At 59.8% G+C, this 115,343-nt stretch carries 88 protein-coding genes, 1 tRNA gene, 1 other RNA gene, 7 pseudogenes and 1 CRISPR repeat array (2 of these 98 running past the window's edge); of the genes and pseudogenes, 51 read left to right on the forward strand and 46 right to left on the reverse strand.

All coding sequences use genetic code 11. The features are described 5' to 3' along the window. The 4 genes from CAY53_RS07295 to CAY53_RS07310 all read right to left on the reverse strand — a co-directional run. Nucleotides 1-872, reverse strand: the 5' portion of a protein-coding gene (locus tag CAY53_RS07295) for a TIGR01777 family oxidoreductase (protein WP_245874763.1). Its footprint begins 22 nt before the window's first position; only the first 872 of its 894 coding nucleotides appear in the window; its start codon is at nt 870-872; the stop codon falls past the left edge of the window. Nucleotides 873-1,392: 520 nt separating this feature from the next. Then, the gene (locus tag CAY53_RS07300) at nt 1,393-1,686 is read right to left on the reverse strand and encodes an integration host factor subunit alpha (RefSeq protein WP_017865401.1); all 294 of its coding nucleotides are present in this window, start codon (nt 1,684-1,686) and stop codon (nt 1,393-1,395) included. 27 nt (nt 1,687-1,713) lie between these two features. After that, the gene (gene eno, locus CAY53_RS07305; RefSeq protein WP_104936560.1) at nt 1,714-3,012 is read right to left on the reverse strand and encodes a phosphopyruvate hydratase; all 1,299 of its coding nucleotides are present in this window, start codon (nt 3,010-3,012) and stop codon (nt 1,714-1,716) included. Between the two features lie 43 nt (nt 3,013-3,055). Continuing rightward, nucleotides 3,056-4,264, reverse strand: a complete 1,209-nt coding sequence (locus CAY53_RS07310; protein ID WP_104936561.1) for a type II secretion system F family protein — start codon at nt 4,262-4,264, stop codon at nt 3,056-3,058. A gap of 128 nt (nt 4,265-4,392) precedes the next feature. Here CAY53_RS07310 and CAY53_RS07315 point away from each other — a divergent pair, with 128 nt between their 5' ends. Further along, nucleotides 4,393-4,689 (forward strand): PxxKW family cysteine-rich protein, encoded by a 297-nt coding sequence (locus CAY53_RS07315; protein ID WP_245874764.1) that lies wholly within the window; start codon nt 4,393-4,395, stop codon nt 4,687-4,689. A 71-nt stretch (nt 4,690-4,760) separates the two neighbouring features. On the opposite strand, the gene CAY53_RS07320 is transcribed toward CAY53_RS07315, so the two are convergent. From CAY53_RS07320 to CAY53_RS07330, 3 genes are read right to left on the reverse strand one after another with little or no spacing between them, the layout of a single operon-like run. Next, the gene (locus tag CAY53_RS07320) at nt 4,761-6,071 is read right to left on the reverse strand and encodes a UDP-glucose dehydrogenase family protein (RefSeq protein ID WP_104936562.1); all 1,311 of its coding nucleotides are present in this window, start codon (nt 6,069-6,071) and stop codon (nt 4,761-4,763) included. After that, the gene (locus CAY53_RS07325; protein ID WP_104936563.1) at nt 6,068-6,781 is read right to left on the reverse strand and encodes a YggS family pyridoxal phosphate-dependent enzyme; all 714 of its coding nucleotides are present in this window, start codon (nt 6,779-6,781) and stop codon (nt 6,068-6,070) included. Before CAY53_RS07325 ends, CAY53_RS07320 begins: the two co-directional genes overlap by 4 nt. Beyond that, on the reverse strand, nt 6,778-7,605 hold the full coding sequence (locus CAY53_RS07330; RefSeq protein WP_245874765.1) for a TatD family hydrolase: 828 nt from the start codon (nt 7,603-7,605) through the stop codon (nt 6,778-6,780). The genes CAY53_RS07325 and CAY53_RS07330 overlap by 4 nt, the downstream gene beginning before the upstream one ends. Before the next feature lie 248 nt (nt 7,606-7,853). Here CAY53_RS07330 and CAY53_RS07335 point away from each other — a divergent pair, with 248 nt between their 5' ends. Genes CAY53_RS07335 through CAY53_RS07345 form a run of 3 tightly spaced genes read left to right on the forward strand, consistent with a single transcriptional unit; the run spans nt 7,854 to nt 10,151 of the window. Further along, nucleotides 7,854-8,369 (forward strand): hypothetical protein, encoded by a 516-nt coding sequence (locus CAY53_RS07335; protein ID WP_017865408.1) that lies wholly within the window; start codon nt 7,854-7,856, stop codon nt 8,367-8,369. Nucleotides 8,370-8,379: 10 nt separating this feature from the next. Further along, a complete protein-coding gene (coaBC, locus tag CAY53_RS07340; RefSeq protein WP_104936565.1) occupies nt 8,380-9,597 on the forward strand; it encodes a bifunctional phosphopantothenoylcysteine decarboxylase/phosphopantothenate--cysteine ligase CoaBC in 1,218 nt (405 codons plus the stop codon). A gap of 5 nt (nt 9,598-9,602) precedes the next feature. Next, complete coding sequence (locus CAY53_RS07345; RefSeq protein ID WP_104936566.1) at nt 9,603-10,151, forward strand: dual-action ribosomal maturation protein DarP; 549 nt, start codon at nt 9,603-9,605, stop codon at nt 10,149-10,151. Between the two features lie 2 nt (nt 10,152-10,153). Here the strand turns inward: CAY53_RS07345 and CAY53_RS07350 are convergent, their stop codons facing one another. Continuing rightward, nucleotides 10,154-11,089, reverse strand: coding sequence for an NAD(P)/FAD-dependent oxidoreductase (locus CAY53_RS07350; RefSeq protein WP_104936567.1), 936 nt, complete (start codon nt 11,087-11,089; stop codon nt 10,154-10,156). Between the two features lie 200 nt (nt 11,090-11,289). On the opposite strand from CAY53_RS07350, the gene tolQ reads away from it, so the two are divergent. The 26 genes and pseudogenes from tolQ to CAY53_RS14115 form a co-directional block, all read left to right on the forward strand. After that, complete coding sequence (tolQ, locus tag CAY53_RS07355) at nt 11,290-11,991, forward strand: protein TolQ (RefSeq protein ID WP_245874766.1); 702 nt, start codon at nt 11,290-11,292, stop codon at nt 11,989-11,991. A gap of 3 nt (nt 11,992-11,994) precedes the next feature. Continuing rightward, a complete protein-coding gene (locus CAY53_RS07360) occupies nt 11,995-12,417 on the forward strand; it encodes an ExbD/TolR family protein (protein WP_104936569.1) in 423 nt (140 codons plus the stop codon). A gap of 11 nt (nt 12,418-12,428) precedes the next feature. Beyond that, complete coding sequence (tolA, locus tag CAY53_RS07365; protein ID WP_181040216.1) at nt 12,429-13,619, forward strand: cell envelope integrity protein TolA; 1,191 nt, start codon at nt 12,429-12,431, stop codon at nt 13,617-13,619. A gap of 68 nt (nt 13,620-13,687) precedes the next feature. Then, nucleotides 13,688-14,977, forward strand: coding sequence for a beta-propeller domain-containing protein (locus tag CAY53_RS07370; RefSeq protein ID WP_104936571.1), 1,290 nt, complete (start codon nt 13,688-13,690; stop codon nt 14,975-14,977). Nucleotides 14,978-15,033: 56 nt separating this feature from the next. Further along, nucleotides 15,034-16,212 (forward strand): tetratricopeptide repeat protein, encoded by a 1,179-nt coding sequence (locus CAY53_RS07375; protein ID WP_181040217.1) that lies wholly within the window; start codon nt 15,034-15,036, stop codon nt 16,210-16,212. Between the two features lie 523 nt (nt 16,213-16,735). After that, nucleotides 16,736-18,418, forward strand: a complete 1,683-nt coding sequence (locus CAY53_RS07385; protein WP_104936574.1) for a prephenate dehydratase domain-containing protein — start codon at nt 16,736-16,738, stop codon at nt 18,416-18,418. 81 nt (nt 18,419-18,499) lie between these two features. Further along, a pseudogene (gene tnpA, locus CAY53_RS07390) lies at nt 18,500-18,757 on the forward strand (IS200/IS605 family transposase); the annotation flags it as partial. Between the two features lie 78 nt (nt 18,758-18,835). Next, the gene (locus CAY53_RS07395; protein ID WP_245874767.1) at nt 18,836-19,495 is read left to right on the forward strand and encodes a zinc ribbon domain-containing protein; all 660 of its coding nucleotides are present in this window, start codon (nt 18,836-18,838) and stop codon (nt 19,493-19,495) included. Nucleotides 19,496-19,544: 49 nt separating this feature from the next. Next, nucleotides 19,545-19,621, forward strand: a tRNA-His gene (locus tag CAY53_RS07400). Nucleotides 19,622-19,785: 164 nt separating this feature from the next. After that, nucleotides 19,786-20,073, forward strand: a complete 288-nt coding sequence (locus CAY53_RS07405) for an OadG family protein (RefSeq protein WP_181040218.1) — start codon at nt 19,786-19,788, stop codon at nt 20,071-20,073. A 94-nt stretch (nt 20,074-20,167) separates the two neighbouring features. Then, nucleotides 20,168-20,548 (forward strand): biotin/lipoyl-containing protein, encoded by a 381-nt coding sequence (locus CAY53_RS13495; RefSeq protein ID WP_104936576.1) that lies wholly within the window; start codon nt 20,168-20,170, stop codon nt 20,546-20,548. Between the two features lie 113 nt (nt 20,549-20,661). Continuing rightward, entirely contained in the window at nt 20,662-21,912 is a 1,251-nt protein-coding gene (locus CAY53_RS07415; protein ID WP_219842758.1) for a sodium ion-translocating decarboxylase subunit beta, read from the forward strand. A 103-nt stretch (nt 21,913-22,015) separates the two neighbouring features. Beyond that, nucleotides 22,016-23,335 (forward strand): histidinol dehydrogenase, encoded by a 1,320-nt coding sequence (gene hisD / locus CAY53_RS07420; RefSeq protein ID WP_245874768.1) that lies wholly within the window; start codon nt 22,016-22,018, stop codon nt 23,333-23,335. Between the two features lie 96 nt (nt 23,336-23,431). After that, nucleotides 23,432-24,511, forward strand: a complete 1,080-nt coding sequence (gene leuB, locus CAY53_RS07425) for a 3-isopropylmalate dehydrogenase (RefSeq protein WP_104936578.1) — start codon at nt 23,432-23,434, stop codon at nt 24,509-24,511. A gap of 1 nt (nt 24,512) precedes the next feature. Continuing rightward, nucleotides 24,513-25,433 carry a ribose-phosphate diphosphokinase gene (locus CAY53_RS07430; protein ID WP_104936579.1) on the forward strand — a complete coding sequence of 307 codons (921 nt, stop codon included), beginning with the start codon at nt 24,513-24,515 and terminating at the stop codon, nt 25,431-25,433. A gap of 31 nt (nt 25,434-25,464) precedes the next feature. After that, nucleotides 25,465-26,591 (forward strand): annotated as a pseudogene (asd, locus tag CAY53_RS07435) (aspartate-semialdehyde dehydrogenase). 239 nt (nt 26,592-26,830) lie between these two features. Further along, nucleotides 26,831-28,777 (forward strand): selenocysteine-specific translation elongation factor, encoded by a 1,947-nt coding sequence (selB, locus tag CAY53_RS07440; RefSeq protein ID WP_104936580.1) that lies wholly within the window; start codon nt 26,831-26,833, stop codon nt 28,775-28,777. A gap of 379 nt (nt 28,778-29,156) precedes the next feature. Next, nucleotides 29,157-31,382 (forward strand): CRISPR-associated endonuclease Cas3'', encoded by a 2,226-nt coding sequence (locus CAY53_RS07445; protein ID WP_104936581.1) that lies wholly within the window; start codon nt 29,157-29,159, stop codon nt 31,380-31,382. 18 nt (nt 31,383-31,400) lie between these two features. Then, nucleotides 31,401-32,117 carry a type I-C CRISPR-associated protein Cas5c gene (gene cas5c, locus CAY53_RS07450; protein WP_104936582.1) on the forward strand — a complete coding sequence of 239 codons (717 nt, stop codon included), beginning with the start codon at nt 31,401-31,403 and terminating at the stop codon, nt 32,115-32,117. After that, nucleotides 32,114-33,826 (forward strand): type I-C CRISPR-associated protein Cas8c/Csd1, encoded by a 1,713-nt coding sequence (gene cas8c / locus CAY53_RS07455; protein WP_104936583.1) that lies wholly within the window; start codon nt 32,114-32,116, stop codon nt 33,824-33,826. The genes cas5c and cas8c overlap by 4 nt, the downstream gene beginning before the upstream one ends. Before the next feature lie 18 nt (nt 33,827-33,844). Then, entirely contained in the window at nt 33,845-34,756 is a 912-nt protein-coding gene (gene cas7c, locus CAY53_RS07460; protein WP_104936584.1) for a type I-C CRISPR-associated protein Cas7/Csd2, read from the forward strand. Nucleotides 34,757-34,836: 80 nt separating this feature from the next. Next, nucleotides 34,837-35,466: a CRISPR-associated protein Cas4 gene (gene cas4, locus CAY53_RS07465; protein WP_104936585.1), complete on the forward strand. Its 630-nt coding sequence runs from the start codon at nt 34,837-34,839 to the stop codon at nt 35,464-35,466. Continuing rightward, the gene (gene cas1c / locus CAY53_RS07470) at nt 35,463-36,494 is read left to right on the forward strand and encodes a type I-C CRISPR-associated endonuclease Cas1c (RefSeq protein WP_104936586.1); all 1,032 of its coding nucleotides are present in this window, start codon (nt 35,463-35,465) and stop codon (nt 36,492-36,494) included. Before cas4 ends, cas1c begins: the two co-directional genes overlap by 4 nt. Nucleotides 36,495-36,497: 3 nt before the next feature. Then, a complete protein-coding gene (cas2, locus tag CAY53_RS07475) occupies nt 36,498-36,788 on the forward strand; it encodes a CRISPR-associated endonuclease Cas2 (protein ID WP_104937486.1) in 291 nt (96 codons plus the stop codon). A 266-nt stretch (nt 36,789-37,054) separates the two neighbouring features. Next, nucleotides 37,055-42,780: direct repeats of the CRISPR family, unit length 31 nt; unit sequence GTCGCCCCTTCACAGGGGCGTGAATTGAAAC. Between the two features lie 76 nt (nt 42,781-42,856). Beyond that, a protein-coding gene (locus tag CAY53_RS07485) for an IS5 family transposase (protein ID WP_245874769.1) occupies nt 42,857-43,623 on the forward strand; the annotation gives its coding sequence in 2 pieces (ribosomal slippage) (nt 42,857-43,190 and nt 43,190-43,623; 768 coding nt in all). A gap of 15 nt (nt 43,624-43,638) precedes the next feature. After that, nucleotides 43,639-43,782, forward strand: a pseudogene (locus CAY53_RS14115) (IS30 family transposase); the annotation flags it as partial. Nucleotides 43,783-44,360: 578 nt separating this feature from the next. On the opposite strand, the gene CAY53_RS07495 reads toward CAY53_RS14115, so the two are convergent. From CAY53_RS07495 to CAY53_RS07515, 5 genes are all read right to left on the reverse strand, one after another. After that, nucleotides 44,361-44,543, reverse strand: a complete 183-nt coding sequence (locus CAY53_RS07495) for a hypothetical protein (protein WP_104936589.1) — start codon at nt 44,541-44,543, stop codon at nt 44,361-44,363. A 122-nt stretch (nt 44,544-44,665) separates the two neighbouring features. Further along, on the reverse strand, nt 44,666-45,883 hold the full coding sequence (gene tyrS, locus CAY53_RS07500; RefSeq protein ID WP_104936590.1) for a tyrosine--tRNA ligase: 1,218 nt from the start codon (nt 45,881-45,883) through the stop codon (nt 44,666-44,668). A gap of 19 nt (nt 45,884-45,902) precedes the next feature. Then, nucleotides 45,903-47,468 (reverse strand): ribonuclease Y, encoded by a 1,566-nt coding sequence (gene rny, locus CAY53_RS07505; protein ID WP_104936591.1) that lies wholly within the window; start codon nt 47,466-47,468, stop codon nt 45,903-45,905. Nucleotides 47,469-47,799: 331 nt separating this feature from the next. Then, a non-coding RNA gene (ssrS, locus tag CAY53_RS07510) (6S RNA) lies at nt 47,800-47,972 on the reverse strand. Nucleotides 47,973-48,061: 89 nt separating this feature from the next. Beyond that, nucleotides 48,062-48,544, reverse strand: coding sequence for an NUDIX hydrolase (locus CAY53_RS07515; protein ID WP_104936592.1), 483 nt, complete (start codon nt 48,542-48,544; stop codon nt 48,062-48,064). Between the two features lie 21 nt (nt 48,545-48,565). On the opposite strand from CAY53_RS07515, the gene CAY53_RS07520 reads away from it, so the two are divergent. The 3 genes from CAY53_RS07520 to CAY53_RS07530 are packed head-to-tail and all read left to right on the forward strand — an operon-like array spanning nt 48,566 to nt 54,024. Next, a complete protein-coding gene (locus CAY53_RS07520; protein ID WP_104936593.1) occupies nt 48,566-49,945 on the forward strand; it encodes a lytic transglycosylase domain-containing protein in 1,380 nt (459 codons plus the stop codon). 44 nt (nt 49,946-49,989) lie between these two features. Continuing rightward, nucleotides 49,990-52,155 (forward strand): tetratricopeptide repeat protein, encoded by a 2,166-nt coding sequence (locus tag CAY53_RS07525; protein WP_181040219.1) that lies wholly within the window; start codon nt 49,990-49,992, stop codon nt 52,153-52,155. Between the two features lie 24 nt (nt 52,156-52,179). Then, complete coding sequence (locus CAY53_RS07530; RefSeq protein WP_104936595.1) at nt 52,180-54,024, forward strand: SEL1-like repeat protein; 1,845 nt, start codon at nt 52,180-52,182, stop codon at nt 54,022-54,024. Nucleotides 54,025-54,157: 133 nt separating this feature from the next. Here CAY53_RS07530 and CAY53_RS07535 read toward each other — a convergent pair whose 3' ends face one another. The 8 genes and pseudogenes from CAY53_RS07535 to guaB all read right to left on the reverse strand — a co-directional run bounded on the left by CAY53_RS07535 (nt 54,158) and on the right by guaB (nt 61,878). After that, nucleotides 54,158-55,237 carry a glucokinase gene (locus tag CAY53_RS07535; RefSeq protein WP_104936596.1) on the reverse strand — a complete coding sequence of 360 codons (1,080 nt, stop codon included), beginning with the start codon at nt 55,235-55,237 and terminating at the stop codon, nt 54,158-54,160. A 23-nt stretch (nt 55,238-55,260) separates the two neighbouring features. After that, nucleotides 55,261-56,034, reverse strand: a complete 774-nt coding sequence (locus CAY53_RS07540; protein WP_104936597.1) for a LabA-like NYN domain-containing protein — start codon at nt 56,032-56,034, stop codon at nt 55,261-55,263. A gap of 306 nt (nt 56,035-56,340) precedes the next feature. Then, a complete protein-coding gene (locus CAY53_RS13925) occupies nt 56,341-56,649 on the reverse strand; it encodes an MGMT family protein (RefSeq protein WP_104936598.1) in 309 nt (102 codons plus the stop codon). A 15-nt stretch (nt 56,650-56,664) separates the two neighbouring features. Next, nucleotides 56,665-57,323, reverse strand: a pseudogene (locus CAY53_RS13930) (DNA alkylation repair protein). A 173-nt stretch (nt 57,324-57,496) separates the two neighbouring features. Further along, nucleotides 57,497-57,961 carry a hypothetical protein gene (locus tag CAY53_RS13935; RefSeq protein WP_104937487.1) on the reverse strand — a complete coding sequence of 155 codons (465 nt, stop codon included), beginning with the start codon at nt 57,959-57,961 and terminating at the stop codon, nt 57,497-57,499. Nucleotides 57,962-58,021: 60 nt separating this feature from the next. Then, nucleotides 58,022-58,624, reverse strand: a pseudogene (locus CAY53_RS13940) (SAP domain-containing protein); the annotation flags it as partial. A gap of 230 nt (nt 58,625-58,854) precedes the next feature. Then, nucleotides 58,855-60,405: a glutamine-hydrolyzing GMP synthase gene (guaA, locus tag CAY53_RS07565; protein WP_104936599.1), complete on the reverse strand. Its 1,551-nt coding sequence runs from the start codon at nt 60,403-60,405 to the stop codon at nt 58,855-58,857. 12 nt (nt 60,406-60,417) lie between these two features. Next, nucleotides 60,418-61,878 carry an IMP dehydrogenase gene (gene guaB, locus CAY53_RS07570; RefSeq protein WP_104936600.1) on the reverse strand — a complete coding sequence of 487 codons (1,461 nt, stop codon included), beginning with the start codon at nt 61,876-61,878 and terminating at the stop codon, nt 60,418-60,420. 209 nt (nt 61,879-62,087) lie between these two features. Between guaB and CAY53_RS07575 the strand changes: the two genes are divergently transcribed. Next, the gene (locus tag CAY53_RS07575; protein ID WP_104936601.1) at nt 62,088-62,702 is read left to right on the forward strand and encodes an L-threonylcarbamoyladenylate synthase; all 615 of its coding nucleotides are present in this window, start codon (nt 62,088-62,090) and stop codon (nt 62,700-62,702) included. A 76-nt stretch (nt 62,703-62,778) separates the two neighbouring features. Here the strand turns inward: CAY53_RS07575 and CAY53_RS07580 are convergent, their stop codons facing one another. From CAY53_RS07580 to CAY53_RS07595, 4 genes are all read right to left on the reverse strand, one after another. Then, nucleotides 62,779-63,141 (reverse strand): HU family DNA-binding protein, encoded by a 363-nt coding sequence (locus CAY53_RS07580; RefSeq protein WP_281261017.1) that lies wholly within the window; start codon nt 63,139-63,141, stop codon nt 62,779-62,781. A gap of 33 nt (nt 63,142-63,174) precedes the next feature. Further along, the gene (locus CAY53_RS07585; protein ID WP_104936603.1) at nt 63,175-64,902 is read right to left on the reverse strand and encodes a 30S ribosomal protein S1; all 1,728 of its coding nucleotides are present in this window, start codon (nt 64,900-64,902) and stop codon (nt 63,175-63,177) included. A gap of 193 nt (nt 64,903-65,095) precedes the next feature. Further along, nucleotides 65,096-65,950 (reverse strand): hypothetical protein, encoded by an 855-nt coding sequence (locus CAY53_RS07590; RefSeq protein ID WP_104936604.1) that lies wholly within the window; start codon nt 65,948-65,950, stop codon nt 65,096-65,098. A gap of 52 nt (nt 65,951-66,002) precedes the next feature. Further along, nucleotides 66,003-67,172, reverse strand: a complete 1,170-nt coding sequence (locus tag CAY53_RS07595) for a type IV pilus twitching motility protein PilT (protein ID WP_104936605.1) — start codon at nt 67,170-67,172, stop codon at nt 66,003-66,005. Between the two features lie 110 nt (nt 67,173-67,282). Between CAY53_RS07595 and ilvD the strand changes: the two genes are divergently transcribed. The 3 genes from ilvD to CAY53_RS07610 all read left to right on the forward strand — a co-directional run bounded on the left by ilvD (nt 67,283) and on the right by CAY53_RS07610 (nt 71,050). Next, nucleotides 67,283-69,112 (forward strand): dihydroxy-acid dehydratase, encoded by a 1,830-nt coding sequence (gene ilvD / locus CAY53_RS07600; RefSeq protein ID WP_104937488.1) that lies wholly within the window; start codon nt 67,283-67,285, stop codon nt 69,110-69,112. Between the two features lie 206 nt (nt 69,113-69,318). Then, a complete protein-coding gene (locus CAY53_RS07605; RefSeq protein ID WP_104937489.1) occupies nt 69,319-69,870 on the forward strand; it encodes a hypothetical protein in 552 nt (183 codons plus the stop codon). Nucleotides 69,871-70,015: 145 nt separating this feature from the next. Next, entirely contained in the window at nt 70,016-71,050 is a 1,035-nt protein-coding gene (locus CAY53_RS07610; RefSeq protein ID WP_181040220.1) for a M23 family metallopeptidase, read from the forward strand. 92 nt (nt 71,051-71,142) lie between these two features. On the opposite strand, the gene mnmE is transcribed toward CAY53_RS07610, so the two are convergent. From mnmE to rpmH, 6 genes are all read right to left on the reverse strand, one after another. Next, entirely contained in the window at nt 71,143-72,558 is a 1,416-nt protein-coding gene (gene mnmE, locus CAY53_RS07615) for a tRNA uridine-5-carboxymethylaminomethyl(34) synthesis GTPase MnmE (RefSeq protein ID WP_104936607.1), read from the reverse strand. Further along, nucleotides 72,555-73,466 (reverse strand): Jag N-terminal domain-containing protein, encoded by a 912-nt coding sequence (locus tag CAY53_RS07620; protein WP_104936608.1) that lies wholly within the window; start codon nt 73,464-73,466, stop codon nt 72,555-72,557. Before CAY53_RS07620 ends, mnmE begins: the two co-directional genes overlap by 4 nt. 22 nt (nt 73,467-73,488) lie before the next feature. Next, nucleotides 73,489-75,147, reverse strand: coding sequence for a membrane protein insertase YidC (gene yidC, locus CAY53_RS07625; protein WP_104936609.1), 1,659 nt, complete (start codon nt 75,145-75,147; stop codon nt 73,489-73,491). 64 nt (nt 75,148-75,211) lie between these two features. Continuing rightward, complete coding sequence (yidD, locus tag CAY53_RS07630; protein WP_104936610.1) at nt 75,212-75,454, reverse strand: membrane protein insertion efficiency factor YidD; 243 nt, start codon at nt 75,452-75,454, stop codon at nt 75,212-75,214. Then, the gene (gene rnpA / locus CAY53_RS07635) at nt 75,451-75,780 is read right to left on the reverse strand and encodes a ribonuclease P protein component (RefSeq protein ID WP_104937490.1); all 330 of its coding nucleotides are present in this window, start codon (nt 75,778-75,780) and stop codon (nt 75,451-75,453) included. The genes yidD and rnpA overlap by 4 nt, the downstream gene beginning before the upstream one ends. A gap of 34 nt (nt 75,781-75,814) precedes the next feature. Continuing rightward, on the reverse strand, nt 75,815-75,958 hold the full coding sequence (gene rpmH, locus CAY53_RS07640) for a 50S ribosomal protein L34 (RefSeq protein WP_104937491.1): 144 nt from the start codon (nt 75,956-75,958) through the stop codon (nt 75,815-75,817). A gap of 264 nt (nt 75,959-76,222) precedes the next feature. On the opposite strand from rpmH, the gene mnmG reads away from it, so the two are divergent. Continuing rightward, complete coding sequence (gene mnmG, locus CAY53_RS07645) at nt 76,223-78,109, forward strand: tRNA uridine-5-carboxymethylaminomethyl(34) synthesis enzyme MnmG (RefSeq protein ID WP_104936611.1); 1,887 nt, start codon at nt 76,223-76,225, stop codon at nt 78,107-78,109. Nucleotides 78,110-78,415: 306 nt separating this feature from the next. Beyond that, complete coding sequence (gene lgt / locus CAY53_RS07650) at nt 78,416-79,216, forward strand: prolipoprotein diacylglyceryl transferase (protein WP_245874773.1); 801 nt, start codon at nt 78,416-78,418, stop codon at nt 79,214-79,216. 4 nt (nt 79,217-79,220) lie between these two features. Here lgt and CAY53_RS07655 read toward each other — a convergent pair whose 3' ends face one another. The 3 genes from CAY53_RS07655 to efp are packed head-to-tail and all read right to left on the reverse strand — an operon-like array spanning nt 79,221 to nt 82,180. After that, on the reverse strand, nt 79,221-80,684 hold the full coding sequence (locus CAY53_RS07655) for an exodeoxyribonuclease III (protein ID WP_104936612.1): 1,464 nt from the start codon (nt 80,682-80,684) through the stop codon (nt 79,221-79,223). Nucleotides 80,685-80,694: 10 nt separating this feature from the next. Further along, nucleotides 80,695-81,594, reverse strand: coding sequence for an EF-P lysine aminoacylase EpmA (gene epmA, locus CAY53_RS07660; RefSeq protein WP_104936613.1), 900 nt, complete (start codon nt 81,592-81,594; stop codon nt 80,695-80,697). Nucleotides 81,595-81,616: 22 nt separating this feature from the next. Further along, complete coding sequence (efp, locus tag CAY53_RS07665) at nt 81,617-82,180, reverse strand: elongation factor P (protein ID WP_104936614.1); 564 nt, start codon at nt 82,178-82,180, stop codon at nt 81,617-81,619. A 208-nt stretch (nt 82,181-82,388) separates the two neighbouring features. On the opposite strand from efp, the gene CAY53_RS07670 reads away from it, so the two are divergent. From CAY53_RS07670 to CAY53_RS07690, 5 genes are all read left to right on the forward strand, one after another. Further along, nucleotides 82,389-82,694, forward strand: a complete 306-nt coding sequence (locus CAY53_RS07670; RefSeq protein WP_104936615.1) for a FeoA family protein — start codon at nt 82,389-82,391, stop codon at nt 82,692-82,694. 1 nt (nt 82,695) lies between these two features. Further along, nucleotides 82,696-82,938, forward strand: a complete 243-nt coding sequence (locus CAY53_RS07675) for a FeoA family protein (RefSeq protein ID WP_104936616.1) — start codon at nt 82,696-82,698, stop codon at nt 82,936-82,938. Continuing rightward, the gene (gene feoB, locus CAY53_RS07680) at nt 82,935-85,280 is read left to right on the forward strand and encodes a Fe(2+) transporter permease subunit FeoB (RefSeq protein WP_104936617.1); all 2,346 of its coding nucleotides are present in this window, start codon (nt 82,935-82,937) and stop codon (nt 85,278-85,280) included. Before CAY53_RS07675 ends, feoB begins: the two co-directional genes overlap by 4 nt. A gap of 8 nt (nt 85,281-85,288) precedes the next feature. Then, the gene (locus CAY53_RS07685; protein WP_146106447.1) at nt 85,289-85,537 is read left to right on the forward strand and encodes a FeoC-like transcriptional regulator; all 249 of its coding nucleotides are present in this window, start codon (nt 85,289-85,291) and stop codon (nt 85,535-85,537) included. A gap of 272 nt (nt 85,538-85,809) precedes the next feature. Continuing rightward, the gene (locus tag CAY53_RS07690; protein WP_104936619.1) at nt 85,810-87,060 is read left to right on the forward strand and encodes an LbtU family siderophore porin; all 1,251 of its coding nucleotides are present in this window, start codon (nt 85,810-85,812) and stop codon (nt 87,058-87,060) included. A 370-nt stretch (nt 87,061-87,430) separates the two neighbouring features. Here CAY53_RS07690 and CAY53_RS07695 read toward each other — a convergent pair whose 3' ends face one another. After that, complete coding sequence (locus CAY53_RS07695) at nt 87,431-88,615, reverse strand: 6-phosphofructokinase (RefSeq protein ID WP_104936620.1); 1,185 nt, start codon at nt 88,613-88,615, stop codon at nt 87,431-87,433. Between the two features lie 413 nt (nt 88,616-89,028). Between CAY53_RS07695 and CAY53_RS07705 the strand changes: the two genes are divergently transcribed. From CAY53_RS07705 to CAY53_RS07730, 6 genes and pseudogenes are all read left to right on the forward strand, one after another. Then, a complete protein-coding gene (locus CAY53_RS07705; protein ID WP_245874774.1) occupies nt 89,029-89,931 on the forward strand; it encodes a substrate-binding periplasmic protein in 903 nt (300 codons plus the stop codon). 238 nt (nt 89,932-90,169) lie between these two features. Then, a pseudogene (gene tnpA / locus CAY53_RS07710) lies at nt 90,170-90,427 on the forward strand (IS200/IS605 family transposase); the annotation flags it as partial. Between the two features lie 489 nt (nt 90,428-90,916). Continuing rightward, entirely contained in the window at nt 90,917-91,927 is a 1,011-nt protein-coding gene (locus CAY53_RS07715; RefSeq protein ID WP_245874775.1) for an iron ABC transporter substrate-binding protein, read from the forward strand. After that, nucleotides 91,927-92,991 carry a FecCD family ABC transporter permease gene (locus CAY53_RS07720; protein ID WP_104936623.1) on the forward strand — a complete coding sequence of 355 codons (1,065 nt, stop codon included), beginning with the start codon at nt 91,927-91,929 and terminating at the stop codon, nt 92,989-92,991. The genes CAY53_RS07715 and CAY53_RS07720 overlap by 1 nt, the downstream gene beginning before the upstream one ends. Next, the gene (locus CAY53_RS07725; RefSeq protein ID WP_104936624.1) at nt 92,988-93,743 is read left to right on the forward strand and encodes an ABC transporter ATP-binding protein; all 756 of its coding nucleotides are present in this window, start codon (nt 92,988-92,990) and stop codon (nt 93,741-93,743) included. Before CAY53_RS07720 ends, CAY53_RS07725 begins: the two co-directional genes overlap by 4 nt. A gap of 14 nt (nt 93,744-93,757) precedes the next feature. Then, on the forward strand, nt 93,758-94,366 hold the full coding sequence (locus tag CAY53_RS07730; protein WP_104936625.1) for an FmdE family protein: 609 nt from the start codon (nt 93,758-93,760) through the stop codon (nt 94,364-94,366). Between the two features lie 108 nt (nt 94,367-94,474). Here the strand turns inward: CAY53_RS07730 and CAY53_RS13215 are convergent, their stop codons facing one another. The 8 genes and pseudogenes from CAY53_RS13215 to CAY53_RS07760 form a co-directional block, all read right to left on the reverse strand. Next, on the reverse strand, nt 94,475-95,215 hold the full coding sequence (locus tag CAY53_RS13215; RefSeq protein WP_219842639.1) for a transposase: 741 nt from the start codon (nt 95,213-95,215) through the stop codon (nt 94,475-94,477). Further along, a complete protein-coding gene (locus tag CAY53_RS13220; protein WP_219842640.1) occupies nt 95,212-95,790 on the reverse strand; it encodes a transposase in 579 nt (192 codons plus the stop codon). Before CAY53_RS13220 ends, CAY53_RS13215 begins: the two co-directional genes overlap by 4 nt. Nucleotides 95,791-95,876: 86 nt before the next feature. After that, nucleotides 95,877-103,943, reverse strand: a complete 8,067-nt coding sequence (locus CAY53_RS07740; protein WP_245874776.1) for a cadherin-like domain-containing protein — start codon at nt 103,941-103,943, stop codon at nt 95,877-95,879. 240 nt (nt 103,944-104,183) lie between these two features. Next, nucleotides 104,184-104,786, reverse strand: a pseudogene (locus CAY53_RS14120) (polymorphic toxin type 44 domain-containing protein); the annotation flags it as partial. A 914-nt stretch (nt 104,787-105,700) separates the two neighbouring features. Next, entirely contained in the window at nt 105,701-108,862 is a 3,162-nt protein-coding gene (locus tag CAY53_RS07745) for a hypothetical protein (protein WP_146106448.1), read from the reverse strand. A 912-nt stretch (nt 108,863-109,774) separates the two neighbouring features. Then, nucleotides 109,775-111,055, reverse strand: coding sequence for an SEL1-like repeat protein (locus tag CAY53_RS07750; protein WP_181040222.1), 1,281 nt, complete (start codon nt 111,053-111,055; stop codon nt 109,775-109,777). Between the two features lie 325 nt (nt 111,056-111,380). Next, the gene (locus CAY53_RS07755; protein WP_104936629.1) at nt 111,381-111,872 is read right to left on the reverse strand and encodes an Ig-like domain-containing protein; all 492 of its coding nucleotides are present in this window, start codon (nt 111,870-111,872) and stop codon (nt 111,381-111,383) included. Between the two features lie 4 nt (nt 111,873-111,876). Beyond that, the gene (locus CAY53_RS07760; RefSeq protein ID WP_104936630.1) at nt 111,877-112,155 is read right to left on the reverse strand and encodes a hypothetical protein; all 279 of its coding nucleotides are present in this window, start codon (nt 112,153-112,155) and stop codon (nt 111,877-111,879) included. Between the two features lie 134 nt (nt 112,156-112,289). Here CAY53_RS07760 and CAY53_RS13225 point away from each other — a divergent pair, with 134 nt between their 5' ends. Beyond that, nucleotides 112,290-112,874, forward strand: a complete 585-nt coding sequence (locus CAY53_RS13225; protein ID WP_219842641.1) for an IS630 family transposase — start codon at nt 112,290-112,292, stop codon at nt 112,872-112,874. A 173-nt stretch (nt 112,875-113,047) separates the two neighbouring features. On the opposite strand, the gene CAY53_RS07770 is transcribed toward CAY53_RS13225, so the two are convergent. The 3 genes from CAY53_RS07770 to CAY53_RS07780 form a co-directional block, all read right to left on the reverse strand. Next, nucleotides 113,048-114,094 carry a KamA family radical SAM protein gene (locus tag CAY53_RS07770; protein WP_104936631.1) on the reverse strand — a complete coding sequence of 349 codons (1,047 nt, stop codon included), beginning with the start codon at nt 114,092-114,094 and terminating at the stop codon, nt 113,048-113,050. 111 nt (nt 114,095-114,205) lie between these two features. After that, entirely contained in the window at nt 114,206-114,970 is a 765-nt protein-coding gene (locus CAY53_RS07775; protein WP_104936632.1) for a succinate dehydrogenase/fumarate reductase iron-sulfur subunit, read from the reverse strand. Nucleotides 114,971-115,027: 57 nt separating this feature from the next. Then, nucleotides 115,028-115,343, reverse strand: the 3' portion of a protein-coding gene (locus CAY53_RS07780) for a fumarate reductase/succinate dehydrogenase flavoprotein subunit (RefSeq protein WP_104936633.1). The gene runs 1,610 nt beyond the window's last position; 316 of the gene's 1,926 nt are visible here — the last part of the coding sequence; the start codon falls outside the window, past its right edge; it ends in the stop codon at nt 115,028-115,030.

The raw sequence follows: 115,343 nt of genomic DNA on the forward strand, positions 1-115,343 counted from the left end.
AGGGCCTGTTCCAGCTTGGGGTAGGAGAAGACGAAACCCTTTTCTTCAAGGGCCCGCGGCAAGACCTTTTGCCCCTGCAGGAGCGACTGGCCGAATTCACCCAGGGCAAGTCGCATCAGCGGCGCGGGCGCGGGAAAAAAGGCGGGGCGGCCGAGTTGGGCCGCAAGCGTTCTGGCAAACTCGATTTGCCTGACCGCTTCAGGAGCTGAGCAGTTGAAAGGACCATGACACGATTCGCAGTCGAGAAGGAACTGGGCCGCTGCCACCAGATCCGCCAGATGAATCCAGGGGAACCACTGTCTGCCCTTGCCGATAGGGCCGCCCAGGCCCAGTTGAAAGGGCAGCCTCATGCTTTGCAGCGCTCCACCCGCCTTGCCCAGAACCACGGCAAGGCGCATGATGACCACTCTGGCCCCCTTGTCCTCGGCCCCCTGGGCCAGAGCCTCCCATTCGCGGCATACCCGGGCGAGAAAATCGCTGCCGCCGGGATGCGCTTCGCTGTGCTCTTCTTCACCGCCATTGCCGTAGTAGCCGGCGGCCGAGGCGCTGAGCAGCACCATGCCGTTTCCTTTGGGGATCGCGGCCACCAGATTCCTGGTGGTCTCGATGCGGCTGTCGAGAATTGCCGCTTTGGCGGCCTTGGTCCACAGGGTGAAGACCGATTTTCCAGCCAGATTGATCAGTGCGTCCTGGCTGGCAACCGCATCCTGCCAGGGCCCGGGCCTGGTGGTGTCGGCCGTGATGCAGCTCAGGTCTGCCAGTGCCTGATGGCGGCGGCAACTTTTCCCGCTGCTGCCGATGACAGTGACAACATGGCCCTGGGCCATGGCACTGCCGACAAAACCGGTGCCTCCGGTGATGAGTATCTTCATGGTTCCTCCTGGCCTGTGGTCGGTGCGCTGCATGTCGTTTGCATACCCTAATGAGGATGTGCCATGCAATAAAGACGCTGGCGCATGCCAAAATCTCATGATGAACACCCGCCTATCAGCAGGATGAGGGCCAGGGGGCAACGGATTGGAAGGCAAATCTGATCTGCAGCTCCAGGGCAGGGTGGCACTGGTCCGCCTTTGCGTGGGATGCCTACGCATTTTTACAGGCTGCATGCGCCCGGCAGCGCGGCACGGACGGGAACAGTCAGGGCTTTTGCGGTATATTTTCCCAGAGGCAGGAGTTTGCAGAAGATCACGGAGGTGCTGCTTGCCAACGCAGCGGCCCGGTTGAATAATTGAGCGCGCAACTGTTTAAAAGGCCAGGGGCCCGCTGCAGTGTGTAACCGGATCCCCCGGTGCTGCAAGCAAAGATCCCTGAAGAAAAAGGGTACCAATCCATTGGTACCCTTTGACAAGACAAAATGCACCGCAAGCTAGGTGTGGTGCCGCCCCCCGTGCTTCAGCTTTTTTTATTGACCCGCTCCCGTAAAAGGCCGGAGGGTTTGAAGGTAACGACCCTCCTGGCCTCCAGGGTCAGGGACTTGCCGGTTTGGGGGTTGCGGCCGCGGCGCTCACTTTTGTCCCGTACCGTGAACTTGCCAAAGCTGCTTAAAAGCAAATCTTCGCCACGCACAAGCGATGCCTTGGCCAGGGCAAGGAACAGTTCGACCGCCTCCACGGCCTGGGATTTGGTCAGGGTGGAGTGGCTTGTATAAATTTTTTCCACTAGATCGGTTTTCGTCAGGGTACCCATGCGGATTTCTGTGTATGGCCTGAAAACTTAGGCTTTGGACAGGCAATGAAATGCTTCTTTGCCGGCAAAGCGGGCCGCACGCCCCAGTTCATCCTCAATACGCAGCAGTTGATTGTACTTGGCAACCCGATCACTTCGTGAAGGCGCTCCGGTTTTGATCTGTCCGCTGTTCAGGGCCACGGCCAGATCGGCGATGGTGCTGTCTTCGGTTTCTCCTGAACGGTGCGAAATCACAGCCGTATAACGGGCCCGGTGCGCCATCTCGACCGCATCGATGGTTTCGGTCAGAGAGCCAATCTGGTTCAGTTTGACGAGGATGGAGTTGCCAATGCCCTGGGCAATGCCCTCCTTGAGAATGCTGGTGTTGGTGACAAAAATATCATCACCCACCAGTTGCATGCGATCACCCAATGCCTGGGTCAGTTTTTTCCAGCCATCCCAGTCATTTTCTGCCAGACCGTCTTCAATGCTGATCAGCGGATACTTTTTGGCCCAGTCGGCATACATGGCAATCAGTTCGTCTGCCGTCTTTTCGGGTTTTGCCTCGGCCGTAAGCGTATAGAGCTTCTTTTCAGTGGAGTAAAATTCGCTGGAGGCAACATCCATACCCACGTAGATGTCTTTGCCGGGTGTATACCCGGCCTTTTCAATGCCTTCCAGCAGGGCTTCCATGGCCTCCTCGTTGGAACGCAGATTGGGGGCAAATCCGCCCTCGTCGCCGCCGGCAGTGGCCAGTCCCTTCTTCTTCAGCACATTTTTCAGGGCATGAAAGGTTTCGGCACCCATGCGCAGGGCTTCGGCAAAAGAGGAAGCGCCGGCGGGCAGAATCATGAATTCCTGGATATCCACATTGTTGTCGGCATGGGCGCCGCCATTCAGGATATTCATCATGGGAACCGGCAAGACTTTGGCGTTAACGCCGCCCAGGTAATGATACAGGGGCATTTCCAGCTCCAGTGCCGCTGCCCTGGCAACAGCCAGCGAAACGCTCAGAATGGCGTTGGCTCCCAGCTTCTCCTTGTTGGCTGTGCCGTCCAGTTCCAGCATGATCCGGTCAATCAGCACCTGTTCGGTGGCCTCAATGCCCAGTAATTTTGGAGCAATGGCCTCATTGACATTTTGTACCGCCTTCATGACCCCCTTGCCACCATAGCGGCCCGCATCCTTATCACGCAGTTCCAAGGCTTCCCGGGTGCCGGTGGATGCTCCGGACGGCACTGCCGCCCGCCCGCGCACGCCGCTTTCCAGATAAACCTCTGCCTCGACTGTGGGGTTTCCCCGGGAATCCAGAATTTCCCGCGCCTGAATGGCAAGAATTTCGCTCATAACCGCCTCCTTCTATGCGTAATCTGCTTTTTGCTCTGTCGATTCATGAAACCACGCTGGCAATCTGGAAGATGGGCAGATACATGGCCACAACCAACCCGCCGATCACGCCACCCAGGAAAACCATCATAAACGGTTCTATCATTGCGGTCAGGTTGTCGACCGCCTGGTCGACTTCCGCATCATAGAAATCGGCCACTTTTTCGAGCATGGTGTCCAGCGCGCCGACCGATTCGCCCACATTGATCATCTGCACCACCATGGGCGGAAAGACCTGCGATTCTTCCAAAGGCTCGGCAATGGGGCGACCTTCGGCAATGGCTGCGGAGACACGTACGATCGCCCGTTCGATAACCTTGTTGCCTGCGGTGCGGGCGACAACCCCCAGGGCATCGAGAATGGGCACGCCACTCTGTAACATGGTGCTTAGGGTGCGTGTAAACTTCGAAACCGCAACCTTGCGGACCAGATCGCCAATGACCGGAGACCACAAGAGCATATGATCCACCTGGAGTCGGCCTCGTTCTGTGTTGTAGTATTTTTTGAAGATCCAAACAAAAAGAAGCACTATGCCGAATATTGCCCACCAGTATGACTTGACAGCATTGCTCAGGTTGACCACCAATTGGGTGGGCGCAGGCAGGGTGGAACCGAAGTCTTTGAACATCTTGTCAAAGACCGGCACAACAAAGATCAGGATAATGGCCAGCACGAGAATACAGATGCCCAGACAGATGACGGGATAGGTCATGGCGCCTTTGATACGTTTTTGCAGGGCCATGGCCTTTTCCTTGAAGTTGGCCAGCCGCTGGAGAATGGTATCCAGAATACCGCCCAGCTCGCCGGCTTCAATCATATTGCAATACAGGCTGTCGTACACCTTGGGATGCTTGCGCATGGAATCGGCCAGGGTGGTGCCGGTCTCCACGTCAGCCTGAATGGCGGTGAGCATCTCCTTGAAAGTGGGATTGTCCTGCTGGCGGGCCAGAATTTGGAGACACTGTACCAAGGGCAGGCCGGCATCGATCATGGTGGAAAGCTGCCGGGTAAAAACGACCACATCCTTGCCCTTGACCTTGGGGCGGAAAAATTTAATATTTTCCAACAGATCCTTGGGCTTTTCCCGGATGCTGGTTTCCTCGATGCGCAGACGTTTCAGATGGGCCCGTACCCCGGCTTCGTCCACTGCCTCTATTTGTCCTTTGCGTTTTTCACCGTGGATGTTGATCCCTTTCCAGATATAAATGGGCATACGGTACTCCAGTAGAGCGGTAAGAGATTAAAAAATGTGATGAGCTTGACAAGTCGCACTTTTTTCCGTATACAAGCTCCCCATCGTGTGAAGGAAAAGCGCAAAGTATACGCCTCTATTGTAGGCAAATGCTTTTTTTGATTCAAGAAAAAGATTTATTTTTTTCAGGAGCTGACATTATGGCAAGCGATATGGCGGCAAAATTTGAACAGGGACTTTTCCTGACCATTGTCGAGCAGTGTGAGGGCTGCGATCGCGTCGTGGCTCACGAGGCAGGCAAATACTGCAGCAGCTATGCCAATCCGGCGGCCAAGTGGCGGCTTGGGATGTGCAATTTCGCCACCCATGCCAAGCCGGAAGTGGCAGCGGTCACTGCTCGCATCAACCCTCTGAAAGCCGCAAAACGCGCGTCCAAGCGCAAGTAGGCAAATCGGGTTTACGCGCAGCCCGCATTGCAGGCCAAGCGCTCAGGAGCCCCCGGCTCCTGAGCGCTTTTTCATTTCCTGCCGACCCCTGTGTAGGCAAAACCAAGGCGGCGCAATGTCTCCGGGTCATAGACGTTGCGCAAATCGATAAAAATTGGCTGGCGCATCAGGCGGCGCAGCTTCCCAAGATCCAGTGCCCGGTACTGGTTCCACTCGGTCATCAGGACCACGCAATCGGCATCCTGGACCGCTTCGTAGGCCGAGCCGACGTACGTGATGCCTTCCGGCAGCATCTTCCGGGCTTCCGGCATGCCCTGCGGGTCATGGACGCGCAGCAGCGCACCCTTTTCCAGAAGGGCCGGCAGGATGGTCAAAGCCGGCGCATCGCGCATGTCATCCGTTTCGGGCTTGAAGGTCAGACCCAGGATGGCAATGCTTTTTCCTGTTTCCGAGCCACCCAGCATCTCCCGAATCTTTTTCACCATGCGGGCCTTTTGCGCCGCATTGACCTCCACGGCGGCTGACACGATGCGCACGTTTTCACCGTATTCCTGTACGATACGCATCAGGGCCAGCGTATCCTTGGGGAAACAGGAACCGCCGTATCCAGGGCCTGGATGGAGAAATTTGTTGCCAATACGGCCGTCCATGCCAATGGCCTTGGCCAGATCGCTCACGTTGGCGCCCACTGCTTCGCAAACATTGGCTATTTCGTTGATATAGCTGATCTTGACCGCAAGAAAGGCATTGGCGGCATACTTGGTCAGCTCCGCGGTTTCGATGCCGGTGCTCACGATGGGCGTGTCGCGCAAAAAAAGCGGCTTGTAGATCGCCCGAAGCACCTGCTCCGCCTGTGGGGATTCGACCCCGATGACCACCCGGTCCGGGCGCATGAAGTCGCCCAATGCCGCGCCTTCCCGCAGAAATTCCGGATTGGAAGCCATATCGAAATCGGCGTCGGGCCTGGTTTCACGGATGATGCGTTCCACCTGCCGGGCTGTGCCGATTGGCACGGTGCTCTTGTCCACCACCACGGTATAGCCCTGGAGAAAAGGCGCCAGCTCCCTGGCCGCCGCATGGATATAGGTGAGGTCGGCATAGCCGTCCCCACGGCGGGATGTGGGCGTGCCCACCGCGATAAAAACGGCATCAGCTTCCGGAATGGCCTGGGCCATTTCGGTGGTGAAAGACAATCGGCCTTCCTGCACATTGTGCCGCACCATGACATCAAGTCCTGGTTCGTAAATGGGCATCTCGCCGTTTTGCAGGGCTGTAATTTTTTCAGCGTTCTTGTCAATGCAGCTGACCGTGTGACCGAATTCGGCAAAGCAGGTGCCTGTCACCAGGCCGACGTAGCCGGTGCCTATCATGGCAATATTCATCGTTCCGCTCCTTTGGGCGGACGGGCGCCGAAAATAGCCGTGCCGACCCGCACTATGGTCGCCCCTTCTTCAATGGCAGCCTCGTAATCGCCCGACATGCCCATCGAGAGTTCAACCTGTTGATTGTTCGAGAAAAGTTCCCGTTGTGCATACTCTTTGCCCATCTCCCTGAGCATCCGGAAATAGGGACGGCTTGCCTCGGGATCGTCGAAATGGGGCGGCAGGGCCATGAGCCCCAGACAGTGCAGGTGCGGGCAGGCACTCCTTATCGCCTCAAGCAGCATACCGGTTTCCTGTGGCATCACGCCCGCCTTTTGCGGCTCTTCGCCGATGTTGACCTGCACAAGAATGTTGAGTCCCCGGCCGAGCGCAGCAGCAGCCTCGTCGAGCCGGCGTGCCGGCTTGAGCCGGTCCACGCTTTCCACCGTGTCGAACAGGGCTGCAATGTCCCGGCATTTATTGCTCTGCAGGTGCCCGATGAAGTGCCAGCTTGCCCCGTGGCCCAACCGGGGAATTTTTTCCTGGGCCTCCTGCAGATAGTTTTCGCCGAACAGCGTCTGTCCGCAGTCCATGGCCGCCCTGACGAGCTCGGGCGGCACAGTTTTGCTGACCGCCATCAGCCTGACGAGGCCGGGTTCACGGCCGGCACGCTGGGCGACAGCGGCGATATGCTCTGAAATCTGGCGGATCCTCTCACAAATGGGTGTCACGACAGCGCAGCCTCGGGAAGGTGAAAAATTTTGCAGGTATTGGCCGTTGTTCGCCGGGCCACCTCGGCAAGCGGCAGGCCTTTCAGGTCGGCCAGCATCCGGGCGGTATGCACCAGACGGGCCGGTTCGTTACGTTTGCCGCGATACGGCACGGGTGTCAGATAGGGACTGTCCGTTTCCAGCATGAGGTGAGACAGATCCAGGGCCCGCGCCACCTCGCGGAGGAGGGCGGCGTTTTTGAAGGTGAGCACGCCGGAAAAAGCGATCATGAAGCCGCGCTCCGCCATCTCCTGCGCCAAACGCAGATCGCCTGAAAAGCAGTGCATGACACCGCCCCGGGGCAGATGACCAGCCTTTCGGATACAGGCTGCGATATCCCCGTGTGCGTTGCGGTCATGAATCACGACCGGCAGGTTCAATTCCTTTGCCAGCGCCAGTTGGCGCGAGAACACCCTTTGCTGCTCTGCAGCCGTGATCCCGGAACACACGTAGTCAAGCCCGATCTCGCCTATGGCCACGACTTTTTCTTTCCGGGCCAGTTCCGCAATGCAGGCCAGCACGCCCTCGTCAAAGCCGGCCGCTTCCTCCGGATGCACGCCCACGCAGGCAAACACGGGCCGATATGCCGCGGCCAGAGCCACGGCTGCTGCTGAGGAAGTGCAATCAGTGCCCAGGGTCACGATCTGGCGCACTCCGGCCTGAGCTGCGTTGGCCAGAATTTGGGGCACTACGCCCTGATACTCTTCCGCGTGCAGATGGCAGTGGCTGTCGATCAGGGTGAACGGCAGGGCTGCGGCTGTCTGCGTGGTCGGCTCGATGTTCATGAACGCTTGGTCGGGTTCCCCGCCGGCCCTGATGGAAAGATTTGACATCGGAGTGGGTTTTTTTTACAATCCTGCCGCCAGATGCGCGGTAGAACAACAGCGCAGAGTCCACGAGGATCGCAGGGTATTTCTCCTTTTGTATAAGGCTGCCCACTGTACCTTGCCCCTCTTGTGTTCTGCAAGCGCTTTGTTGTCAGGGGAGCACTCCGCCGCCAATCGACTTTGACTTTTATCCATGAGGAGCAACCATGAACAGAAAAAACCTCGGCTTCCTGCTGTGCCTGACCCTGGCCTGCATCCTGCTCACCGCAACGGCCTGCACCCGTGGCTACCGGCAGGGTCCCAATACGGTCGCGGGCAGTATGGAAGGTGCCGGCCTCGAGGGCGGCGCTTTGCCCCAGGTGAACAGTTTTGCAAACGATATCAACGATATCCCGATCCCGTCCGAACTCAAATGGCAACGTGGCGACTCCATGGCCATTACCACCGAGTCCTTCCGTGGAGGCGTTCTGACCTATACCGGCAATGCCAGCATGACTTCCCTCAGGGATTATATGGTGGCCGCCATGCGGGACAACCAGTGGCGCATGGTGGGCGAAACCGCGGCCAAGGACACCATGCTGGCCTTTGTCAAACCCAACAAAACCTGCATGGTCATCATCAGCGAATCCTGGCTCAAAAGATCGGAAGTCAAACTCTACATTGCCATTGACAACGCCGCCTCCGGCAATGTCAATCCCTTTGGGGAAGCGATCCCGCAGTAAGGTCATATCGATGCCCGCTTTGCAGGGCAAGCGCGTCCTTTTTGGCGTCACCGGGTCCATTGCAGCCTACAAGGCTGCGGAATGGGTGCGTGCGCTGGTGCAGGAAGAGGCGCTGGTGCAGGTCATCCTGACCGAGGCAGCGGAGCGCTTTGTCACGCCGCTGAGCTTCGCCACTCTCTCGGGTGCGCCGGTGCAGCGCGACCTGTTTGCCGGAGCCGGGGAAGACCCGATAATGCATATTTCGCTTTCGCGCGAAGCGGATGTCTTCCTGATTGCGCCGGCCAGCGCCCAGACCATTGCCAAGCTGGCCACCGGCATGGCTGACAATCTCCTGACCGCTGCCGTGCTGGCGGCCAGAATTCCGGTTTTGCTTTGCCCGGCCATGAACGTGAACATGTACCGCCATCCGGCGACCCAGGCGAATCTGCGCCGTTTGCGGCAATACGGCTACCTGGTCCTGGAACCGGGCAGTGGCGAGCTGGCCTGCGGCGAGGTGGGCGAAGGCCGCTTGGCGGACTGGGCAGACGCCCGGGAAGCACTGCTCCGCATTTTTGCCGCTCAGGACCTGCGCGGCCTGAAAATTCTGGTGACCGCTGGACCGACCCGGGAGGCCATTGATCCGGTACGTTATCTCAGCAACCGCTCCAGCGGCAAGATGGGTTTTGCCCTGGCCCGCACGGCCATGAGGCGCGGCGCGGCGGTGACCCTGGTGACAGGGCCGGTGGCCTTGCCCGCCCCCCCGGGTGTGGAGGTCATTCGGGTGCAGAGCGCGCACGAGATGGCCGAAGCGGTTTTTGCCCGCGCCCCCCAGAGCCGGGTGCTTGTCAAGGCGGCCGCGGTGGCGGATTTCACGGTGGCGGCGCCTGCCGAACACAAAATAAAGAAGAGTGGCGAGGAGCTGTCCCTGCCGCTGAGCGCCACTGTCGACATTTTGCGGGAGCTGGGCGCGCGCAAGGAGCCCCGGCAGTTGCTGGTGGGTTTCGCCGCTGAGAGTCAGGCGCATTATCAGGAGGGCGAGCGCAAGCTCAGGGAAAAGAATCTGGATCTGATCGTGGTGAACGATGTTCTGGACGGGCAAAGCGGCTTTGCCGTGGACACCAATCAGGTGACCCTGATCGGCAAAAATGGCCGGCAGGAAATGCCACTGCTCAGCAAGGAAGACACCGCTGACCGGATTTGGGATGCCGTGCGCGCTTTGCTGGATGCACAGGACGCGGTGGCGGACTGACGGCCATGGCACTCAGCCGGTCCGCGCAAAAACGGCAGAGGCGGCAGGTGGAACGGCTGGCCGCTGGACTGGCGGCCCTGCCCGCCAACCTGCATGCCGCCATGCCCTGTTCTGAAGAACTGGCCCATCAGATCCGCGCTGCCGCTGGCATGAAGGGCGGGGCGCGGCAGAGGCAGATGAAGTATGTGAGCAAACTGCTGGCTGCCAGTGGGCAGGAGGAGGCGTTGGCCCGCTTTCTTGCACAGCATCAGGGCCGGGCAGCGGCCGAGGCCCACAATCTGCACCAGATTGAAAGCTGCCGCGACGCCCTGATCACCGAGGCACTGGCCCTGGCCGCCGAAAATGGCCAAGGCAATCCGGGCGAGACCTGGTCCAGCCAGGTGCTGGGCGAGTTGCAGGCCACTCTGCCGGAGCTGGACAGCCGCGCCCTGCTGCTTCTGGCCGGCCGCTTCGCCGCCACCCGCGACCCCCGCTACAGTCGGGAAATTTTCCGCACCTTCAAGGCAGCCTTTGCGGCAAAGGAACGGGCTGCTGCCGACAGGATGCCGTCCTAGGCTCAGGCCTTCTGCACTGCCGCTTTTCTCTGCAGGTCCCGCACATAGGTGGCAGCCGCCATGCCGGCCACGCAGCCCTCGCCGACTGCCTTGGCCATCTGGAAAGGCGGGCCGGTGATGTCGCCCGCCGCGTAGACGCCTGCAATGTTCGTTTCCTGCTGCCGGTTGACCGCAATGTACTGCATGGTGTCGGTGTCGAGCGCCACGCCGATTTGGGTGGCCAGCTCCAGTGCGCCTTTGGATCCCAGTTCGATAAAAAGTCCGTCCACCACAAGCTTCCGCCCGTCCGCCAGTTCCACCTGCTGCAGCCCTCGCCCCTTTTCGCCTTGAATGAGCGTGATTTTGCCGTTTATTTGCTCCACAGCGCTGGCGTCAAGCAGGCGTTTCAGGCTGGGCGCAATTTCCAGTTTGTCCGTGACCAGATACACCCTGGCCGCGATTTTTTGCAGGGTCAGCGCGCCGTCCACCGCAGCGCTCCGGTCTCCGGTCACGCAGACCGTGGCCTTTCTGAAGAAATTGGCGTCACAGTCCACACAGTAGCTGACGCCCTGGCCCAGAAATTCCTTCTCGCCGGGTACGCCCAGCTTTTTTTTGGCAGTGCCCATGGCCAGAACGAGCGCCTGCGTCCGGATTTCGAGGCCGCTTTCCAGATCGAGCACGAACTGTTCCCCGTCCCGGGACAGTTGCAGCAGGTCTTCTGCCAGGTGTTCCGCCCCAAAGCTGTTGATCTGGGCAAGGCCCTGTTCCAGCAGTTCACGGCCCGGGGTCACCTTGCCTACAAAGGCGTAGTTTTCGATATGGCCCTTAAAAAGGGCCGAATTGGCCAGACGCCCCAAAACAAGCACGCGGGTCTGCTTGCGGGAGGCGTGGATGGCTGCCTGGATGCCGGCCGGGCCGGCGCCTATGATCACAATGTCGTACTGGGTTTTCTGAGTCATGCCTGGCCCTGGAAAAAAGAAAAGCGCTGTCTTCGTGTTTGCGGTATCGGTAAATCTGGATCGACAGATTTTTTATTATCAGGTACTATGTCAAGCTTTGGTTGACACCAGAGCCGCGCTTCCCGTATTTTGGGCGGCAACTGGCGACCTGCCCGTTTTATGCTACTTTGCATCAACATTCAACGCAAAAAGGCTGTGAAGTGACACCATCAACGCTCTCGATTTTTGAAATGATGGCGCATGCCGGAGTCGTAGTCAAACTGGTCATGCTGTGCCTCCTGATTTTCTCCGTGGCCTCCTGGGCCATCGTGCTGACCAAATGGATCATGTTTCATCGTGCCAGAAACGCCTCGCTCGAGTTTCTGGATACCTTTTGGGACAGCAAGACCTTCAACGAAGCCTACGATGCCGCCCGGGATTTCCCGCTGAGCCCCGAGGCTACGGTTTTTGTCACCGGCTACAACGAACTGAAGAAGATCAGTGCCGTGCATGGCAGCGCCCGGGCCCCGCAGACGCTGGAGATGCAGCTTGCCACCATGGACAACATCAAACGTTCGGTGCGCAAGGCCCAGTTTCTGGAAAGCGACCGCATGGCGCGCTTTCTCACCTTTCTGGCTACGGCCGGCAGCGCTACGCCCTTCATCGGCCTCTTCGGCACGGTGTGGGGCATCATGACATCCTTCAAGGAAATAGGCGAACGCGGTTCGGCGTCCCTGGCGGTCGTCGCGCCCGGCATCTCGGAAGCCCTGGTCGCCACTGCCGCCGGGCTGGCGGTGGCCATTCCTGCGGTCATGTTCTACAACTATTTTTCCAGCCGCGTGGTCGAGGTGGAATCGGACATGGAGAGCTTCAGTACCGATTTCATCAACCTGATCGAGCGCGACATTCTGGCCAGGTCCTGAGCCATGGCGACTGGAAGACGACAGGGCAGGCGGCATGGAGCCATGGGCGACATCAACGTGACGCCGCTTGTTGACGTCATGCTGGTTTTGCTGATTGTCTTCATGGTGGCCGCGCCCATGATGACAGAGGGGCTGGAGGTGGCCCTTCCCGAAGCAACGACGAGCCCTCTGCCCCAGACGAAGACGCCGCTCGTGGTCACCATCAAAAAGGACGGCACACTCTACCTGCGTAAGGAGCAGTTGACAGATTCAGCCCTGTATGACGAGCTGCAGGCCATGCCGGATGAGCAGAAGAAGCAACCCATCTATCTGCATGCCGACAAACACGTTCCTTACGGCGAGGTCATGTCCGCTTTGGGCATGATTCACCGTGCCGGTTTCGAAAAGCCCAGCATGGTGACCCTGCCGAAAGAGGACACGAAGTAAGGATGGTTCCCTTGGCTGGATCCCGTTTTAGCGAAGAAGACTTCTTTTGCATTCAGAAGATGGAAGACCAGCAGTGGCGTGCCTGCCTGGCGCTGGCCTTTTTTCTGCATGCCGCCCTGGCCGGGGCCATACTCTTTATGTCACCCCTGTTTGAGGCCAAACTGCCGGTCGAGGAGGCGGTGATTGTCAGCGTAGCGCCCCCAAGCGCGGATATCATGCCCAAGGTTGGCGAAATGTCCGCGGCGCCCCGGCCCTCGACCCGGGAAAAGAGCGGTCTGGACAAGGCAAAGAGCCAAAAGGAAGCAAGGCCGGAGAAGAGTGCGGAAGCGCCCAGTCCGGTGCGACCGAAACCGGAGCCGGAAGCGGCTCCGCCGCCACCCAAGCCGATGGACAGACCGGAGCCTGCGCCGGCAAAACCTGCGCCTGCCCCCAAACCAAGCCCCAGGACAGAGCCTGAAACAAAGGCAGCGGAAAAGGCGCCGGTTTCCCTTGCTCCTCAGCGCAAGCAGCAGCTGGCCAAGGATACCCGATTGCAGGAAGAGCGCGACCGGGAGACCCGGCTTGAAGATGAGAAAAAGCTTGCGAAGGAAATAGAACTGCGCCAGAAAAAACTGGAGCAGCGCCAGCGGCAGCGGGAGGAAGAGCAGAAGATTCGGGAAGAGGCTGCCCGCAGGCTGGCGGAAAAGGTAGCGGAGCGGAAGCGTGTGGCCGATCGTCGTATGCAGGAAGAGGCGCGGCGACAGGCCGCCGAAAATGCCCGGCGCGCCGAGGCGGATGCGCAGCAGGCCGAGGCCGATGCCAAACGCGCCCGCGAGGAACTGGCCAGCATGCAGGACGCGGTGCGCCGGAATACCGGGGCCTTTCAGGGTGCTCCCCAGGCCGCCACCGGCCGACAGGAGGGCATGCCGGCCATCGAGGCCCAGTATTGGGCACAGGTGGCGGCACGCCTCAGAAGTTACTGGAAGCTGCCGGAAGGGCGGAACTGGGACGCCTCTCTGCTGGCCAAGGTCTCCATTACCATCAACAGCGATGGGCAGGTGAGCCGCATCGCCTTTGACGGCCGTTCGAACGATCCGCTCTTTGACCAGTTGGTGGAACGCACCATCCGGCAGGCCGAACCCATGCCGCGCTTTCCTGCGGCCATGCGGCAGGGCAGCGTGCACAATGGCTTTCGTTTCAGACCGGCCGGTGTTGGCAATTGATCGAATACAGGGTATTATCGTAAACCTGTGATGCCCGTTTCTTGCTTACTTTTTTCAGGAACAGACCGATGCGACGCAAAATTTTGGGAGTAGTGTTGTTGGCCCTGGCGCTGGTATTGCTGAATGGATCCGCTGTACTGGCCGAGGAAGAACAGTATATTGACATCAGTGCCACGGCGACCCGCAAAATTGTGGTGGCTGTGCCGGCCTTCGCCGGCTCGGCGGCGTCCCAGGGCAATGCCGGCATCACGGCGGCCAAGCTGGTCACCGAGGGCTTTGAACTCTACAGCATGCTGGACGTCCTCGACTTTGGCTCCTACGGCGGCCGCAGGGACGCGGACTGGAAGTCCCTGGGCGTCGATTATGTCGTGCTGGGCGATGTGAACGGCAGCCCCGGCGGACTGGCAGTGGGCGGCCAGATCCTGGACGTGGCGGGCAACCGCACCCTGCCAGGCCGGGTTTACCGGGGCGCGTCCGCTCAAATCGAGGACATGTCGCTCAGGCTGTGCGACGCCCTGATTGAAGACATGACCGGCGAGCCTGGCGTGGCCCGTACGCGCATGGCCTATGTCTCCGACGGCACGGGGCGCAAGGAAGTCTATGTCAGTGATGTCCTGGGGCATCATCCCCGCCAGATCACGCGGCACAAGGCCCTGGCCGTTTCTCCCCGCTTCTCTCCGGATGGCAACACCCTGGCCTACACCAGCTATCATCGCGGCAATCAGGATCTGTACCTGACCGATCTCCGGCAGAATGCCCAGACCACCTCCATTTCCAGGAGGCCCGGCCTGAATCTGGCGCCGGCCTTCACACCGGATGGCAATATGGTTGTGACCCTGAGTGTAGGCGGCAATCCCGATCTTTACCTGATGGACCGGCGCGGGCAGATCTTGAGCCGGCTGACCGAGCGTTCCGGCATCAATGTTTCGCCCTCGGTATCGCCGGACGGCCGGAGCATCGCCTTCTCCTCCGATCGCTCCCGGAGCGGGCATCCGCGGGTCTATATCATGGATCTGGGCAGCCGGCAGGTGCGGCTGCTGCAGTCCAGCGTCGGCGAGTGCAGCGAGCCGTCGTGGTCGCCCAAGGGCGATGAGATTGCCTTTACCGGGCTGGTCGGCGGCAGATATCAGGTCTTTGTCTGCGACAGAAATGGCGGCAATGTGCGGCAGGTGTCCAGCGGCGGCGGCGATTTCGAGATGCCGACCTGGGCGCCGGACGGCCGTTTGCTGGCCGCAACCCGCAAGGCCGGCGGCCGCTCGCAGATCTGCGTTATGGACAAAAACGGCAAGGAAGTGCGTGTGCTCCTGAACATGCGCGGCAATCTGGCCTTTCCGCAGTGGTCGCCACGCCTGCCCTGAGCGGATGCTCGAGATCCGCAGGGCGACTGAATTCCAAAGACAGGAGGATGCTGAAAATGGGACACATTCGTTCGGTGGCGTATGCAATCGCCTTGTTGTTTCCCCTCTGCCAGTGCACGATTCAGGATGATATATATCGGTTGCAGAATCAGGTGCGCGCGGTCAACCAGAAGGTTGAAGCGCTGAGGGCAGGAGAGATGGGCTCTATGGAGCGTCGCCAGGCCAGCGCCGTGAACAAGCTGGGGGAGGTCGAGGACGAAACCCAGCGGATGCGCTCCAACATGGAGGACAGTATCGCCCAGAACTCCCGCTTTCAGACCGATGTCAAGCAGAGTATCGCGGGCATGCAGGCGTCGCTGGATTCCTCCCGCCAGGCCAGTGACAGCAAGGTTGCCGAGCTGAACGCCAGGATTGCGGCCCTGGAAAGCCAACTGCAACGCATGCACGACTCGGCCAGCAAGGCGCAGCAGGAAAAGGTGGCGGCTGCGGAACAACGTGCCGCCGAAGCGCAGAAGCGGGCAGAAGAGGCCCGCCGGCGGGCCAACGATGCGGCCAGACCCGGAACGACGCGCCCCGGCCATGCTCCGGAGCAGGGGCGGAGTCAGGGCTCAACAGCGGTTCCCCAGAATCCGGCGGCTGTGCAGATCACCACGGCTTCGGGAAAAACCAGAGTGGCTGGCGATGAGGTCGCTGTCCGCAACGGATCCGGCGCTGCAGCGGCACCTCCGCCTGGCGCGCAAAGGGCGGCCAGCACACCTGCAGCGACCCAGGCGCAGACCAGGGCGGCCTCTCCCGGCGGCAGCGCAGCGCCCGGCACAGCCAATGTGGCCATGCCAGCCAGCACGCCGGCTTCGGCTCCTGCAGCTTCTTCCTCCGACCCGTATTCGCGGGGCATGAGCCAGTACAATGGCAGGCAGTACAAGGAGGCCTACAAGTCCTTTGAAAAGGCGCTGGCCGCCAACCCCAACGGAAGCAAGGCAGCGGACACGCTCTACCATATGGGAGAAAGTCTCTTCAATCAGGGCGAGTACGATCTGGCTATCCTGGACTACCAGAAGGTCATTTCCAATCACGCCTCCAGCGCCCTGGCCTCCAAGGCCCTGCTCAAACAGGGCATGTCCTTTGAAAAATTGACCGACAACGAAACGGCGAAGATCATCTATCGCAAGCTGCTGAGCGACTATAAACAGAGCCCGGAAGCCAGTCAGGCCCAGGAGCGCCTGAACAAACTGTGAGCCTGGCGGGCAGGAAACAACGGCTGGATGTCCTGCTGGTGGCGCGACATCTGCCCTGAGGCCTGCAGCAGCCCGCGGCCTTGTCTGCGCTGAATCCACTCTCTGCCCGCTTGCCGGCACCAAAGGCAACCGGGAATTTTTTATACCTGGTCGGGGCCGCGACCTCATCCCCTTTCAGGCTCCGGAGGAGCCTCTGGCCCGCATGCAAGGTTCCTCTTTTCCGATCGATGCCGGCCGATTGCCCGCTGCCTGTTCCGGAGCGGAATGGGGGCTGGCTCAAGGTCGCAGGGTGTGGCGGGCGACGGCACAGGTCGGCAGCAGAAATCCCGACCAGCGATGGGCGAGCGCTCGTGGTCAAGCGCTGCTGGTGCAAAGCCTGCAAGTCCATTGGCCCTTGCGCGGGGAAGGCGGGGAGGCCTTTTTGCAAAAACCGGGACCTGCGCTGATGACCGGTGCGTCGGGCTCTGGCCTGATCCCCGATTTTCTGTAACCTACTATCCGCTTTGAGCAAAAGAAATAGATCATGAGTTCTCTTGCCCTTGTCGGCACCGAGGCTTCGCTCGCCTGGCAGGCAGCCCGGAAATTCCTTGCGACCGCTGACATCCGTACCTGCCCCGACATGGCTTCCCTGCTCGCGATCTTTGCCAGCGGTGCAGTCGATTTTGCCCTGTTTCCGGTATACAACACCCGGGAAGGGGAGCAGAAGCAGCAGTTTCGCTTTTTTGACCGCATCACCCAGGGCTACTGGGTGGACAATGTGGTGCTGTACTCGCAGATTTCTCTGGGCGTTTTCGATCCGTCCCAGCCGCCGGCGGAGCTGCGCAGCGTGCTGGGCACCAGGGATGCGCTCAGCCAGAGCGAAGAGTATCTGGAGAGCCATTTGCCGCATGCCACCGTCATCACTGTGGCAGATGTCCAGACGGCACTGGCCACTTTTGGCCGGGAAGCACGGCAGTCCGTGGCGGTACTGGACAGCGAGGAGCGCTTGCGTGGCATGGGCCTGCACGTTCTGGAACGGGAAATCGCGCCCTATAACCGCACCCGCTTTGCCGTGGTGGGCCGCACGCTTGCAGCGCCCAGCGGCTATGATGCCACGGTTTTCACCACCGAACCGCTCGCCGACCGGGTAGGCGTCCTGGTGGACATCCTGGGCGAGTTCTCCCGGCGCGGCATCAGTATTCAGGACCTGCGCACCGAAAACGACGTCAAGACGCAAAAACTGCGCATCTACCTGGAGGTGGAGGGGCATATCCAGGACCCCGGCATAGCCGCGGCTGTCGAGTACATCGAGAACCGGGTCATCCAGCAGAAGGGGGCCATGCGGCTTCTGGGCAGTTTTCCCCGCGTGGACATGCGCACCAAGCACATCAGGACCATCGGCTTTATCGGCACCGGCGCGATGAGCAGGTGGTTTGCCGAACGGCTGAGGGGAGAAGGCTACGAGGTGCTGCTCAGCGGCCGCCAAACCGAGCTCCGGCCGGAAGAGATGATCGCACGTGCCGATGTGGTGATAGTGTGCGTTCCCATTTCGGTCACCAGGGCGACGGTGAGCAGGTATGCCCCACTCCTGGATTCGGGCAAGGCCCTGATCCTGCTTGCCGGCGAGTCGGAAGAGAACCTCAGGGCCGCGCTGGCAGGCACCAGGGCGGATGTCGAAGTGATGCTGGTCCATAATCTTTGGGGCCCCCGGGCCGCCACCATGCGCGACAAGAACGCCATTGTGGTGCGAACAGCCAAAAGCGGCATTTTGTGCAGCGAATTCGAGTCATTCCTGTACAAGCACGGGGCTGGCATCTTCCACGATACGCCCAGGCGGCACGATCTCCTGATGGGCATCGGCCAGCGTCTGCCCACCATTATCTCCGTGGCCCTGGCCATGTCGCTCCACGACAACCGCATTGCCGGCGAGGATATTGCCAGCCACTGCACCCTGACTTCCCTGTATCCCATTCTTGCCATGGCCAGGGTCCATTCGCAGAACCCCCGCACCTATGCCGAAATTATGGCCACTGCGGGCGACAGCAGTAAAATCGCCCGGGATTTCGTGAAGAATCTGAACAAAGTCATTGCCTTGGCCGATGCTTCTGCCATCCCGGCGCTGATCGACCAGATCAATGCCAATACCCATACTTTTGACGGGCATTTTCTGGAAACCTGCATGCAGCAGGCCCGGGCCATTGACGACGTGCTGAGCCGGATGCTCTGATTCGGGTTTTTGCATGCAAGGCTCTCTTTAATGTCTCTTTCTGGGAATGGGAGAAAATCCCTCGCCTTGAGGCGAAGACTTCATGTACATCTGTTTGTTTCGCTTCCTCCACAGATTTCTGTGAGTAAATTGGTTGGCCGCATAAAAGGGAAAACCTCACGCAAGCTGCTTGCAGAAAACCGACGTTTGTCCGGGCAATTTTGGGGCCGTCATCTGTGGGGTCGCGGATATTTTGCCGCCAGTTCAGGCAATGTCACAGACGATGTCATCATGCAATATATTGCAGAGCAGGACTTGGAGGAGCGAGCCCACGATGACGATTTTACCCTGGCTCCGTAAGCCGCCTTGCAGGCGGCAATGGTTCGAAGCTACCGCCTTTAGGCGGTAGAGAATTCACTTGCCATCACCTGAGGATTGATGATGCTGGAAGATGTGTTGCGGTATCTTGAGGAAAAACGGAGCTGTCCCCACTGTGGGCAGACACTGAGCCTGTGCCATGCGCCGTCCATTCATGTGGGCGATGGTCTGGGCTGGGGCTCGGAGTATCTGTTCATCTGTCTGAACGACGAGTGCCCGATGTTCGCCGGGGGCTGGGATTTCATTGCCCAGCAGTATGGCCATGTGGGTTCCTATCGGTATATGGAACTTCCCGGCTCCAGGGAGAATCATGCCATGATGGTGGCCGGAAAGGATGCCTTTACCGGCAGCATTGTGGATGTGGACGAACTGCGGCGCCAGGACCAGCGGTATCAAAAACTGCAGGAAGCCCTGAGCCAGTTGGATACCTGCGTGGCCGAGCGGAATCTGGTCCCGGTGCTGACCGTGCTGCTGGATGATGCGGCCCGCCTGGACGAGCGCAAGCGGGCTGCATCCCTGTTGGCCGAGCTGAACGATCTCGACTGCGTGGAGCCGGTGCGCAATCACAGCTTCAGAGACGGGTCGCTGCAACTTCAGGTGAACATGGCCCTGAAGGCCGTGCTGGAGCATCACTACTTGAAGGAATGCCCCTACTGTGCCGAACTCATCAAGGCCCGGGCCAGGGTATGCAAGCACTGCAAGCATGAACTCGCCGCCTGATTCTGCTTGCGGAAAAGCCATCTATTGGGTATAGAGGCAACTTCATATGGTGAGTGTAGCTCAGCAGGTGGCAGCACCGGGTTGTGGCCTCGGAGGTCGTGGGTTCGAGCCCCTCCACTCACCCCATGCAGACAAAAAAGCTCGCATCTTGACGGTGCGGGCTTTTTTTGTCTTCTGGCCGGGCAGGCGGCGGGATGCAATTTTCGTGGCCAAGTACGCGCTTTGCGTGTAGGCTGCAACTGCACCGTTCTGTCGTGGGGAGAACTTCGTTTCCTGTGTGCGGAGGACATATGGTTTTTGAAGGCTTGAAGTTGATGGTGCTGGGCATGGCCGTGGTCGCCATCTTTCTGACCGTGATGATCCTGGCGATCAGCCTCTCGGCCCACTTGCTGCGGGCTTCGACTGCACGGGAGCTGGAGCAGCAGGGGAGCTCCGCCCAGGCCGGAGAAAAACGGCAGACGGCGGCCCGGTCGCCACACGCCGCAACCCGGGATGCGCCGGATGCGGAGGAGCGCCGGCGTCTGGTGGCGGTGCTGGCTGCCGCTGTGGCAGCACATCGTGCGCGACAGGCATCCTGAAAGAGTCATGGCGCTTTTGGCGCTGCCGGCCGTTTTGGAGGCTGGGCTGACAGCAGCGCTGCACCCTTCAAACTGAACTTTTGCGGAAGCAATCATGGGCAAGGTAACTCGGTACAAGATTGAAGTGGATGGCTTTACCTATCAGGTCAGTGTGGAGGACGAGAGCGGCTGCGTGGCTGCGGTGAGCAAGGAGGCCCCGGCGGCTGCGCCCCGGCAGTCCGCTCCGGAGGCGCCCAAGGCTGTCCGTCCCCAGAAGCGGGAACGTTTGGCCGTCAACACGATGATGCCCGGCCGGGTGTGCAGCATTCTCGTGCAGGTGGGCGACGAGGTCAACGAGGGCGACACGCTTCTGATGCTCGAGGCCATGAAGATGGAGTCGCCGATTTACGCCACCAAAAGCGGCGTGATCGACTCGATCGAGGTCAAAACAGGCGACAACGTCGCGGCCGGTCAGGTCCTCCTCAATATCCTCTAAGGACGAGGGCAAGACCTATGAAACGATTCGCCCTCCTGCTCCCGGGCCTGTTGCCGGCTGTCCTGCTCTGCGCGGGGCTGGCCTGTGCGGCGACGCCCGAAGGCCAGAGCGCCATGCCGCCCATTGGGGAGATGGTCAAGAGCTTCTGCACCAAAACGGGTCTGTGGGCCTTTCTGTTTCCGGAGGAAGGCGGCTGGACCAACGGCATGGGCCGTTTGATCATGATGGGAGTTGGGCTGCTCCTGGTCTATCTGGCCATTGGCCGGCGCTACGAGCCGCTGCTGCTCTTGCCCATCGGCTTTGGCACCATTCTGACCAATATCCCCATGGCCGGTATGAACGATCAGGCCAGCCTCCATCTGCTGACGGCCCTGGCCGGCGGCGAAACAGACCTCCACTTTGGCGGTCTCATTGGCGGCATGCTCAGCCTGATTTACGCCATCGGCATCAAGTCCGGGGCCTTTCCGCTCATCATTTTCATGGGCATTGGGGCACTGACCGACTTCGGCCCCATGCTGGCCAATCCGAAGACCGCCTTTCTGGGCGGTGCGGCCCAGTTCGGCATCTTCGCCACCCTGATCGGCGCCCTGCTTTTGAGCGACTGCATGCCGGGTATCCACTTCGACCTTCTGGAGGCTGCCTCCATCGGCATCATCGGTGGCGCGGATGGGCCGACCTCCATCTTTCTGACCTCGCGACTGGCCCCGCATCTTCTGGGCCCGATTGCGGTGGCCGCCTATTCCTATATGGCCCTGGTGCCCATCATTCAGCCGCCGATCATGCGCCTGCTGACCACGGAAAAGGAGCGCAGGATCCGCATGGAACAGCTCAGGCCGGTGGGCAAGCGGGAGAAGATCGTCTTTCCGCTGGTCGTGCTGGGCCTGTGCGCCCTGTTGATTCCCTCTGCCGCGCCCCTGATCGGCTTTTTCATGTTCGGCAATCTGATGCGGGAATGCGGAGTGGTCGGCCGTCTCTCCGATACGGCGCAGAATGCGCTCTTAAACATCGTGACCATTTTCCTGGGCCTGGGCGTGGGCGCGCAGATGACCGCATCGCTCTTTCTCTCCCCGAAAACCCTGGGCATTCTGCTGTTGGGCGTCATCGCCTTCAGCCTGGGCACTGCTGCCGGCGTGCTGATGGCCAAACTGATGAATCTTTTGCCCGGCCCCAAAATCAACCCCCTGATCGGCTCGGCGGGCGTGTCGGCAGTGCCCATGGCGGCGCGGGTCAGTCACGAACAGGGCATGCGGGCGGACCCGACCAATATGTTGATGATGCACGCCATGGGGCCGAATGTGGCTGGCGTCATCGGCTCGGCAATAGCGGCCGGCGTGCTGCTCACGCTGAAGAACATCGGCGGCTGAGCGAGGCTGGGCCGGGACCAGGCGGCGCCGGCTGTTTTTCCGGCCTGATCGCGCGGGCCGGTGATGCCCGGTTTTTGAAACTGTTTTTTGAGGAATTGGGGCTGTGGAAAGCGCAAGCAGCAATCTGGTGCCGGTTCACCGGCTGGATTCCGGGGCCGGGCAGGCGGCAGCCATGCGGCTGATCAGGCGTTTCAGTGATGAGGTGGTCTCCTGCGAGGCTGCGGTGCGGGAAATCCTGGCCCGGGTACGGCAGGAAGGCGACAGCGCGGTTTTGGAGTACTGCCGCCGCTTCGATGCGCCGGACATGACGGCGGCTGAGCTTAAAGTCGGTGCCGGAGAGTTCGCCGAGGCGGAGCGTCAGGTCGATGCCGGCCTGATGGCCAGCATTGAGGCCGCGGCCAGCCGCATTCGCCGTTTCCACGAGCGGGAGCTGCCGGATTCCTGGATGCTGAGCCAGGAGGAGGGCATGGTCACCGGCCGTCTGGTCCGCCCCGTGGATGCGGCTGGTCTCTATGTGCCCGGCGGCAGGGAGGGCTCGACGCCGCTGGTTTCCTCTGTGCTGATGACCGCCGTGCCTGCGGGCATTGCGGGCGTCGGGCGGCTGGTCATGGTCACGCCGCCGAACCGGCAGGGCAGGGTGCATCCGGCGCTGCTGGTGGCGGCACGCATTCTGGGCATTTCCGAGGTGTACAAACTGGGTTCCGCCTGGGCCGTTGCGGCCCTGGCCTTTGGCACGGAGAGCATCCAGGCGGTGGACGTGATCGCCGGGCCGGGCAACCAGTTCGTGGCCGAGGCCAAGCGTCAGGTCATGGGCCGGGTGCGCATCGACATGCTGGCCGGCCCCAGCGAAGTGCTGATCGTGGCAGATGACAGCGCCAATCCGGTCTTCATTGCGGCCGACATGCTGGCCCAGGCTGAACACGATCCCCAGGCCCTGCCCATGGCCATTGTCGCGACTCCGGAGCAGGCCGGGGCGGTGCAGGCCGAACTCGCGCGCCAGCTTCCGGAGCTGGGGCGGGAAGAGATTGCCCGCACCGCGCTGCTCACCCGGGGGCATATTTTTATCGAGCCGGACACCAAGGCCGCCATTCACCTGGCCAACCAACTGGCCAGCGAGCATCTGGAGCTGCATCTGTCCGATCCATGGCGCTGGCTGCCCCGGATCCGCCATGCCGGCGCCGTTTTCCTGGGGCACTACAGTCCGGAGGCCTGTGGCGACTATGTGGCCGGGCCAAACCATGTGCTGCCCACCATGGGTACGGCGAAGACCGCCTCGGCCCTGGGCGTGGAGACCTTTCTGAAGCACATTTCGCTTATCGACTACAGCAGGGACGCCCTGGCTCGGGATGCGGCGCATATCCGCAATCTGGCCGGGCTGGAGCGGCTGGATGCCCACGCCGCTTCGGTCGGTCGGCGCCTGTAACCGGCCTGAAGTCTGGCGCTGCGCCTGCAGGCCCATGCCTGGCCCGGCCGCTGAAGCCCCGGGCCTTTCCTTTCCGCTTTTTTTGTGGAGTGAGCCGTGAAGAAGATAGCAGTTCTGGCTGGCGACGGCATTGGCCCGGAAGTCATGGCCGAGGCCATCAAGGTCCTGGATGTGGCGCAGAAGCGCTTTGGCTTTGCCCTTGAATACCGGCAGGCAGATGTGGGCGGCATTGCCATCGATCACCATGGCGAGGCCCTGCCCAAATCGACGCTGGCCGCCTGCGAGGCTGCGGATGCCATTCTTTTCGGTTCGGTCGGCGGGCCCAAATGGGAAGGTCTGCCGCCCGCCCAGCAGCCGGAGCGGGCCGCGCTCCTGCCACTGCGCAAGCATTTTGACCTGTTCTGCAATTTCCGGCCTGCCAGGGTTTTCGAGCCCCTGGCCGCTGCCTGCCCGCTGCGCGCCGACATCGTGGGCCGGGGCTTTGACATCCTGGTGGTGCGGGAACTGACCTCGGGCATCTATTTCGGCCAGCCCAAGGGCCGGGAGGGGAGCGGTGCGGACGAGCGGGCCTGGGACACCAAGGTCTACAGGCGCTCCGAAATCGAGCGCATTGCCCACATGGCCTTTCAGGCCGCGCGCCGCCGCCGCCGCAAGCTCACCTCGGTTGACAAGGCCAATGTGCTCACCAGCATGGTTTTCTGGCGCGAGATCGTCAGGGACGTGGCCAGGAGCTATCCGGATGTGGAACTCAATCATATCTACATCGACAACGCCACCATGCAGCTTGTGCGCGACCCGCACCAGTTCGACGTCCTGCTCTGCGGCAACATGTTTGGCGATATCATCTCGGATGAGGCGGCCATGCTGACCGGCTCCATGGGCATGCTGGCCTCGGCCAGCCTCAACGGCGGCAGCTTCGGCCTCTTCGAGCCGGCAGGCGGTTCGGCTCCGGACATTGCGGGCAAAAATGTCGCCAATCCGCTGGCGCAGATTCTCTCCGCAGCCCTGATGCTGCGCTACAGCCTGGGCGAGGAAGAGGCTGCCAGAGCCATTGAAGGGGCGGTGGAGCAGGTGCTGGCCAACAATATCCGCACCAGGGACATTGCCGCCGCGGGGCATGCCCCGGTCAGCACCCAGGGCATGGGCGACGCGGTGGCCGTGGCGCTGGAGTCCTGAGATGCAGGAGGGCAGGGGGCCCATCATCATCGCGAACCAGGCGAGCCAGGAACTGGCTGGCAAGGTCGCCTCGCTCATGGGGCTTGAGCTCAGTGCCATGTGCATCCGCGAATTTGCGGACGGGGAAATCTATCACGCCTTTCCCCGGAGCCTGCGCGGTCATGATCTGGCGATCATCGCGGCCACACCGGATGATGCGAGCCATATGGAGCTTCTGGATCTGCTGGCCGGCGCCCGGTACTGGAACGCCCGCAGCGTCAACGTGGTGATTCCCTATCTGGGTTATTCCACCATGGAGCGGGCCAAACCGGACTCCGGCGAAATCCCCAAGGGCATCACCCGCACCCGCCAGCTTTTCCGCGCCCGGCCGGATTACGTGGCCTTCCTCGACCTGCACTCCGAGGCTGTGATGCATGCCCATACGGGCGAGGTGCGCATCCGCCACCTGTGGACGGAACGCATGGCCGCTGCGTACATTCGGCAACTGGGGCTCCAGGACCTGGTGCTGGTTTCGCCGGATTACGGTTTTTCCAAGCGGGTGGGGCGGCTGGCCGGGCTTTTGGATTGCCCCCATACCGCGGCCAACAAGGACCGCTATGACAGGGACAAGACCATCGTGGGCCAGCTTTCCAGCGCAGTGAAGGGACGCACCGCCCTTATTTGCGACGACATGATCCGCACCGGCGGTTCCATGCTGCAGACCATCGACCGCTGCCGGGAGGCGGGCGCCAGGGATGTGCTCGTCATGGCCACCCACCTGGTGCTGGCCGGAGATGCCCGCGCCCGTTTTCGGGACAAGGGTATTCGCTGCATTCTGGGTACGGACAGCTATCCGGGCCGCCGGAACGACGAGTTGGTCAAGGTCTTTTCCGTGGCCCCGCTCATTGCCGAGGAGCTAGCGGCTTATCTGGATATTGGTTGAGAATTCGGTGAAATCACCAGGAGAACACAGGATGCGCAAGGTAGCGATAGTAGGGTGGCGCGGCATGGTCGGCTCGGTTCTGATGGAGCGCCTGCGTCAGGAAAATGACTTCGGGCGTTTTGAACCGGTCTTCTGCTCCACCTCCCAGGTGGGCCAGAATGGCCCGGAAATCGACGGCAAAACCTACAGGCTGGCCGACGGCAATGACCCGAAAGTTTTGGCCGAAACCGACCTGATCGTCACCTGTCAGGGCGGCACCTACACCGAGAACATGCAGCCGAAGCTGCGGCAACTGGGCTGGCAGGGTCTGTGGATCGATGCCGCCTCCACGCTCCGCATGGACGACAGCGCCGTCATCGTGCTGGATCCGGTCAACCGCCACGTGATCGACCGGGCCCTGGAGGATGGGGTTAAAAATTTCATCGGCGGCAACTGCACGGTGTCCCTCATGCTTATGGCCCTGGGCGGTTTGTACCGGCAGGGCTGGGTAGAGTGGATCAGCAGCCAGACCTATCAGGCGGCCTCCGGCGCCGGGGCCAAGAACATGCGCGAGCTGGTGGAGCAGATGGCAGCCATTGCCAGGGCCAGCGCCACGGTGCGTGCGAATCCGGCCGCCGGCATTCTGGAGCTGGACCGGGAGGTGATTGCCGCCATGCGCAGCGGCGATTTCCCGGTGGCCAATTTTGGCGCACCGCTGGCCGGCAGCCTGATTCCATGGATAGACCGCGCGGTGGAGCAGGGCCAGACCCGCGAGGAATGGAAAGGCGGGGCGGAAAGCAACAAGATTCTGGGCCTGAGCCGCGAGGCGGGCACTTACGTACCTGTGGACGGTTGCTGCGTGCGCATCGGCTCCATGCGCTGCCACAGCCAGGCCTTTACCATCAAGCTGAAGCGCGACGTGCCGCTGGATGATATCAAGGCGGCCATCGCCGGCTACACCCCGTGGACCTATCTTGTCGACAATACGAAGGAGGAGAGTCTGCGCGAGCTGACTCCCGCCCGGGTGACAGGAACCCTGGACATTCCGGTGGGCCGCCTCCGCAAGATGCTTTTGGGCCCGGAGTACCTGAGCGCCTTTTCCGTGGGCGACCAGCTCCTCTGGGGGCGGCCGAGCCCATCCGCCGGATGCTGGGCATTGCCCTGCAATATCTGGGCTGATCCTTTGCCGCAGCAGTGACGGGGGCGCACCAGTGGTGCGCCCTTTTTTGTATGCAGCGGGGCAGAGTCCGTACCCCGACGCGGAGGGCCTTCGCGGGGGCAGGGATCCTGAAGCCGCTGCGGGTCGAGCGAAGCCACAGCAGGGCGGTGTGGAGGGACAGGAGGCAAGGGGCCTGCGCTTTTCTCAGGCAGAAGGCCGCCCCTGTGCCAATACGTGCTTTTTACAGGGAGAAATGGCTATGCGGGCGCTTGTTCTGGGGACAGCGGGGCACGTGGATCACGGCAAGACCAGCTTCATTCGCGCACTCAGCGGCGTGGACTGCGACCGGCTCAAGGAGGAAAAGAAGCGCGGCATCACGATAGAGCTGGGTTTTGCCAGTCTGGATTTGCCGGGCGGCCGGCGTCTGGGCATTGTGGATGTGCCTGGCCATGAAAAATTTGTGCGCAACATGGTTGCCGGTGCGGCAGGCATGGATCTGGTGGCCTTCGTGGTGGCGGCGGACGAGGGCATCATGCCGCAGACTGTGGAGCACTTCGAGATCTGCCGTTTGCTGGGCCTGAAAGACGGCATCATCGTGCTGAGCAAAATCGACCTGGTGGATGCCGAGTGGCAGGCCATGGTGACAGCCGAGCTGCGGGAATTTTTCAAGGGCAGCTTTCTGGAAAGCGCTCCCATTCTGCCGGTCAACGCCCAGAGCGGCGAGGGCATTGCAGCGGTGCGGCAGGCCCTGGCTGAAAAGGTTGCCGCGCTCCCTGTGGAGGAGGCCTCTGGCCCTTTTCGCCTGCCCATTGACCGTGTCTTCAGCATGAGGGGCTTTGGCACGGTCATTACCGGAACGGCGCTTTCGGGCCGCATCGCTCTTGGCGAGGAACTCTGCTTCTATCCCGGTGGGCTGACAGCCAGAATCCGTGGCATTCAGGTGCACGGCGAGGCGCGGGACATGGCCGAGGCCGGGCATCGCACGGCCATCAATGTCCAGGGTCTGGAGACGGAAGACATCGCAAAGGGCGACATGGCCGCAACTCCGGGCACCATGCTGCTGTCCCGCGTTCTGGACGTGCTGGTGCAGGCCTCCACCGGCGGCTCCAGACCGCTCAGGCACCGGAGCTCTGTGCGTGTGCACCTGGGGACACGGGAGATTCCCGGTCGGGTATCGCTTGTGCAGAGCGAGGCGCTGGCCCCTGGCGAAAGCGGCCTGGCCCAGCTCCTGTTACAGGAAGCGGTGGCGGCCTGGCCGGGCGACCGCTTTGTTCTCAGAAGCTATTCCCCGGCCACCACACTGGCCGGCGGTAGCATTCTTGCCCTTTGGCCTGGCCGGAAAAGAAAGCGGGGTACGGAGCAGAGCCGGGCGCTGGCCGGGAGGACGCTCTCCGTCTATGCGCACGGCACGCCCCAGGCCTGCCTGGCGCAACTGGTGGCGGAAAGCGGCCTGCGCGGTCTGAACCAGGCAGAACTTGCGGCAGCCAGCGGCATCTTTGGCAGGCGTCTGCAAAAACTTTTGCAGGAGCCGCTTGCCAGGGGCGAGATCGTGCAGGCCGATGGCCGCTTGCTGGCGGGCACCGAGACCTTGCGCCTGCAGGAAGACATATTGCATGCGCTGGCCGGTTTTCATAAGGCCAACCCGCTCAAAACCGGCCTGGGTCGCGAGGAGCTGAAAAGCCGGCTGCAGGAGCGGCATCAGCAGGCGGCCTCGCGGCTCCTGGCCCAGCAGTTGGCGGTGCTGGAGCGCCAGGGGAAAATAGCGCAGGAAGGCGGTGAACTGCGGCTTGCGGGCCATGCGGTGCAACTGCAAGTCGACGAAGCGGCGCTGGAGACCGGGCTGCTCGCCCGTTTTCTTGAGGCAGGCCTGCAACCGCCGAATCTGAAGGATGCGCTGGCCCTCTTTCCGGAGGCCCCGGAAAAACAGGTCCGGCAGGTGCTGCAGCTCCTGGAGCAGCGGGGTGACCTCGTGCGGGTCAACGAGACGCTTTTCTTTCATCGCGACGTGCTGGCGGGCCTGCAAACACGGCTTGCGGCCTTTTTGCAGGAGAAGGGCGAAATCGATGCTCCGGCCTTCAAGGAGCTGACCGGCCTGAGCCGCAAGTTCCTCATTCCGCTTCTGGAATACTTTGACCGCATCAAGCTCACCATCCGCATTGGCGACAGGCGGGTTCCGAGAAAGCAGAGCGGAACAAAGAGCGAGTGATCGCTCCTTGGTATTGGCGCCTTGCCTGTACCATTGGGTACGACTCGTATGCAGTCCCTTTTCTGTTCCCCTTTCCAGTCCCGGTCGTTGCTGCCCGGAAAGCGGGGCCTGCCCCGGTGCGGCCCATGCGACCCTGTCGCCGGCTTTGGCGGAAGAGGGCGGCGTGCAGGCAGCAGCCAGGCAATCGGGGCTTCATGAAAGCCGACTGTATAACCGGAGGAGCGCTGAACCCACCCGGTCCTTGCAACCTGTTTGCCACCTTCAGGCGCGGAACATTGGCAGCGGGAGGCTGCCCCCTGTTTGGCAACTGGACTGTGAGCCCAAATCGTTACCACTACAGGCTGTTCGATTTTCTTTGTGATTTTATGAGAGAGCAGTGATGAAAAACAGTGCATGGATCACCGTGCCGTATGCACATTCCCTGGCTGGACAGGGGCCGGAGAGCTGGGAGCCGCTGGAACGGCATGGGCAGGAAGTGGCAAGGATGGCAGCGGGCTTTGCCGCTGCCTTTCATTCGGCACAGTGGGCGGAACTGGCAGGGGAGCTGCACGATACGGGCAAGGCGCGGGCTTCGTTTCAAAAGTACCTGCAGTATGCCAACGGCCTTTTGGACAGCGCCTGTGATGCCCCGGAGCATGCACACTCCGGCGCGGGCGCCTGCTGGGCAGCGGCAAAGCTCGGGCTGGCCGGCAGGCTTTTGGCCTACTGCATTGCCGGACACCATGCGGGCCTGCCGGATTTTGCCGGTGGCATCACGCCGAACGGCGCATTGCAGCAGCGCCTGGGGGAAGATGGCAAGGTGCTTGCCGAGCCGGCGCTTGCGGCATGGATAGCTCGGCATGAAGCCGGCTGGCTGGCCCGCAGGCCGGGGCCGCCGTGGCCCTTCAAGGATACTGATGTCAGCTTCTGGTTGCGGATGCTCTTCTCCTGCCTGGTGGATGCCGATTTCCTCTGCACCGAAGGCTTTATGTCGCCTGCGCAGGCAGCGGCACGTGGCATCTACCTGCCGCTTGCCAAACTGGCTGACCTGTTTTTTGCCAATCTTGCTGCAATGCAGCAGGCTGCGGCATCGACCGAAGTCAATCGTATCCGGTCTGAAATCCGAGCCGCCTGCGAACAGGCGGCGCACGAAGCGCCGGGCCTCTTTTCACTCACCGTGCCTACCGGCGGCGGCAAGACCCTCTCCGGCACGGCCTTTGCCCTGCGTCATGCGCTCAGGCATGGCATGAAGCGTATTATTTATGTTATTCCTTACAGATCTATCATCGAACAGACCGCCGACGTGCTGCGCTCTTTTTTGGGCACGGACAATGTCGTGGAGCACCACACGGATCTTGATCCGGACAAGGAAAGCCAGGCCTCGCGTCTGGCGGCCGAAAACTGGGATGCGCCCATCATCGTGACCACGACGGTGCAGTTCTTCGAGTCACTGTACGCCTGCCGCTCCAGCGCGTGCCGCAAGCTCCACAACATCGCGGACAGTGTGGTCATTCTGGATGAAGTACAGCTCCTGCCCCCGAATCTGCTGTGGCCCTGCACAGAGGCCATGGCGCAACTGGTCAGCCATTATCGCACGACCTTGGTGCTGGCCACCGCAACCCAGCCCGCGCTGGCGGTCAGCGGGCCGCTGGCCCAGCAGTCCTGCCGGGAAATCATCCCCGATCCGACTGCTCTCTATGCCCGGCTGAAGCGAACGGAAATCGTGCTGCCCGATGATTTGCAGGCGCGCAGAAGCTGGGAAGAAATCGCGGAGGAACTGCAACAGTACCCGCAGGTGCTCTGTGTGGTCAACACCCGTCCCGACTGCCGGAAACTCGCAGAGCTGGCGGGAGAAGACGTGGTCTATCTTTCCACCTGGCTCTGCGGTGAACACCGCTCGCAGAAAATCAGGGCTGTCAGGGAACGACTCAAGGCCGGAGCGCCGGTACGGGTGGTCAGCACGCAACTGGTGGAAGCAGGCGTGGATCTGGACTTCCCGGTGGTGTACCGGGCCTTTACCGGGCTGTCGTCCATTGCCCAGGCGGCCGGGCGCTGCAACCGCGAAGGCCGGAGCAAGAACCCAGGCCAGGTGATCGTCTTCATGCCGCCAAAACCCGCACCACCAGGGGTATTGCGCAAGGCCGAAGACGCCTTTATCGGCCTGCTGCAATCGGAGTGCCCGCCTTCTCCTGATGATCCGGACAGCTATCCCCGGTTTTTCAGGGCCTTTTATCAGGCACAGAATGACGATGGCAAACAGACTTTTACCCGCATGCTGGTACGTGATGCCCGCACCTTTCAGTTTCAGTTCCGGGAAGCGGCTGCAGCTTTCAGGATGATTGAGGAGGATAGCGTGCCTGTTCTGGTCCGCTTTGGCGACAGCGACCAATGGATCAGCCAACTGCGCGCCCTTGGCCCAAAGCGCGAGCTCATGCGCCGCCTGCAGCGCTACACGGTTGGCGTGCCCCGCAAGTTGGTGCCGAAACTTTTAGGCAATGGCCTCTTTGAAGAATTGCCGCCCGCCGGTTCCGGCCTCTATGTACAAACCATGTCATCGCTCTACAGTGAAACTTTCGGGCTGAACCTTGACTTGGAGGCACTGAATCCCGGAGAATTGATCATCTGAATCAGGGAGGAGAAAGCCATGAAAGGTTTTTGTCTGGAGGTTGCAGGCGAATTTGCCTGCTTTACCCGCCCGGAGATGAAGGTCGAGCGCGTGAGCTATGATGTCATCACGCCTTCGGCTGCACGGGCTATTTTCAGCGCCATTTTGTGGAAACCGGCCATTAATTGGCGCGTCACCAGGATCGAGGTGCTCAACCCGATTCGCTGGGCAGCCGTGCGGCGCAACGAGGTGGCCAGGATTGCCTCGCCCGGCGGCAGCGGCATTTTTATCGAGGACGAGCGCCAGCAGCGGGCCGGCTTGCTGTTGCGCGATGTCCGCTACCGGCTCCATGCGGAGTTTGACTTCATTCCGCCGGAAAAGCGTACCAGAATTCGCAATCCCGCGCCGGAGTGGCTGACGGACGAGGAAGAAAAAGCACTGTACCGGCAGTCTGAGGTCCGGCCTGATGAAAAGGCCGCCAAATACGCGGCCATGTTTGCCCGCCGCGCCACAAAAGGGCAGCATTTCATGCAGCCATACCTGGGTTGCCGCGAGTTTTCGTGTTCCCTGGTGCGTCTGGTGGAGACGCCGGAAAACGAAGCCCCGCCCATTGCCGAGAGCCGCGATTTGGGCTTCATGCTCTACGACCTGGATTATTCCAACGAGAAAGACATCAAACCCATGTTCTACCGGCCAGAGATGAAAAAGGGCGCGATCGATGTGCCGCCGCCCGATTCCCCGAAGGTGCTCCGATGATTCTTCAGGCCCTGAAAGACTATTACGACCGCAAGGCCGCTGACCCGGAATCGGGTATTGCGCCGCCGGGCTGGAGCGCTAAGGCCCTGCCCTTTCTCATTGTGCTCAATGCCGATGGCAGCGTGGTGAACATTGAGGACACGCAGGAAATGGACGGCAGAATGAAACGAGCAAAAGTGTTTCTTGTGCCGCAGGAAGTCAAACGTTCATCCGGGATTGCTGCCAATTTTCTTTGGGACAACGTTGAGTATGTGACTGGCACTGTCTGCAAGGGCAAAACGACCCGGGTAGCACAGCAGTTTGCGGCTTTTCGGGAGCGTCTTGCATCTCATCAGACCCTGCCTGCCATTGACGCGGTGCTGCGTTTCCTTGCCCGACCGGACATTGACAACGCGCTCTCCCGCTTCCCCGCATGGGAAGAGGCCAAGAAAACCTGCGCCTTTCTTTCCTTCAAACTTGGCGCGACGGATACGATCATTTTTGCCGACCCGGCAGTGAAGGCTCTGGTGAACCGCATGGCCGCACCAACGGGCAAGGCGCAAACAATCTGCCTGGTTTCCGGTCAACAGGATGCTGTGGCCAAGCTGCATCCGGCCATCAAGGGTGTTCAGGGCACGAATACCACTGGTGGCAATATTGTCTCGTTCAATTTCCCGGCGGTCTGGTCTTTCGGAAAAGAACAGGGCGCAAACGCTCCGGTCGGTGAAGCTGCAGCCTTTGCTTACACTACAGCGCTCAACACGCTTTTGGGCAGGGATTCAGCTCAAAAGCTGCGGGTGGGTGACGCCACCACCGTATTCTGGGCCGATCGGCCCTGTACCTTTGAAGATGAAATGGCTGCCTTTTTCGCCGAACCGCCCAAAGACGATCCGGATGCGCTGACAAACCATGTCGCGGCCCTGCTGCAATCAGTGGACAGCGGCGCATTTGCCCATGATGACGAAGCTACCCGTTTTTTCGTGCTGGGTCTCTCACCCAACTCCGCCCGGATTGTCATCCGCTTCTGGCACGCGGGTACGGTGGCGGAACTGGCCGGCCGCTTTGCCGGGTATTTCCGCGATCTGGAACTGACGCACGGCCCCAGGGACAAGGATCACCTTTCCCTGTGGCGGCTTCTGGTTGCCACTGCCGTGCAGGGCAAAACGGAAAATATCACGCCCAATCTGGCCGGCAACTTCATGCGCGCCATTCTGGAGGGCCTGCCTTTTCCCGAAACCCTGTTGGCGGCGGCGGTTCTGCGCTGCAAGGCGGAGGGTGAAGTCGGTTATCCACGCGCCAAACTGATCAAAGGCTGTCTCAACCGCAAACTGCGCCTCAATAACCCCAACCAGGAAAGGAGTCTTACCGTGAGTCTGGACAAGGACAATCCCAATATCGGCTACCGGCTCGGGCGGCTGTTCGCCACCCTGGAAAAAATCCAGCAGGAAGCCAATCCCGGTATCAATGCCACCATCCGCGACCGTTTTTACTCCGCCGCTTCGTGCACACCGCTGTCCGTATTCGGCAATCTGATGCGCCTCAAAAATCATCATCTCGCCAAACTGGAAAACGCTGGCCGCAGGGTCAATTTCGAGCGGCTGATTGGTGAAATTGTCAGCGGTTTTCCGGCCTTTCCCGCGCATCTTTCGCTAGATGACCAGGGCCGTTTTGCCATTGGCTACTACCACCAGCAGCAGGATTTTTTCAGCAAAAAAGTTGAAAGCAACTAACCGGGAGAAAAAACAGTCATGAGTACCGAACTGCAAAACCGCTATGATTTTCTGCTTGTTTTTGACGTAAAAGACGGCAATCCAAACGGCGATCCGGATGCAGGCAATCTGCCGCGCGTGGATGCCGAAACCGGCGAAGGACTGGTCACCGATGTCTGCCTGAAGCGCAAGGTACGCAATTATGTCCAGCTAACCAGGGCCGGCCAGGAGGACTATGATATTTTTGTCAAGGAAAAGGCCATATTGAACAACCAGATTGCCCAGGCCTACGCCGATCTGGGCATCAATCTGGACGAAGCACCAAAAAATCCCAAGGACGGGGCCAAACGAAACACCAAGGGGCAGGGGCAGGGTTCTGAAGTGCAATCCGCACGGCAGAAAATGTGCGCACGCTATTATGACATCCGGACCTTTGGGGCGGTCATGTCGACAGGCGCCAATGCCGGTCAGGTGCGCGGCCCGGTGCAACTGACCTTTGGCCGCTCCGTTGACCCGATTGTGACGCTTGAGCATGCCATCACCCGCATGGCGGTGGCGACCGAGGCCGAAGCGGAAAAGCAGGGCGGCGACAACCGCACCATGGGCCGCAAGAACACGGTGCCCTACGGGCTCTATGTGGCGCATGGCTTTGTCTCGCCAGCCCTGGCGCAGCAGACCGGCTTTGACGAGGATGATCTTGAGCTGCTTTGGCAGGCGCTGACTGATATGTTCGAGTATGACCGTTCCGCCGCCCGCGGCATGATGGCAACGCAGAGGCTGATCGTGTTCCGTCATGACTCGGCCCTGGGCAACGCGCACGCGCATAAGCTCTTTGAGCGGGTGAACATCAGCAGGAAAGAAGGTGTGGCCGTGCCACGCTCCTTTGCCGATTATGTCCTCAGCATCAGGCGCGAGGGCCTGAGCGGCGTGGAACTCATTGAAAAACCGTAAAGTGCGCCCTTGCCCGTCGCGCCTTGTGGCCAGCAGGGGCGGCAGGCAAAAGCTCGAGCCACCACAGCCGCAGGCATATCATGGACGAAGCCGATTTCATCCCCCTGTCCGCACTCCAGCACTATGCCTTTTGTCCGCGGCAGTGCGCGCTGATCCACCTGGAGCAGGTCTGGGCGGAAAATGCGCATACGGTCGAGGGCCGGATCCTGCACGAAACGGCCCACAGCGGCGAAAGCCGGATGCGGGACGGCCTGCGGCAGGTCACGGATCTGCCGTTGAGGTCTCAGGCCCTGGGCGTGAGCGGCCGGGCGGATGTGGTGGAATTCCACCGGGAAGGCTCGGGCTGGCGGCCCTATCCGGTGGAATACAAAAAGGGTGCGCCCAAAGGTCATGCCGGAGCCGACGCCGTGCAGCTCTGCGCCCAGGCCATCTGTCTGGAAGAAATGCTGGGTCTCTGCCTGAGCGAAGGGGCGGTGTATTACGGCGAAGCGCACCGGAGGCGCCTGGTCGCGCTGGATGCGGGACTTCGCGACAAAACCGCTGCAACTGCCCGGGCGGTGCACGAGCTGCTGGCAAGCGGCCAGACGCCGCCACCACGGAAACAGCCCCATTGCCAGTCGTGCTCGCTTATGCAAATCTGTATGCCGGAGCTGGTGGCTGCGCCGCATCGGGCAGCGCAGTATCTGCACAGCCTGTGGCATGAGCCATGAAACGCCATCTCAATACGCTTTTTGTCACCACCCAGGGCGCCTGGTTGTCCAAGGACGGCGAGTGCATCGTCCTGAGTCTGGAAGGCAGGGAACTGGGCAGAATTCCCATTCACACGCTGGGGGCCCTGGTCTGTTTCGGCCGGGTGATCTGCAGCCCCTTCTTACTGGATCACTGTGCGCAAAACGGTGTGACCGTGTCGTGGTTGACGGAACATGGCCGCTTCATAGCCACTCTGCAGGGACCGACCACCGGCAATGTGCTCCTCAGGCGGGAGCAGTACCGGCTGGCAGACGATGAAGCGGCAGCAGCGGCTTTGGCCAGGGCCTTCATCACCGGCAAAATCGCCAACTGCCGCACCGTATTGCAGCGCAGCCTGCGGGACCGCCCCCAGGATCATGGGGATGGCTCGCTGTCTCAGGCCTGCGAGGCTCTGGGGCGCTGTCTCCGGCGCCTGCCGGGAACCGAGTCGCTGGACGCGCTGCGCGGGGTGGAAGGCGAAGCGGCAACGATCTATTTTGGCGTGTTCGACCGGCTGCTCTCGCCGCAGGTGCAGGGAATCCGCTTTACCGGTCGTAACCGAAGGCCACCGCAGGACGAGGTGAATTGCCTGCTGTCCTTTTTTTACGCACTTCTGGTCAATGATCTGCGCGGCGCACTGGAAGGGGTTGGTCTGGACCCGCAAATGGGCTTTCTGCATCGCCTGAGACCCGGCCGGCCCAGTCTGGCCCTGGACATGATGGAGGAATTTCGGCCCGTGCTGGCCGACCGGCTGGCGCTCACCCTGCTCAACCGGGGCCAACTCAGGGCCCGGGATTTCGAGCATACGGCATCTGGCGCGGTGCTGCTCAGGGAGAAGGCTCGCAAGGAGGCGCTGGTGGCCTACCAGGAACGTAAACGGGACGAGGTGCTGCATCCCTTTCTCAACGAGCGCATGACCTTGGGCCTGCTCTGGCATATGCAGGCCAGGCTTCTGGCCCGCTGCATTCGTGGCGAGCTGGACGCTTATCCGCCCTATGTCATCAGGTGAATGATGCTGGTTCTGGTCAGTTACGACGTCAATACGGAAGATGCGGCCGGCCGGCGGCGACTCCGCCGTATTGCCCGGAAGTGCTGCAGTTGGGGCCAGCGGGTGCAGTACTCGGTCTTTGAATGCAGCCTGACGCCAGCCCAGTGGACAGCTCTGCGCGCCGCACTGATCAGTGAGATGGACGAGGACAAAGACAGCCTGCGCTTTTACTTCCTGGGGGCATCCTGGCGTGGCAAAATCGAGCATGTAGGTGCCAAACCGGCCTACGATCCGGAAGGGCCGCTGATTTTCTGAGGCAGGTGAGGCAGCCTTTATCAAGGAAAAGCCTTGGGCACTGCTTCCCGGAGACTCAAATTTGCCATGGGGCTGTTGACCAGGACTGCGGGAACCTGAAGCTGGCTCAATTGCATGGGGAGGTCCACGATCAAGATAATAGATTGAGATTGCAACGTTTTTTTTGCTAAGACCCACAAAGGGGACAGGATGATCTGCGTTTTGTCGCCGGTTCCCCGCAAAGATCTCCAAAACGCATATGATTTTGCGGAATTATCACCGCAACCGTCGCCCCTTCACAGGGGCGTGAATTGAAACCTGTCGCAAGGGAGAGGGAACAGGATGGCTATCCTGTCGCCCCTTCACAGGGGCGTGAATTGAAACCCAAAGACAATCAAGCATTTCAAAATCTCGATTGGTCGCCCCTTCACAGGGGCGTGAATTGAAACATCATGTACGATATGCATGCTGAAGAAGCAAAAAGGTCGCCCCTTCACAGGGGCGTGAATTGAAACTATGCTTGTACTCGAAAAGAACGGGTACATCATAGGTCGCCCCTTCACAGGGGCGTGAATTGAAACGTGTAGTACCTGTCAGCACAATACTGGCACACAAGTCGCCCCTTCACAGGGGCGTGAATTGAAACATCGGCTCCTGGCAGACCCTCTGGGAAGTCCTGGACGTCGCCCCTTCACAGGGGCGTGAATTGAAACAAAAAGCGTGTGGACAGGTGTCATACCAGGCGTGTCGCCCCTTCACAGGGGCGTGAATTGAAACCGTGGACGAGTCCGCCTACACACTACACCAGCGCGTCGCCCCTTCACAGGGGCGTGAATTGAAACATTTTGCAAAGTCCAAATCTCCGTTTTATCCCTCGTCGCCCCTTCACAGGGGCGTGAATTGAAACGTATAAATCGCCCCCAGGTATAACCACCCACCATGGTCGCCCCTTCACAGGGGCGTGAATTGAAACTTTGGCAGTGCTCCAACCAGCGGAGCACGCGGATAGAGTCGCCCCTTCACAGGGGCGTGAATTGAAACCCCTAATAACTCATAAAAAACCTCCTGCGGCCACAGTCGCCCCTTCACAGGGGCGTGAATTGAAACACCGTCGTGCCGCGATGGGTTTGAACACGACCTCCGTCGCCCCTTCACAGGGGCGTGAATTGAAACCTCGCCATCATCTCGATCCTGGTGGCGCTCTGCAGGGTCGCCCCTTCACAGGGGCGTGAATTGAAACGACGAGCTTGCAGCGGTGGCGGATCAGGAATGGCTGGTCGCCCCTTCACAGGGGCGTGAATTGAAACTGCACCCCGATTTTCCGGGCCATGCTGGACGCCGCGGTCGCCCCTTCACAGGGGCGTGAATTGAAACCTGCATCGTGCCTGGGACTGCCATGATCTGACGCGTCGCCCCTTCACAGGGGCGTGAATTGAAACCCGGCCCTCTGTGGCCAGTTGTGCCGGGGTGCGCGTCGCCCCTTCACAGGGGCGTGAATTGAAACCCAAATGGCGGCCCGGCGAGGTCAGCGTTACGCCCAGTCGCCCCTTCACAGGGGCGTGAATTGAAACAATTTTTGAATTAATCCATAATCCTAGTAAACTAGTCGCCCCTTCACAGGGGCGTGAATTGAAACCACCCTGAAGATGATACAAAGTGATATTGCACAACCGTCGCCCCTTCACAGGGGCGTGAATTGAAACACATATCAAGAGATGAAAAGTATGCAGGATTTAGCGTCGCCCCTTCACAGGGGCGTGAATTGAAACTTGGAAGACAATCCTAACTGGTACTGCACGGAGCGTCGCCCCTTCACAGGGGCGTGAATTGAAACCCGAAAAGAATTTAATTACCAGCCAGTATATACAGTCGCCCCTTCACAGGGGCGTGAATTGAAACCTGAATTTGCTCATAAACAACACTACTCATCCGACGTCGCCCCTTCACAGGGGCGTGAATTGAAACCCGTTTGTCGGAACGGGAAGTTCCCATTCCACCGTCGCCCCTTCACAGGGGCGTGAATTGAAACGGACTGCTCTATGTACTGCTCCCAAAGCCAGTCCCGTCGCCCCTTCACAGGGGCGTGAATTGAAACGCGAACATATTATACCTCCGGCGGGTAGCCCCGCGGGTCGCCCCTTCACAGGGGCGTGAATTGAAACAGTAGGTCCAAGAGTTCGCCCATGGTTTGGGCGAAGTCGCCCCTTCACAGGGGCGTGAATTGAAACATCTCCTTGGGCTTATTGCCCAAGGAGATACGGGGTCGCCCCTTCACAGGGGCGTGAATTGAAACGCCCATGGTTTGGGCGAACTCGTTCTCAAGCGATGGTCGCCCCTTCACAGGGGCGTGAATTGAAACAAAAATTTGAATTAATCGATAACGCTAGCTTGCGTCGCCCCTTCACAGGGGCGTGAATTGAAACCCGGAACCTTTTTATAAGTTATTTCAACTCGTAAAGTCGCCCCTTCACAGGGGCGTGAATTGAAACTTTGATGTTTTTCCGGACTGCGTCGGAAATCCCGGTCGCCCCTTCACAGGGGCGTGAATTGAAACCCGGTACTGGGAATCCCAGGCCCGGGAATTCCCAGTCGCCCCTTCACAGGGGCGTGAATTGAAACCTTCTCCCAAACAGAGTAAACGAGAAAAAGAAGCGTCGCCCCTTCACAGGGGCGTGAATTGAAACGCAGGTGCTTAAACGCAATTATGGGGGGCAGTTGGGTCGCCCCTTCACAGGGGCGTGAATTGAAACCACGCCCATTAAATTCGAGGGCCGGCTCCTGCAGGTCGCCCCTTCACAGGGGCGTGAATTGAAACTCTTTGGTTCACCCATGCACGTACGGACAAGGACGTCGCCCCTTCACAGGGGCGTGAATTGAAACTTTGTATCCTGTTACCATTATATATAGTGTACTTGTCGCCCCTTCACAGGGGCGTGAATTGAAACACGAGTACCGGATGAACCAGGACTTGCCGATTCTGGTCGCCCCTTCACAGGGGCGTGAATTGAAACTTTTGCTTGTGACTGTCACAAGCAATCATGGGACCGTCGCCCCTTCACAGGGGCGTGAATTGAAACACGATATCGATCGGGCCTGTGCATAGTGTGGTGGGTCGCCCCTTCACAGGGGCGTGAATTGAAACTGCGCCTGTACCTGTGCCTGTTGCTGCACCGGAGGCGTCGCCCCTTCACAGGGGCGTGAATTGAAACAGCCCCGGAGGAAGACTGGTGATGGCGTCGGAACGTCGCCCCTTCACAGGGGCGTGAATTGAAACCTTTGCCATAAAACCAAAGCACACCGAGAAGTTGTGTCGCCCCTTCACAGGGGCGTGAATTGAAACCGCGCAATGCTCACACCATACTTGCTCTCCTTCATCGTCGCCCCTTCACAGGGGCGTGAATTGAAACTTGATGTACCAGTCACTGTGCTTCATGGTAGTCTCGTCGCCCCTTCACAGGGGCGTGAATTGAAACTGCTGAATAGTGGGAATTCCCGCTCTTGATAACGTCGCCCCTTCACAGGGGCGTGAATTGAAACATTATAAACCAGCATAAGGCAATGGAGGGAATGTCGTCGCCCCTTCACAGGGGCGTGAATTGAAACTTGAAGGATTCTGCCTATTTTACAGGACACCCTGGTCGCCCCTTCACAGGGGCGTGAATTGAAACGTCAAAACAATATTGACTGGACGATATATGATATGTCGCCCCTTCACAGGGGCGTGAATTGAAACCAAAGACAATCAAGCACATCAAAGTCCCGATTGGTCGCCCCTTCACAGGGGCGTGAATTGAAACCCACAAGAGCGTGCGCCCTATGATGTACCCTTTGTCGCCCCTTCACAGGGGCGTGAATTGAAACATGAGTTCGAACAACCGCAACTGACGCCGGCGATGGTCGCCCCTTCACAGGGGCGTGAATTGAAACGTTCGAGATGATTTCAAAGAAATATCTCAACATAGTCGCCCCTTCACAGGGGCGTGAATTGAAACTTTGAAACGGACAAACAGGGAGGATTCTGGCATGGTCGCCCCTTCACAGGGGCGTGAATTGAAACATCGTTTTATGGCAAATATGCAGAAAAAACTATTGTCGCCCCTTCACAGGGGCGTGAATTGAAACCAATTCTTTTGGGTCGAAGGTAAAACTATCCACTGTCGCCCCTTCACAGGGGCGTGAATTGAAACTGTTTTCTATCTTCCCAAGATACCAGTTACTAGTCGTCGCCCCTTCACAGGGGCGTGAATTGAAACCCAGAAATGGCAGGGCGACACCTGAATATGGGTGGTCGCCCCTTCACAGGGGCGTGAATTGAAACCGGTATTGGGAATCCCAAGCCCGGGAATTCCCGCGTCGCCCCTTCACAGGGGCGTGAATTGAAACATACCAGCAAAGAGAAGTACTTTGCTGGCATGAAAGTCGCCCCTTCACAGGGGCGTGAATTGAAACTGCAAGTCATGTGGGCAAGAGCACACCCGCCATCGTCGCCCCTTCACAGGGGCGTGAATTGAAACTCATTTTTTTGGCAGCTAGGATAACTAGCTGCCAGTCGCCCCTTCACAGGGGCGTGAATTGAAACATTTTTGGGAGATTTTAGCTATGTTTACGTCGAGTCGCCCCTTCACAGGGGCGTGAATTGAAACTTTTCCTAGCCGAAAATCCGCCAGACTGGCAGAAGTCGCCCCTTCACAGGGGCGTGAATTGAAACAGGAACAAGGGCTTGAAAATATGAAAAGAATCAGTCGCCCCTTCACAGGGGCGTGAATTGAAACTGTATCAGAGTTAACAACCAGTCTGGCAGGAATAGTCGCCCCTTCACAGGGGCGTGAATTGAAACCCGGGCGTTATCAGAATTGTCAATGGTGGGCAAGTCGCCCCTTCACAGGGGCGTGAATTGAAACTGCCTTGCCCCAAGTGGGCAAGGCAACATGTATAGTCGCCCCTTCACAGGGGCGTGAATTGAAACCAATCTGGGCCGATTTTTGGTCGGCCCATTTCTGGTCGCCCCTTCACAGGGGCGTGAATTGAAACCAATCTGGGCCGATTTTTGGTCGGCCCATTTCTGGTCGCCCCTTCACAGGGGCGTGAATTGAAACCCCAAGAGCACTCGAAAGTGCTCTGGCATCTGGTAAGTCGCCCCTTCACAGGGGCGTGAATTGAAACAATCCATGTTAAGGGAGGAAGACCCAAATTCCTCGTCGCCCCTTCACAGGGGCGTGAATTGAAACAGTTTTAAGAATAAAATTCCACTAGCGAAAAAAGTGTCGCCCCTTCACAGGGGCGTGAATTGAAACCGGTTGGCTAAAATTTTTTCTGCAGTTTTCATAACGTCGCCCCTTCACAGGGGCGTGAATTGAAACCCAAAAATGGGCGGACTGGAAAGACCGCCAGATTGTCGCCCCTTCACAGGGGCGTGAATTGAAACCTGTGGAAAGTGCGGCCTCTAGACCCCGGGCCGGGTCGCCCCTTCACAGGGGCGTGAATTGAAACCCGTCGAAAACGACGGGAATTCCCAGTTTTCTGACGTCGCCCCTTCACAGGGGCGTGAATTGAAACCTATAGTGGGAATTCCTTTAATCCTGCCAATACCGTCGCCCCTTCACAGGGGCGTGAATTGAAACTTTTCCTGACTGAAAATCCACCAGACTGGCAGAACGTCGCCCCTTCACAGGGGCGTGAATTGAAACTTCAAGGCACGCATCCCTACCTAGTGTATCTATCGTCGCCCCTTCACAGGGGCGTGAATTGAAACCCCACATTGCTTTCCAGTTATCCGAAAACTGGAAGTCGCCCCTTCACAGGGGCGTGAATTGAAACCTGTGGAAAGTGCGGCCTCTAGACCCCGGGCCGGGTCGCCCCTTCACAGGGGCGTGAATTGAAACCCGTCGAAAACGACGGGAATTCCCAGTTTTCTGACGTCGCCCCTTCACAGGGGCGTGAATTGAAACCTATAGTGGGAATTCCTTTAATCCTGCCAATACCGTCGCCCCTTCACAGGGGCGTGAATTGAAACCAGATATCCCTAGGCTCAGGCCTCATTAATTGCCAAAAATCAGAAAAGTTGGTTAGTTGTGCTCAAGGAGGACGCCATGAGCCAACTTTTCTACCTTTCTGCCGAACAACTCGAACGTATCAAGCCCTTCTTCCCACGTTCACATGGTATTCCGCGGGTCGATGACCGGAAAGTCATCAGCGGCATCATTTATGTCATCAAGCATGGCCTGCAGTGGAAAGATGCGCCGCGCGAGTATGGCCCGTACAAGACGCTCTACAATCGTTTTTTGCGCTGGAGCCAGATGGGCATCTTCAACAACATTTTTACCGAATTGGCAAAAACAGCGGGACAGGATGGCCAGGTGATGATCGATGCGACCCACCTCAAGGCGCATCGTACCGCCGCCAGTTTGCTCAAAAAAGGGCTCTTTCCCGCTGCATCGGCCGCACAAAGGGCGGGCTGAACTCCAAACTCCATGCCCTTTGCGACGGCCACGGCAGGCCCCTGGCCATGAAGCTCACGGCAGGCCAGGTAAGCGACTACAAAGGAGCCGCCCTGCTTATGGATGCCATAGATGCTTTGCCCGAGGTCAGGGCGCTGCTGGCGGACCGTGGTTATGACGCCGACTGGTTCCGTGATGCCCTGCGTGCCAGAGGCATTACGCCCTGCATCCCGCCCAGAAGGAGCCGGAAGCGACCCTGCTCGTACGATCAAAATCTGTATAAACAGCGGCACAAGATCGAGATCATGTTTGGCAGGATCAAGGACTGGCGGAGAATAGCCATGCGTTATGACCGCTGCGCACATACCTTCTTTTCAGCTCTATGCCTCGCGGCTTCCGTCATATTCTATCTCGATTAATGAGGCCTGAGCCTAAGGGACATCAGCTTTCACAAGATCACGGAAAAGATGATTTCGGACGCCGCAGAACAACTGAACAACCGGCCGCGCAAATGTTTACACTACCAGACTCCCGCTGAGGTTTTTAACCAGGCCCTCACCGGTGCATTTGCAATTTGAATTCACCCTGCCGCCCTGCCAAGGCGAATGCGGCCTGCAAAAGGAGCTGCGCAGGTCAGTTGCCGACTCCAGTTCTTTGAACTGGATCATTTCCGAGCTATTTTCAAGGGCCAGCGGCTGCCGACGAGCCGGTGGCAGCCCACACAAACACGGCAGGAGCGCCTCGCCCAAGGCGATGGCTGTCTTGTCCTGGGCCCTGGTCAGCAAGAGAAAGCGGCTCTTGTCCTCCTTGCAACTGAGCAGGGTCGCCTGGCCTCCCGCAGCGCAGACCAGATCCGCTCTCCAGTCCCCAAAGCGGGTTCTGCCCGCAACGGGCTGTGGCCGCCGGGGCTATATCTCGATAGGCCCGGGAAACCGGCCTCTGCCCCGGCCGGAACTGCTTTGCCGCTGGCGGGGCCGGTGGGCGCGGCGCAAATGACGATAGCTGGTATCGCCGGGCTGTGCGGCAGCGTAAATCCAGCGGGGGAAGCTCTCCCACTGCTGCGCATGCTTTGATCCTCTGGATAGTCCAGCAGGTCCAGCCGTAGAGGGGCAGGCAATCTGTGTGGGCGATCAGGCCGGAGCGGCTCATGCAGCGCTCATGGCGCGGCAATCAGCAGTCCGGGCACGGAGCCGGATTTGGCGCTGCCCTGGCGCAGCTTGCTGGAAATGGTGCTGTGGTGGCGGGTCAGGGCAGGCAGGAATTGTTCGGCAACGCAGCCCATGGCTACAAATACTTCGATGCCGATGCGTTCTTTCAGGGTCAGATGGATGCGGGACACGGCGGGTTCCTGCTGGCTGCTTGATGTTTGACGCTGCCAACTCGACCAGAATCCCGCTCTGTCCTTTTCACCTTTGCCCACCCAAAGCGAGCGGTGCATTGGCGATGAGAAGCTACACCTCTTCAGCGGCGGAATCTGACCCGGCAGAAGCGGCGTTTGCCAACCTGCAGCAGAACGGGATCAGCGGTTGCAACCGTGGCGTCCACATCGCTCACCTTGCTGCCGTCCACACTGACCGCCTGCTGCTCGATCATGCGGCGGCCCTCGGAACTCGATTTCACCAGCCCGGCTGCGTGCAGCAGCTTGGGCAGCCACATGTTGTCAGCCTCGGCCTGGACTTCGATCTCCTCAATTTGGTCCGGCAATTCGCCTCTGGCGAAGATCTGCTCGAAGCCCCGCTGGGCCGCATCTGCCGCCTCCGGGCTGTGGAAGCGGCACACCATTTCCCGTGCCAACTGCACCTTGGCCTCTTTCGGATGGATGTCACCGCTGGTCACGTTGCGCTTCAGCTCGGCAATGTCGTCAAGCGATTTGTCGCTCAGGAGTTCGTAGTAGCGGAACATGAGCGTGTCGCTGATCGACATGAGTTTGCCGAAAATCGTGTCCGGCGGCTCGGAAACGCCAATGTAGTTGCCCAGCGACTTGCTCATCTTGTTGACGCCGTCCAGACCCTCCAGCAGTGGGGTGGTGATGACCACCTGCGGTTCCTGGCCCCAGGCGCGCTGCAGATCGCGACCCATGAGCAGGTTGAAGAGCTGGTCGGTGCCGCCCATTTCCACGTCTGCCTTGAGGGCCACCGAATCAAAGCCCTGAATGAGCGGGTAGAGAAATTCGTGCACCGAAATGGGCTTGTTGTCGGCAAAGCGCTTCTTGAAGTCGTCGCGCTCCAGCATGCGCGCCACGGTGAGCTGGGAGGCCAGTTGGATGATTTCCGCAGGCGTGAGCTTGTTCAGCCAGCTCGAGTTGAAGCAGATCCGGGTTTTTTCCGGGTCCAGCATCTTGAAGACCTGCTCCCTGTAGGTTGCGGCATTCTGCAGAACCTCTTCCCGGGTGAGCGGCTTCCGGGTTTCGGATTTGCCGGTCGGGTCGCCGATGGTGGCTGTGAAATCACCGATCAGAAAGTTGATGGTATGCCCAAGCTGCTGAAACTGCCGCAGCTTTTGCAGGAGCACGGTGTGCCCCAGGTGCAGATCGGGCGCGGTCGGGTCAAAGCCGGCCTTGATCTGCAGGGGCGTGTTGGTTTGAATGGCGCGCTCCAGCTTTCTGGCCAGCTCTTCTCTGGAATGAAAATCAACGCTGCCCCGCTCAATCAGGGCAAGTTGTTCTGCAAGGGGCTGCATCGGTAGGGTGTTCTCCTTTTTATTTGGCGTATTCCACGGAACGTGTCTCGCGGATGACGGTGATGCGGATCTGGCCGGGGTAGGAGAGCTGCGCCTCCACGGCCCGGGCGATATCGCGGCTGAGCAGCACGGTGTCTTCGTCGTGCACTTTCTGGCTGTCCACGATGATGCGCAGATCGCGGCCGGCCTGGATGGCGTAGGATTTTTCCACGCCGGGGAAGCTGTTGGCGATGTTTTCCAGATCCTCAAGCCGCTTGACGTAGCTCTGCAGCATTTCCTTGCGGGCGCCGGGCCGGGCGCCGGAAAGTGCATCCGCACTCTGCACCAGCACGTCCAGTACGCTTTTCGGCAACTGGTCTCCGTGGTGTGCGCCGATGGCGTAGACAATTTCCTCCGCCTCACCGTATTTCCGGGCCAGATCGCGGCCGATGATGGCGTGGGAGCCTTCCACCTCGTGATCCACCGCCTTGCCGATGTCGTGCAGCAGACCGACCCGCTTGGCCTTTTTCTCGTCCACCCCCAGCTCGGCAGCCATGGCACCGCAGAGGAAGGCCACTTCCAAGGAGTGTTGGAGAATGTTCTGGCCATAGCTGGTGCGGTACTTGAGCCGGCCGATCAGGTTGACCAGCTCGGGGTGCATGCCGTGGGTGCCCACGTCAAAGGTGGCCTGTTCGCCGGCCTCGCGGATGCTGGCCTCGATCTCTTCCGTGACTTTTTTGACCACCTCTTCAATGCGGGCCGGGTGGATGCGGCCGTCGGCAATGAGCTGCTCCAGGGCCTGCCGGGCGATTTCCCGCCGTACCGGATTGAAGCCGGAGAGAATGACCGCCTCCGGGGTGTCGTCGATGATCAGGTCAATGCCGGTCGCCACCTCGATGGCCCTGATGTTTCGGCCCTCGCGGCCGATGATGCGCCCCTTCATCTCCTCGTTGGGCAGAGGCACCACGGACACCGTGCGGTCGGCCACGTAGTCGCCGGCGTAACGGGCGATGGCCAGGGCCAGAATGTTCTTGCTCTTGCGGTCGGCCTCCAGCTTCATGTCGTTTTCGAGGCGCACGAGCCGTTTGGCGCAGTCCATGCGGGCCTCGCTTTCCATGGAGTCCATGAGTTCCTTCTTGGCCTCTTCCCGCGTGATGCCGGCAATGCTTTCCAGTTTGTCGAACTGTGCCGCGACCAGCTCGCCCAGCTCCCGGTTTCTGGACTCGACCTGCGCTTCCTGCTCCGCCAGTTTCTGCTGCCTTTGCTCCAGGCTGCCCAGCCGTTCCTCCAGCAGCTCGCCCTCGCGCTGGATCTCGTCGGATTTGCGATTGATGCGGCGCTGTTCCTCCTTCAGTTCCTGCCAGTTGCTCTTGATCTCCCGGTCGGCATCCTGCTTGAGTTTCAGGGCATCTTCCTTGGCCTGCAGAATGGCGGATTTTTTGATCTGCTCGGCTTCGTGAATAGAGTTTTCAATGATCTGTTTGCCCTGCTGGGCAAGATTCTTCTGATTGCCCTCCACCAGTCTCTGCCGCAAAAAGACACCTGCCGCGATACCTGCCGTCAGGGCCAGCACGACCAGCAACAGGGTGATAACATTGAATTCCATAGTTTTCTCTTTTCGCACTATATAAAAAGACCACGCAGAGACCGCAGCGGTTCTGGTGGCAGGAGCTGGGAAAGGTTCGGGGCTACCGTTGTGACGGGCCGGCCGAAGGGCCTTGAAGGCAGCACGGAAGCGGGTGGCGATCTTTTGCCAGTATCCAAGGTTCAGACGCTTTTGTCCGTGTTACCTCCTGCAGCAGGCTACAGGGCAACCCCGCTGCGGCGTTCGCCCCCAACCCGGGGCAAAAGACAAAAATATCTGAAAAAGCCGGACACGACTTTGAACTGCACCTCTTCCCCCGGAACAGCACCTGGCGTTTCCCAGGATATGAAGAAAAAGCCCCGCGCTGCCGTGTCGGTAAGACGATTAAACCTAATGTCCATTAGGTGGGCTGAACCCAAGCTGGACGTTGTCAAGCCGGAGGGCTTCCGCGGATCCAGCGGCAAGGCAGCCCTTGCGTAAAGAGTTGGCTTAATACTTTACCGATCACCAACAGCGCAGGGTCTATTCAAACTCCCATATGGGTGTTCAGTATACCCTTTTTCTCGTATTAGTCCAGCCAAGAGGCAGGGCTGGATGAGGAATTGCGGCGGATTTTAACGCCGGAAACTCCAGGCCAGGGGATGGCCGTTCCGGTAGGGCATGCAGCCGTGGAAAGGGCGGGGATCGCCGTCAAAGACCAGCGGCAGGAAATATTTGTCGCCCTCCCACATGGGCAGTTCCAGAAGCCGCGCCACCGGATGCCACAGCAGCTCTCCCTCGGCGTTCTTGCTTGTGGGCGTGCCCTCGTATCCGGTGATGAGAAAGATGAAACCCAGCCAGTCCTCGCCATTGGGCCCAAAGCCGGTCCAGTTGATGGTGCCGCGCAGGTGCATGGCTGTGCAGACGAGGCTGCTTTCTTCCCGAATCTCCCGCTGCATGCAGGTGAAAACATCCTCGCCGGCTTCCATTTTGCCGCCCAACCCGTTATATTTTCCGAAGTGTTGGTCGTCTGCGCGCGCGATACGGTGCACCAGCAGGGTTTCTTCGCCGGATGCCGAAAGAATATAGCCCAGAGTTCCAATGATTGGCCTGTACATATCGTCTTCAAGGTGTGCGGCATGATGACCGCAAGAATCCTGGCGCGGGGGGGACTGTACCTCGCCCTGCGCTGCCTTCTGGGGCTGGCGCCTGTTGCACTGCTGTCAACGCCTGCCGCGGCCGAACAGTTTCCCCTGTACTCCGGCATTCGCCCCAATGTGGCCTTTTGGGAAAATATTTACAGCCGCTATACCACCAGACAGGCGGTTTTGCACGATTCCCACGATCTTTCCCTGGTCTACGGGGTGGTGGAATTGGTCGATCCGGACCTGCCCCTGGGCACTCGGTTCAACGAGCAGCGGATCAAAGCGGCCAAGATGCGCCTTGCTCTCCTCTTCGATCGCCTGGCGGCGGGCCAAGGGCCTCGTACCGAAACAGAGCGGCGCATCGCCCGGATGTTCGCCGGCAGGCCCCTTTCCAGCTACCGCCAGGCAAAAGAGCGGCTGCGCGTGCAAACAGGCCAGAAAGACCGCTTTTACGCCGGGCTTGTCCGCTCCGGCAGATATCTGCCCTATATCAGAAAGGTGCTGGCTGCGGAACATCTGCCCCTGGAGCTGGCCTATCTGCCCCACGTGGAATCCTCCTTCAATCCCAAGGCCGGCAGCAAGGCCGGGGCCTATGGCCTCTGGCAGTTTACCCAGGGGACGGGCAGGAGGTACATGATCATCAATGCGCTGGTGGACGAGCGTTTCGATCCCTACCAGTCCACCCATGCCGCCGCGAAACTCCTGAAAGCCAACTACGAGACCCTGGGCAACTGGCCGCTTGCCATAACCGCCTACAACTACGGCAGCGCCGGCATGCTGCGCGCCCTGAGCGCGCACGGCTCCTACGAGGCGATTTTTCAGGATTACGCCGAGGGGCGTTTCAAGTTTGCGGCCCGCAATTTTTATTCGGAATTTCTGGCCGCCGTGCGGGTTGCCAGGAGACTGGAGCCAAGCGTTGTCATGGAGAAAGCGCAGGCCGTGCAGAGCTATCGCCTGAAGAAGGAAGTGCCCCTGACCAGGCTGTGCCAACAACACCGGCTTGACCAGGCCAGCTTTCTGCACCTGAATCCGGCCCTGCAGAGCCCGGTGCTTTCCGGCAGGCGCAATGTGCCGGTTAACTATCTCGTACACGTACCGGGCCGGGCAGGGTCTGAAGCGGCCCGAAAAGGCACCGCCAAGCCGCAGCCGCGTTTCACCGGGCATAGCGCCCCGCCGGTCCGGCAGTATAGCGCGGCCCGGCCGGTCATCTACGACTACTATCGCCATACCGTGGCACAGGGTGATACGCTCTCCGGCATTGCCAGGCACTTCGGCACGAGCACGGAGTCTATCCTCCGGGCCAACCACAAGGGGCCGGGCAATCCGGTGCGGGTCGGCGAACGGATCATGGTGCCGGTCAAACGGCGTCCCTGAAGGAGTCTTGCCCCTGAATGTTCCCTGTTTTGCGGGAGGAAACTATGCATTCCCGGTTTTTTGGCTTTGCCCTGCTTGCAGCACTCCTGGCTGTTCCCGTTTTCCTCGTGTCTCCTGCCTTTGCGGATACTCTGTCTCCTGTGCGCAATGGAGCGGAGTTGCTTTTCTTCCCCTGGCAAAGGAGTGCGGAGCTGGTCAGGGAACTGGGCGGCAAACCGGAGCAGCCGCTGCCGGCAGGTGTGGATCTGCAGGCCCTGCGCCGGGCCGCGAAACAGGGCGATGCCACGGCCCGACACCGGCTGGGCGAATTGTACCGGGACGGCGCTGGCCTTGTCCGTAATGAACGCAAGGCGGTGGACTGGTTCCGCCAGGCTGCGGAGCAGGGCTATGCGCCTGCGCAGACCAGCCTTGGCTGGATGTACATGTACGGCCGGGGCGTAGCGCAGGATGACAAAGAGGCCATGAAGTGGTTTCGGTTGGCAGCGGCGCAGGGCTATGCCAATGCCCAGAACAATGTGGGCGCCCTCTACATGATGGGCCGGGGCGTGCCGCAGAATTATGAAGAGGCCCTGAAGTGGTTTCGTCTGGCAGCGGCACAGGGTGATGCGGCAGCGCAGCGTTCGGTGGGCTGGGCTTATCTCTTTGGCCAGGGGGTTGAGCAGAACGACAAGGAGGCCGCAATCTGGTTTCGCAAGGGGGCTGTTCAGGGCCATGCGGCATCCCAGAACAATCTGGCTTTGCTGTATCAGGCTGGCCGGGGAGTGCCACAGGATTACGCCCAGGCCATGGAATGGCTCCACCGGGCGGCGGCGCAGAACGATGCCTCTGCCCAATGCAATATCGGGCTGGCCTATTGGTTCGGTGAGGGGGTGGCCAAGGATCCTGCCGAGGCGGCGAAATGGTTCCGTAAAGCGGCGGCGCAGGGCGATGCCCAGTCTCAGTACAATCTGGGCTGGCTGTATAAGTTTGGCAAAGGTGTGCCGCGGGATGCCGTTCAGGCAGTGAACTGGCTTCGCTTGGCAGCGGAACAGGGTCATGTGCAAGCGCAGGTGTTGCTGGGCAGGATGTACCGCACAGGCGATGGAATCGGCAAGGACACTGAACAGGCAGTCAAGTGGCTTGGCCGGGCGGCGGCGCGGGGCAATGCCGAAGCCTGCTTCAATCTGGGGAGCATGTACCTCAGAGGCGAGGGCGTGCCCCAGGATGAAGAGCGGGCTATGACCCTGTACCGTGAGGCAACGGCCTTGGGCAGCGAGGAGGCAGAGCTGGCCCTGCGTAAACTGAATGGAGAGGGCAGCGAGTATCCGTGGCGGGGTGACAGCAAGCTGGTGGAACGGCTCCGGACTGGTGTGAAACAAGGGGATGCGGAGGCCATGTACGATCTGAGTGAACTGTACAGCAGGGGTTATGCCGTGGAACCTGATGCCCGCAAGGACCTGGAATTGCTGGAACAGGCCGCTGCATTGGGAAGCTCCCGCGCTCAGTACGCTCTGGGTTGCAGATATCTTGCCGGAGAGGGCGTTCCCAGGGATGAGGCAAAAGGGCTGAGCCTGCTGAACAAGGCGGCGGCGCAGGGTGATGCGTTCGCTCGCCAGAAGCTGAAGAGCCTGAGCGGAGAGGAAGAACAGAGCGATGCGGCGCCCGCTCCTGCCGTGGCCCCGCCTCCGGACAGGGATTATGTGGAGCGCTTCCTCAAGGCTGCGAAGGCGGGGGATGCGGCGGCGCAGTTGCAGATGGCCGCCATGTATCTGGAGGGGCACGGGGTGAAACAGAATGACAGGCAGACTCTGAAATGGCTCCGCAAGGCGGCGCGACAGGACTATGGTCCGGCCCAGGCCCTGCTGGGCTTCTTGTATGAGCAGGGCCGGGCGGTGCGTCCCGATGCCGAACAGGCCCGGCTCTGGTACGGCAAGGCGGCTGCATGGTACCGGCAATCCGCAGAGCGGGGCGATATGGAGGCCCAGTTCGAGCTGGCCGAAATGTACAAGGCGGGCCGGGGGGTGCCGAGGGATGCGGCCGCGGCGGCGACCTGGTACGACAAGGCCGCGGCGCAGGGCTACATGCCTGCCCAGTTTGAGCTGGGCTGTATGTACCTGAACGGCCTGGGTCTTGCCCGGGATGAGGCGAAGGCGCGGGAATGGCTGGGCCGGGCGGCGAAGCAGGGACATCAGGAGGCCAGAAGGCTGTCGCGCCAATTAAAGGTCCGTTAAATTGTGCAAGGGAGGGTGAAAACGATGCGCTGTTTTTCCTGGTTTTCTGCTGTTTTTTCGCCGAGACTGTCTGTTCTGACCCTGGCTGTCTGTCTTGTTCTGCCTGCACCCGCCTTCTGCGTTGAAATTCCGGAGGAGCTGTTCCAGGCGGTGGAACATTTGGGCTCGCCTTTGTCGGTCCTCATGCCGCCTTTGAACCGCCTGTTTGAAGATGAGGAAGTCAGGAATCTGCGCAGAGCGGCGGAGCAGGGTGATGCATCTGCACAGACCAGCCTTGGCTGGATGTACATGTACGGCCAGGGCGTAGCGCAGAATGACAAAGAGGCCCTGAAGTGGTTTCGGTTGGCAGCGGCGCAGGGCTATGCCAATGGCCAGTACAATGTGGGCCTTCTCTACATGATGGGCCGGGGCGTGCCGCAGAATTATGAAGAGGCCCTGAAGTGGTTTCGTCTGGCGGCAGCCCAGGGGCATGCGGCAGCGCAGCGGTCGGTGGGCTGGGCTTATCTCTTTGGCCAGGGGATCGAGCAGAACGACAAGGAGGCTGCAATCTGGTTTCGTAAGGGGGCTGTTCAGGGCTATGCGGCGTCCCAGAACAATCTGGCTTTGCTGTATCAGGATGGCCGGGGTGTGCCACAGGATTACGCCCAGGCCATGGAATGGCTCCACCGGGCGGCGGCGCAGAACTATGCGCCTGCCCAGTACAACATAGGGCACGCCTATTGGTTCGGTAAGGGGGTGGCCAAGAATCCTGCCGAAGCGGCGGAGTGGTTCCGGAAAGCGGCGGAGCAGGGCGATGCCCAGGCCCAGTACAATTTGGGCTGGCTCTCTGCGTATGGCGAAGGTGTGCCGCAGGACGACAAAGAGGCCGCGAACTGGTTTCGCTTGGCAGCGGAACAGGGGTATACGCAGGCGCAGGTGGCGCTGGGTCGGGCCTACGCACGAGGGCAGGGCGTGGCTCGGGATGCCGCTCAGGCGGCCGAATGGTATCGCAGGGCGGCGGAGCAGGGGGATGTGAAGGCCCAGATTGAGCTGGGCGACCTGTACGCCAGGGGGCAGGGGCTCGAGAAGAGTGTCGGGCAGGCTCGCAGATGGTACCAGAAGGCGGCGGAGCAAGGCAATGCGAAGGCTCAGATCCGGCTGGGCGACCTGTATGCTCATGGATCGTGGCTCAGGAGGAGCAGCGGGCAGGCTCGCAGGTGGTACCAAAAGGCGGCGGAGCAGGGGGATGCGGAGGGGCAGTACGTGCTGGCCCGGTTCTACCTCGAGGGCAGGGGCCAGCCCAAAGATATCGATCTGGGGCTTTCGTGGCTGCGCAAGGCAGCGGCGCAGGAGTACGACGAGGCCTGCTTTCTGCTGGGCCGGATGTATGAGGAGGGCCAGGATATGAGCCAAAACAGTCAGCAGGCGGCGGAGTGGCTGCGTAAGGCCGCCCGCAAGGGGCATGTGGAAGCCATGCGTCGTTTGGGCCTGCTGTGCCTTGAAGGCAGGGGCCTGCCCCAGGATGACCGGGAAGCCTCCAAATGGTTGTACAGTGCCGCTGAGGAGGGCGATCAGGAGGCGGCACGTCTGCTGGAGCGGATGCGGGCCGAGGGCCGGCAAATCTGGCGGCTGCAGGACGATCTGGAGACTATGGAGGAACGCCTGGAGATCGATACCCTGCACGAGATGGCAGCCCGGGGGCTGGCCGAAGCGCAGCGCGATCTGGGCATACGCTATCTCCAGGGCCGGGGCCTGCCCCGGGATGTCAGGAAGGGCCGGGACCTGCTTCGCCAGGCAGCGGATCAGGGTGATGCAGAAGCCAAAAAGCTCCTGCGCGGTCTAAAAACAGAAGTCCGCCAGGGGCAAAGCGTTCCGGCCGCGCTGCGCTAGGGTATGACCGGGTCTGGCCCGATACCGGGGCTGTGTGCCTCTATGCGCTGGTTGCCACCTTTGGGGTCAGGCCTTTCAGCCCCGCAGCAGGGCCCTCTGCCATCAACGATGGCTGCGCCTCTCGGCCTCCTGTCTATGCGCGGTAGATGGGGGGCGGATGGGACGTGGCCTTGCCTGTTGCCGCCTGCGCCCGGGCCAGAGTCCGCAGGCCATATTCTCCTGCCCCGTGCAGGGCCGCCCTGCGATCGAGAATGAAATGCACCGGCACATGCTCAAGCAAAGATGAGGTGTGGTTTCTGGTGAAGATGCGCATGAAGCGGTCCTGCTGCAGAAATGGCTGCAGTTGCAGGGCAAAGCCGCCGCCCAGATAGAGCCCGCCCAGCGCCATGGTTTTCAGCACCAGATTGGCGGCTTCGTCGGCCAGAATGTCGCAGAGCAGGCGCATGGTGTGCATGGCCACGCCGCAGACCCGCTTGCCCTCCGCGGCCCGGCGGGCGGCCCCGACGATGACCGGGGTCGGGTCTTCTGCCCTGGCCACCTCGCTGTCGAGCCACTCGGGCACGGTGTGCCGCCTGCCCATGAAGGCGAAGAGACTGGGCACCGCCCGACCGGAGCAGACATCCTCGAACGATACATGCGTCCGGCGCTGCAGCATGAACTGCAGCAACTGCATCTGTTCGTCGTTCTGGGGGGCAAAAGAGGCATGGCCGCCTTCCGATGCACAGGGCATGTATTTTTTGCCGCTGGGATGGGGAATGAGAAAGGCCTCGCCCAGACCGGTACCAGGGGCGATGACGGCCAGAACGCCCGGACTTTTGGGCACACCGCTGTTGATGGCGCCCAGGGCATGACTGGCCAGATAGGGTACGAACAGTGCGGTGGCCACCAGGTCGTTGATGAGGCACACCTGCGTGAAACCGTGGCGCTTTTCCAGCGTGCGGGCATCCAGTTGCCAGTGCAGGTTGGTCATAACCGCGGTATCGTCTGCCACCGGTCCGGCGATCCCGATGCAGGCATAGGGAGGCACCGGGCTGCCGGTGCCGAGAAACACGGCCAATACGTCGTCAAAGCAACTGAAGCTGCGGTTCTGGAAGCTTTCTTCCCGGATGGGCTCGCTGCCTGGCTGGTCCAGTGCCGAGCGGGGGTACAGACCCAGGGTGGTTTTGGTGGCCCCGATGTCTCCGGCCAGGAGCAATGCCTCAGAATGGCTCATGCCTGCCTCCCATGCAACATGCTTCAGTTTTCCCGCAGAAGACGGATGCCCCGGGCTTCGGTGCGGTTGTCGCCGCTGGCCGGATTTTCCGCGACATGGAATTCAAAAACCCGATAGGGATCCTGAAAGTAGTGCGTGGGCATGGTGGCCTGCGAATGGTGAAAAAACACGCTTTCCGGATGCAGGCCGTCGTTGTCGCGACGATAGTAGCGGAAAAAGCCGAAGCCGCGATCCACGTTGTAGTTGGCGACCACCCCGCGCAGCCAGTCGCCCTCCTCTGGCGCGGTTTCGGGGATGGGCAGCAGGCCGGGGATGAGAAAGCCCGAAACGAAAGAATCCGCCGCTTCCCGGAGTTCCTTGGCCACGTTGTTGAAGCCGACGACTTCGACCCGGCAGCCCTGGTTTTGCAAAGCCGGCACCAAGCGCACAAAGTCGCTGTCGCCGGTCAAAAGGATGACCCGATCGGTATTTTTGGACTGGAGCAGGGCGTCAATGGCCAGATCCATGTCGGAATTGGCCTTGCACGTGACGTTGCCATCCTCGTCGGTGTAGCGGCGCACATATTTTTTGATGATGCGAAAACCGCACTGCCTAAGGATGTTGTGGTAGGCGTAGGTTTTTTGCCGGTATTCCGTATCGGTTTTGATGCGTTCGTGATCTTCTGCGAGATAGCAGTTGGCCCGCAGCATGATGGAATCGCCGCTGTTGGCGAGATCCACCAGGACATCGTAGCGCATGCCAAAGCCGCCGCTCATTTTGATATTTTCCGCGTCAACATAAATTGCTGTTTTAATCATTGCTCTGTCCGTTTTTCTGAAATGTTCAGGATGATTTTTCTTTGTTGTTCAGGCAGTATTTCTCCTGTCCGTCTGGATCTGAAGCAGGTCAATGGGTTTTAGGTCAATCTGTTCGTCTCCAACTCCTTCATATTGATTTTTTACGCACAGTGATCAGTTTCACTACCTGGACTTATCTGCAATTCCTCAATCCAATGCATGAATTTTAGCTATACTTCTGGGTGACCACAGTATTACATGCTGTGATTCGTCAGGCCGTTCATCTGCACTGTACCCGAAATACGCATTTTTCTGCCAGGAAAAGGCCTAACACTCCCACAAACAGGCCTTCAGATCGACGTGGCTGGCATCTTTGAAGGGCACGCCCTCGGCTTCCAGAAGGCGCTTTTGTTCCGGCCATCCAGGCGCCAGACGACCGGCATGGTTGACCACCCGGTGGCACGGGTATCGCCCGAAATGTTCGGCCTGAGCCAGTACCAGCCCAACGAGGCGTGCATTTTTTTCCCGGCCAATGAGGCGGGCAATTTGCCCATAGGTTGCCGTTTGCCCCTCGGGAATTTCATCGACCACTGCCAGAATGGCATAGATCAGGTGCTGATCCAGTATCTGCCCCATGGGCTGTATGGTGCCTCAGAGATATTTACCGGCTTCTCTGCAGCTCATCTTGTGCATAGAAGTCTGGTGGATTTGCAGGAAATTTCTGACCCAGGCAGGATTGGTTCTGGAAAAATCTCGCAGAGCCCAGCCGATAGCCTTATTGATAAAGCATTCATTACTGCCAAAATTATTCACGATAATGTTGGCAAGTAAGTCTGTATTGGTTTGCCCTTTCCTCCCGAGCTGATGCTCTATGGCCGCTCGTCTGACCCAAATATCAGAATCCACTGACCACTGCAGCATCAACAGATTGGTTCTGGAATCATTTAGACCTATATACCCTATTATCTTGCATAGAGAATCAATGGTATCCCACCACTGCTTACCACGAACATACGCTTCAATTTTTGGAATATCCGTAAATGTTAATAAGCTCTTCAATGCCAGCAGATAATCCGATACAAATATTGCAGCTCTCGGTATTCATCCTGCCAACACTCGTCCAGAAGAGGCCAATCAATACATCCATTTTGCCGCTCCTGCCTCAGAAAATCCTGATAGCAGCGCTTTCGCCCGGCCGCGGGCAGGCCATGAAACCGAAAGCGATGGCGCATGTATTGCGCCATTTGCCTGGCTTTATCCTCATCTGCATGTTCAGCAATCAGTTTTTTGATACTGTGATACCTGTCCATGGATGAGAGTCTATCAAATTTTCTAATTTTGCATTGATTTTACAGTATTTGCAACGAGTGACTTTCGATACTTTCAATATATGTAGATAATAATCTCTCAATGTCAATAACTTTCTGCTTTATTTAATTTTACAAATCATCTCAGGTTTATATTTCTAATCATTAAATTCATTCTATCGCTCAGACATATATTTTTGTATTTCATTATAATTCAATTTTCTTACCTGTGTATTTTCATATTCTCGATATACTGCAACAGTAAAAACAGGTTGCATAGATTTGCAGGTTTTTTCTTGATTCTTCTTAAGGTATAACTGTAATTCTTCAATATCGGCAAAGATTTTATATGAGAGTCCTCCATTTTTACTGTGCAGCTCATAAATGCCGCATGGTTTTTTTCTGGTGAAATCAGCAGTGCGCAAGTATAATTTTGTGATTGCCAATGAGTTGAAAGGAAAATTCCATCGTTGTAATTTACGTTTGCTATCATGTTGAATGCAAATACAGCGTCCGCAAGTGCCACAAATATATTGTGTATGATTTTTCAGGCAATCCAATGGGTTTAATAGTGGTGTGATTCTGTGGTCGCCACTATAACATTCCTCACACTCTTTGAGAGTCAAAACAGTATCACCCATGCAGTTTGTACGCTGTTCAATGTCTGCACCACTCGTTTTCAATGGTTTTATCGCAGAACCTTCTTTGTTGCTGTTATATTCATTCAAAAGTTTTTTTGAATAAACTTTTTCATTTTTTGAGTCTCTAACTTTTTTCCAAAGGATAGCCGCAACTTTTAACTTATCAGGATAATAATTGCTAGCTTCATCTAAGCAAAAGTCCTTTAGGAATTGATTCCATTGACAAGCTGAATTATCATACTTAGCATAGTCTGACTCACCATAATATACTTTCAGCATATCTTGAATTGTAAAGTTTAAATCATTTTCAGCTTTTACTTTTCGCCAAGCTGTTGCCATATCAGCATTAAATTTAAATGGATAAATACCTGTTACAGCTGAAAAATACTCTCGAAATTTTTGGTTAAAGGAAAAACCACATTAAAGCAATGACGTATTTAAGGTTATCGCTTCGGTTTTATTTTTGTTTACTTTCCTTACAGACTTTTCTACTCTATTTCCCTTAAAATATTGTTCTATAATATGATTCAGCTCTTGTTTTGTACTTTTGTATTCTAATCCAAGAGATTTACAAATTCGCGAGAGTTCTTCTCGATACCAATAGTATCTGTTAAATTCTTCAAATGATTTTATCTCTCTAAAATCGGGTCTGCTCTCTTTCATATACTCACCTCCACAACTTTTAATTTACCACTCACTACTTCCACAAAAACCTCCCACCAAAATGATGGAAGGCTTTCTAAACAATTCACTTAAATTCAACAACTCCCTTTGGAGCCTACTTTTTAGACTTTTTAGTATCAAAATAGTATCACTGCAGAGTTTTTCACATCATTTCATTACTAAATAGCACTATTTTCAACGATTTCGAAACAGAAACCTATTTATTACTGCTACTCCCACTCTATTGTTGCCGGCGGTTTCGAGGAAATGTCGTACACCACCCGGTTGACGCCGCGCACCTCGTTGATAATGCGGTTGGAGATGCGTGCCAGTACTTCGTAGGGCAGCCGGGACCAGTCGGCGGTCATGGCATCCTTGCTGTCTACCGCGCGGAGCGCGATCACATGCTCATAGGTGCGGCTGTCGCCCATGACCCCCACTGTCCGGATGGGCAGCAGAACGGCAAAGGACTGCCACACCTTGTCATACCAGCCTGTATTCTTTATCTCTTCGAGCACGATGGCATCTGCCAGGCGGAGCACGGCCAGACGCTCTGCCGTAATTTCTCCCATGATGCGGATGCCCAGGCCCGGCCCGGGGAAGGGCTGGCGGAGTATGGCCTCTTTTGGCAGGCCCAGTTCAAGGCCCAGCAGCCGTACTTCGTCCTTGAAAAGGTCGCGGAGCGGCTCTACCAGCTCAAGCCGCATCCGTTCGGGCAGGCCGCCCACGTTGTGGTGCGACTTGATGGGCGCCTTGCCGCGAAAGGTCACCGACTCGATCACGTCCGGATAGAGTGTGCCCTGGGCCAGAAAATGCACTTCGCCCAGTTTGTTGGCTTCCCGCTCGAAAATCTCGATAAAGCCATGGCCAATCTGCCTGCGTTTTTCCTCCGGACTGGTCACGCCCCTGAGGCGGCTCAGGAAAAAATCGCTGGCATCGATGTCCACGAGCGTCAATTCACTCTGGCTGCTGAAGAAACGGATGACCGCGTCGGACTCGCCGCTACGCATCAGGCCGGTGTCCACGTGGATGCAGGTGAGCTGCTTGCCGACGGCCCGGTGCACCAGAGCCGCGGTCACCGAGGAATCCACCCCGCCGGACAGGGCGCAGATGACCTTGCCCTGACCCACCCGGGCACGGATGGCCGCCACGGTCGTCTCGATGAAGGACTGTACCGTCCAGGATGGCTCGCAGCCGCAGATATTGAAAATGAAATTTTTGAGAATGTCCGTGCCGATGGCGGTGTGCGCCACCTCCGGATGGAACTGCAGGGCAAAGAAGGGCTTTTCGGCATGCCCCAGGGCCGCTGCAGGCGAGTGAACGCTTGTGGCGCTGATCACAAAGCCGGGCGCCGGCGCTGTGATGCGGTCGCCATGGCTCATCCACACCTGGTGCCGGGATGGCTTCGGGGCCAGCCCGGCGAACAGGCGGTCCGGCCTTTGGATGGCCAGTTCGGCCTTGCCAAATTCCCTTTTTTCCGCGCTTTCAATCTGGCCGCCAAGCTGGTGCATCATGAGCTGCGCGCCGTAGCAGATCCCCAGAATCGGCACACCCAGGGCAAAGATTCCGGGATCGCTGCTTGGGGCATCCCCATCGTAAACACTGGCCGGGCCGCCGGAAAGGACAATGCCTTTGGGCTGCATGGCCCTGAGGCGCTCCAGGGGCAGGGTATAGGGGTGAATTTCGCTGTACACCCGCTGCTCGCGGATACGCCGGGCGATGAGCTGGGTGGTCTGGGATCCGAAGTCAAGAATGACGATTTTCTGGGGAGTTGCGCTCATGCCTGTATCCTTTCAGAGCCCTTCGGTGCGGTAGTTCGGAGCTTCCCTGGTAATGATGACATCGTGCACGTGGGATTCGCGCAGACCGGCCGGGGAGATGCGCACGAAGCGGGCTTTTTCCTGCAGCTCCCGAATGGTAGCCGCGCCCGTGTAGCCCATGCCGGAAGAGAGCCCGCCCAGCAGTTGGTAAATCACCTCGGCTATGGGGCCGCGATAGGGCACCTTGCCTTCAATGCCTTCGGGCACGAGCTTGCTGCTCTTGTTCTGGAAGTAGCGATCGCTGGAACCTTCCTTCATCGCGCCGATCGAGCCCATGCCGCGGTAGCCCTTGTATTTGCGGCCCTGATAGAGAAAGGTTTCGCCCGGCGTTTCGTCGGTGCCGGCAAAGAGCGAACCCACCATAACCGCAGCGGCCCCGGCGCCGATGGCCTTGCAGATGTCGCCGGAGAATTTGATGCCGCCGTCGGCAACGATTGGGATGCCGTGTTTGGCAGCGGCCTGCACGCAGTCGTGCACGGCAGTGAGTTGCGGCACGCCCACGCCGGCCACAATGCGGGTGGTGCAGATGGAACCCGGCCCCACGCCAACCTTCACCGCATCGGCCCCGGCATCGATCAGGGCTTCGGTGCCAGCCCCCGTGGCCACGTTGCCCGCGATGAGCTGGAGTTTCGGGAAGGCGTTTTTCACCTCGCGCACGGCCTTCAGGATGCCCTTGGCATGGCCGTGGGCGGAATCCAGCACGACTACATCCACCTTGGCCCGTATCAATGCCTGGGTCCGTTCCATCATGTCCGGACCCACGCCGATGGCCGCGCCCACCAGCAGCCGGCCCATGCTGTCCTTTGCGGAATTGGGATATTGCCGTACCTTTTCGATATCCTTGATGGTGATGAGGCCCTTGAGGCGGCCGTCCTCATCGACGACCAAGAGTTTTTCGATACGGTGTTCGTGCAGAAGCGCCTTGGAATGCGCCTGATCTATGCCTACCGGTGCGGTCACCAGATTCTTGCTGGTCATCACGTCGTCGACCCGGAGTTCCGGGTCTGAAACGAAGCGCAGATCGCGGTTGGTGACAATGCCCACCAGTTTGTCGCCGTCCAGGACTGGCAGGCCGGACACCCGGTAGTTGGCCATGATTTCCTGGACTTCGGCCACGCTCTGGTTGCGGTTGACCGTAATCGGGTCGATAATCATCCCAGATTCCGATTTTTTGACCCGCTCGACCTCTCTGGCCTGTTCTTCAATGCCCATGTTCTTGTGGATGATGCCGATGCCGCCTGCCCGGGCCATGGCAATGGCGGTCTGGTGTTCGGTGACGGTGTCCATGGCCGCGCTGAGAAGCGGTGCGCGCAGCATGATGCTTTTCGTCAGATGCGTGGTGAGATCCACTTCCGAGGGCAGAATGGACGAGGCCCCGGGCACCAGGAGGACATCATCAAAGGTGAGTGCCATGGGGATTTCGGTAGGAGTCATAAAGGTATTTTCCTCTCAAAGTGCGGTAGGGCGGGCAAACAGCCTGATGCCGACTGCGGGCGGCGTACCGGCAAGGACGGAAGGTCTCAAATGAGGTCGCCTACAATAGCACGTTTGCCTGGAAAAGAAAACACCCGGAGCTTCCCCTTTCGCAGGCTTCGCGGTACAATTGTCCTACGCCCCGGCAGCAGCGGGGCAGGGAGCGAGGCATGGCGAAAATATTGGCAATAAACCCGGACAATCCCCAGCCGAGGCTGATCGCGCAGGCGGCGGAACTGCTGCGCCTAGGCGCTGTGATCTGCTATCCGACCGATACCATGTACGGTATTGGCTGCGACATCTTCAACCAGAAGGCGGTCAAGCGCGTTTATCAGATCAAAGGCCGTCCCCGGGACAAACCCTTCAGTTTCATGTGTGCGTCATTGACCAATATCAGCCAATATGGCCACGTGAGCAATACGGCCTACCGCCTCATGAAAAAATGCCTGCCCGGTCCCTACACCTTTGTCCTGCCCGGCAGCAAGCTGGTGCCCAGGATCATGCTCACCCGCCAGAAAACCGTGGGCATCCGTGTACCCGACTCGCCCATTTGTCAGGCGCTGCTGCAGGCTCTGGGCAACCCGGTGCTCAATACGAGTGCGCAGGTGAAGGATGAGGATGCGTGGCTGCGCTCCGCCTTTGACGTGGACGAGCATTTTGGCAGGCTGGTGGATCTGATTGTCGATGGGGGGGAACTGGCCCCCGAGCCTTCCACGGTGGTCTCTCTTCTGGATGACAGTCCGGAGATACTCCGCCAGGGCAAGGGCGACACCGCCCTGTTCTGATCTGTGTGTCCTCAAAAGTAAAAAAGCCGGCACCCATCGTATGGGGCCGGTTTTTTTACCTAGACATGCCGCAGAATCAGTCTTTGTCCTGCTGAATCAGCACTTCCTTGAGCGATTTGCCCATGGTGAAATGGAGCGTCTTTCTTGCCGGTATGTGCATCATATTGCCGGTTTTAGGGTTCTTGGTCGTCCGTGGTCTGCGGGTTCTGACCGAAAAACTGCCAAAATTCCGGATTTCCACCCGACGGCCCGCAATGAGGGCACTGGCCATTTCCTCAAGGATAAGGTCCACGGCCAGTGCTATGTCCTGTTTGTAGTAATCACCAAGCTGCTGGGAAACGGAGTCAACCAGTTCTCGCTTTAACATACTGTTTTCCTTTACAAGGAACGTAGCTGAACGAAATCTGCCTGCCCCCTGGCAGCGCAGCGACGCGTACATGGGGCAGGATGTCCTTGGAACGGTCGACGCTGTTTACTTCTGCGAATTCTCTTCGGCAGCGGCTTTCAGCAGGTCGCCCAAAGTTGACGGCGCCTCCTGGGCCTTTGAGATGTATTCGGCAGGAATCACGCCGTTATTTTCCTCCTTTTCCTGCAGTGCCTTGATGGAAAGCCCTATCTTGCGGTCAGCGGCAGAGGCATTGATGACCATGGCCTGCAGCTTGTCTCCCACCTTGAACATGTCAACCGGCGTTTTGACTTTCTCCTTCGAGATTTCGGAGACGTGCACCAGGCCTTCTATGCCTTCCTCCAGTTGAACAAAGATGCCAAAATCCGTCACGTTGGTAATGGTGCCCTCAACCGTGGTGCCGATGGGGTACCTGGTGACCGCCTCCTGCCAGGGATCCGGCTCGAGTTGTTTGATGCCGACAGAGAAGCGCTCGTTTTCCTTGTCGATTTTGAGCACCACTGCCCGGATTGTGTCACCTTTGGCGTATTTCTCCGAAGGGTGTTTGATCCGCTCGGTCCAGGAAAGATCCGAGACGTGAATCAGGCCGTCAATGCCCTCTTCAATGCCGATGAAGATGCCGAAATCCGTCACGTTTTTGATCTTGCCCTCTATGATGGAGCCGACCGGATAGTTCTCCTCCACCACGTGCCAGGGGTTGGGTAGCAACTGCTTCATGCCCAGGGAAATGCGCTTGGTATCGGCTTCGACCTTGAGTACCTGTACTTCGATTTCGTCGCCCACACCCACGATTTTGGAGGGATGTTTGGGCTTCTTGGACCAGCTCATCTCGGAGATGTGCACCAGTCCCTCCACACCTTCTTCCAGCTCGACAAAGACACCGTAGTCGGTGATGGATACCACCTTGCCCGGCACCCGCACACCAGGGGCATACTTCTCGGGCACTTGTTCCCATGGATCCGGCCTGAGCTGCTTGACGCCCAAAGAAATGCGGTTGGCGTCCCTGTCGTATTTCAGAATCTTGACCTCAAGCTCCTCACCCACATTGTAGAGCTTGGCAGGGTGGGAGACCCGGCCCCAGGACAGGTCGGTGATGTGGCACAGGCCGTCTATGCCGCCCAGATCGATGAACAGACCGTAGTCGGTGATGTTGGTAATGGCGCCGCGAATGATCTGGCCTTCCTGCAGGGTGTTGCGCATCTGCTCGCGCAGGGCGCTGCGTTCTTCTTCCAGAATGACGCGACGGGAAATGACCACGTTGTTGCGCTTGCGGTTGAATTTCAGAACCTTGAAGGCAAAAACCTGACCGATCAGGGCGTCCAGATCCTTGACCGGGCGCAGATCAATCTGGGAATAGGGCAGGAAGGCCGGTACGCCGATATCAACCGACATGCCGCCCTTGACACGGCTTTCGATGCGGCCTTCAATGGTGCCGTCTTCTTCCTGAATGCGGGCAATCTGCTCCCAGACCTGAATGGCAATGGCCTTTTCACGGGAGATCAGCAGGCCGCCGTCCTCCGTGCGCTTTTCGATAAAAACCTCGAACTGTTCGCCCACCTTGATTTCATGGGCTGGGTCTTCATGACGAAACTCTGCGAGCGGAACGCGGCCTTCGGCCTTGTCACCGACATCAATGATAACTTCTTCGCCTGCAAGTCCTACTACAGTGCCAAGCGCTACTTCTCCTACATTGATGACCGTGTTGTTGCCTTCCTGCTCAAAGAGTGCGGCAAAACTGTCTTCCGGGGCGTTGCTTTCCGCTGCCTGGGCGGGTTGAATGCCATGCTGTGTCATGTGGGTTCCTGTGCTCGTTGCTGCCGGTCTGGGAAAAGGTTAAAAAAAAGGAGGCATGAAACTGTTGCCTCCCTAAAAAGGAATCTTCTTCTAACAGATTGTTCACGTAAAAACAACTGTTTCTTTTGCCATTTTCCCTGGGGGACTGCCCATCCGCAACTCCCAATCCACCGAAATAGCGTTATTTTTTCGTTCAGATGCCCAAGTGAGCGTTCAGTTCCTCCAGGTAGGGGCCGAAGAGATTTTCGTGGGCCTGAAAGGCCCTGCGCAGGATCAGGTGCAACTTGGCCAGATCCCTGAAGTTCACGGTCAGATTGGCGCTCAGGGCCATGGCTTCCAGGTCGTAGAGGGTGCGCAGTTCAGTGCCCGTCAGCATGTAGAAAATGCTTCGGCGGCGTTCCATGTTCATGTCGCGCATGAAGTTATGGAAGGATGAGACCTCGAGCCCTCCGTGCAGGTTGGTCTGATACACGATGCAGGAAAAGTTCACAAAGCGCATCCGCTCTTTGGCTTCCCGCCCGTTTTCAGTGCAGACAATCTGATAGCCCAGACCTTTCAGGGGGGCCGCGATGCAGTCGCGTTTTTGGCCGGCCTGACAGACCAGAAGGGCCATGGGCACATCTTCCACCTTGCCCTGCTCGGTGACTTCTCCGGTGGTCAGCCAATCGAGCGGCGGTGGGGGCGGTGGCTGCACCTTGCCGGAATTGTTGCCGCTCGGCTGCGATTGCGCTGTTGCAGGTACAGCCGGGTTGGCCGCAGGTCTGGCGAGTTCGCTGCCGCCGCTCTGCTGGGATGGCCTTGTTGCAGGTACAGCCGGGTTGGCGGCGGGTCTGGCCGGTCCGCTGCTGCCGCTCTGCTGGGATTGCGCTGTTGCAGGTGCTGCCGGGTTGGCCGCAGGTCTAGTCAGCTCGATGATGCCGCCGCATTTCGGGCATTTGAATTTCAGGGATTCGCCGGGTGGCAGTTTGGCCAGGCTCTGGCCAAATCTGGCCTCTTGTTCACCGGAAAAGTTCAGGCGCGATGCGCAGTGGGGACAAGTAGTACTCATAGCAGCTCTGGTTAGGGACTATGTGTTTGAGAATATGTGCCGGTCCGCCGGCTTACAGCCAGCCGTCCTCTTCTTCCCCTTCCAGGGCCAGGCCTTCGATAGAGGAAGTGCGTTCGCCGCGTGCGGCCTTGATCGTATCGAGGCCGCGTTTGACCTCGCTGCGGTGCGAGGCGTAGGAAAGGGCGGTTTTTTCGGAGATCAGGCCGTCATGGAAGAGTTCGGTCAGATGCTGGTCAAAGGTGCGCATGTTGAGGGTAACGCCTTCTTTGACGACATTGTAGAAGGTGCGCTCCTCGGTTTCGCCATTCAGGATGAGATCCCGCACCCGCAGGCTGGAGCACATGACCTCCATGGCGGCCACACGGCCCCCGCCAACCTGTGGCAGCAGCCGCTGGCTGACCACCCAGCGCAGGGTATCGGCCAGACGGTGACGGATCTGCGGCTGTTCGTTGTGCTCGAACATGCCCAGAATACGGTTGATGGTCTGTCCGGTGTCAATGGTGTGCAGGGTGGAAAACACCAGATGGCCGGTTTCTGCGGCGGTCAGGGCGATCTCGATGGTTTCCCGGTCGCGGATTTCACCCACGAGGATGACCTTGGGCGCCTGACGGAGGGCGGCGCGCAGACCGTTGGCAAAGGTGTCGAAATCGTCGCCCATCTCGCGCTGGTTGAAGGTGGCGCGTTTGTGCGGATGCACATATTCGATGGGATCTTCCAGCGTGACGATGTGGACATCCCGATTCTCGTTGATGCTGTTCAGGATGGCAGCCATGGAGGTCGTCTTGCCGGTACCCGTGGCGCCGGTGAAGAGGATCAGACCATTGACCTCTTCCGCCATCTTGGGGAAGGCGTCGGGGAACTGGTAGGTCTTGAAGGAGGGAATGGCGGTTTCGAGCTTCCTCAGCACGCAGCTGTACATGCCCTTCTGGGAGAAGATGTTCACACGAAAACGGACCTTGTCCTCCAGGGAATAGGAAAGGTCACAGGAGCCCTTGGTCACCAGATCCTGCAAAAGACGCTGGTTGCCGTTGATGAGGTTCAGGGCGAAGACCTCGGTCTGGAAGGGGGAGAGCTTCTGCACCGGCGGCTCCACGTCCACCGGCACCAGAACGCCGTCACTTTCCACCTGGAGAGGCTTGCCTACGGTGAGGTTGAGGTCGGAAACCCGCGGATGCTTGTTGAGCATGGCGGTGATCCAGTAATTAATCTCCTGTTGTCGCATGACTGTTCCCGGGATAGAATGTGAATGAAAAGATATCGCGTTTCTATCATCAGGGTAGCGTGGGCAAAATTCAAGAAAAATTACAATTTCTTTTCCATGCCGGGGCGAAAATGAAACAGCAGTTGAAAAGTGCAGCCAGCACGGCCGGCCGGAACATGGCCGGGGCGAGGGCTCTGTGGCGGGCCAACGGTCGTACGGAAGCCCAGATGGCCGGGCCGGTGATTGCGGTGGTCAATTCTTTTACCCAGTTCGTGCCTGGACATGTGCATCTGCATGAAGTCGGCCAGCGGGTCAAGAAACGCATCGAGGAACTGGGCTGCTTTGCCGCCGAGTTCAACACCATCGCCATTGACGACGGCATTGCCATGGGCCACCAGGGCATGTTGTACTCGTTGCCCTCCCGCGAGCTGATCGCCGATTCGGTGGAGTATATGTGCACCGCCCATACGGTGGACGCGATGGTCTGCATTTCCAACTGCGACAAGATTACGCCCGGCATGCTCATGGCTGCCATGCGGCTGAACATTCCGGCCATTTTTGTCTCCGGCGGGCCGATGGAGGCGGGCCATGCCTTGGGCAAGTCCCTGGATTTGATTGACGCCATGGTGCTGGCCGCCGACGCCACCGTGACGGATGCCCTGGTGCGTGCGGTAGAGGAAAACGCCTGCCCGACCTGCGGTTCCTGCTCCGGCATGTTCACTGCCAATTCCATGAACTGCCTGAACGAGGCCATCGGGCTGGCCCTGCCCGGCAACGGCAGCATCCTGGCCACCCACGAGGCCAGACTGGCGCTCTTCGATGCCGCTGCGGAGCGCATCGTCCAGATGTGCCGCGCCTGGTACGAAAAGGGCGACGCCAGCGTGCTGCCGCGTTCCATCGCCAGTCGGGCCGCCTTTCTGAACGCCATGTCGCTCGACATCGCCATGGGCGGCTCCACCAATACCGTACTCCACCTGCTGGCCGTGGCGCAGGAGGCGGGCGCGGATTTCACCATGGAGGACATCGACCGCCTTTCCCGCAGGGTGCCGCACCTGTGCAAGGTCGCGCCGAGCAGCTCCTATCATGTGGAAGACGTCAACCGGGCGGGCGGCGTCATGGGCATTATGGGCGAGCTGGAGCGCGGAGGTCTTTTGGATACCGGCGTGCGCCGTGTGGATGGCCTGACTCTGGCCGAGGCGCTCCGCCAAAATGACATTCGTCGGGATACGGCCACCGAAGCAGCCAGAAAACGGGCGCTCTGCGCGCCTGGCGGCAAACGCTGCCTGCTCATGGGTTCGCAGCGTAACTCTTATGACACGCCCGATCTGGACCGCGAAAAGGGCTGCATTCGCGATCTGGCCCACGCCTATTCCAAAGACGGCGGTCTGGCCGTGCTTTTCGGCAACATCGCCCCCCGGGGCTGCATCGTCAAAACGGCGGGCGTTGACGCCTCCATCCTGCGCTTTTCCGGAAAGGCCCGGGTCTATCATTCCCAGGAAGCGGCCAGCGCAGGCATTCTGGACGGCTCGGTCCGGTCAGGCGACGTGGTCTGCATCCTCTACGAAGGCCCGAAGGGCGGCCCTGGCATGCAGGAAATGCTCTACCCGACTTCGTATCTCAAGTCGCGGCATCTGGGCAAGGCATGTGCGCTCATTACCGACGGCCGTTTTTCCGGCGGCACTTCAGGGCTGTCCATCGGCCACGTTTCCCCGGAAGCCGCGGCAGGCGGCCCGATCGCGCTGGTGCGGGACGGAGACCGGATCGACATCGATATTCCGGCCAGAACGATAAGCCTTGTCGTCGGCGAGGAGGAACTCATGGCCCGGCGGCAAAAGGAGGAGCAGCGCGGTGTGACCGCCTTTACGCCGGAACGGGAGCGTGTGGTCTCCAGGGCGCTCAGGGCCTATGCCCGCTTTGCCGCCTCTGCCGACAGGGGCGCGGTGCGGGAGCTGGACGAATGATCTTCTGGCCGCAGGGCCTTGGTGCGCCCGAGGAGGTCAGCTTCGCGGCAGTCGCCCGGGGCAGCGGGCGGGATCGCCGTTGGCCAAGATTTCATTGACATTGAAAAGCCTATGCGCGTACTATAAAAAATCCGGCTGGCCTTTTCCGGGCGGAGCGGGCTCAAATCATGTTGCACGCTTCCATTCACCTCAACCGATTCAATCGTATGCAGGCAAAAGATTGCACTTTGTATCATGGCGGCCTCAAGGGCGCCGAGGCGGCTTTCGGCGAACTGGCCGAGCAATATGGCATCCGGGAGGTGGTATACACCTTTGAGGGCCACAAACTGGAGCGTGAGCGCAACACGGTCGTCTTGAGCGAAAGCGAACTGCAACGCGGCGACATCAGCATGGAGCTGGCCTCCCGTATGATGAATCGCACCTATTATGAAACGGAAAAGATCCGTCGCGTTCTGCAGACCATTTTTCACATTGTCAACAAGGGCCACCAGGTTTTTGTGGTCGGCACCATTCTCGACGACAATTCGGTCAAGGGGGGTACTGGCTGGGCCGTCGAGCTGGCCAAGCTTTTCAACCGGCCCCTGCATGTCTACGACCAGACCAGAAGGGGCTGGTTCACCTGGAAAGAGGGTGCCTGGCACGAGGATACGCCCCTCATTCGCTATTCCACCTTTGTTGGTTCGGGTACGCGCTACCTGAATGATGACGGTGTGGCGGCCATGGCCAAACTGTTTGCCGACAGCTTCAAGCAGGGCTGATTCCAAACCCGCATGCATCCCGCCCACTGTGCCGAGGGCTGTTTTGCATTGCCCACGCCCGGTCCGTGGGCAACCTGTGCTGTTTTTTGCAGGAGAGCTTTGCCCGGGTGAGCGACGCATGCGGGAAACGATGCAAGGTTATTTTATGGGAGATCAACAGCAAAATTCACAAGGTTCCCGCACATGGGAAAAATCCTGCCGCCTGTTCTGCTCTTTTGCCCTGGCGGCAGGCGTTCTCCTGCTGCCGTCGGGGCTTTACGCCGCCCCAAACATCACCCAGGGGGCCAAAAAGGCGGCCAGGCCGAGCAGCATCGCGGTGGTGAGCAAGACAGCGGTCAAGCAGCGGGCGGACAAAAGCAAAAAAAGCGCAAAAGTCGCGAAAGCGGACAAATCGTCCCGCAAGCAGGGCGCCAGGGTACACAGTGACAAGGGCAAGGTGGCTGCGAAGCAGGCAAAGGCAGGCCGGAGCCACGGGAACGGGGGGCGGCATATTGCCGGACAGACGAAAGGCGGAAAAAATCCGTCGCCGGTCCAGAGTCGCGGCCGCGTTGTTGCCGAACCCACGCTGGCCTCCGGCGAGGGGCCCTTTCTCAAGCGTCGGGCCATCCTCAGCGAGCAGACCAGACTGGCGAACACGCTGCAGACTCAGCTGGGCGTCGAGGTGCAGGAAGATCCCGGCCACAGCGGTGGTTTGTTCATAGCTCCGCCGGCCACCGGCACGGACCATGCTGCCAAGGCCATGGATCTGTTGGCCAACCTGCCTCTGGGCGAGCCGGTTGATCCGGCCCTCTCCTCCATCAGTTCCGGATTCGGTATCCGAAAGGACCCCTTCAACGGGCGGCGTGCCTTTCACGAAGGCATTGATTTCCGGGCCAAGACCGGCACGCCGGTCAGGTCAACCGGCAAGGGCAGGGTGGTAGGTTCCGGTTACTCGCCGGATTACGGTGAACATATCATCGTGTCCCACGGCATGGGCTACGAAACCATGTTCGCCCACCTGAGCAAGCGCCTGGTGCGTGTGGGCGATGAGATCGAACCGGGTATGCTTATCGGTCTTGTGGGCAATTCGGGGCGCAGTACCGGCGCCCACCTGCATTACGAAATCCGCTACCAGGGGGCCCCCATCAATCCCACGGATTATGTGCAGGCCACCCAGCAGGCACGTCTGCAGAAGAAGTAGGTCAGGGCGGGTTTTTCGAGAACAGGAAGGGCCTTCCTCCAGCCGGGGGAAGGCCTTTCCTGTTCCAGTGTAGTGCGCAGGGCTTTTACCGCTTACTTGCCAATACAGAAGCGGCTGAATACGGCATCCAGCACCTCGTCCGGGCTGGTCTCGCCACTGATTTCGCCGATGGTCTCCAGGATGCTCTGCATGTCCACGCTCAGGAGATCGACCGGGGCGCCAGCCTCCAGCGCAGCCAGACACTGGGTGCAGGCTGCCTCGACCCGCATCAGTACGGCCTGGTGTCGCCGGTTGGGGGCCAGGCGGGCGCTTCTGCCGAAGCTGTCTGCCGCCGGCGCGATGAGCGCCAGCAGCGCGTCCTGCAACTCTTGCAGCCCTTCGCCGTTTTTTGCGGAAATGCTGACAAGTGGCCGGCCCGGTGCCATGGCAGCCGCTGCCGCGCACAGGTGCCGCTCCTCGGCCGCCTGCAGCAGATCCCGCTTGTTCAGCACCAGCAGGATCTGTGCTCTGTCTGCAAGTTCCGCGTACAAGGCGCGCAGCGCCGGTGTCAGCCCCGCCTCGGCATCGATCAGCAGGAGCAGGGCATCGGCCGACAGGAGCATCTGCCGCGCGCGTTCCACCCCCAGCACCTCAACCGCATCGCTGCAGGCGGCGGCGGGACGGATGCCTGCCGTGTCGATGACCTGCACCGGAATGCCGCCCAGATTCATGCCTTCCTCGATGCTGTCCCGCGTCGTGCCAGGCACTGCGGTCACCAGTGCCCGTTCCTCCCGGAGCAGGGCGTTGAGGAGGCTGGATTTGCCCGCATTGGGCAGTCCGGCAATCACCAGTCGGGCGCCTTCCCGATAGAGCCTGGCGTATCCGGCGTCTGCGATGAGCGCCTGGACAGGAGCGAGCACCTCTGCCCGCAGACGACGGGCAGCCTCTTTCCGATCCACGAGTTCCGCATCTTCGTCCGGGAAGTCGATGGCCACCTCTATGTGGGCCAGCAGCTCGATCAGCGACTGGCGGATGCCGCCAATGGCCGCTGCCAGCGCGCCATGCAACTGGGCGGCCGCCAGCTCCGCACCCGCTGCCGTGCGCGCTGTCAGAAGATCGATGAGCGCTTCGGCCTGCGACAGGTCGATGCGGCCCGCCAGAAAGGCCCGTTTGGTGAATTCGCCGGGTTCGGCCGGTCGTGCGCCCAGGGTGGCGAGCCGCGCCAGCAGTTCCTGCAGGACGACCGGCGCCGCGTGACACTGCAGTTCCACCACATCCTCGCAGGTATAGCTGTGCGGGGCCTGCATGTACACGGCCAACACTTCGTCCAGCAGCGAACCGTTTTGCGCGCGGATATGACCGTAGTAGAGGTGGTGGCTGACAAAGGCGGGCACAGCCCTTCTGGGCTGGAAGACCTGCTGCAGCAGATGCAGCGCTTCCGGTCCGGAGACGCGTACCACACCAATGCCGCCGCTGCCTGGCGGGGTGGCGATGGCGGCGATGGTATCGCGTCTGGCGCCGGTGTTCACTCCTGATCCCGATCTTTGCCGGCAGCCGCTTCGCCTTCCCTGCCGGGTTTGTAGATCAGAATCTTCTTGAGCAGGCCCGAGCCCACGGAGCGGCTCCGGATTTCGCCCTCGTGCCGCAGGGCCTGATGCACGGCCTGCCGTTCCGCCGGGTTCAGAGCGGGCATGGTTTTGACCTTGCCGCTTTGTCGGGCCTGGGCAGCCAGTTCAAGGGCCTGCTCCTGCAGCAGGGCCAGCCGCCGCTTGCGATAGCCGGCAGCATCCAGGCTCAGGGTGACCTTTTCCGGCAGTCCGGCACCGATCATCTTGCGCAGCAGATACTGCAGGTTGTCGAGAATCCTGCCGTCCTGGCCGGCAATATATTCCTCGTGCGCGCCGGTGATGCTGCACAGGATCGTGTCGCCATCAAAGCTGACCTGCACCGCCGAGGGCAGGCCCATAAGCGAGAGCATCCGGTCCAGCCGTTCCTGGATGGCTGTCAGGCATTCGGGTGCGGGACTGCGCTCCTCCGCTTCGATGCCTTTCTCTGTGCCGGCCGGACCAGCCGCCTGATCGGCCATGATGTCGGCCCTTTCCTCCGCGCCGGCGCTCCCGACTTGCTCCTGAGCTGATTTTTTTCTGGCACTCTGGCCGGCATTCTGGCGCTTGACCGGGGCGGGACTCTTTGTTCCGGCCGCCTGCTTTTCCGGCTTGACTGCCGCTATGGCTGGCGGGTCCGTGTGCTCCGCCGGCGCATTCTTTTTTGCCTGGACCCGGATATGCGCTTTCTTCCGGCACAGGCCGAAGATGCCGCTTGAACCGGTTTCCAGCACCTCGATATCCAGTTGCTCCCGGGGGCGGCCCAGTTCCTTGCAGGCCTGTTCGATCAGACCTGCAATTTCACTGCCGTAAAAATCCTTTCCCTTGCTCATAAAAGATCCTTGCAATGCCGGTTCAAGCCTTGACGCTGCGATTGATCAGGTATTGCTGCAGCATGGTCAGCAGGTTGTTGATAAACCAGTACAGCACCAGGCCCGAGGCAAAATTGATGAACATGAAGGTGAAAATGATGGGCAGCCACTGCATGATGCGCAGTTGGGTCGGATCCGCTGTTGGCGTGGGCGTCATTTTCTGCTGCAGGAACATGGATGCGCCCATCAAAAGCGTCAGTACCGGCAGGCCGTGCAGCCAGGGGATGTCAAAGCCCAGCCAGAGCCGGTCGGGCATGGACAGGTCGTTTATCCACAGCATGAAGGGCGCATGCCTGAGTTCAATGGCCTGCATCAGTACCCGGTACAGGGCGAAGAAAAAGGGAATCTGAATCACCATGGGCAGGCAGCCGCCCATGGGATTGACCTTGTAGGTCTTGTACAGATTCATCATTTCCCGGTTCATCGCAGCCGGATCCTTCTTGAATTTCTCCCGCAGTTTGGTGATCTTGGGCTGCAGCTTCTGCATGTTCTTCATGGACTTCATGCCCTTTTGGGTCACGGGCCAGAAGACCGCCTTGATGACGATGGTGAGCAGAATGATGGCCACACCGTAGTTGTGGGTGAAGGAATGGAAGAAGTTCAGCAACCAGAGCATGGGCTGGGCAATCACCGTCAGCCAGCCGTAGTCCACGGCACGGGACAGGTCGTGGCCGGCTGCCTGCAACATGGTGAGCTTTTTGGGGCCCATGTACAGGGTGTAGCTGAACTGTGCGCTGCCCCTTGGCTCCAGCGTACGCACGCCGCCCGAGAGCACGCTGCGCTGGCCAGTCCCCTCGGCCTGCACGCTCAGGGTCTGGGGCCCTTCACTGCCCGGCATGCAGGCCGTGAGAAAGTAGCTGTCGCTGTAGCCGGCCCAACTGATCGCGCCCTGGTGCAGCACCGGCCCCTTGAGCAGCGCCTTTTCCTTGATTTCCACCAGGTCGTTGTTCACCCAGGCCTCCGGCCCGGCGAACAGGTACGAACTGGGCGGGTTTTCGTGGGGAAAGGGCTGGTGGTGCCAGATCAGTGCCGGGGAGATCTGCACGGCCGCATCCCCGGTGTTGTTGACGGTGTATTCGACCGGAATGAGATAGCTGTCTGCGGAAAAGCGCATGCTGCGGACGATTTCCAGTCCGTTGGGCAGCGTCGTGGTCATGCGCAGCTCGCCCGTGCCCTGCTCCACCTCGAGATGGCTTTGGGCATTGTCTGCGGTATAACGCGGCAGGCTGGACGTGGCGGCATTGTCCAGCGAAAAGGCCAGGGGCCGGTTGCCCGGATTGTCGGACGGCGCCAGCTCCATCGGGCCCGAATCCTGTTTGATGCCGCGACGGTACGCTTTGAGCAGGAAGCTTTTGATGGTGCCACCCTGTTCGGAGATCACTGCGGTGTAGTTCGGCGTATCCACAGTGATGTCCCTGGCTTCCGGGTCGACCGTCACAGCCAGGGTCCCCGGTGCGGTGGGGGCGGTGCTCACTGGAGAGGGAGCAGTCGCCGGGGCCTCCCCTTTGGCTGTCTGTTCGCCGTGCGGAGCCTGCCCCTCCTGCTGTTGGTCCTGGGGTATGGGCGGCACGAAGAAATACTGATAGCCCAGAAGAATGGCGAGAGAGAGGGCAATAGCCAACAGGGTCCGGTTCTGATCCATGGTTCAATACCTGAAAAACGGCCACGCCAGGGCGGGCCGGGACGGATGATTCGGTGTCTTGTCTTCACGGCACGGGGTCATGGCCGCCCCGGCAGAATGGGTTGCAACGGAGCAGCCGCCACAGGGCCAGGAACGAGCCCTTGATGAGACCGTGCCTGGATATGGCCTGGGCGGCGTATTCGGCACAGGTCGGCGTGAAGCGGCAGGCGTGCGGCAGAAGGGGAGAGAGAAAGCGCTTGTAAAAACGGAGCGGCAGAATCGCCGCCTGTCTGGGCCAGCGCCGCCAGGCCGGGAGATGCCCGCTCATGCGCTCACCTGCCGGCGCAGCACCGGCGTCATGGCCGCATCCAGGGCTGCCAGACTGTCGCAGACAAAGCCGGGCCGCACGGTAATGACGATGTCGCTCGCTTTGGGGAATCTCGCCTGATGCAGGCGAAAGAATTCCCGAAACAGGCGCTTGATACGGTTACGCCGCACCGCGTTTCCGGTTTTTTTCCGCACACTGATGCCCAGCCGCCGACCGGCTTCATCGCCCGAGCCGTTGGGCGCAAAGATCAGGCTGAAGCCCTGCCCGTGCCGCCTTTTGCCTTCATGGTAGACCCGCTGGAATTCTCGGTTCAGATGCAGGCGCATCCTGCGGGGAAAGGAGCAGACGCCCGCCACGGCATTACGGCGCCAGTTGTTTGCGGCCCTTGGCTCGCCTTCTTCTGATGACGCTCTGACCGGAGCGGGTGCGCATTCTGACCAGAAAACCATGGGTGCGGGAGCGCGAAGTGCGACCGGGCTGAAATGTTCCTTTGCCTTTGCTCATGATGCTGTCCTTGCTGAAATGAGGTTGCGGCCCGCGGTATTCCGAATGTGATATTTCTGCGAAAATGCCGGCTCCTGCCGGTCTGCTGCGAGGAAGGCAGGCCGTATAAAAAGAAGAAATGTACTCAAAGAGCTGCTTGCCTGTCAATGGATTTCCCCACTTCCGGCAAAATGCCTGATCAATGCCCTTGCAGCCCTGCGGTCGGTTCCGTATAGTCTGGCGCCGTGCTGGCTTAAAGTCCGGCTGACTTTTGAAGAGAACAGCATGCAGAAATTTGATATTGCCGTTATAGGCGCAGGCCACGCCGGCTGCGAAGCCGCGCTTGCCGCCGCCCGTTTGGGCCTTTCCACCCTTGTTTGTGTGATGAACGTCGACACCATTGGCGCCATGAGCTGCAATCCGGCCATTGGCGGCCTGGCCAAGGGCCATCTGGTGCGGGAAATAGACGCGCTGGGTGGTGAAATGGCACGCAACATCGATGCCACTGCCATCCAGTTTCGCCGTCTGAACACCAGCAAGGGGCCGGCAGTGCGTTCCACCCGGGCCCAGGCCGACCGGCTCCTCTATCGCCTGCGCATGAAGCGCGTGCTGGAAAATCAGCCCCATCTGGCGCTGCGCCAGGCGGAAGTGACGGAAATTCTGGTGGAGCGGGGCCGGGTGACGGGCATCCGCACAGCGCTCGATGAAGAGGTGGCCGTGCGTGCCGTGGTGGTGGCCACCGGCACCTTTCTGAATGGCCTGGTGCATGTGGGCTTGAAGCATTTCGGCGCCGGCCGGCTGGGTGATTTTCCCGCCACCCGGCTTGCAGACTGGTTCAAGGCGCAGGGTTTCGTCATGGGTCGCCTGAAAACCGGCACCGTGCCACGGCTCGACAGCAACAGCATCGATTACTCCGGGCTGTCTGTCCAGCATGGCGACGATCCGGTGCACTTTTTTTCCTTCGCCACGCCGCCCGGGCCGCCCGCCCTGCCGCAGCGCCCCTGCTTCATGACCTACACGAACGAGGCGGCCCACGACATCATCCGGGCGTCCATAGACCGGTCGCCCCTGTATGCCGGCATCATCAGGGGCACCGGTGCGCGCTACTGCCCTTCGGTCGAAGACAAGGTCATGCGCTTTCCCGAAAAGACGCGGCACCAGATCTTTCTGGAGCCGGAAGGCCTGGAGACCATCGAGGTCTATCCGAACGGCATTTCGACCAGCCTGCCGCTTGAAACCCAGATCCGGATGGTGCATGCCATCAAGGGGCTGGAACAGGCCCGCATCATCCGGCCCGGCTATGCCATCGAATACGACTTCATCGATCCGCGCGGTCTGAAGCCCTCGCTGGAGACCAAGGCCCTGTCCGGTCTCTTCTTCGCAGGCCAGCTCAACGGCACCTCGGGCTATGAGGAGGCCGCGGCCCAGGGGCTCATGGCGGGCATCAACGCCGTCCGCTACTGCCGGAATCGGGAGCCGCTGGTCCTAGATCGCTCGCAGGCCTATCTTGGCGTGTTAATCGATGACCTGGTGACCAAGGGCACGAAGGAACCCTACCGGCTCTTCACCTCCCGGGCTGAATACCGGCTGCTCTTGCGGGAAGACAATGCGGATATGCGGCTCTGCGCCATCGGCCGGGAGACCGGCCTCCTGGATGAGGCGGCCTGGCGGGCCTTCAACGAGAAGAAGGGCCGGATTGACAGGACGATGGCCATGCTGGCGGAGGTGCGTCTGCGGCCTGGCGAGGCGATCAATACCAGACTCCTGGAATTTGGTTCCACGCCGCTCGTGCAGACCCTGCCCCTGGGTGAACTCCTGAAACGACCCGAGCTCAATCTGCGGCAACTGGCCCTCCTGGCAGCTCTGGCCGAGCCGCCGGCGGAGATTTCGGAGCAGACTGGCATGGCGGCAGATGAAATTGAGCTCCAGATCAAATACGAGGGCTATATCCGGCGTCAGGAGGAACAGGTGGCGCGCTTCAAAAAGCTGGAGCGCATTGCCCTGCCGGAGGATTTCATCTATCGCGGCCTGCCCGGTCTGTCCAACGAGGTGGTGGAAAAGCTCGAAAGTATCAGACCACGTTCCCTGGGCCAGGCGGCCCGCATCTCCGGCATCACGCCGGCGGCCATTGCGGTTTTGCAGGTGCATCTGAAACGGCAGGGGAAAATCTGAGGCCCTTTGGCCCGGCAATGTTCCTGTCCTGTACCGGCAGGATGGCGGTGAAGCGGGTCGGAGGCGGGCAGCAATGGCGTCTCCGGTGGCATTCGCTGTTTTTTCGTGTATTTTCCGGCAGGCGGCATGGAGCCCGGGCCCGCTCATCGTGGGCCTGCATGATGAGGCCTTCTGTTGAAGCGGCGGCCGGAGCCGATGGCGTCCGTGTCCAGGCAGAGACTCCTGGGGCGCTTCCACTGGCCAAGCCGCTGTTGCCGGCGCATTGGCACAGACAGGCCGTTGTTCTTTTCCCAAAGGATTTTCATTATGACCTATCCGAATATCGACCCGGTTTTCTTGTCCCTCGGCCCGCTTCAGCTCCGCTGGTACGGCCTGATGTACGTGATTGGCTTTGCTGCCGCCGCGCTGCTGGTGGCCCGGCAGGCCAGGCGCTTTGGCTGGCAGGAGCTGGAGGCGCATTTCGACAGCCTGAATCTGGTGCTGATTGTGGGTCTGGTTCTGGGCGCCCGCCTGGGCTATGTGTGCTTTTACAATCCCGGCTACTATCTGGCCCATCCCCTGGAGATTCCGGCTACCTGGTCGGGCGGCATGTCCTTTCACGGCGGCTGCATCGGCGCAGTGCTGGCTGGACTGTGGTCCAGCCGCAGAAACGGGCTGGATTTCTGGCGGGTGGCGGATCTCTACGTGGTCACGGCGCCGATTGGACTGTTCTTCGGACGCATCGGCAATTTCATCAACGGGGAGCTGTTCGGCCGGGTCAGCACAGTGCCCTGGGCCATGATTTTTCCGGAGGGCAGCCCCTTGCCGAGGCACCCTTCGCAGCTCTATGAAAGCCTCTGCGAAGGCCTGTTGCTGTTCGTGCTGTTGTGGTCCCTGAAAGCCCGGCCCTGGGCCCGGCCAGCCAGGCCGTTCTGGCCGCACGGTTCCATGCTGGCCTGCTTTCTCGCTGGCTACGGCCTGCTGCGCTTTTTTCTGGAATACACCCGGGAGCCGGACGCCCAGTTGGGGCTCCTGTGGCTGGGTTTTTCCATGGGTCAGTGGCTCTGCCTCCTGATGATCGCCGCAGGCTGCGGGCTGTGGTGGTGGCGCATCCGGGCCACAAGGTGAAGCTTCAGCGGAAGCGCAGGCTCACCGGGCAGTGGTCGGAGCCCATGATGTCGGCCAGAATGCCCGCATCAAGCACCCGTGCATCGCTCTTTTCGTCCACCACAAAATAGTCGATTCTCCAGCCGATATTCTTCTGGCGGGCATTGGCGCGATAACTCCACCAGCTGTACTGGCCCGGGTCGGGGCAGAATTTGCGAAAGGTGTCCAGGTAGCCGGCGGCCAGGAAACTGTCCATCCAGGCGCGCTCCTCGTCGGAAAAGCCGGCATTGCCCCGGTTCTCCCTGGGCCGGGCCAGATCGATCTCCTGATGGGCCACGTTGAAGTCGCCGCAGAGCACCACGCTTTTTTCCGCCTTCAGGCGGTTCGCATAGGCCAGCATGGCCTCGTCAAAGGCCAGTTTGTAGTCCAGGCGTTTCAGCTCCTCCTGGGCGTTTGGGAAATAGGCGTTGATGAAAAAGAAATCCGAAAATTCAAGGGTCAAAATACGGCCTTCCCGGTCGAATTCCGGCTGGTCGATGCCGTAGCGCACCCTGAGCGGTTCTCTCCTGCTCAGGACCGCGGTGCCGGAATAGCCCTTTTTCTCCGCAGCGTGCCAGAAGCTGTGATAACCGGGCAGGTTGCGGATCTCCTCCGGCAACTGTTCGGGCTGGGCCTTGATTTCCTGCAGGGCCACGATATCGGCATTCACGGTCTTCAGGACCTCGATCAGCCCCTTGCCGAGGGCGGCGCGCAGGCCATTGACATTCCACGACAGAAAAAGCTGGCCCACATTGCCGACCGGCATTTCGCCTGTTGTTCCGGACCTTGCCCGGCCCGGCCTGCGGGGGCTGACGCCCAGCCGGGGACACAGATCGGCCAGAGGACAGGCGTCGCAGTGCGGCGCCACGGGTCGACAGATGGACTGGCCAAAGGCCACCAGAAGCCCGTTGATGCGAATCCAGTACTTTTCCGGCAGTTTTTCCCTGAGCGCCATTTCCGTGGCCAAAGGCGTGTCGGTCGCCACATAGGCCCAGATGTTCATGATGCGGTGCACGTGGGTGTCAACGCAGATGGCGGGCAGGCCGAAGGCCACGCTGCGCACCAGATTGGCCGTCTTGCGGCCCACACCCGGCAGGGTGAGCAGATCGTCGATCGCGCTGGGCACCTGACCCTCGAATTTTCCGGCCAGTGCGGCGGGGAGCAGGCTCAGGTGTCTGGCCTTGTTGCGGAAGAATCCCACCGGAAAGATGAGCTGCTCTATGGCGGATGCATCCAGCCTGGCCAGTTGCTCCGGAGTCGTTGCCTGCGCGAAGAGCCGGCCGGCCGCGGCGGCGGTGACATCATCCTTGGTGCGGGCGGAAAGGATGGTGGCCACCAGAACCTTGAAGGGATCTCTGGTCTGCACCGCGATCAGGTCAACGATCGGCGTGTGCAGCGCGGCGACGGTTTTTTCCAGCCTGGAAACAGCCTCGTCTATCGGAAATGTCATGATTGGAACCCTACAGGTCTTCTGCGGAAAAGGGCACGGCGTCCCGGATGTCGTTCAGATCGGCCAGCAGCATGAAGAGTCGGTCAAATCCCAGGGCAATGCCCGCGGCCTCCGGCATCCTTTCCAGGTCTTCCAGAAAGCGTTCCGGCATGGCGGCCTTCCGGCCTGCTGCCTCGATCGTCGTGATTGCGGCGGCAAAGCGTTCCCTTTGCTCGGCCGCATCGTTGAGTTCGGAAAAGCCGTTTGCCAGCTCGATGCCAGCCACATAGAGTTCGAAGCGTTCGGCAATTTCCCGGTTCTCCGGACTTTTTCTGGCGAGTGAACCCAGGGCCACCGGATAGTCGCAAAGAAAGGTCGGCCGACCCTGGCCCAGATGCGGCTCAATGCGCTCGACCAGCACCTCCTCGAAGCGGTCCTCCCTGATTGCCGCTTCCGGCGTGCTGCCGGCATAGCGTTGAAAGGCGTCTTGAATCGTCAGTCGCTCCCAGGGTGCGCTGAGGTCGATTTCCCGCCCCTGCCAGGTGATGCAGCCTGGCTTCTGCAGGCCCGGGAATCCGGCCAGCTCGGCCGCAAGACAGGAGAACAGCCTTTCGCATTCGCTCATCAGATCGTGGTAGTCGGCATGGGCCCGGTACCACTCCAGCATGGCGAATTCGCCCTGGTGCAGGCGGCCGTTTTCTTCTTTGCGGAAACAATGACAGAGCTGAAAGAGGCGCGGGCAGCCGCGGGCGAGCAGGCGCTTCATGCAGGCTTCCGGCGAGCAGTGCAGCCAGAAGCCCTCGGAAGCGTAGGGAACCAGATGCGCCTCCGGCAAAAGCAGTGGCAGGCGCAGGGGAGTGTCAACCTCGATGTAGCCGTTTTCCAGAAAAAACGAGCGCAGCGCTCCGAAACAGGCGGAGCGCCGCGTCAGCCCCCGGGGCCCAGGCCTGGCATCACTCTTTCACGCGCTTGATGAACTCGCCGGTGCGGGTGTCGATCTGGATTTTCTCGCCCTGCTCGATGTAGGGCGGCACCTGCAGTTGAAAGCCGGTCTGCACCGTGACGGGCTTGGTATCGGTGCCCGTGGTGTCGCCCTTGGCCCATGGGTCGGCCACGGTCACTTCCAAAACCACGAAGGTGGGCAGGGTGATGTCAATCGGCCGGTCGCCGAAAAAGAGCACCTGCACCTCCATGTTGTCGATCAGGTAGTTCAGGTTGTCGCCCAGTTGCTCGCGGGTGAGGGTGACCTGCTCGTAGTTGGCTGTGTCCATGAAGTGAAAGTCGTCGCCCTGGCCGTAGAGGAACTGCATGCTGCGTTCATCCAGATGCGCCTCTTCGAACTTGTCGTTGGAACGGTAGGTCTGGGTGAACTGGATGCCGGTGATCATGTTGCGCATTTTGGTGCGGTACAGGGCCTGGCCCTTGCCCGGCTTGGAAAAATCGAACTCGGTGACGATATAGGGTTCGCCGTCAATCTGAATCTTCAGTCCCTTGCGCAAATCGGAAGCAGTGTACATGGTGGTTGCCCCTTGTGAACGGAAAATTGAAACCTTTCTATCTATCGTATGCGCTCCCTAAGCGCAAGCGCTTCTTCAGGCGGGAAGGCAAAAGGAAGCATACGAGTTGCTCCCCCATGCAAAAATAAATTGACTTGAAATAGATGCGCGGTATAGAATTTGCTCAAACTAATTTTCTATTCCAATCAAAACATATCGGACACCAACCATGAAAGACGACAATAACCTGCATACGTTGCCGGCGGGCGGCAGTGCAGAGCCCCCCCAGTGCGCCGGGCGTTCTGGCGCGATGTTTCCCCTGACGATGGGCGCATCGGACGAAAAGGTCTGCGTCGTCCGGATCCCCGCAGGCCAGGGCGCTGCAGAGCGTCTGGCCAGCATGGGTATCCAGCAGGGCGATGTAGTGAAAGTGGTTCAGAATCAGGGCGGGTCGCTGCTCATTGAAACCGCTGCGGGAGGACGCTATGTCCTGGGCGGCGGCATGGCAAACAAAATCTACGTGACAAGGGAGTAGTATGTCGACGACACTTGCGGATTTGGCAGTCGGGACAAAAGGCGTGATTCAGGGTTACAGCAAAGAGGGTGGCAGTTACCGGGGCCGCCTGTTGTCCATGGGACTGACCAAGGGCACCGGATTCGAGATCAAGCGCATCGCGCCCATGGGGGATCCGGTGGAAATCATCGTGAAAGGTTACAGTCTTGCCCTCCGTAAGGATGAGGCGAGAGCGCTCCTGGTGGAGCAGGGGGGGCGGCTATGACGCGCTTGACTGTAGGCGTGGTGGGCAACCCCAACTGCGGCAAAACCACACTGTTCAATGCACTGACCGGCGCGCGCCAGCAGGTTGGCAACTGGCCAGGCGTCACGGTTGACCGCAAGGTCGGCCACTATTCATGGCAAGGTGTCGACGTGGAGCTGGTGGACACGCCGGGCATCTATTCGCTGTCCGCCTCGTCCCTGGACGAAGAGGTGACGCGCAATTTCGTGCTGTCCCGCGAAGCTGCCCTCATCGTCAACATCGTGGATGCCTCCAACATCGAGCGCAACCTGTACCTGACTGCGCAGCTTCTGGAAATGCAGGCAAAGGTGCTGGTGGCCCTCAACATGATGGATATGGCCGCCTTGCGCGGGCTTGACATTGACGTGGAAGAGCTGTCCAGGCGGCTGGGCTGCCCGGTTGTGCCCATGTCGGCCAGCCAGGGCAAGGGCATTGACGACCTGCGGGCGGCGGTCGCCAGTTTTGCCGACAATGCCTTGGCCTTTTCGCCGGTCCCGGCCGAATATCCGGGCTCTGTGCAGGAGGCGCAGCGCCTGCTTGCCGGTGAGCTCGCCGCCGAGCAAAGTCTGGGCCGTATGCCGCTGGACTGGGTGGCGCTCAAGCTCCTGGAGGGCGAAGCCGCGCCGGTCCCCGGCTTCACGCTGAACAGCCGGCTCGCCCCGGTGGTGGCAGCGCAGCGGCAGTATATCGAGACCCGGGAAGAGGAGGACTGCGACATTGTCATCGCCTCGGCACGCTACGCATTCATCTCCAGGCTCACGGAAGGCGTGATAAAGCGACGCGGCGAGGCCAATGCCTCGCTCACCGAAAAAATCGACAGGTTCGCGCTCAGCCGCATCTGGGGTATTCCCCTCTTTCTGGTGGCCATGTACCTCACCTTCATGATCACCATCAATGTGGGCAATGTCTTCATCGATTTCTTCGACCAGCTCTTCGCCACAGTATTCGTGAACGGCTTCAAGGAACTGCTCGCCACCCTCCATGCGCCGGCGTGGCTGCAGGTTGTCCTGGCGAATGGCGTTGGCGGTGGCATCCAGACGATATCCACCTTTGTGCCGCCCATTTTCTTCATGTTTCTGTGCCTGTCCTTTCTGGAAGATTCCGGTTACATGGCCCGCGCGGCCTTTGTCATGGACCGCTTCATGCGGGTGATCGGTCTGCCGGGCAAGGCCTTCGTGCCCATGCTGGTGGGTTTTGGCTGCAACGTGCCGGCCATCATGGCCACCCGCACACTGGAGAGCCAGCGCGACCGCTTCATGACCATCAGCATGAACCCCTTCATGTCCTGCGGCGCGCGACTGCCGGTCTACGCGCTGTTTGCCGCGGCCTTTTTCCCGAGAGGCGGCCAGAACATCGTGTTTCTGATCTATCTGATCGGTGTGGCCATGGCGGTTTTGACCGGCCTTGTTCTGAAGCACACGCTGCTGCGTGGAGAGGCCACGCCCTTTGTCATGGAGCTGCCGCCCTACCATCTGCCCTCCTGGAAGGCGGTGGGCCTGCGCACCTACGAGCGGGTCATGGCCTTCATCAAGCGGGCTGGCAAGATCATCATTCCGATCATCCTTGTCCTCGCCTTTCTCAATTCGCTGGGTACGGACGGCAGTTTCGGCAACGAGGATACCAAAAACTCCGTGCTGTCTGAAATCAGCCAGAAAATTGTGCCCGCGGTGCGCCCCATTGGCGTGACCGAGGAGAACTGGCCGGGTGTGGTCGGCCTGTTTACCGGCATTTTTGCCAAGGAAGCGGTCATCGGCACCATCAACTCGCTCTATGCCGGCATGGCCGAAAGCGACGGAGCCGCCGGGGGCGAAGCGGCAGAGGAAGAGGAACCCTTCTCCTTCTGGGGCGGCATCCGGGGCGCCCTGGCCACCATTCCGGAGAAAGCCCGGGAGCTGGGCGGCACCTTCCTGGATCCGCTGGGCATTGCAGTGGACACGAATGAGAAAGACGCGGCCGAGAAGCTGGAGGTGGATGCCAGCGTCTTCACGGTCATGCGGAGCCTGTTTGACGGCAAGGCCGGGGCTTTTGCCTACATGCTTTTTGTGCTCATGTATGCGCCCTGCGTGGCCGCCCTCTCGGCAGTGTACCGGGAGACCACCCTCTGCTGGACGCTTTTTGTGGCCTTCTGGAACACCATGCTGGCCTTTGTGGTGGCCTCCTCCTTCTATCAGATCATGACCTTCCGGCAACATCCGGGCTATTCCACCACTGTGCTGCTGTCAGCCTGGGGCCTCTTTTTCTGTGTGCTTCTGGCCATGTATATCCGGGGCAGCAAGACCGCGCAGGATGCGGCGGAACTGGCGCGGGCGGTCCCTGTTTCGTGAGGCGCTTTATGGATTTGATTCAGGTCAAGAAATATTTGCAGGAACGGCGGGCGGTCACCCTGAAGGACGTGTCCACTCATTTCAATCAGAATGCCGACACCGTACGGCCGTTGCTGGATACCTGGGTGGGCAAGGGCAAGGTCAAACGCGTCGTGGGCAAGTCCTGCGGCAAGGGCTGCTGCCAGTGCGACCCGGATACCCTGGAAGTCTACGAGTGGATCGGCGCGAGCATCGAAGGAGAGGGGGAGAAGCCCTGACAGTGGCAGCTAACAGCCGTTTTGCCGCTTCGGCATGCAGGTTTCTTTGGAAAAAAGGGGAACTCCGTGCAGGCCGGAGCCGGGACCTGCCCCTGTAACCCGGGGCAGGCGTTGCGGCAGGCCGCTGACCGGATGACAGAGCCCCGGGAAGGCGCAGTGCAACAGGCGCGGCTTGTGCAGGACCGCCGCGCCGGATAAATGCCTGTGCGCGGGCTATGGACTGAGCCCCGCACCGACAGAGGCAGAACCATGAGGAAAAGGAGACAAAAATAATGTGCCGTAAATTTTTGAACAGCGCCGCTCTGGCCGTTTTGACAGGGGCCTTTTTTCTGGGTGGCGCCACCAACGTTCTGGCCGCTCCGTCCAGCAGAGACATTCAGGCCATGAAGGCGGAGATCGAGGCCCTGAAGCAGCAGAATGAGGCCCTGAGCCGGCGCCTCGAGCAGATGGAGCAGGGCATGGCTGGTCAGAACGAGCGCCTGCAGGCCCAGGAAACGAAGCTGGAGGAGCAAAAGGCCAAAGAGTCCGCCGAAGAGGGCAGCGACCTGATCGGTAACATCGGCAAGTATATCAGCCTGCACGGCTCGGTGGATGCGGACATCGATTTTTACCGGGATTTCGCCCACAACAACAGCAGCGACATCAATATCGACGCGGTCGAACTGGAATTCGAGGCCAAACTCAGCGAGTGGGCCCGGGCCGTGGCGCTTCTCAAGTACGAGGACGGAGAGGACAATATCTTTCTGGATGAGGGCTATATTGTTCTGGGCGGCACGGAGAGCTTTCCGGCCTTCTTCAAGCTGGGCAAGTACGTGACGCCTTTCGGCGACTACACCACCCACATGGTGGATGATCCTTTTACCCAGACCCTGGGCGAAATCAACGACGGAGCAGCCACCATTGGCTTCAGCAAAAACGGCTTTACCGGCACGGTCTTTGCCTACAATGGCGTGGACGAGCATGACGACGAGCACGAGATCAACGGTGTGGGTGCGGCCCTGCGCTATGACCGTGAGGAAGAGGACGGCCTGAGCTTCAGCGCAGGTCTGGGCCTGGTCAGCAACCTGGCCACTGCGGGCGGCATCAAGGACGTGTTGCCGCGCAATGCGGATGACAAGGCTGTCATGACCGACACCGTGGCCGGCCTGAATGTGCACGGCAGCATCGGGTATGCCGGCTTCTCCGCACTAGCTGAGTACACGACCGCGCTGGACAACTTCGAGGCCGCTGACTTGGAGTACAGAGGCGACGGTGCGCAGCCTGCGGCTCTGAATACCGAGCTGGCCTACGGCACGGAAATCGCCGGGCTGGACACCGAGTTCGCACTGGGCTTCCAGAAAACCTGGGAGGCGCTGGCGCTGGAAGTGCCGGAATTCCGTTATTCCGCAGCAGTTGCGCTGGGCATCTTCGAAGGCACGACTTTGACCCTGGAGTATTTCTTTGACAGGGACTATGACGAGGCCGACGGCGGCACCGGCGAAGACGGTCACGGCTTCACGACCCGGCTGTCGTATGCGTTCTGAACAAAGTAAATCAGTCTGGCCGGGCACTTGTCTGTAAAGGCTGCCAGGCTTCTGCCGGCGGGCACCCAACCCTGTCTCTTCAATTCCCTTGTCCATGGGTGCCTGCCGGCTTTTTTGTTGTTCCTGCACGAGTTACAGCAAAATTTCAGCCAGAGGCGGTACCGCGAATTTGGACGGCAGCAACGAAGGTCGAAAGCCTTTGTTGCTGTTGCTCTGTCCGCCAGCGTTTCGGGTGAAAAAGTCCGCCACGCGACGCGCACGGCCAGGTCCTTGTCGCAGGAACGCTGTTTTTTTCGTTTTCCCCTGGGCAAATGCCTGTCGTCACACAGCCTGATCGGGGATCTCGGCGCTGTTGATGGTGCGATGGCTTTTACTCTCCGTTTGCCGTGTCCATTTTCAGCTTCCTGCCCTGCAGGTCGGCAAAATCCGGATTGCCCAAGGAGACGCCGGTCTGCAGGGCGGCCCTGACCCAGGGATGGTCTTTGGGCACATATTTCAGCCTACCCACCACATCGGCCAGTTCCACCAGTTTGGTGCCTTCGCCCGCCACCGCAACCATCTTGCCATATTGCCCCGCCGCAACAGCTTCGACACAGGCGGTCCCCAGCCGGGTAGCCAGAATGCGGTCTGCTGCGCTGGGGGTGCCGCCCCGCTGCAGATATCCCAGAATCGTGACCCGGCTTTCCAGGCCGGTCAGGGTCTCCAGCTCGCGTGAGAGCTTGATGGAATGGGCCTCGTGTTCGCGGGCAAAATCTGCCAGTGCCGCTTCCGCCGCCTTTTTCCGTTCCGCGTCTTTGGCCGCCCTGGCCGCGTCCCTGGCTGCCCTGAGCCTTGCCAGTCTGGCCGCATCGTCTATCGAAAGCGCTCCCTCGGAGCTGGCCACAATGCTGAAGTTCTTGCCGTGATGCTGGCGCCGCCGCACGGCCTGGGCCACGGTGTTGACGTCGTAGGGAATCTCGGGGATGAGGATCACGTCGGCCCCGCCGGCCAGCCCGGCGCCCAGGCCCAGCCAGCCGGTATTGTGGCCCATGATTTCCACCACGATGATGCGGTGGTGGCTGTGGGCTGTGGAATGCAGCCGGTCGATGGCGCTGGTGGCCACGGACAGCGCGGTATCGAAGCCAAAGGTGATGTCGGTGGCTGCCACGTCGTTGTCGATGGTCTTGGGCAGGGTAATGATGTTCATGCCCAGCCTGGAGAGGCGGAAGGCGTTTTTCTGGGTGCCGCCGCCGCCGATGCAGATCAGGGCCTCCAGATTGTGGCGCTGATAGTTGTGGAGCATCACCCCGGTCATGTCCTGCAACTGCCCGCCCATGGGCATCTTGTGGGGTTTGTCGCGGCTTGTGCCCAGGATGGTGCCGCCCTGGGTGAGAATGCCGGAGAGAATGTCGCCCTCCAGGGCAACGGTGCGGTTCTCCATGAGGCCTCGGAAGCCGTCGCGGAAGCCGATGATGTGCATGCCGCGGCCTGCGCCGTTTTTGCCGATGGCCCGGATGGCGGCGTTGAGACCCGGGCTGTCGCCACCAGCTGTCAGAACTCCAATACAGGTTGTCATAGTGCCTCGCTTTCCGCTGGCGCGGTGTACGGCGCCGGCCCAGTGCCAGCACTCCTGCACCTAAGGTGTCAGGTTTTTGGTGGAACATCAAGTACAATTATGCAGCGATGCGCAGCACCTCCACACGTGCCTGCCAGGCAGTTTTCCGGCAGGGGCGGAATCTTTCGCACCACAGCAGAAACGCGGATGGTCGCGTTCAACGGATCAGACCCGTTTCGTGGAACAGGGCAACTGCCCATGATGCTTGGTGGGGCAGGGCGGCTGAGGGGGGAGCTTCTCAGTCACAAATCCGTAATTTATAATATTTTCTTTTACAAACTGCTTGACCTCGTCCTTTTGAAGCTGTTATTTTCAACCAGCCTTAAGAAGTTTCAGACTTGGAATTTGTTAGGGCAGGCGGATTCCGGGGGACGATGAAGACTGTTCATGACCGTACTTTTGGCAAACTCAGAAAAATGATGGGAAAGGGGAAAAAAGCGATGTTGTACAAAAAATCAGGTTTCTTGTTGCAGAAATCCATTGTCGTTGCTCTGCTCGCCGCTGTGTGTGTGTGTGTGTGTGGGGGGGGGGGGGGCACTGCCAGTGCTGAAGGCAGGTTGAAAGTGGGCGGTACGGGAGACACGCCGCCCGTTTACTTCAAGGATGCCCAGTCTGTTTTGATTGGCTTTGAGGTTGACGTCTTGCGCGAAATAGGCAGGCGAATTGGTAAGGATATGGAATTTACAGCAATAGATTGGCCTCGGAAAACCGAGATTCTCAACAGCGGCACCATTGATGTCATCGCCTCTGCCCTGAGCATCACAGATAAGCGTAAAGTCAGTTACTCCATTACGCAACCTATCATCAACAACGCACAGGTAACCGTCGTTCTCGCAGATTCGCCTGTCAAAGAACAGGATGATCTGGGCACCAAGACGGTCTGCGTCCTTGAGGGTTCTTTCATTATTCCCATAGTTGAGAAATTCAGGGGCAAATCCGGTCCGGTTGCCGCAATTCAAACTGACACGAATGAATCCTGCCTGATCAGTATGATGGGGGGCGAGGTGGACGCCACTGTGGTTGACAAGGTGACAGCATATTATTATGTCAAACATAATCCCGGGGTTTTTCGCATACTGCCGGGGAGTTTTGCCAAAGACAGATCAGCCTTTGCTCTGCGTAAAAGCGAGGCCGCGCTGCGCGACCAATTTGACAGGGCCATAGCTGAAATGGAAAACGACGGCACCATGGGCAGGCTTCGTAAGCGCTGGTTTGACGAGGAACTCTGCTGTCTTATAGAGTTAAACAACAAAATATATATGAAAAAAACGCTGTGATACGCTTAGCAAGGTCGGGGGGTGCCGATCAATCCTCCTTTTCGCGAGGCAGTATAGAGCCGTGCTGGCCCATTGCTGATTAAACCGCCAATATCAATATGGTATTTCCTGGTTTTTTGTTGAAATTTGCGCGACAGCTGTGGACCAGGATACATAAAGAAGACGAACTCAACTTCTTGCCTGATTAATGTCTCTTTCTGGGAATGGGAGAAAATACCTCGCCTTGAGGCGAAGACTTCATGTGCATCTGTTTGTTTCGCTTCCTCCACAGATTTCTGTGAGTAAATTGGTTGGCCGCATAAAAGGGAAAAGCTCACGCAAGTTGCTTGCAGAAAACCGACGTTTGTCCGGGCAATTTTGGGGCCGTCATCTGTGGGGCCGCGGATATTTTGCCACCAGTTCAGGCAATGTCACAGACGATGTCATCATGCAATATATTGCAGAGCAGGACTTGGAGGAGCGAGCCCACGATGACGATTTTACCTTGGCTCCATAACAGGCTGTTGAAAAACTATATTTCAGCGTTCCACGCTACAGGAATTTCAATTTTCAAGTAACGTAGAATCAGTGAGTTGTGGCTCTGTCTGACGAAAATTTTTACTCGCATTGTGCGCTGCTGCGACTTTTTCAACGGGCTATTGAGCTGCGTGGCCCAAGGGCAGTTCGAGGCTGCCTTGGCCTTTCACAGTCATCTGTGCCCCGGTCATTGGTATACATGTGGCCGCGCGGCTGCGGAAGCACAGGTTCATGGGGCTGTCACTGATAATATCTTTTGGTATTTTGTATTACAAATCCCTTGACATCATACTCCTAGAACTACTACATTCAAGCTGTTTTTCACGCCTTTTTCAGCAGCTTTCTGAAAGACCTTGAGCAAATACGAACTTCTACCAACGAGTGAGCCGTCATGATCCGTTTTGTCTGCGCAGTTTTGCTGGTGTTGTTTTCCGCGGGCCAGTGTTTCTCACGTACGGTGACAGATCTCATGGGCCGCAAGGTCGTCATTCCGGACAGGGTGGAGCATGTGATCTGTTCCGGCTCGGGCTGCCTGCGTCTGCTCAGCTACCTGCAGGGCCAGCACATGATTGTGGCGGTCGATGACATCGAAACCAGACGCAACGAACTGGACGGCCGCCCCTATGCGCTGGCCAATCCGCAATTCAAGACCATGCCGGTATTCGGTCAATTCCGTGGTCAGGACAATCCGGAGCAGATCCTGAGCCTTTCGCCCCAACCCCAGCTCATCTTCAAGGTCTTCGGCGGCACAGGCTATGATCCTGACGAGCTGCAGACCAAAACCGGGATTCCGGTAGTCGTCGTGGGCGGTGGCGATCTGGTTCAGCGGCGTCAGCACTTTCAGCGCTCCCTGCGGCTGATGGGAGAAATCATCGGCAAAAAGGAGCGGGCCGATGCGGTGGTCGCTTTTTTTGAACAGGCTATTGAAGACCTGCAGTCCCGCACCGCCGACATTCCCGAAGACCAGGGCCCTTCCGTGTACCTGGGCGGGGTGGCCTTCAAAGGACCGCACGGCTTTCAGTCCACGGAGGCCAACTATCCGCCCTTTGTTTTTTTGGGTGCCCATAACCTTGCCCACACCGGTGCGGGCAAAAAGATGACCAATTCCGAGGTGGCCAAGGAACAGATTCTTGCCTGGAACCCGGACTATCTCTTTGTCGATCTCTCCACCCTGCAACTGGGCGAAGAGAAGAGCGCCCTACACGAGTTGCGCACAGACCCCGCCTATGCGATCCTGAAAAGCGTGCGGGAGGGGCGGGTCTACGGTGTGCTGCCCTACAACTGGTATTCCCAGAATTTTGAATCCATTCTCGCCAATGCCTATTTCATCGGCAAGGTGCTGTATCCCGAACGCTTTCAGGACATCGATCCGGCTGCCAAAGCCGACCAGATCTATGAATTCGTCGTTGGCAAGCCTGTGTTTGCTCGGATGAACGCTCTTTTTGCCAATCAGGCCTTCGTTCGTCTGGCGGTGCCCTGATGCAGGCAGGCCAAGGCCAGGTGTCCGGGGAATATTCCCGTTACCTGGGCTGGAAAAGCACCGTCATTACACTGACGGCGCTGGCACTCGCCCTGGCCATGCTCCTTTCCCTGGGATTGGGCTCGGCCAGAGTGCCGGTCTCGGATGTCTTCCAGAGCCTGCTGGGTTTGTCTTCGGAACAGCGGGTGAATGCTATTGTGCGGGGCATCCGTTTGCCGCAGGCATTGACAGCGGTGGTTGCGGGAGCCGGGCTCTCCGTGGCCGGCGTGGTGATGCAGGCCATTCTGCGCAATCCCCTTGGTTCGCCCTTTACACTGGGCATATCCCATGCCGCGGCCTTTGGCGCCGCGCTGGCGGTCATGCTGGGTTCCGGTTTTACCACATCAGGACGCACAGCGGTCAGCCTTACCCATCCATACGCTACCGCGGTGTCTGCTTTTCTGCTCAGTCTGGCCGCCTCGGCCGTTATTGTGGCCATTTCTCGCCTGCGTGGCGCCAAGCCGGAAACCATGGTGCTGACCGGGGTCGCCCTGGGTTCGCTGTTTACGGCTGCGACCATGTTTCTGCAGTATTTCGCCTCAGATGTACAGTTGGCGGCCATGGTCTTCTGGACTTTTGGCGATGCGGCCCGGGCCTCCTGGCGGGAACTGTACCTGATGAGCGCCGTGACCCTGGCCTGTTTTCTCTATTTCTGGCTGAACAGCTGGAACTACAACGCCATTGATGCGGGTGAGGAAACGGCCCGCAGTTTGGGGATCCGGGTGGGGCAGCTGCGCGTACGGGGCATGTTCCTGGCCAGCCTGCTGACCGCCGTCTTCATCGCCTTTCTGGGGATTATCGGTTTTGTGGGGCTGATCGTTCCCCATATGTTCCGGCGCCTCATTGGTGCGGATCACCGTTTTCTGCTGCCTGCCTCGTTTGTGGGCGGCGCACTGCTCCTTCTGCTCGCCGATACGACCGCTCGCCTCCTGCTCATGCCCCATCTGCTGCCGGTCTCCGTGCTCACCGCTTTTCTTGGCGCGCCGGCATTCCTGTGGCTCATCATCCGGGGGCAGCGGGCATGATGCTGAGGGTCAATGGCCTGCACTTTAGCTACAACAGGCAGTTGCTGCTGCGCGGCATCGATTTTTCCCTGGAGCGGGGACAGCTGCTGGCGATTCTTGGGCCCAATGGGGTGGGTAAGACAACGCTGCTCAAGTGTATCAACGCCATGCACCGGCCCGCCAAAGGAGCGGTGCTGGTGGAGGAACGTGATATTCTGAGCCTGCGTTCAGCAGTCATTGCCCGTGACATAGCCTATGTCTCCCAGAAGAACGAGACCTCGCGATTGAAGGTGTTCGATGCCGTGCTGATGGGGCGCACCCCGCATATCCGTTGGCACATGAAGGAAGCGGACCGGAACAGGGCTGAAACTGTGATCCACGCGATGGGACTCGAGCCCCTGTCCATGCGCTATGTGGATACCCTGAGCGGAGGGGAGCTGCAAAAGGTTTGCATTGCCCGGGCCCTGGTGCAGGAGCCATCCCTGCTGCTGCTGGATGAACCGACCAGTGCACTGGACTTGAAAAATCAGGTCGAGATCATGGCCCTGATCCGCCGCATCGTGAAAGAACAGCGCATCGCGGCGGTCATGACCATGCATGACCTCAATATGGCTCTGCGCTATGTGGACCAAACCCTTTTTTTGAAAGACGGCGTCATCCACGCCATAGCAGCACCGGATGAGGTTTCTCCGGCGGTTATCGAGCAGGTCTATGGCCTGCCGGTCTGTATTCACCAGCTTGAGGGACAGCCCGTGGTGCTGCCCCGCACATGAGAAGGAGCAGGGTTATGAGCTATTTTTCCAAACAGCAAATCGAGGCAGCCATTGCCTTTCACGGGCATCTGTGCCCTGGCTTGGCCATTGGTATACGCGCGGCCGAGTTGGCCCAATGCGAACTGGATAATCCGAGCGACGACGAGATCGTTGCCGTTGTGGAAACAGACATGTGCGGAGTGGATGCCATTCAGTTTCTCACCGGCGCGACCCTGGGCAAGGGCAATCTCATCCACCGCGATTACGGCAAGATGGCCTTTTCCTTTTTTTGCCGCGATACGGGTAAGGGATTCAGGGCGGTGCTGAATCCGGAGGCGCGAGGCGGTCTGGAAGAGGAGATGAGGCAACTGGCGGAGAAAATCCGTACAGGCCAGGCCAGCGACCAAGACAAACAGCGGCTGGGTGAACTGCGCCACTCCCTGCAGGAAAGGCTTATGCATCTGCCTCTGCGGGAAATGTTTCTGATGACGCCGCAAACGCAGGGGCTGCCCAAGCCGCCCCGGATTCTGGCGAGCCTTCGCTGTGAGCATTGCGGTGAAAACACCATGGAATCGAGAACCAGGCGTTTTGGCGGGCAGACCCTCTGCATTCCCTGTTTTGCCAAGGTTGAGCAGAAGGTCTGAGCAGCGGCAGCCCGGGCGGGTGCCGGGGCTTGTCCCCAGGCACCGGGCTACCGGGGCGGACCGGAACAAAAGCGCTTATGGGTGGAATCCATAACACAATCCGAAGCATCAGCCGTATTCGGCAGCCAAATGACCAATATGAGCAGGCTCAGGTTGCCGATTTGAGCAAAAAGCAGTGCTGCAGGGGCATCGGCCCAGCCCCTGGGGCTGCCAACACCAAACAGGGCCCGCAGCAGGATCCCCAAATTGAACCCGGCAACATGGATGATGTAGCGCTTCTCCACATTGGCCAGCCCGCGAAGATGCACCCGCCGCATGCCGCCCCCGGTCAGGACAGTGGGCAAAACTGCGTTCCACCCGCTCGCCCCGCGCCCGCATCAGCGCCTTGCCCGTACTGGAACTGATCCGCTTCCTGTTCCCGTACACCGCATCCCGGGCATCCATGTCGCCTTTCCAGCGCAATCGCCCCTTGTGCGCCGCTTCACTGATCCGGCTTGTGCAGGAATCCGGCAAATCCTTCAGTACGTTCCGGCTGTGATAGCCCTTGTCCGCCACCAGAGCAAAGGGCTCGTCAATGCCGGGCGCTCCTTCCTTGTCCCTGACCGCGCACAGCTTGGCCTGGGCGTCGTCAAGTGTGGTGGCAAGCGTTGTGGTATCACCCCGATCCGCAGGATGCACCACAGCCGAAACAATGGCTCCAGACTCCAGATCAACCACATGCTCGGGCTTGTACGCCATGTGGGTGCGGCCATCCTTGAGTTTGGCTGTGCGTGCGTCCTCATCGGTGCTCGATTGCCAATCCTTGTTGGAGGTCTTTCTTTCCTGGCGCTTGCGGTCAAAGGCGATCAATTCCGCCCTGCTCGGCGTCCTGATGCCGCTCTCTTCGGCAGGCGTTCAAGCATTTCCTGATACGTCTCGCCCGTATCCCGACGGACAATGCTCTTCATGGCAGCATTCGCCTCCATGCTAGAGGCGTCGATGCCCAGATATTTCCCTTTGAGCAAACTGGCCTTTTCCAAAAGCCCCAAGACAAACACAAAGACTTCGTGATGCACCTCCAGCGGCAGGCGCCCCCGGATGCGGCACAGGGAGGAATGATCAGGCACGGATTCGGTGGGGCCGAGCCCGAGGAATTCGCGCAGAGATAGGGAATCGCTACAACGCCAGCAGATGCCGCGTTCAGAGTCGATGCCCTCGAAGTAGCCGATCAAAAGCATGCGGAAAGAGCGGCCCGGCGGGATGGATTTGCGGCCGAGTCTTTCGGCGTAGAAGGGCGCACAGAGCTTTTCGAGGAAGGCGTCAAATGCTTTCTGGTGCAGGAGCTTCTGCAGCCGCTCGTAAAAGACATGCCCCTGACTCTGGGGCAGCTGATCATAGATCAGCCACATGCTCTTCTGCTCTGCCTGTCTCCGACCAGGACTCATACTGCCTCCTCGACACAATTTGATCGCCTGTACTCCATTATGCCTTACCTGAAGACTTTTTCAACGGGCTGATAAATACGGGTTGTTCATCCGAAAGGCGAGGTGTTGTCCTGGAAGTCGTCGAGTTGCTGGTGGATGTCGCTGGTGACGTCCGCCGGGCTGACGAGGCTGACGGCATCTGCCTGGGCTGTGCTGTCTTCCGGGGCCATGGCCAGGTCTGAGGCGATCTGGGCCGAGAGGGTATTGAGCTGGGCCTCGGAGCAGCAGGCAGGCACTGCAATGTCTGCCGCCTCGCCCTCTCCCCCATTTGTCTGGCCGGCGTCGGCCAGGCTCTCCTGGGCGCTGCTGTCGCTCCCGGCAGCGGCGGGTTCTTCCGATGCATCCGCCCCGCCGGCACTCTGGTCCGAGCCGGCCAGGCTTTCCTGGCCGCTGCTGTCGTCTGCGGTGGCAGCGCCGGCGGCCGCTTCAAGGCCTCCGGATTCAGCGCTCAGGCTCTGCTCCGCTCCGCTGTCAGTCTGGCTGCCCCCGCCGGCACTCTGGCCCGCGCCGGCCAGACTTTCCCGGACGCCGCTGTCGCTCCCGGCGGAAGAGGCGGCAGAGCCTCCGGAGGGGTCTGGCCGGCCGGCGCTTCCTGCGGCCCCGTCCTCAGGCCCCGCCTGTTCCAGCGCGAACTCCTCCCCATACAGGGCCACATCGGCCGCTGTGCCGGTGCTTCCGTCCGTCCGCGTGAAGCTCACCGTGCCCAGGATGCTGCCGCCTGCCTGCTCGCCGCCGCCCTCTTCGCCCCGCAGATCGATGGCCGCGATCCCCGCCTCGTCCAGGGTCCGGAACTCGCCTGTGTCCGTCACGCCGTTGCTGTTTTTGTCCTGCCAGAGGCCAAAGGATGACCACTTCCCGTCCTGGCTGTCAAAGACCTGATCCTTGTTGGTATCAAAACTGCGCAGCCCCTCCAGGTCGCTCATGGCGCCGGGCGTGTACTCGCTCAGCATGAGTTCGTCCGCACGGTCGATCATCCGGTCCCCATTGTAATCATAGGCCAGAAAGGCGTCCCTGCCGCTTATCCACCCCGTCTTTTCATCCACCCCGTCCCGGTTCCAGTCAAAAGCCGGCCCGGAGTCCAGGGCCAGAAGCTCCAGCCCGTCCCCCTCCAGATCGAACACCACCGGCGAGTAGCGGTGGATGCCCACAGCCCCGGCCAGCTTCGTCAGGTTGACCGTTATCGTCCCGGTCGCGCCCTGGTAATCAACCGCTGTTATGTGCATATTCGCGCGTGAGCCGGGCATCCGGTCAAAACCAAACTTGAAGTGACCGTTGCCGTAATCGAACAGTTCGTGCTTGCCGTAGCTGGTCGATGAACCCAGGGCGCCGTGGATCGCCATGATGTCGCCCCAGTCGTAGCTCCAGCTGTTGCCCCCGTTTTTGTCCTCCACATGGAAGCTGAAGGTCTGCCAGCCGTCTTCATCTCCATGGCTCCCGTGGATGTCCTGGTTGGTGATGCGGTACAGGCCGGTGAAGCTGGGCGCGTAGTTGTGGTCCAGCACCCGGTTGATGATCAGCTGGCTGGGCGTCTCGCCGCCATGCCCGTCGCTCACCGTATAGTCCACCACTATCCGCCTGCCGGCCATGCCTTCCGCCGGCCGCACGGAGAGATTGCCATTGCTGATCCGCACCTGGGCCCGCCCCTGGCTCACCTGCGGGTTCACAAGCGAAAGCTGGTCCCCGTCCGCGTCATAGTCGTTGCCCAGAAGCGCGCTGATCCTGTAGTTGTTCCACACCACCTCTTCCGCAGCCTCGCCGTAGTCGGACTGGGTCAGCGGCGCGTCGTTCACCGGCTGCACGTAGATGCCGGAGACGCCGGTCGTCACCGCGCCCTGGGCGTCAGCCACCTGGTAGCTGAAGCGCTCCAGCCCGCTGAAGTCCCGGTTCGGCGTGTACAGGATATTGTCCGTGGCCCTGTCCCAAACGAGGCTGCCGTGCTCCGCCGACAGCCCGCCTGCAAAGTGGACGCTGTCCTGCTCATAGGGCGAGGCCATTTCCACATCCGTGACGCCCTTCATGAGCTGGCCCACGTTGAAGAGGAACTGATTGTCTTCCACCGCGCCGAACAGCACTTCCGACTGGACAAGGGGCGCGTCGTTCACCGGCTCGATCTCGAAATACGCACGCCCCACGGTGCCCTGGCTGATCCCGTCCGTCACCGTGTAGGCAAAGCTCGCCTGGCCCGGATAGCAATCGTTAAAGTTCTGTTCCGGCACAAAGAGCACGCTGCCGTCCGCCAGGAGCTGCACCTGGCAGTGGCTGGCCTCGCCCACAGAACTGATGAAGAGATGGTCGCCGTCCGGATCCTGGTCGTTTTTCAGCAGCAGGCGCTGGGGCAGCGCCGAAACCGTATCTTCCTTCGTGGTCAGCACCTCGTCGTACACATCGGGCGAAGTATTGGGCCTGACCTCGAGCGTGGCCCTTGCCTCCGAGAAACCGCCCCTGCCGTCCGTGATCCGGTAGCTGAAGCTGTCGAAGCCCACCCAGTTGTCTGCAGGCGCCCGATAGTGGATCCCGCCCAGACTGTCCACCGACACGCTGCCATGCTCTGCCGGCCCCACGCTCAACAGGGTCAGCGGATCCCCGTCCGCGTCATGGTCGTTGGCCAGAAGGGCGGCCCCGCTGTACACGTTGTCATAGCGCCCGTTGCTCCAGGCCACAAGGTCGTTGTCATCCTCGGCCACAGGCGCATCCGGCGTGCCGCTCACCTGGACCCTGACATGGCCGAAGCCCACGCCGCCTTCCGTATCCAGCACCCGGTAGCGTACAAAGGCCTGGCCGTTGAAGTTCTCGTCCGGCTGGAAGAAGAGCGTGTCGCCCCGCACCCAGGCATCGCCCGAAAGCGTACTGTCAATGCCGCCAAAGCGCAGTTCCTTCCCGTCTTCCACGTCATGGGCGCCTGCAAGAAGCGCGGCCACCGAAAAGGACACGATCCCGTCTTCCTCTGTGCCCGCACTCTGCAGCGCCACACGGGGCAGATCGTTCACCGGCAGGATGTCCATGGCCATATGCCCGGACAGGGCGGCCCCATGACCGTCCGTGACCACGTAGTCAAAGCCCGCGGGCCCGTAGTAATCGGCATCCGGGACAAAGGTGTACAGCCCGTTCTTCAGGCTCAGCGTCCCGCCGCTGGCATGGCTCACCGCGCTCAGGCTCAGGCTGTCGCCGTCCGCGTCATGCACGAAACGGCTCAGGGCCCGGCTGTCCAGAACCCAGGGCTGATCCTCGGGCAGACTGACCCGGTCATAGCGCAGCACCGGCGCGTCGTTGACGTTTGCCACCCCGACGCTCACCCAGGACGAGGCCTCGTGCCCCGCCGCATCCCGCACCGTGTAGCGAAAGCCCGCATCTGCCCCGAAGTAGTCCGCAGCCGGCGTGAAAACGATCTGCCCCGCCCCGTCTTCGGCAAGCGTCCCGTGCACCGCCCCGTGGGCAGCCACAAAGGCGAGCGCCCCGTCTTTATCCGTATCGTTTGCCAGAAGCGCTGCCGGATCGATCCGTATCGCCTCTTCCTCCCTTGTCGTATAGCGGTCTTCGCCAAAGACCGTGGGCCGGTCCGCCAGCTCCACCCCGACCTGCAGCAGGCCGCTGTGCTCCGCCCGGCCGTCTGTCGCCACATAGGAAAGCGTCACCGGGCCGGTAAAGCCCGCCTCCGGCCGGAAGACAAAACAGCCCTGCTCCGAAAGCACCCGACCCTTCCCGCTCTGCACCTGCAGCGCGGAGAGGGAGAGCTGATCCCCGTCCGCATCCCGCACAAAACGGCTCAGGGTCCTGGCATCAAAGCGCAGATCCGTTTCCCAGGGCAGGGCGAGACTTTCGGCAATGGCCTCCGGCGCCCGGTTCACCGCAGCCCCGGAGCCATGGCCCGACGGCCCGGCAGGCGGGGCAGGGGAGGGCGTCCCGCTCCCGACCGGACTGGCTGTCGGGCTGCCGGCCGCAGCCGGGGCAGAGGCGCTCACCCCAAACTCCAGATGACCACTCACCCTGCCCATGTGCCCGTCGTCCGCCTCATAGTCAAAGGAGGCACGGTCCGCGCCCGCGTCCGCCACAAAGGTCCAGACCCCACCCCGCTGCTCCACATGCCCGCCTGAAACGTTGGTGACACTGCTCAAACGCAGGCTGTCCCCGTCCGCGTCATGCACAAAGGCCGCCACCGCCCCGGGCGTCAGGGCGAAGCCCGCTCCGGAGACCGGAGCGATGCTCGTGGCCGCGACCACAGGCGCGTCCTGCACGTTCAGCACCCCGACACTGACCCAGGCCGAAGCCTCCGCCCCGCTGGCGCTCCTGGCCGTATACGAAAAGCCCGCCTCCCTGCCAAAGTAGTCCGCATCAGGCCGGAAGCCGATGCTCCCGTCCGCGTTCAGGCGCACCCGGCCGTGCGCGGCGCCCTGTACCGAGAGCAGCTCCAGCCCCTCACCCAGGTCGCCCGCCAGCAGCTGCCCTGCCGAAAGCCTCAGCTCCCCGTCCTCCAGCATCAGAAAGCGGTCGTTCTGCAAAGCCGGCGCGCCGTTCGCATTCACATAGCTCAGCCGCGCATGCCCCATCTCCGGATAGGCTCCAGGCCGGTCACAGGCGAAATAGCTGAAATCGATATCGCCGGTAAAACCGGGCTCGGGTTCAAACACCAGCTCGCCGCCCCGCTCCGTGACCCGGCCGTGGCTGATGCCCCGGAAGTGATCCAGATGCAGGGTGTCCCCGTCCCCATCCCGGTCGTTGGCCAGCAGTTGCGAGAGCTGAAAGGGCGTGCCCATGGCCAGGGTAAAGGCGTCGTCTGCAAGCTCCGGCGCTTCGTTGACGTCGTACACATCCACCAGGGCCCGCCGGGTGATGATCCGGCCCGCACTGTCCGCAAGCTGGTACAGAAAGGAGGCCTGACCGCTGAAGCCGGCCTCCGCCTCAAAACGAAGATCCCCGTTGACATCCCTGTACACCCGGCCATGCTCCGCCCCACCCAGACCCACAAAGCGCAGACCCTCCGCCTCCAGCCCAAAGCCGGCCTCGTGCGCAAGCTGCGACTCCACAAAGCGCAGACTGGAATCCTGCGGGGCGATAAAAAAAGCCCCCTGTTCCACCTCCGGAGGCAGAGGGGCAGGGGGCTCGTCGTGCAGGGCCTGCCAGGCCCGGGCACTGACCTGACGCCCGCTCGCGGACTGACCCAGGCTCATGCCCAGCATGGTGTCAAAAAGCGTCTCTCCAGGGGGCGCGGCAGCCGCACGGCCCTCCCAGCCGTGCCACCAGGGCCCGGCCGGCGGTTCCGGCGCGGCCCGGCTCCCGTCCTCGTGCAGCACCGTGCCCGCAACCCCGCCCCGGTGGTAGTAGGACGAAGTCCGCGGCAGCTCCGAAAACACATTGCCCTGCCGCTGCAAACCCGCCCACTCCGCAGCCACAAAGGACTCCAGCTCCGCCCCGGAAAGACCGGAGAGCCCCGCATAGCCCGCCAAAAGCTTCCCGGAGATCCCGCCGACCGCGGCAGGCTCCGCCTCCGCCGGGCCCTGCGCCCCGGGCAGCCCGGATGCCAGCAGCCGTTCGTAGAGCCCATGCTCCAGCCCGTCCAGGGGCCGCACATACCCGGGGCCCGGGGCCTGGCCCGCCGCAGCGCCGCGAGACCCCGCTCCAGAGGCCGCCACGGCTGTGCCCGCAGGCCCCAAGAGCCCGCCCAGACCCAGCAGGAACAGCTCGCTCCCATAGTCCACAAAGGCCCCGCCCAGGCTCCGCGCCCCGAGAATCGCCCCCACCTGCCGGCCAGACCTCGCCTCCTCGCGCAGCGGCAGGGACAGCACCTGCTCGTCCCTGGCCACAAAGCATCGACCCACCGGGCCCTGCTGGCCACCGCCCTGGAATACCCCCGTGCCCCAGCTCCCGCAGTCCCGGCTCCTCGTCTCCCCGTACTTCCAGGTCAGCCCGTCTTTCACAAAGCCCTGGCCTGCCAGAATCGCGCCCATCCGGGCCTCGTCCACAAAGCCATGAACATCGGTCGCCGATTTCATGGCCGCTTCCACACTGGCCCCACGGTCGCGCGCGTACAAAACCCCCAAGAGCTCCCGCCCCGCCTGGCTGCTGTCCTCCACCAGAACACTCACCTTCCCCACGCCGTCCGTGCTCGGATACTCGAACTGCACCGGCTCGCCCTGCTTCAGCACAAAGTGCGGCAGACTGCCGTCAATCCGGGCCCTGCCGCCGCCGTTCACATAGCTCTGGATCACCGGCAGCAGGGACTCGCCAAACTCCAGCGCCTGATCCCGCATGCCCGAGTCCCCGCCGTACACCCCCTCCACCTGCACATGGCCGTCCGCGTCGATCATAAAGCTGCCGCTCGCCGACGGCGCAGAATGATGACCAAAGAACAGCGCCCGCACCACCTGAATCGCCACCGCCGCCGCTATGCCATATCCACCGCCAAAATACATCAGCGCCGCGCACGCCGCGTCCACCGCAGCGTCCGCATACTCGCCCTCGCAGAGTTCCACCACCGCCACCGCGGCCGTGACCGCAGCGCCCGCATTGCCCGCTGCTGCCGTGCTCATGCCCGAACCCGCCGTGGCCCCTGCCCCGGCCGTTGCCCCGGCTGTGGTACCCGCTGCGGCGCTCGCCGCAGTCGCATTGCCGAGCGCCACCGCCCCGGTGGTCGTGGCCGCGCTCAGACCCGCGCCCTGCGTGTCCCCGTCCAGAAGCTGCACGACAGAGGTCGCATAGCCCACAACAGGCACCAGATCCGCCGCCAGCGTCGTGCCCGTGCCCCCGGCCAGTTTCGACAGCGCGTCATAGGTCCCCAGCGCCGACACCGCCGTATGCCCCCCGCTGACCGCCATATCCTTCACATTGCCGGACTCCAGCGCCTCGCTCAGGTTCCTGAGGTCCAGCGCCAGCGAGGCCGCGGAGGCCGCCCCGGACAGGGCCGTCAGCCCGCTGCCCGCTTCCGGACCCGGACTGAGGCTGGTGCTCCCCGAATCCAGGTAGTTGCCGATGTCGCTGGCCAGATGGAGGCCGGAGGCGGCTATCGAAAAGCCGTCGCCCCCGTCCAGCGCCGCCCCGAAGTGCAGGGCCGAGCCCAGGGCGGACAGCGTGATCCCGCCCTGCTCGCCCAGAAAACTGCCCCCACCATTGGCCTGCACAAAGCTGTCGATATCCCGCACCAGGGCCGCTGTGCTCGATACCGCGTTCCAGCCCTCGCCATGGTGCAGGGCCTGCGCCAGATCGAGCGCATCGCCCACGCTGGAGAGCCCCACATGGGCCGCATCCGCCTGCCCGCCGAAGAGGCTCCCTTTGTCCCGCTGCATGGCCGCGATGTCCACCGTGTTGATGCTGTTCACCAGTTCCCTGGCAATCGCAACCCCGTCTCTGCTCTCTATCGCCGTGGTCAGCCGCAGCCGCCCCTCGGCCGCAGCCAGACTGCTCTCCCGCTCCTGCCGCGCCTCCTCGGACGCCGCCCATGCGGCATAGGCCGCAGCCAGCTCCCCCTCACCGCCAGCCGCCTCTCCTGCAAGACCGGGTTGACCGGAGCCAGCAGCCTCAGCCCCTTCCTGCCCATCCGCCCCGGCCTGGGCCATAATCCCGGCCAGCCACTCTGCCCCTGCCTGGGTATATGCCCCGTGCTCATCCAAAAAGCCCTGCTGCCAGAGCAGTTCCAGATCCGCCATGTAGTCCCCGGGATCGAGCCCCTCCGGCCCGGGCCCCTCGCCTTCTGCCGGGACCTTCGACTGGTCGCTCAGGTGGACAATCCCGGAGGCATCGCCGGATTGCGCAGCCTCGGGGCGAAGTCTGGCGGGGAGATTCCAGAGTTCATCCACAGAGGCAGTCAGGATGAGCGGCGCTCCTTCCGGCAGCCCCAACTGCCCGCGCAAGTGCGCCTCATACTCCGCTTTCGTGAGGTACTCCTGTTCATAGCCTCTGGCATCAGTTCCCGCGGCATGATCTCCTGCCGCATCACCAGGCTTGGTCATGCTGGTGGGGGGACCGAGCTGCCACCAGTAGGGAAGCGCATGGGGATAGGTATACTCCCCTGCCGGGGCGGTTGGCGGGCCGCTTTTGATGGCGTCCCAGATGGATTTGAGCGCAGTGCCCAGGCCCTCGGCTGTTCCATGCCACAGTGGTGGGTCAAAATCTGAAATATTCACCAGGTCATCATCATTAATGTTCTGATTTGGCGTTTTATCTCGCAAGTGATTAAGCGTACCATGGATTGCAACTATTTTTATAAAATTCATCAGGCTATCTGGCATTTCTGACAGGCCATCACCATCGAATATCTCTCGAGTTGGCATTTTAAGAAACTTTTTTATTGCCATATCTTCTACAGCATCATCCATACCTGGATCATTTTCAGCAATGTATGCTTTTACAGCATTAATGCCTTTTTTGATCATTTCATTGTCTTCTATATCATCACCATATGAAAAAGCGCCTCCATTTCCTTTGTCTTTTACCATTCTCCATACAGCAATGATAGAGCTGCCGGTTTCAGATACTCCTTGTGCATAACCTGCTGCAGCTTCTGTGAGTTCTTCTGAAAGTCCTATCGCTTTCGCTACAGCTCCATAGTTATAATTTCCAAAATCTTCATATTGTGATTGTACATCTATACCATATTTTTTCTTAAATTCTATACGCTCACTTTTATCAAGCTGTTTATAGTCCCATTCTCCTCCATTTCTAACCTTGTTGTAAAACCATATCAATGTCTCTTCTCTGCTATGATTTTCTTTATATGTTAGTGCCTCTATAATATTGTCTTTTACAGATGCTTTTTTCTTGGTACCATATAAAAAGTTGGTCACTGTTGGAATGCCACCAGTATTTACGGGGACTGGTGATACACCTGTAACTGCTATTATGCCCCCTAAAGCAGGAGGTATTGGTATTGAAGTTGAGAAATCAAAATTCGACGGTATTTTGTTGTCATTTACAAAATCTTTGGAAGTATAAATTTTATTCTTTTTCATTTTATCCTCCATGCTCATATTAGATTATTCAATGAGAAAATTTTGTATTCTAAAATACTCTTTATTTCTTAAATAATATATAATTATAAATATTAAAACTGAAAAGTAATTAATGCCATAATATAATAATAACTTTGTTAGAATAGTCAATTTTTGGGATATACTACTTTTTATTATAATAAATGTCGTTAATTCCGTAAATATAATTATACTTATATAATAAGTTAAAAACAATTTCATAAAATACAGGAACCTAATTTTTATCAATTTTCTATCATGCATAACTACCGTTTTTGCAATAAAAAAAACAGTACATAAAGATGACATTGGTAGCATAACAAGTATATCAACTGATATTTCTCCTAATAAACTCGGTATCTCTACGCTATAATGTAGTAGCCACATAAATGTAAAAATAGAGATAACAGGTATACCATTAATTAAAACTGATATAAATAATAAGGCAGAATGCAAGCTAATTTTTTCAACTAAATAGCTCTTATGTTCAGCTTCCATTTTTTGTCCTGTAAATTGCAAACATACCATTGAGCAAGTGGTTAAAAATCTCAATGGAACTTTGGCACTCTAAACATTAGTGTGGCCATTATTCAATCGACGAGTTGCTATTTGCAGCCTTCCTTTCTTCCGTGATTATCTGAAAACTGCTGCCTGACCAGCTTGCTGGCTCCAGATCCCTAAATCCGGCTGTTCCTGAACCATTAACAAGCGTCAGCCTTTGCCGCAGTGCCTGTGGCAGTGTGCGCAGGAGGCTTTGCCACAAACATCTCCGGGGTTCAGACTTTCCTGTTTTTTGCTCCGCCAGATTACCCCGCTGCTTCCGCTTTGGCAATGGCCTGAAAATCCGGCCCAGCCCTGCTCAGGGCTTCGTCCCGTCTCCAGAAACAGTGCGGAACAGATTCCCGAGTTTTTGTTCAGCTTATGTGGGCAGCCGTAAAATAACTGTCAGCTCCTGAACATTTTCTTTCCCGAAAAGCGCCCATGGCCAGGGTAAAGGCGTCGTCTGCAAGCTCCGGCGCTTCGTTGACGTCGTACACATCCACCAGGGCCCGCCGGGTGATGATCCGGCCCGCACTGTCCGCAAGCTGGTACAGAAAGGAGGCCTGACCGCTGAAGCCGGCCTCCGCCTCAAAACGGAGATCCCCGTTGACATCCCTGTACACCCGGCCATGCTCCGCCCCACCCAGACCCACAAAGCGCAGGCCCTCCGCCTCCAGCCCAAAGCCGGCCTCGTGCGCAAGCTGCGACTCCACAAAGCGCAGACTGGAATCCTGCGGGGCGATAAAAAAAGCCCCCTGTTCCACCTCCGGAGGCAGAGGGGCAGGGGGCTCGTCGTGCAGGGCCTGCCAAGCCCGGGCGCCGACCTGGCGTCCGCTCGCGGACTGACCCAGGCTCATGCCCAGCATGGTGTCAAAAAGCGTCTCTCCAGGGGGCGCGGCAGCCGCACGGCCCTCCCAGCCGTGCCACCAGGGCCCGGCCGGCGGTTCCGGCGCGGCCCGGCTCCCGTCCTCGTGCAGCACCGTGCCCGCAACCCCGCCCCGGTGGTAGTAGGACGAAGTCCGCGGCAGCTCCGAAAACACATTGCCCTGCCGCTGCAGACCCGCCCACTCCGCAGCCACAAAGGACTCCAGCTCCGCCCCGGAAAGACCGGAGAGCCCCGCATAGCCCTCCAAAACCTTCCCGGAGATCCCGCCGGCCGCGGCAGGCTCCGCCTCAGCCGAGCCCTGCGCCCCGGGCAGCCCGGATGCCAGCAGCCGTTCGTAGAGCCCATGCTCCAGCCCGTCCAGGGGCCGCACATACCCGGGGCCCGGGGCCTGGCCCGCCGTAGCGCCGCGAGACCCCGCTCCAGACGCCGCCACGGCTGTGCCCGCAGGCCCCAAGAGCCCGCCCAGACCCAGCAGGAACAGCTCGCTCCCATAGTCCACAAAGGCCCCGCCCAGGCTCCGCGCCCCGAGAATCGCCCCCACCTGCCGGCCAGACCTCGCCTCCTCGCGCAGCGGCAGGGACAGCACCTGCTCGTCCCTGGCCACAAAACATCGACCCACCGGGCCCTGCTGGCCACCGCCCCGGAATACCCCCGTGCCCCAGCTCCCGCAGTCCCGGCTCCTCGTCTCCCCGTACTTCCAGGTCAGCCCGTCTTTCACAAAGCCCTGGCCCGCCAGAATCGCGCCCATCCGGGCCTCGTCCACAAAGCCATGGACATCGGTCGCCGATTTCATGGCCGCCTCCACACTGGCCCCACGGTCGCGCGCGTACAAAACCCCCAGGAGCTCCCGCCCCGCCTGGCTGCTGTCCTCCACCAGAACACTCACCTTCCCCACGCCGTCCGTGCTCGGATACTCGAACTGCACCGGCTCGCCCTGCTTCAGCACGAAGTGCGGCAGACTGCCGTCAATCCGGGCCCTGCCGCCGCCGTTCACATAGCTCTGGATCACCGGCAGCAGGGACTCGCCAAACTCCAGCGCCTGATCCCGCATGCCCGAGTCCCCGCCGTACACCCCCTCCACCTGCACATGGCCGTCCGCGTCGATCATAAAGCTGCCGCTCGCCGACGGCGCAGAATGATGACCAAAGAACACCGCCCGCACCACCTGAATCGCCACCGCCGCCGCTATGCCATATCCACCGCCAAAATACATCAGCGCCGCGCACGCCGCGTCCACCGCAGCGTCCGCATACTCGCCCTCGCAGAGTTCCACCACCGCAACCGCCGCTTCCACCGCAGCGCCCACATTGCCCGCTGCTGCCGTGCTCATGCCCGAACCCGCCGTGGCCCCTGCCCCGGCCGTTGCCCCGGCTGTGGTACCCGCTGTGGTGCTGGCTGCTGTGGCTGCGGCGCTCGCCGCAGTCGCATTGCTGAGCGCCACCGCCCCGGTGGTCGTGGCCGCGCTCAGACCCGCGCCCTGCGTGTCCCCGTCCAGAAGCTGCACGACAGAGGTCGCATAGCCCACAACAGGCACCAGATCCGCCGCCAGCGTCGTGCCCGTGCCCCCGGCCAGTTTCGACAGCGCGTCATAGGTCCCCAGCGCCGATACCGCCGTATGCCCCCCGCTGACCGCCATATCCTTCACATTGCCGGACTCCAGCGCCTCGCTCAGGTTCCTGAGGTCCAGCGCCAGCGAGGCCGCGGAGGCCGCCCCGGACAGGCCCGTCAGCCCGCTGCCCGCTTCCGGACCCGGACTGAGGCTGGTGCCCCCCGAATCCAGGTAGTTGCCGATGTCGCTGGCCAGATGGAGGCCGGAGGCGGCTATCGAAAAGCCGTCGCCCCCGTCCAGCGCCGCCCCGAAGTGCAGGGCCGAGCCCAGGGCGGACAGCGTGATCCCGCCCTGCTCACCCAGAAAACTGCCCCCACCATTGGCCTGCACAAAACTGTCGATATCCCGCACCAGGGCCGCTGTGCTCGATACCGCGTTCCAGCCCTCGCCATGGTGCAGGGCCTGCGCCAGATCAAGCGCGTCGCCCGTCGCGGAGAGCCCCGCATGGGCGGCATCCGCCTGCCCGCCGAAGAGGCTCCCTTTGTCCCGCTGCATGGCCGCGATGTCCACCGTGTTGATGCTGTTCACCAGTTCCCTGGCAATCGCAACCCCGTCCCTGCTCTCTATCGCCGTGGTCAGACGCAGCAGCCCTTCAGCCGCAGCCAGACTGCTCTCCCGCTCCTGCCGCGCCTCCTCGGACGCCGCCCAGGCGGCATAGGCCGCAGCCAGCTCCCCCTCACCGCCAGACTCCGGGCCGGACTGGCCGCCGGCTTCAGCGCCTTCCTGATTCACCGCCTCGGTCTGGGCCATAATCCCGGCCAGCCACTCTGCCCCTGCCTGGGTATATGCCCCGTGCTCATCCAACAGCCCACGCTGCCAGAGCCACTCCAGATCCGCCATGTAGTCCCCGGGATCGAGCCCCTCAGGCCCGGGCCCCTCTCCCCCTGCCGGGAACTTTGACTGGTCGCTCAGAACAGGAATCTTCGATTGATCCGTCAGGGCAATGACGCCGGGAGAACCAGCAGCGTCCACAAGCGCATCCAGCAGCTTTGCCGCCGCTTCCCTGCCATACAGGGCTGCCGCCGGAAGCACGGCAGACAAAAACGCAGACGCTGCCCCGCCTGCTTCGGCAAGCGCAACAAAACCTGCCGCAGGGGAGCCACTGTAGTCCGCATTGCCAGAATTCCCCGCTGGCGGCAGTTCGTTAGCATATGCTGCAGTAGGCGCAAACGGATTCAGCCGGTTAATTGCTGCAACAACAGCGAAATCATCCTTGACATCAATGAATTCCGAACGATTTTCCTTAACACTACCACTATTTAAACCAAGAGGGCTATTGCTGTTCCCATCTTCAGGATATTTTCCATGATCATTAAAGTAAAGCTCTCTTTGTAAGTACTCATTATTGTCAATATTCAACTTACGGGCAAAGTTGAGCAGAGCATTTGGAATAGCTTCCTGGAAAAATAGACTACTCGAAATATCTTTATCAACAAGTGTTATAGTTTTACTGAATCCAACTTTTGCATTAATACCAAATTTCTCAAGGGTCTTCGTGTCAAAACCATAATCTGCAAGCAGGTCTGTTACTGATGCCTCCCCTTTTGCAGAAATATCAGCCTTAAAGTGTACACCTGCCGAATCTAGATATGTCTTTCCAGGATGCTGTAATGGTGATACATCTGCTTTTATATTGAAACATTTTATTCCATATTCAAGACTTGTTGTTTCACCATGTTGACCGAGTGTAACTCCTCCGAGAGAAATTGAACCCCCTTCTGAACTTATTTTGACACCATTAGCTTTTCCCGAAAAGTGACCATCTTTATCCCGTTCCAATGACCAATCTTTTCCCGATACTTTGACAGAGCCATCAGGTTTTGCTACAAGTGTAATATCACCAGGTAATTTAATCTTTGAACTAGACCCAAATACTGAAGACCAAGACATTTTTTCCTCACATACGGAAAAGGTTTCATTGCCGGGAAAAGACAACAGCTAATCGCACGAGTTCTATTTAGGCGTTATAATCCTGATCCCCTTGTCAAATATGATATCCCCTTCAAACAGCGTGACAGTTACCGTGTTGTACTTTTGAACAAGCGCCTCGATTCCCTCTTGTTGCAGAAGCTGCAGGGCCTTTGCAGCATCTTCATCACCCTGGGCCGCTGCCCTGCCAAGCCATTCTGCCGCAAGCCGGCTGTCTTGCGCTACCCCCTTGCCCAGCGCGTACAGCATGCCCAAACCATACTGGGCTTTGGCCTCGCCTTGCCCCGCGGCCTTGCCCCACCAGGTGGCGGCCTGCCCGTAATCGCGCTCAAGCCCCTGACCAAGAGCATACAGGGCTCCCAAGCCACGCTGGGCAGTTGCATTTCCCTGCTCCGCCGCCTTGCGCCACCATTGCGCCGCCTGGGCATAGTCCTTGTCTACACCCCGGCCGTAGAAGTACATCATGCCCATATTGAACTGGGATTCTGCCAGACCCTGCTCGGCCGCTTTGTGCAGCCACTGTGCGGCCTGAGCATAATCCCGGGCTGCACCTTGGGCCTCGTAATACATCATTCCCAGAGTATACTCCGCTTCGGCCAGTCCCTGCCCGGCTGCCTTTTGAAACCACTCCAGCGCGCGGACATCGTCCTTGGGAACAGCCTCGCCATTGTGGTACATTACTCCCAAGTTGTACTGGGCCAGGTCATGTCCCTGCTCCGCCGCCTTTCGATACCAGTAAAAAGCCTTTTGCTTGTCCTGTTCAAGCCCCTCGCCGCTGTAATAAAGTGCTCCCAAATGGTACTCCGCCGGTGCCCAGCCCTGTTCCACCGCCTTCCGATACCAGTACGCCGCCTTGGCCTTGTCCTGAGCGATTCCAATGCCGTCTTTGTAACACGTACCCAGCGCACTTTGCCCTGCTGGATATCCCTGCTCGGCTGCCTTTTGAAACCAATGCGCAGCTTCAGTTTGAGAGGTACGCGCTCCTTTGCCCAAAGAGAGAAAAGCCCCAAGTCTGAACTGTGCCCTGGCATATCCCTGTTTCGCCGCCTTATGGCACCACTCAAAGGCTTGCCTGTCATCCTGAGCAAGGCCCTTGCCCTTGTCGTATGCCACGCACAGGCCATACTGCGCTGCCGCATCCCCCTGTTCCGCCTTCTGCCGCAGGGCAGCCACATTAGCGGCCGCAGAGGCTGATACCGGCAAAACAAACAGCAGGGCCAGCGCAACGACGCCCGCCTTTATCCCGCGCACTATGGGCAGCGCTACAGCATGCCGCCAGCCATCTATGAACAGGTGCCTATGCATGACCATGCTCCTTAAAGCTCAAGCAGCGCTGACCTCTTTGGCTTGCCATTAAAAGTCACCACGCGACCATTCGTCAAAGCTGAACCCTTTTCGTGGCGGCTCATTCCCAAACGCTGACGGACTCCTCCATCTCCCTGGAAAAGAATTCATAAAATACCGGCTTTCTGCTCTGCCACAAAAGTCTCCGGGCTCCTGGAAATTCTCTGTTGCTTCCAACTTACCCTGCCTTTTCAATGTTGGCAATGGCCTGAAAGTCCGGCCAAGCCTGGCACAGGGCTTCGTCCAACCTCCAGAAACAGTGCGGAACAGATTCCCGAGTATTTGTTCAGCTTATGTGAGCAGCCGTAAAATAACTGTCAGTTCCTGAACATTTTCTTTCCCGAAAACTGCCCATGGCCAGGGTAAAGGCATCGTCTGCAAGCACCGGCGCTTCGTTGACGTCGTACACATCCACCAGGGCCCGCCGGGTGATGATCCGGCCCGCACTGTCCGCAAGCTGGTACAGAAAGGAGGCCTGACCGCTGAAGCCGGCCTCCGCCTCAAAACGGAGATCCCCGTTGACATCCCTGTACACCCGGCCATGCTCCGCCGCACCCAGACCCACAAAGCGCAGTCCCTCCGCCTCCAGCCCAAAGCCGGCCTCGTGCGCAAGCTGCGACTCCAAAAAGCGCAGACTGGAATCCTGCGGGGCAATAAAAAAAGCCCCCTGTTCCACCTCCGGAGGCAGAGGGGCAGGGGGCTCGTCGTGCAGGGCCTGCCAGGCCCGGGCGCTGACCTGACGCCCGCTCGCGGACTGACCCAGGCTCATGCCCAGCATGGTGTCAAAAAGCGTCTCTCCAGGGGGTGCGGCAGCCGCACGCCCCTCCCAGCCCTGCCACCAGGGCCCGGCCGGCGGTTCCGGCGCGGCCCGGCGGGATGGACCTGCGGCCGGGTTTTTCGGCGTAGAAGGGAGCGCACAGCTTTTCGAGGAAGGCGTCAAATGCTTCCTGGTGCAGGAGCTTCTGCAGCCGCTCGTAAAAGACATGCCCCTGACTCCGGGGCAGCTGATCATGGATCAGCCACATGCTCTTCTGCTCTGCCTGCTTCCGGCCAGGACTCATACTGCCTCCTCGACAACTTTGATCGCCTCTACTCCATTATGCCTTGCCTGAAGACTTTTTCAACGGGCTGTTAAGAGATTCAAGCTCGCTCCGGACAAACGGCACGTCAGGGCCGATGCCGGGATACAGGCAGAGTGGAAAAAAAATTCCCGGAATTGCTCGCCACCGTAGACAGCCATTGGCCTGGAACGGGACCCTTGCGCGTGCTGTTTCAGGATGAGGCCCGCTTTGGCCGGATTTCGCTGTCAGGGCGGTGCTGGTGTCCACGGCCGCATCGCCCCGTATGCCGGAGCACGGTAACGCAGGAATCTGTTTACGCCTATGCCACGGTATCGGTGAGTGATGGTCGCCTGGACACGTTGATCATGCCGCATGTCAACAGCGTGTGCATGCAGATATTCCTGGATGAAGTGGCTTCCCGTTATCCTGAAGAAAGACTGCTCATGATTCTGGATGGCGCTGGCTGGCACAGGGAGTCGTGCCTGAACATTCCCGCCAACATGCGGCTTGTTTCGCTGCCTCCTTATTCGCCCGAGTTGAATCCTGTTGAGCATATATGGGATGAAGTGCGTGAGAAATACTTTGGCAACCTGGTTTTCGACAGTCCTGATGCTCTGGAAGATCACCTGGAAACAGCCTTGCGCAGTATGGAACTCGATCAGCCCCGCGTCAAATCCATCGTCGCCTGGTCATGGATTATAAATTCACTGTTGTTTTAGAAATGGAAATACAGGGTGTTTCCGGTGAAAGCCGCTACCCATTGGAACATACTGCCGCAAAAGTCCACCCTCGTTCTCGCTCCGTTGTTATCAGGGCGAAGGGAATCTGCAAAAGCACGTGCACTGGCCAGTTGCCGACTCCAGTTCCCTGAACCCGGCCAGCCGGGCCGCTGCTATCTGGATTTTGGCCAGAGCGTATTGGGATAGCTGCCGGTTTTGCCGGCATAGGTCGTGAAGGTGCAGTGTTCATGCAGGCTGTCCAGATAGCCGGGACAGAGCGGAATCTTGCCGCCGCCGCCGGGGGTGTCCAGCGCATAGTGGGGCTGGGCCATGCCGGATACATGCCCGATCAGCCGGCGCATAATGGCCTGGCCGCTCTGAATGGTGGTGCGGAAATGGCTGGTGCCCCGCACCTGGTCGATCTGGAAGAGGTAGTAGGGTTTGACCCGCGCGGCCAGCAGCCGGTAGAACAGCTCCTGTAGAATCGCCGCCGAATCGTTGACGCCCCTGAGCAGGACGGTCTGCGAACCCAGGGGGATGCCTGCATTGGCCAGACGTTCGCAGGCTGCCGTCGCCTCGGGGCTGAGCTCGTCTGGGTGGTTGAAGTGCAGATTCATGTAGAGCGGGTGGAAGCGCTTCAGCATGGCGACCAGTTTTTCCGTGATGCGCTGGGGCATCATGCAGGGCATGCGGGAGCCGATACGAATGAAACGTACGCCTGGAATGGCCCGTACCTGGGCAAGAATCTGCTCCAGGGCTTCGTCTGCCAGCATGAGCGGGTCGCCGCCGGAAATGAGCACGTCCACAATGGCCGGTCTTTTTCGGATATACTCCAGTGCCGCTTTGAACATCTCCTGCGTGAGTTGCATGCCGGCAGTGCCGATTTTGCGTTTTCTGGTGCAGAAACGGCAGAAAGTCGGGCAGTCCCGGCTCACCAGCAGCACTACCCGATCGGGGTAGCGGTGGATCAGACAGGGCAGCGGACTCAGGTTTTCCTCGTTCAGGGGGTCGGCCGGCGTGGCCGTATCGGCCAGCTCCAGGAGATCGGGAACGACCTGTCTGAGCAGCGGCGCTCCGTGCTGCAGGGCCAGTTCCAGAAAGTAGCGGCTGACCCGGAGCGGATAGACAGCGTGGATTTTGGCCAGGATTTCGGGATCGACATGGGCCAGGCTGGCCAGCTCCTCAGGTCGGGTGATCAGGGCGGAAGCGGGAATGCTCATGGGTAACGCACAAAGAGGGGAGTGGAAATCAGCGCATAAAAAAGATCGTCACCGCAGGGCGGCGGTGACGATCTCGTGCACAAAACAGACAGCGGCAAGGCGCCGGGGCAATCACTCGGCAAGCGTGAAGGAGGCCTTCAGGAATTCCCGGTTCAGACGGGCGATGTTGCTGATCTTGATACCCTTTGGGCACACATTCTCGCATTCCCGCTCGTTGCTGCAGTTGCCGAAGCCGTCCCTGTCCATCTGCAAGACCATCTCGATGGCCCGTTTTTTGGCCTCCAGCTTGCCCTGCGGCAGCAGCGCCAGATGGGAGACCTTGGCGCCCAGAAAGAGCATGGGCGTGCCGTTCGGGCAGGCGGCCGCGCAGGCGCCGCAACCGATGCAGGAGGCCGCGTCCATGGCGGTTTCGGCCACGTGCTGCGGCACCAGAATGGTGTTGGCGTCACGCGGAGAACCGGTATTGACCGAAATATAGCCACCAGCCTGAATGATGCGATCCAGGGCGGAGCGGTCCACGATCAGGTCTTTCACAACCGGGAAGCCGCGGGAACGGAAGGGCTCGATGACAATGGTGTCGCCATCATGGAACTGGCGCATGTGCAACTGGCACAGGGTGGTTTCCTTTTGCGGGCCGTGGGCCGTGCCGTTGACGACTACGCCGCACATGCCGCAGATGCCCTCACGGCAGTCGCTGTCAAAGGCAATCGGCTCCGAGCCCTTGCGGGTCAGCCACTCGTTGAGCACGTCCATCATCTCCAGAAAGGACATGTCGGTGCTGATGTCCCGCAGTGGATATTCTTCAAAGGCGCCCTCAGCCGTGGTATCGTTCTGACGCCAGATTTTCACCAGAATATTGATCGTTTTCGATGCCATGGGATGCTTCCGTATTATGGTTGAAGTTCAGCAGTCAAGCCTCGTCGTGGGTGAGGATTACTTGTAGCTCCGCTGCGAGGGCGTCACGTTCTCGAAGATCAATGCTTCCTTGCTCAGTTCGGGTTCCGCATCATCGCCTTTGTACTCCCATACGGAGACGTGGCTGTAGTTTGCATCGTCGCGTTTGGCTTCGTGTTCTTCCGTCTGGCTTTCCTCCCGGAAGTGGCAGCCGCAGGACTCCTTTCGTTCCAGGGCGTCCTTGACCATCAGCTCGGCAAATTCCAGGAAGTCAGCCACGCGGGCGGCGCGCTCCAGGGACTGGTTCAGTTCCTGCTCCTTGCCGGGAATGATGACGTGCTCCCAGAATTCGGCG

The sequence above is a fragment of the Desulfobulbus oralis genome (genome assembly GCF_002952055.1).
GTDB lineage: Bacteria > Desulfobacterota > Desulfobulbia > Desulfobulbales > Desulfobulbaceae > Desulfobulbus > Desulfobulbus oralis.

Coding starts and splice junctions, on each gene's coding strand:
- cas2 (WP_104937486.1), top strand. CDS start 36,498: ATGCTGGTTCTGGTCAGTTACGACGTCAATACGGAAGATGCGGCCGGC.
- CAY53_RS07395 (WP_245874767.1), top strand. CDS start 18,836: ATGATGCTGGAAGATGTGTTGCGGTATCTTGAGGAAAAACGGAGCTGT.
- CAY53_RS07530 (WP_104936595.1), top strand. CDS start 52,180: ATGCGCTGTTTTTCCTGGTTTTCTGCTGTTTTTTCGCCGAGACTGTCT.
- CAY53_RS07760 (WP_104936630.1), bottom strand. CDS start 112,155: ATGAGTCCTGGCCGGAAGCAGGCAGAGCAGAAGAGCATGTGGCTGATC.
- CAY53_RS07715 (WP_245874775.1), top strand. CDS start 90,917: ATGGGCCGCAAGGTCGTCATTCCGGACAGGGTGGAGCATGTGATCTGT.
- CAY53_RS13925 (WP_104936598.1), bottom strand. CDS start 56,649: ATGGGGCAGATACTGGATCAGCACCTGATCTATGCCATTCTGGCAGTG.
- rny (WP_104936591.1), bottom strand. CDS start 47,468: ATGGAATTCAATGTTATCACCCTGTTGCTGGTCGTGCTGGCCCTGACG.
- CAY53_RS07730 (WP_104936625.1), top strand. CDS start 93,758: ATGAGCTATTTTTCCAAACAGCAAATCGAGGCAGCCATTGCCTTTCAC.
- CAY53_RS07605 (WP_104937489.1), top strand. CDS start 69,319: ATGCAGGCAAAAGATTGCACTTTGTATCATGGCGGCCTCAAGGGCGCC.
- selB (WP_104936580.1), top strand. CDS start 26,831: ATGCGGGCGCTTGTTCTGGGGACAGCGGGGCACGTGGATCACGGCAAG.
- guaB (WP_104936600.1), bottom strand. CDS start 61,878: ATGACTCCTACCGAAATCCCCATGGCACTCACCTTTGATGATGTCCTC.
- cas1c (WP_104936586.1), top strand. CDS start 35,463: ATGAAACGCCATCTCAATACGCTTTTTGTCACCACCCAGGGCGCCTGG.
- CAY53_RS07315 (WP_245874764.1), top strand. CDS start 4,393: ATGCTTTTTTTGATTCAAGAAAAAGATTTATTTTTTTCAGGAGCTGAC.
- CAY53_RS07750 (WP_181040222.1), bottom strand. CDS start 111,055: ATGCATAGGCACCTGTTCATAGATGGCTGGCGGCATGCTGTAGCGCTG.
- CAY53_RS07415 (WP_219842758.1), top strand. CDS start 20,662: ATGCCGCCCATTGGGGAGATGGTCAAGAGCTTCTGCACCAAAACGGGT.
- CAY53_RS07595 (WP_104936605.1), bottom strand. CDS start 67,172: ATGCGACAACAGGAGATTAATTACTGGATCACCGCCATGCTCAACAAG.
- CAY53_RS07535 (WP_104936596.1), bottom strand. CDS start 55,237: ATGAGCCATTCTGAGGCATTGCTCCTGGCCGGAGACATCGGGGCCACC.
- CAY53_RS07575 (WP_104936601.1), top strand. CDS start 62,088: ATGGCGAAAATATTGGCAATAAACCCGGACAATCCCCAGCCGAGGCTG.
- CAY53_RS07360 (WP_104936569.1), top strand. CDS start 11,995: ATGGCGACTGGAAGACGACAGGGCAGGCGGCATGGAGCCATGGGCGAC.
- rnpA (WP_104937490.1), bottom strand. CDS start 75,780: ATGCGCCTGCATCTGAACCGAGAATTCCAGCGGGTCTACCATGAAGGC.
- cas5c (WP_104936582.1), top strand. CDS start 31,401: ATGAAAGGTTTTTGTCTGGAGGTTGCAGGCGAATTTGCCTGCTTTACC.
- CAY53_RS07445 (WP_104936581.1), top strand. CDS start 29,157: ATGAAAAACAGTGCATGGATCACCGTGCCGTATGCACATTCCCTGGCT.
- CAY53_RS07590 (WP_104936604.1), bottom strand. CDS start 65,950: ATGAGTACTACTTGTCCCCACTGCGCATCGCGCCTGAACTTTTCCGGT.
- CAY53_RS07705 (WP_245874774.1), top strand. CDS start 89,029: ATGAAGACTGTTCATGACCGTACTTTTGGCAAACTCAGAAAAATGATG.
- CAY53_RS07335 (WP_017865408.1), top strand. CDS start 7,854: ATGAACAGAAAAAACCTCGGCTTCCTGCTGTGCCTGACCCTGGCCTGC.
- CAY53_RS07330 (WP_245874765.1), bottom strand. CDS start 7,605: ATGAACATCGAGCCGACCACGCAGACAGCCGCAGCCCTGCCGTTCACC.
- CAY53_RS07525 (WP_181040219.1), top strand. CDS start 49,990: ATGCATTCCCGGTTTTTTGGCTTTGCCCTGCTTGCAGCACTCCTGGCT.
- CAY53_RS07405 (WP_181040218.1), top strand. CDS start 19,786: ATGGTTTTTGAAGGCTTGAAGTTGATGGTGCTGGGCATGGCCGTGGTC.
- CAY53_RS07670 (WP_104936615.1), top strand. CDS start 82,389: ATGAAAGACGACAATAACCTGCATACGTTGCCGGCGGGCGGCAGTGCA.
- CAY53_RS07690 (WP_104936619.1), top strand. CDS start 85,810: ATGTGCCGTAAATTTTTGAACAGCGCCGCTCTGGCCGTTTTGACAGGG.
- CAY53_RS07720 (WP_104936623.1), top strand. CDS start 91,927: ATGCAGGCAGGCCAAGGCCAGGTGTCCGGGGAATATTCCCGTTACCTG.
- CAY53_RS13935 (WP_104937487.1), bottom strand. CDS start 57,961: ATGGGTGATACTGTTTTGACTCTCAAAGAGTGTGAGGAATGTTATAGT.
- CAY53_RS07675 (WP_104936616.1), top strand. CDS start 82,696: ATGTCGACGACACTTGCGGATTTGGCAGTCGGGACAAAAGGCGTGATT.
- cas8c (WP_104936583.1), top strand. CDS start 32,114: ATGATTCTTCAGGCCCTGAAAGACTATTACGACCGCAAGGCCGCTGAC.
- CAY53_RS13495 (WP_104936576.1), top strand. CDS start 20,168: ATGGGCAAGGTAACTCGGTACAAGATTGAAGTGGATGGCTTTACCTAT.
- CAY53_RS07585 (WP_104936603.1), bottom strand. CDS start 64,902: ATGACACAGCATGGCATTCAACCCGCCCAGGCAGCGGAAAGCAACGCC.
- CAY53_RS07320 (WP_104936562.1), bottom strand. CDS start 6,071: ATGAATATTGCCATGATAGGCACCGGCTACGTCGGCCTGGTGACAGGC.
- CAY53_RS07770 (WP_104936631.1), bottom strand. CDS start 114,094: ATGAGCATTCCCGCTTCCGCCCTGATCACCCGACCTGAGGAGCTGGCC.
- CAY53_RS07695 (WP_104936620.1), bottom strand. CDS start 88,615: ATGACAACCTGTATTGGAGTTCTGACAGCTGGTGGCGACAGCCCGGGT.
- CAY53_RS07350 (WP_104936567.1), bottom strand. CDS start 11,089: ATGACTCAGAAAACCCAGTACGACATTGTGATCATAGGCGCCGGCCCG.
- tyrS (WP_104936590.1), bottom strand. CDS start 45,883: ATGCAGCCCCTTGCAGAACAACTTGCCCTGATTGAGCGGGGCAGCGTT.
- CAY53_RS07345 (WP_104936566.1), top strand. CDS start 9,603: ATGGCACTCAGCCGGTCCGCGCAAAAACGGCAGAGGCGGCAGGTGGAA.
- CAY53_RS07725 (WP_104936624.1), top strand. CDS start 92,988: ATGATGCTGAGGGTCAATGGCCTGCACTTTAGCTACAACAGGCAGTTG.
- CAY53_RS07580 (WP_281261017.1), bottom strand. CDS start 63,141: ATGTACGCGTCGCTGCGCTGCCAGGGGGCAGGCAGATTTCGTTCAGCT.
- yidD (WP_104936610.1), bottom strand. CDS start 75,454: ATGAGCGGGCATCTCCCGGCCTGGCGGCGCTGGCCCAGACAGGCGGCG.
- CAY53_RS07515 (WP_104936592.1), bottom strand. CDS start 48,544: ATGTACAGGCCAATCATTGGAACTCTGGGCTATATTCTTTCGGCATCC.
- CAY53_RS07540 (WP_104936597.1), bottom strand. CDS start 56,034: ATGATTAAAACAGCAATTTATGTTGACGCGGAAAATATCAAAATGAGC.
- mnmG (WP_104936611.1), top strand. CDS start 76,223: ATGCAGAAATTTGATATTGCCGTTATAGGCGCAGGCCACGCCGGCTGC.
- CAY53_RS07655 (WP_104936612.1), bottom strand. CDS start 80,684: ATGACATTTCCGATAGACGAGGCTGTTTCCAGGCTGGAAAAAACCGTC.
- CAY53_RS07620 (WP_104936608.1), bottom strand. CDS start 73,466: ATGAGCAAGGGAAAGGATTTTTACGGCAGTGAAATTGCAGGTCTGATC.
- rpmH (WP_104937491.1), bottom strand. CDS start 75,958: ATGAGCAAAGGCAAAGGAACATTTCAGCCCGGTCGCACTTCGCGCTCC.
- CAY53_RS07370 (WP_104936571.1), top strand. CDS start 13,688: ATGCGACGCAAAATTTTGGGAGTAGTGTTGTTGGCCCTGGCGCTGGTA.
- CAY53_RS07300 (WP_017865401.1), bottom strand. CDS start 1,686: ATGGGTACCCTGACGAAAACCGATCTAGTGGAAAAAATTTATACAAGC.
- lgt (WP_245874773.1), top strand. CDS start 78,416: ATGACCTATCCGAATATCGACCCGGTTTTCTTGTCCCTCGGCCCGCTT.
- efp (WP_104936614.1), bottom strand. CDS start 82,180: ATGTACACTGCTTCCGATTTGCGCAAGGGACTGAAGATTCAGATTGAC.
- eno (WP_104936560.1), bottom strand. CDS start 3,012: ATGAGCGAAATTCTTGCCATTCAGGCGCGGGAAATTCTGGATTCCCGG.
- CAY53_RS07610 (WP_181040220.1), top strand. CDS start 70,016: ATGGGAGATCAACAGCAAAATTCACAAGGTTCCCGCACATGGGAAAAA.
- guaA (WP_104936599.1), bottom strand. CDS start 60,405: ATGAGCGCAACTCCCCAGAAAATCGTCATTCTTGACTTCGGATCCCAG.
- CAY53_RS07310 (WP_104936561.1), bottom strand. CDS start 4,264: ATGCCCATTTATATCTGGAAAGGGATCAACATCCACGGTGAAAAACGC.
- feoB (WP_104936617.1), top strand. CDS start 82,935: ATGACGCGCTTGACTGTAGGCGTGGTGGGCAACCCCAACTGCGGCAAA.
- ilvD (WP_104937488.1), top strand. CDS start 67,283: ATGAAACAGCAGTTGAAAAGTGCAGCCAGCACGGCCGGCCGGAACATG.
- CAY53_RS07775 (WP_104936632.1), bottom strand. CDS start 114,970: ATGGCATCGAAAACGATCAATATTCTGGTGAAAATCTGGCGTCAGAAC.
- CAY53_RS07385 (WP_104936574.1), top strand. CDS start 16,736: ATGAGTTCTCTTGCCCTTGTCGGCACCGAGGCTTCGCTCGCCTGGCAG.
- coaBC (WP_104936565.1), top strand. CDS start 8,380: ATGCCCGCTTTGCAGGGCAAGCGCGTCCTTTTTGGCGTCACCGGGTCC.
- cas4 (WP_104936585.1), top strand. CDS start 34,837: ATGGACGAAGCCGATTTCATCCCCCTGTCCGCACTCCAGCACTATGCC.
- CAY53_RS07685 (WP_146106447.1), top strand. CDS start 85,289: ATGGATTTGATTCAGGTCAAGAAATATTTGCAGGAACGGCGGGCGGTC.
- CAY53_RS07755 (WP_104936629.1), bottom strand. CDS start 111,872: ATGCTGGGCATGAGCCTGGGTCAGTCCGCGAGCGGGCGTCAGGTCAGC.
- CAY53_RS07520 (WP_104936593.1), top strand. CDS start 48,566: ATGATGACCGCAAGAATCCTGGCGCGGGGGGGACTGTACCTCGCCCTG.
- CAY53_RS07375 (WP_181040217.1), top strand. CDS start 15,034: ATGGGACACATTCGTTCGGTGGCGTATGCAATCGCCTTGTTGTTTCCC.
- CAY53_RS07430 (WP_104936579.1), top strand. CDS start 24,513: ATGCAGGAGGGCAGGGGGCCCATCATCATCGCGAACCAGGCGAGCCAG.
- CAY53_RS13220 (WP_219842640.1), bottom strand. CDS start 95,790: ATGAGTCCTGGTCGGAGACAGGCAGAGCAGAAGAGCATGTGGCTGATC.
- cas7c (WP_104936584.1), top strand. CDS start 33,845: ATGAGTACCGAACTGCAAAACCGCTATGATTTTCTGCTTGTTTTTGAC.
- yidC (WP_104936609.1), bottom strand. CDS start 75,147: ATGGATCAGAACCGGACCCTGTTGGCTATTGCCCTCTCTCTCGCCATT.